General features: G+C 48.7%; 112 protein-coding genes, 1 tRNA gene, 2 other RNA genes and 2 pseudogenes (1 of these 117 running past the window's edge). 100 read left to right on the top strand and 17 right to left on the bottom strand.

Annotated elements, in window-relative coordinates:
* The 13 genes from FN001_RS00575 to FN001_RS00510 form a co-directional block, all read left to right on the top strand.
* A protein-coding gene (locus tag FN001_RS00575; protein ID WP_142410851.1) for an amino acid ABC transporter ATP-binding protein crosses the window boundary here: on the top strand, positions 1-317 show its final stretch. Its footprint begins 409 nt before the window's first position; only the last 317 of its 726 coding nucleotides appear in the window; the start codon falls outside the window, past its left edge; its stop codon occupies positions 315-317.
* A gap of 193 nt (positions 318-510) precedes the next feature.
* Positions 511-1,974, top strand: coding sequence for a M20 family metallopeptidase (locus tag FN001_RS00570; protein WP_142410485.1), 1,464 nt, complete (start codon positions 511-513; stop codon positions 1,972-1,974).
* Positions 1,975-2,426: 452 nt separating this feature from the next.
* Positions 2,427-3,434: a deoxyguanosinetriphosphate triphosphohydrolase gene (locus FN001_RS00565; RefSeq protein ID WP_118321251.1), complete on the top strand. Its 1,008-nt coding sequence runs from the start codon at positions 2,427-2,429 to the stop codon at positions 3,432-3,434.
* A gap of 28 nt (positions 3,435-3,462) precedes the next feature.
* Positions 3,463-5,229 carry a DNA primase gene (dnaG, locus tag FN001_RS00560; RefSeq protein ID WP_118532981.1) on the top strand — a complete coding sequence of 589 codons (1,767 nt, stop codon included), beginning with the start codon at positions 3,463-3,465 and terminating at the stop codon, positions 5,227-5,229.
* Positions 5,230-5,253: 24 nt separating this feature from the next.
* Entirely contained in the window at positions 5,254-6,378 is a 1,125-nt protein-coding gene (gene rpoD / locus FN001_RS00555; protein WP_118321184.1) for an RNA polymerase sigma factor RpoD, read from the top strand.
* A gap of 25 nt (positions 6,379-6,403) precedes the next feature.
* A complete protein-coding gene (locus tag FN001_RS00550) occupies positions 6,404-7,201 on the top strand; it encodes a class I SAM-dependent methyltransferase (protein ID WP_142410484.1) in 798 nt (265 codons plus the stop codon).
* Complete coding sequence (locus FN001_RS00545; protein WP_142410483.1) at positions 7,179-7,979, top strand: Nif3-like dinuclear metal center hexameric protein; 801 nt, start codon at positions 7,179-7,181, stop codon at positions 7,977-7,979. The genes FN001_RS00550 and FN001_RS00545 overlap by 23 nt, the downstream gene beginning before the upstream one ends.
* 20 nt (positions 7,980-7,999) lie before the next feature.
* Complete coding sequence (locus FN001_RS00540) at positions 8,000-9,655, top strand: nucleoside kinase (RefSeq protein ID WP_142410482.1); 1,656 nt, start codon at positions 8,000-8,002, stop codon at positions 9,653-9,655.
* A gap of 135 nt (positions 9,656-9,790) precedes the next feature.
* An RNA gene (gene rnpB, locus FN001_RS00535) (RNase P RNA component class A) lies at positions 9,791-10,135 on the top strand.
* Between the two features lie 198 nt (positions 10,136-10,333).
* A complete protein-coding gene (locus tag FN001_RS18305) occupies positions 10,334-10,678 on the top strand; it encodes a COG3415 family protein (RefSeq protein ID WP_242990604.1) in 345 nt (114 codons plus the stop codon).
* Positions 10,679-10,684: 6 nt separating this feature from the next.
* Positions 10,685-11,182 (top strand): hypothetical protein, encoded by a 498-nt coding sequence (locus tag FN001_RS18300; RefSeq protein WP_242990605.1) that lies wholly within the window; start codon positions 10,685-10,687, stop codon positions 11,180-11,182.
* 311 nt (positions 11,183-11,493) lie between these two features.
* On the top strand, positions 11,494-12,069 hold the full coding sequence (locus FN001_RS00525; RefSeq protein ID WP_117469377.1) for a hypothetical protein: 576 nt from the start codon (positions 11,494-11,496) through the stop codon (positions 12,067-12,069).
* Positions 12,070-12,984: 915 nt separating this feature from the next.
* The gene (locus FN001_RS00510) at positions 12,985-14,385 is read left to right on the top strand and encodes a pyruvate carboxylase subunit B (RefSeq protein ID WP_142410481.1); all 1,401 of its coding nucleotides are present in this window, start codon (positions 12,985-12,987) and stop codon (positions 14,383-14,385) included.
* A gap of 33 nt (positions 14,386-14,418) precedes the next feature.
* Here the strand turns inward: FN001_RS00510 and FN001_RS00505 are convergent, their stop codons facing one another.
* Entirely contained in the window at positions 14,419-15,321 is a 903-nt protein-coding gene (locus tag FN001_RS00505) for a LysR family transcriptional regulator (protein WP_142410480.1), read from the bottom strand.
* Positions 15,322-15,592: 271 nt separating this feature from the next.
* Here FN001_RS00505 and FN001_RS00500 point away from each other — a divergent pair, with 271 nt between their 5' ends.
* The 3 genes from FN001_RS00500 to FN001_RS00490 all read left to right on the top strand — a co-directional run bounded on the left by FN001_RS00500 (position 15,593) and on the right by FN001_RS00490 (position 20,515).
* Positions 15,593-16,717 (top strand): 2-methylaconitate cis-trans isomerase PrpF family protein, encoded by a 1,125-nt coding sequence (locus FN001_RS00500; protein WP_142410479.1) that lies wholly within the window; start codon positions 15,593-15,595, stop codon positions 16,715-16,717.
* Positions 16,718-16,850: 133 nt separating this feature from the next.
* Positions 16,851-19,118 (top strand): hydratase, encoded by a 2,268-nt coding sequence (locus FN001_RS00495; RefSeq protein WP_142410478.1) that lies wholly within the window; start codon positions 16,851-16,853, stop codon positions 19,116-19,118.
* A 101-nt stretch (positions 19,119-19,219) separates the two neighbouring features.
* Entirely contained in the window at positions 19,220-20,515 is a 1,296-nt protein-coding gene (locus FN001_RS00490; protein WP_142410477.1) for a CitMHS family transporter, read from the top strand.
* Positions 20,516-20,598: 83 nt separating this feature from the next.
* Here FN001_RS00490 and FN001_RS00485 read toward each other — a convergent pair whose 3' ends face one another.
* The 3 genes from FN001_RS00485 to pyrB form a co-directional block, all read right to left on the bottom strand.
* Positions 20,599-21,948, bottom strand: coding sequence for an ATP-binding protein (locus tag FN001_RS00485; protein WP_142410476.1), 1,350 nt, complete (start codon positions 21,946-21,948; stop codon positions 20,599-20,601).
* 244 nt (positions 21,949-22,192) lie between these two features.
* Entirely contained in the window at positions 22,193-22,615 is a 423-nt protein-coding gene (locus tag FN001_RS00480) for an aspartate carbamoyltransferase regulatory subunit (RefSeq protein ID WP_142410475.1), read from the bottom strand.
* Positions 22,609-23,532 (bottom strand): aspartate carbamoyltransferase, encoded by a 924-nt coding sequence (gene pyrB, locus FN001_RS00475; RefSeq protein WP_118296946.1) that lies wholly within the window; start codon positions 23,530-23,532, stop codon positions 22,609-22,611. Before pyrB ends, FN001_RS00480 begins: the two co-directional genes overlap by 7 nt.
* A 354-nt stretch (positions 23,533-23,886) precedes the next feature.
* On the opposite strand from pyrB, the gene FN001_RS00470 reads away from it, so the two are divergent.
* The 5 genes from FN001_RS00470 (at position 23,887) to FN001_RS00455 (ending at position 29,401) form a co-directional block, all read left to right on the top strand.
* Entirely contained in the window at positions 23,887-24,801 is a 915-nt protein-coding gene (locus FN001_RS00470; protein ID WP_142410474.1) for a hypothetical protein, read from the top strand.
* Positions 24,802-25,251: 450 nt separating this feature from the next.
* Positions 25,252-26,100 carry an ABC transporter ATP-binding protein gene (locus FN001_RS00465; protein WP_142410473.1) on the top strand — a complete coding sequence of 283 codons (849 nt, stop codon included), beginning with the start codon at positions 25,252-25,254 and terminating at the stop codon, positions 26,098-26,100.
* 87 nt (positions 26,101-26,187) lie between these two features.
* Positions 26,188-26,583 carry a hypothetical protein gene (locus tag FN001_RS18290; RefSeq protein ID WP_243121906.1) on the top strand — a complete coding sequence of 132 codons (396 nt, stop codon included), beginning with the start codon at positions 26,188-26,190 and terminating at the stop codon, positions 26,581-26,583.
* A gap of 141 nt (positions 26,584-26,724) precedes the next feature.
* Entirely contained in the window at positions 26,725-28,104 is a 1,380-nt protein-coding gene (locus FN001_RS00460) for a COG1361 S-layer family protein (protein ID WP_243121905.1), read from the top strand.
* Positions 28,091-29,401, top strand: a complete 1,311-nt coding sequence (locus FN001_RS00455) for an ABC transporter permease (RefSeq protein WP_142410472.1) — start codon at positions 28,091-28,093, stop codon at positions 29,399-29,401. Before FN001_RS00460 ends, FN001_RS00455 begins: the two co-directional genes overlap by 14 nt.
* A 248-nt stretch (positions 29,402-29,649) precedes the next feature.
* Here the strand turns inward: FN001_RS00455 and FN001_RS00450 are convergent, their stop codons facing one another.
* Together FN001_RS00450 and FN001_RS00445 are read right to left on the bottom strand one after the other, a co-directional pair.
* A complete protein-coding gene (locus FN001_RS00450; RefSeq protein ID WP_142410471.1) occupies positions 29,650-31,377 on the bottom strand; it encodes a carbon starvation CstA family protein in 1,728 nt (575 codons plus the stop codon).
* A 210-nt stretch (positions 31,378-31,587) separates the two neighbouring features.
* The gene (locus tag FN001_RS00445; RefSeq protein WP_142410470.1) at positions 31,588-32,115 is read right to left on the bottom strand and encodes a DUF8052 family protein; all 528 of its coding nucleotides are present in this window, start codon (positions 32,113-32,115) and stop codon (positions 31,588-31,590) included.
* Between the two features lie 318 nt (positions 32,116-32,433).
* Here FN001_RS00445 and FN001_RS00440 point away from each other — a divergent pair, with 318 nt between their 5' ends.
* From FN001_RS00440 to tsf, 15 genes are all read left to right on the top strand, one after another.
* A complete protein-coding gene (locus tag FN001_RS00440) occupies positions 32,434-32,790 on the top strand; it encodes a CRISPR-associated protein (protein WP_142410469.1) in 357 nt (118 codons plus the stop codon).
* Between the two features lie 69 nt (positions 32,791-32,859).
* Positions 32,860-33,813 carry a CRISPR system precrRNA processing endoribonuclease RAMP protein Cas6 gene (gene cas6, locus FN001_RS00435; protein WP_142410468.1) on the top strand — a complete coding sequence of 318 codons (954 nt, stop codon included), beginning with the start codon at positions 32,860-32,862 and terminating at the stop codon, positions 33,811-33,813.
* A 182-nt stretch (positions 33,814-33,995) separates the two neighbouring features.
* A complete protein-coding gene (gene sigK, locus FN001_RS00430; RefSeq protein WP_118651580.1) occupies positions 33,996-34,625 on the top strand; it encodes an RNA polymerase sporulation sigma factor SigK in 630 nt (209 codons plus the stop codon).
* A 23-nt stretch (positions 34,626-34,648) separates the two neighbouring features.
* Positions 34,649-34,879: a hypothetical protein gene (locus FN001_RS00425; RefSeq protein WP_142410467.1), complete on the top strand. Its 231-nt coding sequence runs from the start codon at positions 34,649-34,651 to the stop codon at positions 34,877-34,879.
* A 61-nt stretch (positions 34,880-34,940) separates the two neighbouring features.
* Positions 34,941-35,879: an N-acetyl-gamma-glutamyl-phosphate reductase gene (argC, locus tag FN001_RS00420; RefSeq protein ID WP_185911797.1), complete on the top strand. Its 939-nt coding sequence runs from the start codon at positions 34,941-34,943 to the stop codon at positions 35,877-35,879.
* Between the two features lie 91 nt (positions 35,880-35,970).
* A complete protein-coding gene (gene argB, locus FN001_RS00415) occupies positions 35,971-36,840 on the top strand; it encodes an acetylglutamate kinase (RefSeq protein WP_118515053.1) in 870 nt (289 codons plus the stop codon).
* Between the two features lie 12 nt (positions 36,841-36,852).
* Entirely contained in the window at positions 36,853-38,031 is a 1,179-nt protein-coding gene (locus FN001_RS00410; RefSeq protein ID WP_142410465.1) for an aspartate aminotransferase family protein, read from the top strand.
* A gap of 3 nt (positions 38,032-38,034) precedes the next feature.
* Positions 38,035-38,946: an ornithine carbamoyltransferase gene (argF, locus tag FN001_RS00405; RefSeq protein ID WP_118515049.1), complete on the top strand. Its 912-nt coding sequence runs from the start codon at positions 38,035-38,037 to the stop codon at positions 38,944-38,946.
* Positions 38,947-39,267: 321 nt separating this feature from the next.
* On the top strand, positions 39,268-40,197 hold the full coding sequence (locus tag FN001_RS00400) for an alpha/beta fold hydrolase (RefSeq protein WP_118296927.1): 930 nt from the start codon (positions 39,268-39,270) through the stop codon (positions 40,195-40,197).
* A 351-nt stretch (positions 40,198-40,548) separates the two neighbouring features.
* Positions 40,549-42,084, top strand: coding sequence for a YifB family Mg chelatase-like AAA ATPase (locus FN001_RS00395; RefSeq protein ID WP_142410464.1), 1,536 nt, complete (start codon positions 40,549-40,551; stop codon positions 42,082-42,084).
* A gap of 49 nt (positions 42,085-42,133) precedes the next feature.
* Positions 42,134-43,267, top strand: coding sequence for a DNA-processing protein DprA (gene dprA / locus FN001_RS00390; protein WP_243121904.1), 1,134 nt, complete (start codon positions 42,134-42,136; stop codon positions 43,265-43,267).
* Positions 43,268-43,288: 21 nt separating this feature from the next.
* A complete protein-coding gene (topA, locus tag FN001_RS00385; RefSeq protein ID WP_142410463.1) occupies positions 43,289-45,391 on the top strand; it encodes a type I DNA topoisomerase in 2,103 nt (700 codons plus the stop codon).
* A 397-nt stretch (positions 45,392-45,788) separates the two neighbouring features.
* The gene (gene codY / locus FN001_RS00380; protein ID WP_118296924.1) at positions 45,789-46,571 is read left to right on the top strand and encodes a GTP-sensing pleiotropic transcriptional regulator CodY; all 783 of its coding nucleotides are present in this window, start codon (positions 45,789-45,791) and stop codon (positions 46,569-46,571) included.
* A 616-nt stretch (positions 46,572-47,187) separates the two neighbouring features.
* On the top strand, positions 47,188-47,913 hold the full coding sequence (rpsB, locus tag FN001_RS00375) for a 30S ribosomal protein S2 (RefSeq protein ID WP_147557269.1): 726 nt from the start codon (positions 47,188-47,190) through the stop codon (positions 47,911-47,913).
* A gap of 101 nt (positions 47,914-48,014) precedes the next feature.
* A complete protein-coding gene (gene tsf, locus FN001_RS00370; protein WP_142410462.1) occupies positions 48,015-48,956 on the top strand; it encodes a translation elongation factor Ts in 942 nt (313 codons plus the stop codon).
* Here the strand turns inward: tsf and FN001_RS00365 are convergent.
* On the bottom strand, positions 48,937-49,782 hold the full coding sequence (locus tag FN001_RS00365) for a hypothetical protein (RefSeq protein WP_142410461.1): 846 nt from the start codon (positions 49,780-49,782) through the stop codon (positions 48,937-48,939). The genes tsf and FN001_RS00365 overlap by 20 nt on opposite strands.
* A gap of 296 nt (positions 49,783-50,078) precedes the next feature.
* On the opposite strand from FN001_RS00365, the pseudogene FN001_RS00360 reads away from it, so the two are divergent.
* The 16 genes and pseudogenes from FN001_RS00360 to FN001_RS00285 all read left to right on the top strand — a co-directional run.
* A pseudogene (locus FN001_RS00360) lies at positions 50,079-50,576 on the top strand (type I restriction-modification system subunit M N-terminal domain-containing protein); the annotation flags it as partial.
* Complete coding sequence (locus FN001_RS00355; protein WP_142410459.1) at positions 50,563-50,889, top strand: hypothetical protein; 327 nt, start codon at positions 50,563-50,565, stop codon at positions 50,887-50,889. The pseudogene FN001_RS00360 and the gene FN001_RS00355, both read left to right, overlap by 14 nt.
* Before the next feature lie 2 nt (positions 50,890-50,891).
* A complete protein-coding gene (locus FN001_RS00350) occupies positions 50,892-51,497 on the top strand; it encodes a restriction endonuclease subunit S domain-containing protein (RefSeq protein ID WP_142410458.1) in 606 nt (201 codons plus the stop codon).
* Positions 51,498-51,514: 17 nt separating this feature from the next.
* Positions 51,515-52,168, top strand: a complete 654-nt coding sequence (locus FN001_RS00345) for a DUF3990 domain-containing protein (protein ID WP_142410457.1) — start codon at positions 51,515-51,517, stop codon at positions 52,166-52,168.
* A gap of 5 nt (positions 52,169-52,173) precedes the next feature.
* A complete protein-coding gene (locus FN001_RS00340) occupies positions 52,174-52,590 on the top strand; it encodes a hypothetical protein (RefSeq protein WP_182428279.1) in 417 nt (138 codons plus the stop codon).
* On the top strand, positions 52,590-53,081 hold the full coding sequence (gene ybiA, locus FN001_RS00335; protein ID WP_142410456.1) for a riboflavin biosynthesis intermediates N-glycosidase: 492 nt from the start codon (positions 52,590-52,592) through the stop codon (positions 53,079-53,081). Before FN001_RS00340 ends, ybiA begins: the two co-directional genes overlap by 1 nt.
* 42 nt (positions 53,082-53,123) lie before the next feature.
* Positions 53,124-53,618 (top strand): annotated as a pseudogene (locus FN001_RS00330) (restriction endonuclease subunit S); the annotation flags it as partial.
* 19 nt (positions 53,619-53,637) lie between these two features.
* Positions 53,638-54,564: a site-specific integrase gene (locus FN001_RS00325; RefSeq protein ID WP_142410455.1), complete on the top strand. Its 927-nt coding sequence runs from the start codon at positions 53,638-53,640 to the stop codon at positions 54,562-54,564.
* A 139-nt stretch (positions 54,565-54,703) separates the two neighbouring features.
* A complete protein-coding gene (locus FN001_RS00320; RefSeq protein ID WP_118529642.1) occupies positions 54,704-56,350 on the top strand; it encodes a response regulator in 1,647 nt (548 codons plus the stop codon).
* Positions 56,351-56,381: 31 nt separating this feature from the next.
* On the top strand, positions 56,382-58,181 hold the full coding sequence (locus tag FN001_RS00315) for a cache domain-containing sensor histidine kinase (RefSeq protein WP_142410454.1): 1,800 nt from the start codon (positions 56,382-56,384) through the stop codon (positions 58,179-58,181).
* Positions 58,171-59,142, top strand: coding sequence for a substrate-binding domain-containing protein (locus tag FN001_RS00310; protein WP_142410453.1), 972 nt, complete (start codon positions 58,171-58,173; stop codon positions 59,140-59,142). Before FN001_RS00315 ends, FN001_RS00310 begins: the two co-directional genes overlap by 11 nt.
* Positions 59,143-59,154: 12 nt before the next feature.
* Positions 59,155-60,168, top strand: coding sequence for a galactose ABC transporter substrate-binding protein (locus FN001_RS00305; RefSeq protein ID WP_185911796.1), 1,014 nt, complete (start codon positions 59,155-59,157; stop codon positions 60,166-60,168).
* A gap of 247 nt (positions 60,169-60,415) precedes the next feature.
* On the top strand, positions 60,416-61,534 hold the full coding sequence (locus FN001_RS00300) for a galactose ABC transporter substrate-binding protein (protein ID WP_142410452.1): 1,119 nt from the start codon (positions 60,416-60,418) through the stop codon (positions 61,532-61,534).
* A 109-nt stretch (positions 61,535-61,643) separates the two neighbouring features.
* A complete protein-coding gene (locus FN001_RS00295; protein ID WP_142410451.1) occupies positions 61,644-63,176 on the top strand; it encodes a sugar ABC transporter ATP-binding protein in 1,533 nt (510 codons plus the stop codon).
* Positions 63,177-63,195: 19 nt separating this feature from the next.
* Entirely contained in the window at positions 63,196-64,203 is a 1,008-nt protein-coding gene (locus FN001_RS00290) for an ABC transporter permease subunit (RefSeq protein ID WP_142410450.1), read from the top strand.
* A gap of 199 nt (positions 64,204-64,402) precedes the next feature.
* Positions 64,403-64,669: a coiled-coil domain-containing protein gene (locus FN001_RS00285; protein WP_243022216.1), complete on the top strand. Its 267-nt coding sequence runs from the start codon at positions 64,403-64,405 to the stop codon at positions 64,667-64,669.
* A 189-nt stretch (positions 64,670-64,858) separates the two neighbouring features.
* On the opposite strand, the gene FN001_RS00280 is transcribed toward FN001_RS00285, so the two are convergent.
* Positions 64,859-67,594, bottom strand: coding sequence for a heavy metal translocating P-type ATPase (locus FN001_RS00280; RefSeq protein ID WP_243121903.1), 2,736 nt, complete (start codon positions 67,592-67,594; stop codon positions 64,859-64,861).
* Positions 67,595-67,844: 250 nt separating this feature from the next.
* Positions 67,845-68,780, bottom strand: coding sequence for a ketopantoate reductase family protein (locus FN001_RS00275; protein WP_118529650.1), 936 nt, complete (start codon positions 68,778-68,780; stop codon positions 67,845-67,847).
* A gap of 370 nt (positions 68,781-69,150) precedes the next feature.
* On the opposite strand from FN001_RS00275, the gene FN001_RS00270 reads away from it, so the two are divergent.
* The 22 genes from FN001_RS00270 (at position 69,151) to FN001_RS00175 (ending at position 91,134) form a co-directional block, all read left to right on the top strand.
* The gene (locus tag FN001_RS00270; protein ID WP_142410449.1) at positions 69,151-70,350 is read left to right on the top strand and encodes an MFS transporter; all 1,200 of its coding nucleotides are present in this window, start codon (positions 69,151-69,153) and stop codon (positions 70,348-70,350) included.
* A 130-nt stretch (positions 70,351-70,480) separates the two neighbouring features.
* The gene (gene kduI / locus FN001_RS00265) at positions 70,481-71,323 is read left to right on the top strand and encodes a 5-dehydro-4-deoxy-D-glucuronate isomerase (RefSeq protein ID WP_118650541.1); all 843 of its coding nucleotides are present in this window, start codon (positions 70,481-70,483) and stop codon (positions 71,321-71,323) included.
* A 77-nt stretch (positions 71,324-71,400) separates the two neighbouring features.
* Entirely contained in the window at positions 71,401-72,201 is an 801-nt protein-coding gene (locus tag FN001_RS00260) for a gluconate 5-dehydrogenase (protein ID WP_118603583.1), read from the top strand.
* 472 nt (positions 72,202-72,673) lie between these two features.
* Positions 72,674-72,955: an OadG family protein gene (locus tag FN001_RS00255; RefSeq protein ID WP_118322395.1), complete on the top strand. Its 282-nt coding sequence runs from the start codon at positions 72,674-72,676 to the stop codon at positions 72,953-72,955.
* A gap of 82 nt (positions 72,956-73,037) precedes the next feature.
* Positions 73,038-73,481, top strand: coding sequence for an acyl-CoA carboxylase biotin carboxyl carrier protein subunit (locus FN001_RS00250; protein WP_142410448.1), 444 nt, complete (start codon positions 73,038-73,040; stop codon positions 73,479-73,481).
* Between the two features lie 16 nt (positions 73,482-73,497).
* The gene (locus FN001_RS00245) at positions 73,498-74,640 is read left to right on the top strand and encodes a sodium ion-translocating decarboxylase subunit beta (protein ID WP_182426595.1); all 1,143 of its coding nucleotides are present in this window, start codon (positions 73,498-73,500) and stop codon (positions 74,638-74,640) included.
* 145 nt (positions 74,641-74,785) lie between these two features.
* Positions 74,786-75,886, top strand: a complete 1,101-nt coding sequence (locus tag FN001_RS00240) for a CoA transferase subunit A (protein ID WP_405578914.1) — start codon at positions 74,786-74,788, stop codon at positions 75,884-75,886.
* A 21-nt stretch (positions 75,887-75,907) separates the two neighbouring features.
* Positions 75,908-76,717 (top strand): glutaconate CoA-transferase subunit B, encoded by an 810-nt coding sequence (gene gctB / locus FN001_RS00235; protein WP_118322396.1) that lies wholly within the window; start codon positions 75,908-75,910, stop codon positions 76,715-76,717.
* A 96-nt stretch (positions 76,718-76,813) separates the two neighbouring features.
* Positions 76,814-78,583 (top strand): acyl-CoA carboxylase subunit beta, encoded by a 1,770-nt coding sequence (locus FN001_RS00230; protein ID WP_142410447.1) that lies wholly within the window; start codon positions 76,814-76,816, stop codon positions 78,581-78,583.
* Between the two features lie 124 nt (positions 78,584-78,707).
* Positions 78,708-79,499, top strand: a complete 792-nt coding sequence (gene hgdC / locus FN001_RS00225) for a (R)-2-hydroxyglutaryl-CoA dehydratase activase HgdC (protein WP_142410446.1) — start codon at positions 78,708-78,710, stop codon at positions 79,497-79,499.
* Positions 79,500-79,645: 146 nt separating this feature from the next.
* Complete coding sequence (gene hgdA / locus FN001_RS00220; RefSeq protein WP_118322398.1) at positions 79,646-81,088, top strand: (R)-2-hydroxyglutaryl-CoA dehydratase subunit alpha; 1,443 nt, start codon at positions 79,646-79,648, stop codon at positions 81,086-81,088.
* 3 nt (positions 81,089-81,091) lie between these two features.
* Entirely contained in the window at positions 81,092-82,243 is a 1,152-nt protein-coding gene (gene hgdB / locus FN001_RS00215) for a (R)-2-hydroxyglutaryl-CoA dehydratase subunit beta (RefSeq protein WP_015554212.1), read from the top strand.
* 514 nt (positions 82,244-82,757) lie between these two features.
* Positions 82,758-82,931, top strand: a complete 174-nt coding sequence (locus FN001_RS17900; RefSeq protein WP_182435781.1) for a hypothetical protein — start codon at positions 82,758-82,760, stop codon at positions 82,929-82,931.
* A gap of 77 nt (positions 82,932-83,008) precedes the next feature.
* Positions 83,009-83,359, top strand: a complete 351-nt coding sequence (locus tag FN001_RS18645) for a LysR family transcriptional regulator (protein ID WP_486463472.1) — start codon at positions 83,009-83,011, stop codon at positions 83,357-83,359.
* A complete protein-coding gene (locus tag FN001_RS18280) occupies positions 83,352-83,675 on the top strand; it encodes a zinc-binding metallopeptidase family protein (RefSeq protein WP_242998053.1) in 324 nt (107 codons plus the stop codon). Before FN001_RS18645 ends, FN001_RS18280 begins: the two co-directional genes overlap by 8 nt.
* Before the next feature lie 11 nt (positions 83,676-83,686).
* Positions 83,687-84,547 (top strand): peptidase dimerization domain-containing protein, encoded by an 861-nt coding sequence (locus tag FN001_RS00205; protein WP_243121902.1) that lies wholly within the window; start codon positions 83,687-83,689, stop codon positions 84,545-84,547.
* A 167-nt stretch (positions 84,548-84,714) separates the two neighbouring features.
* Positions 84,715-85,368, top strand: coding sequence for a hypothetical protein (locus FN001_RS00200; RefSeq protein ID WP_142410445.1), 654 nt, complete (start codon positions 84,715-84,717; stop codon positions 85,366-85,368).
* A gap of 227 nt (positions 85,369-85,595) precedes the next feature.
* Positions 85,596-85,994, top strand: a complete 399-nt coding sequence (locus FN001_RS00195; protein ID WP_142410444.1) for a hypothetical protein — start codon at positions 85,596-85,598, stop codon at positions 85,992-85,994.
* 318 nt (positions 85,995-86,312) lie between these two features.
* On the top strand, positions 86,313-87,347 hold the full coding sequence (locus tag FN001_RS00190; protein ID WP_142410443.1) for an ABC transporter substrate-binding protein: 1,035 nt from the start codon (positions 86,313-86,315) through the stop codon (positions 87,345-87,347).
* Entirely contained in the window at positions 87,344-89,071 is a 1,728-nt protein-coding gene (locus tag FN001_RS00185; RefSeq protein WP_142410442.1) for a sensor histidine kinase, read from the top strand. The genes FN001_RS00190 and FN001_RS00185 overlap by 4 nt, the downstream gene beginning before the upstream one ends.
* A 41-nt stretch (positions 89,072-89,112) precedes the next feature.
* Positions 89,113-89,961, top strand: a complete 849-nt coding sequence (locus tag FN001_RS00180) for a response regulator transcription factor (RefSeq protein ID WP_142410441.1) — start codon at positions 89,113-89,115, stop codon at positions 89,959-89,961.
* An 81-nt stretch (positions 89,962-90,042) separates the two neighbouring features.
* Positions 90,043-91,134, top strand: a complete 1,092-nt coding sequence (locus FN001_RS00175) for a M42 family metallopeptidase (protein ID WP_015554214.1) — start codon at positions 90,043-90,045, stop codon at positions 91,132-91,134.
* A gap of 157 nt (positions 91,135-91,291) precedes the next feature.
* On the opposite strand, the gene FN001_RS00170 is transcribed toward FN001_RS00175, so the two are convergent.
* Positions 91,292-92,167 (bottom strand): phosphoribosylaminoimidazolesuccinocarboxamide synthase, encoded by an 876-nt coding sequence (locus FN001_RS00170; RefSeq protein ID WP_015554215.1) that lies wholly within the window; start codon positions 92,165-92,167, stop codon positions 91,292-91,294.
* Positions 92,168-92,940: 773 nt separating this feature from the next.
* Between FN001_RS00170 and FN001_RS00165 the strand changes: the two genes are divergently transcribed.
* Both FN001_RS00165 and ssrA read left to right on the top strand, forming a co-directional pair.
* A complete protein-coding gene (locus tag FN001_RS00165) occupies positions 92,941-94,086 on the top strand; it encodes an iron-containing alcohol dehydrogenase (RefSeq protein ID WP_142410440.1) in 1,146 nt (381 codons plus the stop codon).
* Positions 94,087-94,427: 341 nt separating this feature from the next.
* Positions 94,428-94,771: a transfer-messenger RNA gene (gene ssrA, locus FN001_RS00160) on the top strand.
* 26 nt (positions 94,772-94,797) lie between these two features.
* Here the strand turns inward: ssrA and FN001_RS00155 are convergent.
* The 5 genes from FN001_RS00155 to FN001_RS00135 all read right to left on the bottom strand — a co-directional run bounded on the left by FN001_RS00155 (position 94,798) and on the right by FN001_RS00135 (position 98,454).
* Positions 94,798-96,033 (bottom strand): site-specific integrase, encoded by a 1,236-nt coding sequence (locus tag FN001_RS00155; RefSeq protein WP_142410439.1) that lies wholly within the window; start codon positions 96,031-96,033, stop codon positions 94,798-94,800.
* Positions 96,034-96,253: 220 nt separating this feature from the next.
* A complete protein-coding gene (locus tag FN001_RS00150; protein ID WP_142410438.1) occupies positions 96,254-96,799 on the bottom strand; it encodes a Uma2 family endonuclease in 546 nt (181 codons plus the stop codon).
* 21 nt (positions 96,800-96,820) lie between these two features.
* Entirely contained in the window at positions 96,821-97,477 is a 657-nt protein-coding gene (locus FN001_RS00145) for a DUF4236 domain-containing protein (RefSeq protein WP_118322403.1), read from the bottom strand.
* A 93-nt stretch (positions 97,478-97,570) separates the two neighbouring features.
* On the bottom strand, positions 97,571-98,008 hold the full coding sequence (locus tag FN001_RS00140) for an ImmA/IrrE family metallo-endopeptidase (protein ID WP_142410437.1): 438 nt from the start codon (positions 98,006-98,008) through the stop codon (positions 97,571-97,573).
* A gap of 5 nt (positions 98,009-98,013) precedes the next feature.
* On the bottom strand, positions 98,014-98,454 hold the full coding sequence (locus tag FN001_RS00135) for a helix-turn-helix domain-containing protein (RefSeq protein WP_142410436.1): 441 nt from the start codon (positions 98,452-98,454) through the stop codon (positions 98,014-98,016).
* Positions 98,455-98,602: 148 nt separating this feature from the next.
* Here FN001_RS00135 and FN001_RS00130 point away from each other — a divergent pair, with 148 nt between their 5' ends.
* A complete protein-coding gene (locus FN001_RS00130) occupies positions 98,603-98,815 on the top strand; it encodes a helix-turn-helix transcriptional regulator (protein WP_243121901.1) in 213 nt (70 codons plus the stop codon).
* A gap of 178 nt (positions 98,816-98,993) precedes the next feature.
* On the opposite strand, the gene FN001_RS00125 is transcribed toward FN001_RS00130, so the two are convergent.
* Entirely contained in the window at positions 98,994-99,587 is a 594-nt protein-coding gene (locus tag FN001_RS00125) for a hypothetical protein (protein WP_142410435.1), read from the bottom strand.
* Positions 99,588-99,697: 110 nt separating this feature from the next.
* On the opposite strand from FN001_RS00125, the gene FN001_RS00120 reads away from it, so the two are divergent.
* From FN001_RS00120 to FN001_RS00050, 15 genes are all read left to right on the top strand, one after another.
* Positions 99,698-99,982: a hypothetical protein gene (locus tag FN001_RS00120; protein WP_142410434.1), complete on the top strand. Its 285-nt coding sequence runs from the start codon at positions 99,698-99,700 to the stop codon at positions 99,980-99,982.
* 15 nt (positions 99,983-99,997) lie between these two features.
* Positions 99,998-100,258, top strand: coding sequence for a hypothetical protein (locus FN001_RS00115; protein ID WP_142410433.1), 261 nt, complete (start codon positions 99,998-100,000; stop codon positions 100,256-100,258).
* Between the two features lie 92 nt (positions 100,259-100,350).
* Positions 100,351-100,704, top strand: coding sequence for a hypothetical protein (locus FN001_RS00110; protein WP_142410432.1), 354 nt, complete (start codon positions 100,351-100,353; stop codon positions 100,702-100,704).
* Positions 100,688-100,909, top strand: a complete 222-nt coding sequence (locus FN001_RS00105) for a PC4/YdbC family ssDNA-binding protein (protein ID WP_142410431.1) — start codon at positions 100,688-100,690, stop codon at positions 100,907-100,909. The genes FN001_RS00110 and FN001_RS00105 overlap by 17 nt, the downstream gene beginning before the upstream one ends.
* A gap of 12 nt (positions 100,910-100,921) precedes the next feature.
* Complete coding sequence (locus FN001_RS00100; protein WP_142410430.1) at positions 100,922-101,443, top strand: hypothetical protein; 522 nt, start codon at positions 100,922-100,924, stop codon at positions 101,441-101,443.
* A complete protein-coding gene (locus tag FN001_RS00095; protein WP_142410429.1) occupies positions 101,443-102,654 on the top strand; it encodes a DUF2800 domain-containing protein in 1,212 nt (403 codons plus the stop codon). Before FN001_RS00100 ends, FN001_RS00095 begins: the two co-directional genes overlap by 1 nt.
* A complete protein-coding gene (locus FN001_RS00090) occupies positions 102,647-103,351 on the top strand; it encodes a DUF2815 family protein (RefSeq protein ID WP_142410428.1) in 705 nt (234 codons plus the stop codon). Before FN001_RS00095 ends, FN001_RS00090 begins: the two co-directional genes overlap by 8 nt.
* Before the next feature lie 47 nt (positions 103,352-103,398).
* A complete protein-coding gene (locus FN001_RS00085; protein ID WP_142410427.1) occupies positions 103,399-105,402 on the top strand; it encodes a DNA polymerase in 2,004 nt (667 codons plus the stop codon).
* 11 nt (positions 105,403-105,413) lie between these two features.
* The gene (locus FN001_RS00080) at positions 105,414-107,813 is read left to right on the top strand and encodes a virulence-associated E family protein (protein ID WP_142410426.1); all 2,400 of its coding nucleotides are present in this window, start codon (positions 105,414-105,416) and stop codon (positions 107,811-107,813) included.
* 277 nt (positions 107,814-108,090) lie between these two features.
* Positions 108,091-108,291 (top strand): hypothetical protein, encoded by a 201-nt coding sequence (locus tag FN001_RS00075; protein WP_118514434.1) that lies wholly within the window; start codon positions 108,091-108,093, stop codon positions 108,289-108,291.
* Between the two features lies 1 nt (position 108,292).
* Positions 108,293-108,619 (top strand): VRR-NUC domain-containing protein, encoded by a 327-nt coding sequence (locus tag FN001_RS00070; protein ID WP_118514432.1) that lies wholly within the window; start codon positions 108,293-108,295, stop codon positions 108,617-108,619.
* 6 nt (positions 108,620-108,625) lie between these two features.
* Entirely contained in the window at positions 108,626-110,014 is a 1,389-nt protein-coding gene (locus FN001_RS00065; RefSeq protein ID WP_142410425.1) for a DEAD/DEAH box helicase, read from the top strand.
* Entirely contained in the window at positions 110,011-110,196 is a 186-nt protein-coding gene (locus tag FN001_RS00060) for a hypothetical protein (protein WP_142410424.1), read from the top strand. The genes FN001_RS00065 and FN001_RS00060 overlap by 4 nt, the downstream gene beginning before the upstream one ends.
* Positions 110,197-110,209: 13 nt before the next feature.
* Complete coding sequence (locus tag FN001_RS00055) at positions 110,210-110,398, top strand: hypothetical protein (RefSeq protein ID WP_142410423.1); 189 nt, start codon at positions 110,210-110,212, stop codon at positions 110,396-110,398.
* On the top strand, positions 110,388-110,789 hold the full coding sequence (locus FN001_RS00050; RefSeq protein ID WP_142410422.1) for a hypothetical protein: 402 nt from the start codon (positions 110,388-110,390) through the stop codon (positions 110,787-110,789). The genes FN001_RS00055 and FN001_RS00050 overlap by 11 nt, the downstream gene beginning before the upstream one ends.
* A 266-nt stretch (positions 110,790-111,055) precedes the next feature.
* On the opposite strand, the gene FN001_RS00045 is transcribed toward FN001_RS00050, so the two are convergent.
* A complete protein-coding gene (locus tag FN001_RS00045; protein ID WP_118299951.1) occupies positions 111,056-111,481 on the bottom strand; it encodes a helix-turn-helix domain-containing protein in 426 nt (141 codons plus the stop codon).
* Between the two features lie 124 nt (positions 111,482-111,605).
* Between FN001_RS00045 and FN001_RS00040 the strand changes: the two genes are divergently transcribed.
* The 8 genes from FN001_RS00040 to FN001_RS00005 all read left to right on the top strand — a co-directional run bounded on the left by FN001_RS00040 (position 111,606) and on the right by FN001_RS00005 (position 115,207).
* On the top strand, positions 111,606-111,749 hold the full coding sequence (locus tag FN001_RS00040) for a hypothetical protein (protein ID WP_142410421.1): 144 nt from the start codon (positions 111,606-111,608) through the stop codon (positions 111,747-111,749).
* A gap of 102 nt (positions 111,750-111,851) precedes the next feature.
* Positions 111,852-112,670, top strand: coding sequence for a BRO family protein (locus FN001_RS00035; RefSeq protein ID WP_142410420.1), 819 nt, complete (start codon positions 111,852-111,854; stop codon positions 112,668-112,670).
* Positions 112,667-112,882, top strand: a complete 216-nt coding sequence (locus FN001_RS00030; RefSeq protein ID WP_142410419.1) for a hypothetical protein — start codon at positions 112,667-112,669, stop codon at positions 112,880-112,882. The genes FN001_RS00035 and FN001_RS00030 overlap by 4 nt, the downstream gene beginning before the upstream one ends.
* A gap of 142 nt (positions 112,883-113,024) precedes the next feature.
* A tRNA-Lys gene (locus FN001_RS00025) sits at positions 113,025-113,097 on the top strand.
* 59 nt (positions 113,098-113,156) lie between these two features.
* The gene (locus FN001_RS00020) at positions 113,157-113,585 is read left to right on the top strand and encodes a group I intron-associated PD-(D/E)XK endonuclease (protein ID WP_142410418.1); all 429 of its coding nucleotides are present in this window, start codon (positions 113,157-113,159) and stop codon (positions 113,583-113,585) included.
* Between the two features lie 270 nt (positions 113,586-113,855).
* The gene (locus FN001_RS00015) at positions 113,856-114,275 is read left to right on the top strand and encodes a DUF6941 family protein (protein ID WP_142410417.1); all 420 of its coding nucleotides are present in this window, start codon (positions 113,856-113,858) and stop codon (positions 114,273-114,275) included.
* On the top strand, positions 114,256-114,870 hold the full coding sequence (locus FN001_RS00010; RefSeq protein ID WP_142410416.1) for a hypothetical protein: 615 nt from the start codon (positions 114,256-114,258) through the stop codon (positions 114,868-114,870). Before FN001_RS00015 ends, FN001_RS00010 begins: the two co-directional genes overlap by 20 nt.
* Positions 114,848-115,207, top strand: a complete 360-nt coding sequence (locus FN001_RS00005; protein WP_142410415.1) for a hypothetical protein — start codon at positions 114,848-114,850, stop codon at positions 115,205-115,207. The genes FN001_RS00010 and FN001_RS00005 overlap by 23 nt, the downstream gene beginning before the upstream one ends.
* Positions 115,208-115,343: the final 136 nt, after the last annotated feature.

Here is a 115,343-nt window from a genome sequence, read left to right as displayed (position 1 = left end):
TCTCCGGCGGACAGAAACAGCGTCTTGCGATCGTGCGTGCGCTGGCGATGGAACCGGACGTTATGCTTTTTGACGAGCCGACTTCCGCCCTTGACCCGGAGATGGTAGGAGAGGTCCTTCATGTTATCAAGGGTCTTGTTAAGACAGGCATGACCACGGTGATCGTTACCCATGAGATGGGATTTGCAAGGGAGGTTTCCGACCGTGTATTCTTTATGGATGGCGGCGTGATCGCGGAGAAAGGTACTCCGGAAGAGGTCTTCAACCATCCGCAGAACCCGAGAACGCAGGAATTTTTAAGCAAGGTATTATACTGATGAAAGAACAGCGGGAAAAGCTGTTTTAACAGGAACTATGAGAAACACGCTTTGCGAGCTTCTCAAGTTATCGCGGCAGTCGCCAAGGTCTCATGCAAGCATGGACTTTGGCTCGTTGCTCGCGTAAATCATATCCCGTTCAGGGAGACTCCTGGAGTCTTACCTGGCGGGATTTTTGAAAGGAGAACATGACATGGCAGCATCCAAACAGACAGCCTTCGATTATATCGACGAGAAATCCGGCGTGATCACCGACGTATCCGATAAGATCTGGGACTATGCGGAGCTTTCCCTGAGAGAGTACAAATCCGGTGAGCTTTATGCAAAGGTATTAAAAGAAGAAGGATTTACTGTCGAACATCCCTTTGACAACATTGAGACTGCATTCCGTGCTTCCTACGGTTCCGGAAAGCCGGTGATCGGAATTCTGGCTGAGTATGATGCCCTGACAGGTCTTTCCCAGATCGCCGGATCTGAGACCAGAAAAGAGCTTGTCACAGACGGAAACGGCCACGGCTGCGGCCACAACCTTTTAGGTGCGGGGGCCATGGCTGCGGCTTTTGCCATCAAGAAATATCTGGAAGAAAAAGGTGAGGGAAGCGGTAAGGTAATCCTTTACGGCTGTCCTGGTGAGGAAGGTGCCGCTACAAAAGCATTTATGGCAAGAGACGGCGTGTTTGCGGAGTGCGACGCGGCTCTCACCTGGCATCCGGGGAATGTGAATCAGGTCACTTCCGGTACCTGCAACACCTGTATCCAGACAGAGTATAAGTTTACCGGAGTTGCCTCCCATGCAGCGGGCGCGCCGGACAAGGGACGTTCTGCCCTCGATGCGGTGGAGCTTATGAATATCGGTGTCCAGTTCTTAAGAGAGCATATGCCGGACAGCGCGAGGATCCATTACTCCATCACGGATGCCGGTGGAGATTCTCCAAACGTGGTACAGCCGAAGGCACAGGTCCTCTATATGGTCCGCTCCATCTGGGTAAAGGACGCGCTGGAGCTTCAGGAGAGAGTCGACCGGATCGCTCTTGCAGCATCCATGATGACAGATACAAAGATGGAGAAGAAGTTTATCGATGGCTGCTCCAATACCGTCCCGAACAAGGTTCTGGAGTCCCTTATGTGGGACAACTTCAACGATCTCGGTGTCTGCCATTACACGGAGGAAGAATTAAAGTATGCGAAAGCCCTCTACGATTCCGTTGAGATGAAGTCCGACAAGCTTCCGGGAGATGCGACGGAGGACAGCAGCGATATCTACGAATATGTTGATGAGAAGTCCAAACACGGCACAACACCGATGAATGAGTTCCTTGTCCCGTATCTCTACTATGAGAAACCGAGAATGGGCTCCACGGATGTCGGTGACGTGAGCTGGTGCATTCCAACGGCGCAGATCAACACTTCCACATTCCCTGCACAGGCGCCGGGACATTCCTGGCAGAATGTCTCCTGTGGACGGACATCCATTGCCCACAAGAACATGCTGTTAGCGGGAAAGGTCATCGCGGCTACCGCGATCGATCTCATGGAGAAGCCGGATGTTCTTCAGGCGGCGAAAGATGAGTTCAATAAGAAGATGAAACGCTACGGCGGCTACATCTGCCCGATCCCGAAGGACGCGGTTCCGGTCGTTCCGGGCGAGAAGATGTAATTGTGCAGATAGTTACGAAAACAAAATAGACTGGTCGTAAGTCCGGCCGGACAGATCATGCAGCAGACGTTTGCTGCACAGAGCTGTCCGGCTTTTTACGCGGACAACGAGCCAAAGTCCGCGCTTGCGCGAGACCTTGGCGACTGTCGCGATAACAAGGGGAAACACGCGAAGCATGTTTTCACTTGTTACTTCGGCCAATTCCGTAAAATGAAACCATATCTGCAGATTTCGCCAATTTACAGATTTTTTACACATTTTTCAGCGAAAAGATAGGAATCGCGGTTCTAAAACACGCAAAAATGTGGTATAATATAAAAGTATATTTTCAGATAGGAGAACAAATGGTTGCTTTCGGTGGCGGAAATTTTCTGAATTGAAGATTCCGTAAGATGTCGCTGCGGTCGTGGAGCCTGCTGATGTGTTTTCACGGCAGAAAGGAGCGGATGGATATGAATATCAGGGAAACGATGGAACAATGGGAACGCCAGAATCTCAGCCCGTATGCTGCTCTGAGCAGTGAGACGCTGGGGCGGGACCGCGAGGAAGTCCCCTGTGATGTTCGTCCTGCCTACCAGCGGGACCGTGACCGGATCCTGCACAGCAAGTCATTTCGCCGCCTGAAAGACAAGACACAGGTCTTTCTGGCCCCGGAAGGCGACCACTACCGCACGAGGCTGACGCACACGCTGGAGGTCTCCCAGATCGCCAGGACGATCGCAAAGGCGCTTCGGATGAATGAATCCCTGACGGAGGCGATCGCGCTGGGACATGATCTCGGACATACGCCTTTCGGACATGCTGGCGAGTACATATTAAATGAGATCTGTGAGGACGGTTTCGCCCACTTTAAACAGAGTGTCCGGATCGTGGAGGTCCTGGAGAAAAAAGGACAGGGATTAAACCTCACGAAGGAAGTGCGCGACGGGATCTTAAATCACAGAACGTCAGGAAACCCTGCGACGCTGGAGGGAAAGATCGTCCGCTTCTCTGATAAGATCGCGTACATCAATCATGACATCGATGATGCGATCCGCGGGAAGATCATCACCGAGAAAGATATCCCCAGAGAGTTTGCGGATGTCCTCGGTGATACGGTAAAGGACCGCCTGAATATCATGATCCATGATATCATCAACAACAGCATGGACAAGCCGTCGATCTTCATGTCTCCGGATGTGGAGCGGGCGATGCGCGGGATGAGAGAGTGGATGTTCGAGCATGTCTACCGGAATCCGGCCGCAAAAGGCGAGGAGGGAAGAGCGCAGCAGCTGATCGTGACGCTCTATGAATATTATCTGAAACATGTGGACGAGCTTCCGGAGGAATTCCGGATGATGATGGAGACCCGCGGTGAGAAGAAAGAGCGGGTCGTCTGCGATTATATTGCCGGGATGAGCGACGGATACGCGATCGACCGGTTTGAGGAATTATTTGTGCCGAAGGCATGGAAGATATAAAAAATACGCATTGTGGGAGGGATGAAACGTGTATTATCCGGAAGAAGTGATCGAGGAGGTACGGACGAGGAATGATATCGTGGATATCGTGTCCCAGTATGTAAATCTGAAGAAAAAGGGCGCAAACTATTTCGGCCTGTGCCCGTTTCATAACGAGAAATCCCCGTCGTTTTCTGTCTCCCCATCGAAGCAGATGTACTACTGTTTTGGCTGCGGAGCAGGAGGAAACGTGATCTCCTTCGTGATGGAATATGAAAATTATACCTTTGTGGAGGCTGTGAAGATGCTGGCGGACCGCGCCGGGATCGCGCTGCCGGAGATGGAATATTCGAAGGAAGCAAAGGCCCAGGCAAGCTTAAAAAATACGCTCCTGGAGATCAACCGCCTTGCCGCAAATTTCTTTTATTACCAGCTAAAGCAGCCAGCCGGCAAGATCGGATATGATTACCTGAAGGAAAAGCGGCGGCTGAGCGATGATACGATCCGCCATTTCGGACTTGGATATTCCAGCAAAGTGCCGGATGATCTGTACCGGTATATGCGATCGAAAGGGTATCACGATGATATCTTAAAAGAGACAGGCCTCTTCTTTATTGATGAGCGCGGGGCAAGGGATAAGTTCTGGAACCGCGTCATGTTCCCGATCCTGGACGTCAACAACCGCGTCATCGGCTTCGGCGGACGTGTGATGGGGGATGGGGAGCCGAAGTATTTAAACTCCCCGGAGACGAAGATCTTCGATAAGAGCCGGAATCTTTATGGACTGAACTTCGCAAGAACGTCCAGGGCGAAATATATGCTGGTCTGCGAGGGATATGTCGATGTGATCGCGATGCACCAGGCGGGCTTTACGAATGCCGTGGCATCCTTAGGGACCGCATTTACGTCCCAGCACGCGATGCTGTTAAAGCGATATACGGATCAGGTGATCCTGACCTACGACAGCGACGGAGCCGGCGTGAAAGCGGCGCTCCGGGCGATCCCGATCCTGAAAGAAGTCGGGATGTCCATCAAGGTTTTAAACATGAAGCCGTATAAAGATCCGGATGAGTTTATCAAGAACCTCGGAAAAGAGGAGTTCCAGAAGCGGATCGACAACGCAGTCGGGAGTTTCATGTTCGAGATCTCGGTGATCCGGAACCAGTACAACATGCAGGATCCGGAGTCAAAGACAGGATTTTATAATGCCGTCGCGAAGAAGCTGCTGGAATTCCCGGAAAAGCTTGAGAGGGATAACTATACGGAAGCCGTTGCCAGGGAGTATATGATCCCGGAGGCAGACCTCAAAAATCTCGTGAATTCCATGGGTGGACTCATCGGAGTGACGACAAGAGAGCGCGAGTATGACAAAGAGCGGATCCGACAGAAAAAGGAGAAGGAGGACGGGATCCGGAAATCCCAGAGACTGCTCCTCACATGGCTCATCGAGCGGCCGGAGCTGTTCGAAAAGATCCGCGGCATCATCACGCCGGAGGATTTCGATGATGAACTCTATCGGGAAGCAGCGTCCATGGTGTTTGAGGAATATGAAAAAACAGGAAGCGTGAACCCTGCCCAGATCCTGAATCATTTCATCGAGGGCGAGGAACAATACAGGGAAGTAGCTGCCCTGTTCCATGCGACACTCAGTGAATCCTTAAATAATGAGGAGCAGAGGAGAGCGTTTTCCGAGACAGTCAAAAAGATCAAGAAACACAGTCTGGATGTGAAGGGAAAGACTGCAGACATCAGAGAATTACAGGAAATTATCAGGCAGCAGTCGGAACTTGCTGCCCTGAATATCACACTGGACTAGAATCCAGCCGGGAAGGATGGAATTATGGAGGAAAAAACACTTACATTTGACGAGAAGTTATCAAAACTTCTGGAACTCGCAAAGAGCAAAAAGAATGTCCTGGAAGAGAAGGACATTCACGATGCGTTTGCGGGGGAAGAACTGACACCTGAGAAGCTGGACCGCATATATGACTTCCTGGATAAAAAGCATGTTGATGTTTTAAAAATGTCAAACGATGACGATATGGATCCGGATCTGTTCACAGAGGATGAAGATCCGGACCCGGAGGATGAGATCGATATGGAACATATCGACCTCTCAGTTCCGGAAGGAGTCAGCGTGGATGACCCTGTCCGGATGTATTTAAAGGAGATTGGGAAAGTGCCGTTGCTCTCCCCTGATGAGGAGATCGAGCTGGCAAAGAAGATCGAGCTTGGGGATGAGGCGGCGAAAAAGAAGCTCGCCGAGGCCAATTTACGTCTTGTGGTCAGCATCGCAAAGCGCTATGTGGGACGCGGGATGCAGCTTCTGGACCTGATCCAGGAGGGAAATCTCGGACTCATCAAGGCCGTGGAAAAGTTTGATTACCGGAAGGGATACAAGTTCAGCACTTACGCGACCTGGTGGATCCGTCAGGCGATCACCCGCGCGATCGCGGACCAGGCGAGAACGATCCGGATCCCGGTCCATATGGTCGAGACGATCAACCGGCTTGTGAGAACACAGCGCCAGCTGGTACAGAAACTCGGAAGAGAGGCAACGCCGGAGGAGCTTGCGAAAGAGCTCGATATGCCGGTAGACCGCGTGAGAGAGATCATGAAGATCTCCCAGGATCCGGTGTCCCTGGAGACGCCGATCGGTGAGGAGGAGGACAGCCATCTTGGAGATTTTATCCAGGATGACAACGTGGAAGTGCCGGCGGATGCCGCGACATACACACTGCTCCATGAACAGCTGATGGAGGTCCTTTCAACGCTCACGGAGCGGGAGCAGAAGGTCCTGCGGCTACGGTTTGGTCTGGATGATGGGAGACCGAGGACGCTGGAGGAGGTCGGAAGACAGTTCAATGTGACGAGGGAGCGGATCCGGCAGATCGAGGCGAAGGCGCTCCGGAAACTGCGCCATCCGAGCAGAAGCAAGGTTTTAAAGGATTATCTGGACGAATAAGCGAAAAAAGAATGGAGAAACATATATGAAATTATCAGAACGCCTGGAGATGGTGCTCTCGTTCGTGGAAACGGGAGAATCCGCGGCAGACGTTGGGACGGACCACGGGCATGTGCCGGTGGAACTTGTCCGGAGAGGAATCGTAAAAAAGGCAGTTGCGATGGATGTGCGGAAGGGACCGCTTTCCCGTGCAACGGAGAATATTGCGCTCGCAGGACTTTCGGAGAAGATCGCGACAAGACTCTCAGACGGGGTTGCAAAGCTGCTGCCTGGGGAGGCGGACTCGGTCGTGATCGCCGGAATGGGCGGTGAGCTGATCATTAAGATCCTGGAGAACGGAAGGCACATGTGGGATTCCGTGTCCCAGTGGGTGCTGTCCCCGCAGTCGGAGATCTTTAAGGTCCGCAGATGGCTTCTGGAAAACGGGTTTGAGATCCGCAGGGAAGATATGCTCTTAGAGGACGGGAAGTATTATACGGTGATGGATGTCCGAAGAAGAGGTTCCGGTGACGCTGATCAGGCGGCAGATGCTCTGAAAGGTGCAGATCAGGCAGATGGGAATGCGCAGGATGCAGCTTCCGCCAGTGGGCTTTCCGGACTTTCTGAGGACAGCCGGATACTCTACGGGGATTATCTGATCCGGACGAAAAATCCGGTGCTTCTTACATATCTGAAAGAGGAAGAGGAAAAGCTCGCTTGTTTTATCGGGGATCTTTCCGCAAAGGCCGGTTCTTCGGAGCGGGTGGCTGAACGTCTTTCGGAGTTAAAAGTACAGTTGAGGGAAAATCAGGAGGTACAGCATGAAATGCAGGGAGATCATTGATATTTTAGAGACGCTTGCGCCGAAGTCCTGTGCCTGTGACTGGGACAATCCGGGACTTCTTGCTGGGCGTATGGATAAGGATGTAAAGAAGATCCTGCTGACACTGGACGCGGATGATGCGGCGGTGGAGCGGGCGAAGAAGATCGGTGCGGACATGCTTTTGAGTCATCATCCGCTGATCTTTAAGCCGGTGAAGCATGTTTCCGATGAGGATTTTATCGGAAAACGTCTTGTCTCCCTGATCCAGGCGGACGTGTCCTATTATGCGATGCACACGAATTTTGACTCGGCCCCGGGATGTATGGCGGATATTGTCGCGGACCGGCTGAATTTTGTGGATCAGAAGCCGCTGGAGCTTATGGGAGAGCTTTCGGGAACTGCTTATGGAATCGGAAAGACGGGAACTTTGAAGAAGCCGATGACGGGTCCGGAGCTTGCGAGAGAGGTGAAGAACCGGTTTGGACTGCCGTTTGTCACGGTCTACGGGAGTGAGCTTTATGAAAATGAGCCGGTGACGAGAGCGGCGACTTGTCCGGGTGCCGGAGGAAGTGAGATCCGGGAGGCGCTTCGTGCAGGAGCGCAGGTGTTTATTACCGGGGATATCAGTCACCATGAGGGAATCGATGCGGCGGCCCAGGGGATGATGATCATTGATGCGGGGCATTATGGGCTGGAGCATGTGTTTATGGACTTTATGGAGGGATTTTTGCGGGATAAATTGCCGGAGGAAGTTGCGATCGAGAAGATGGCGGTGAAGTTTCCGGCGGTGGTGATATAGGATGGATTGGAGGCGGTTTTATGGCAGTTGTGAAGGCGAATGGAATCGGGAAGGTTTATCCGGAGGGGACTACATATCTGGAGATCGCGAGGGATTTTCAGGATCAGTATGAGAATGATATTCTGCTTGTGAGAGTGAATGGAAAGCTCAGGGAGCTGGATAAGACTTTGACGGAGGATTCGGAGATTTCGTTTATCACGGCGGAGGGGAATGCCGGGTATAAGACATATGAGCGCAGTGCGATCTTTCTGATGCTGAAGGCGTTTTATGAGGTGGTCCCGAGAGAGAAGATCAGGAAGATCCAGATCGATTTTGCGCTTGGAAACGGAATTTACGGGGAGCTTGTCGGGGATGTCCCAGTGGATGAGAAGCTGCTTTTAAAGGTAAAGGCGCAGATGGAGAAGCTGCGGGATGCGGCAATCCCGGTCAAGAAGCGGAGCATCAACACGGATGATGCGGTGGAGCTGTTCGGGAAGCATGGGATGCATGATAAGGAGCAGCTGTTCCAGTACCGGCGGGCATCTCGGGTGAATATTTACAGTATCGGGGAGTTTGAGGACTATTTTTACGGGTATATGGTCCCGGACACGAGTTATGTGAAGTATTTTGATCTGGTGCCGTGCCATGCGGGATTTCTGCTGCTGCTTCCGGTGAAATCGGATCCGAAGCATGTGGAGCATCCGGCGGTCAGGGAGAAGCTGTTCTCGATCCTTCATTCATCGTATCGCTGGAGTGACAGCCTTGAGGTCCCGAATGTCGGTGCTCTGAATAAGATGATCGCGGACGGGAAGGGACAGGATCTGATCCTGATGCAGGAGGCGCTGCAGGAGAAAAATATCGGTCAGGTTGCTGAGAAGGCAGTGAAGGATCCGGACCGCAGGATCGTGATGATCGCGGGACCGTCTTCGTCCGGTAAGACAACCTTCAGCCACAGGCTTTCAACCCAGTTTGCGGCGCTGGGATACAATCCGCATCCGATCTCCGTGGACAACTATTTCCGCAACCGGGAAGAGTATCCGCTTGATGAGAACGGGCAGCCGGATTTTGAGGCGCTTGGGTGCGTGGATATTCCGCAGTTTAATGAGGATATGAACGCTCTGCTCTCCGGTAAGACCATCGAACTTCCACGGTTTAACTTTAAGACCGGTAAGAGGGAATACAAAGGCGAAATGCTGAAGCTTGGAAAGAAGGATATTCTCGTCATCGAGGGCATCCATTGCCTGAATGACGCGATGTCCTCAGAACTTCCGAAGGACAGTAAATTTAAGATCTATATTAGCGCCCTGACCCAGTTGAATGTGGATGAGCACAACCGGATCCCGACAACTGACGGACGACTGATCCGCCGGATGGTGCGGGACGCGAGAACGAGAGGAACCTCCGCGTTAGAGACGATCGAGCGCTGGCCGTCGGTGCGCCGCGGCGAGGACAAGAATATCTTCCCGTACCAGGAGAGCGCTGATGTGATGTTTAACTCCGCGCTTGTGTATGAGCTTGCGGTATTGAAGCTCTATGCGGAACCGCTGCTCTTCAATATCCCGAGAGACCGGGAAGAGTATGATGAGGCGAAGCGGCTCCTCAAATTCCTGGATTATTTCCTTGCCATCGACAGTGATGTGATCCCGAAGACTTCGATTCTCAGGGAGTTTATCGGGGGAAGCTGTCTGAATGTGTAGTTGTATCCGTTTTTTTCTGTGGTATTTTCATAGGAGTATGCATCCATATGGACATTATCTGTAAAAGCCGTAACGAAAAAAATATAAACACACGTCTGGACATCAAAATAAATATATGCTAAAATAAACAAGTTCTGAGTAAGACAGATGGTCGCTGCTGCAGTTCTAAGGGATGCAGGAGAGGAAAGTCCGGGCTTCAAAGGGCAGGGTGCCGGATAACGTCCGGCGAAGGTGACTTCAGAGACAGTGCAACAGAAATAAACCGCATGGAAACATGTAAGGGTGGAAAGGCAGTGTAAGAGACTACCGCCTCACTGGTAACAGGGAGGGCACATGCAAACCTCACTCGAAGCAAGGCCAAACAGGAAGCATAAGGCGGCCCGTCTGCTTCCGGGTAGGCCGCTTGAGCCGTCCGGTGACGGACGGTCTAGATAGATGACCATCCAACGACATAACCCGGCTTATCGTCTTGCTCAGAATATTGAATATGGAAAATGATGAAGACCGCTTTTCAGGATCGAATGATAAGGTTTTGAAAAGAGGTCTTTTTAGAATATCGAATCAATTTTGGGGTACTATTATGATGACGCTTTATCTAGTACAATCCACTTTAAATAACAAACTATTTTAATTCACATTCCTATTTATGGTACAATTGAACCATCGGAGGTGTCAATTATGCCTAATACAATTAAAACTATTTCTTTAACAGATGATGATAAATCTTACTTAAATAAACTGCTGACTCAGAGCACTTTGGAAATTCGCGTTTATCAATGTGCCAGAATCCTTCTGCTCAAATCTGAGGGTGCATCTAACGAAGCAATTGCTGACAAACTGGATATTGGAATCGGTGTGGTAAAACGTTGTCTTAATAAATTTAAAGAGAACAGTGTTGAAGCTTCTTTACATGATAACAACGGCCGTGGAAGAAAAGCGGAAATCACCGATGACGATATCACCTGGGTAATCAGTAAAGCTTGCCAAAAACCGAAGGATTACGGCTATTCTGCTGAATTCTGATATCCCATGAGTTTCAGGAAATTCATCAACTCTATAGCAGAAGCGGAAGGACATCTTCGTAGGGCAACAGTAGCTGAAACAACGCTTCGGAAAATTCTGAGCAATGCAAGGATCAAACCATTTCAGGTGTCTTATTACTGCGAAAGACGGGATCCTGAGTTTGATGCAAAAATGCATGATGTCCTTGTTATCCACAAGCAGATTGAAATGCAGTTTGACAAGGATGGAAAACTGATTCCCTTTGAGAAAGATGCCGTACATACCCTGTCTTATGATGAAAAGCCAGGAATTCAGGCAATTGCTACCACAGGTGAAGACCGTCCACCGATTCCGAATACAGATAAAAGCAGTGGCTATCAGCGAGATTATGAGTATGTCAGGTTGGAGACCCTCTCTCTGCTTGCAGCGATTGATTTGCTCTCAGGAGAAGCAATTCCATTAGTAAGTGAAACTCATAAAAGTTCTGACTTTATGACCTTTCTAAAGAAGAGATTGATTTCATAGTGTATGAGCTGCTTCAGCAGAAAACAAAAACAAAAAAGCACCAAAACCAATTTCACGAAAGAGAAAGTCTATCCAGAATTAGCATAAAACGATAGTTTGAAATAGGCTTCTAATTTGCGTGAATCATACTAGTATGGAGGATTTAAAAACTTTTAAGGGAAAGATATTTTGGAAACTGGTTTATCCCGTCAAAGTAAATGTCGATGGAGTTGTTTATGAATTGAACTATTATGTTGATATAGATGCAATTTCTGGCAATATCTTGGAAATTGCACATGATGTATATTAAGGAATTCTTAGGAGGTAAGTATATGAAAAAGTATTTTATTGCCCTATCTATTATGATGTTGATGTTATCTGCATGTGGGCACAGTAATGATAGAATTGATTTTCCACAAGCAGTATTATCGACACCAACAAGCATTAAAGTAAATAATGGTATTTCGGAAATATATTTAACACCGGAGCAGTTGGAGTTCTCAGAAGTGGTTGCTTTAATTGAAAGGAATTGGTGGAAGACTATTAAAGATATCAATGAGCCTCTTACTGATGCCAATTTAAAAGATATGGATGCGCCAATAAAAATATTAAATACTTTCTCAGAAAAAGAACTTTCAAATCAAGATATTTTAATAAGCTTTTATTATAAGGAACCAATAAAGTGGAAAAATGTAATTAACAGTAGCAATGAAGGAGATTTATTTAAGATTATATCTTACGTATTTATTCTTGATACAACATTTTCAGAAGAAAATAACAAAGGAATTATGCTTATTTCAGAAGATGAAAATGTATTTAATAAGTCGAATATGTATGAATATTATTATAATAAATCTCTGATCCCTTTAATAAAAGGACTTTTTGAGAGCAATTACAGTAATGAGTAAGCCATTATTTCGGTGGATAATATAGATAGCGTTTGATTGTATTAATACGTAAAAAAGTTGGTAGAAAAATCTTTCTATCAGCTTTTTTTCTGGTGCGCCTGGCGGCGCACGTTTCTAACGGGTCAAAGTCCCGAATCCGCCCGGTAGTGGGAAGGATATAGCCGAAGGCAAGGGTGTCCATCGTGAGATGGAATCTGGAGGAAGCTGGATGTGAGGAACATACTAACTCACGGGCAAATCTCTGGTCTGACGAACAGAAATCTCATATGAGGTCATGCATGAGGGTAAGACTGCCAGACACGTTGAAGCCCAATAACTACACGGAATCATGCATGATAGATGAGGCAGATGGATGGAGAGGAAGAAACGTGTGGTACCTAGGGAGGTCTGTGCGGTACGCCTTGAAAGAGGTAACCATTGCATAAAGCAATGCTGAACGCACAGAAGTCAGCAGAGGTCATAGTAGCCGAGAGGTGAAGGACCGAATCAGTAGGAGTCTTGAGTATGACCGAGAAAGGAGGAATGACCATCTATGGCAGAAGACATTGAAAACAATGGCTGTTCGCAAAGAGATAATGTGGAACATAAAGGGTATGTGAAAGCGTCTAGGTCATTCAATCGGATATGGAAAGAAAGAGACAGTGCACAGCCGAGACTTTAGATGACCATCCAACGACATAACCCGGCTTATCGTCTTGCTCAGAATTGAATAAGAAATTAAGACCGTCTTTTGAAACTTAGCGGAAACGCGAGGTTTTGGAAGACGGTCTTTTTACGTCTTAACAATGAAAAAAAGTTATGTAATTATATAAATAAACGAAATTTTACTTTATGATAACCGGATGATATGATGAATTCAGAAAGAGAAATGGTTGATCAGTCAGACAAGATCATACACAGGGAAAGGATGAAATTATGAGATTCTGGAAGAAAGCAAAAACTGCCGATACTCCCGGAACATGGGAAGGAACGGAAAAATACGGACCAGTGAAACTTGCGTCGGTGGATTTCCGCGACGGTCAGCAGTCTGTAATCGCAACGAGAATGAGAACGGAGGACATGCTTCCGATCCTGGAGCAGATGGATGACTTCGGATACGAATGCATCGAGATGTGGGGAGGAGCAACATTCGACTCCTGCATCCGCTATCTGAATGAAGATCCGTGGGAGCGCCTGAAGGCATTCAAGAGAGTCTGTAAAAAAACACCGCTGCGCATGCTGCTCCGCGGTCAGAATCTTTTAGGCTATACTCCGTATCCGGATGATGTGGTCGAGAGATTCGTGACAAAGACGGCTGAGGATGGAATGGATATCTTCCTGATCTTTGACGGCTTAAACGATATCAGAAACTGTGCATGTGCTGCGAAGGCAGCGCTGAAAGCCGGAAAACGCGTGGAAGGAAATATTCAGTTTACTTCCAGCCCGGTACACACTGTTGAATCGTTTGTACAGACAGCAAAAGATTATGTGAATATCGGAGCGACCGCAGTCCACCTGGAAGATATGGGCGGTATGATCGATCCGACGACGGCGGCAAAGACAGTGGCAGCTGTGAAAAAAGCCGTCAATGTTCCGGTTCACTATCATTCCCACTGCACCGGCGGAATGACAGAGATCACATACTGGGAAGTGGCGAGAGCAGGCGCAGATGTGCTCGATGTGGATGTCTCCGCATTTGCGCTTGGAACAAGCCATCCGGCGGCAGAGAGCATCATCGCGGTATTAAAGGGAACCCCGCGTGATACCGGTCTTGACTATGCAAAGCTGGCACCGATCAATGCGTATTTAAAAGAAGTACGAAAGAAATATAAGGAATTTGAGTCAAAACTTCAGGGCGTGGATATCAATGTTGTCCGCCATCAGATCCCTGGCGGAATGCGTTCCAATCTGGAATTCCAGCTGGCGCAGATGAAAGCACCGGAGAGACTTCCTGAGGTTCTGGAAGAGGTTGTCAGAGTCAGAAAAGATCTCGGATATCCGCCGCTCGGAACCCCATTCTCCCAGATGTGCGGTGCTCAGGCAACGATCAATGTGATCTCCGGAAAGCGCTATCAGATGATCCCGAAAGAAGTGACCGCCTATGTGGAAGGAAAGTACGGCAAAGCTCCGGGACCGGTAAGCGAGGAGTTAAAGAAGCGGATTCTCGGCGATGACAAAAAGCCGATCACCTGCCGTCCGGCAGACCTGATCCCGGCGGGATATGAGAAGATCTGCGAAGAGTGTAAGGACATCGCAAGAACAGAAGAAGATATCCTTACCTACGCGATCTTCCCGCAGGTCGGCAGAGAGTTCCTTGAAAAGAAATATAACGGGTAGATGTTTGCAGGCCGTTCATGAAAACCCGACGCATTAGTGGGATCGAAATCCTGATCCGGAAGTTATCTGGATCCCGGTATTTCGCTCATACTGTTCGATGGTCTCCAGAAATTTCTGTACCTGCAAAAGCTCATAGCTATCTGCGTGGTAAAAAAGCCAGGTGTTCCGGCGCAGAGGAGTTCCATCCTTCAAAAACAGCGGGACCACCTTTCCCGGAAAATCTCCGAGACAGATGGCGGGAAGGGTGGACCAGCCGAGTCCGGCGGCAGCCATCTCACGGCAGCTGTTGATGTCATCGAGCATCATCCGGGAATTCTGGATGTTGAATCCGTTCTCCTGGACCCACTGGCTCAGACGTTTTTCTTCCTCCGGGTCGGTGCGGTGGCTGATATACGGATATTCTGCCGGATTGCGGTCGGCGTTCTCGCGGCTGCAGACAAAGCAGACCGGTTCAGAGGAGAGGAGGATCCGTCCTTCCTCCCAGGGATATTCTCCGCGGAGGATCGCGAGCGGAAATTTTCTCTCGGAAAGCTGCCGGAACAGCGTCTGGCTGTGACCGGTCGAGATACTGATATCGACCTGCGGATACTGTTCCGTGTAAAGGCGCATAACGCTCGGAAGACGGTAGCGGCAGTAATTGATGGAAGTACCGATGGATAAAGAACCTCCGACCACTCCTTTGGATGCATGAATGGAGTTGCGGAGCTGTTCATTCATCTCGCACATCTGCCGGCAGTAGGAGACAACAGATTCTCCGACGGAGTTAAAGAGCACGCCCTTTCTGGAACGGATCAGAAGCTCAGAACCAAGTTCCTCCTCGATGCGGCGGATCCGCTTCGTAAGAGCCGGCTGGGTCAGAAAGTGCTGGTCAGCAACTTTTGTGATGTTTTTCGTCTCATAGAGATCGATCAAAAGCTGATAGTCCTGTTCATTCATAAAGCTGTAACCTCCTTAAAATATGATACCGGTTTGGTTTACACAGAATCCCTTTTATATCTGCAATTTGCCCCGGTTTGTGTGAAACAGGTGCAGCGACTTCAAGGGCTGCTTAGTAATGAACCCGAATTTATGAATCCGGAAAGGCAAAAAATTAAAAAATGCGGGCAGAAGAATGTTTGAGTTCGTGGTGTCTGTCCTGATATCATCAAAATTAGTTATCCAAATTCAGTATATCATATAAATAAAAAGAATGTAAGGAGCAATGACAATGTATATGACAAAATATCCATGCGTTTACATGCGCGGCGGCACAAGCAAAGCTGTATTTTTCCATGAGAAGGATCTTCCGAAGGACCAGTCCAAGTGGGACGAGCTGTTCTTAAAGGTTATGGGAAGCCCGGATGTCAAGCAGATCGACGGCATGGGAGGAACCGTTTCCTCCACAAGCAAGATCGCGATCATTTCCCCATCCGACCGTGAGGATGTGGATGTTAACTATTCCTTCCGACAGGTTGATATCGTGATCCCGAATGTCGATAAAAAGGCAAACTGCGGAAACATTTCCTCCGCGGTCGGTCCGTTTGCGATCGATGAAGGACTTGTTCCGGCGGTGGAGCCGATCACGGTCGTAAAGGTGCTCAACACCAACACAAACAAGATCATCGAGGAGCATGTCCGTGTGAAGGACGGTCACGCGATGGTGGACGGAGATGAGGTGATCCGCGGAGTTCCGGGGACAGGAAGCCGGATCGACATGTACTTTATGGAACCGGCCGGTGCAGCAACCGGAAAGCTGTTCCCGACAGGCAACCGCAAGGATGTATTTGATATTCCGGATTACGGTCCGATCGAGGTTTCCATCGTGGACTGCTCCAACACGATCGTGTTTATGCGTGCAAAAGACCTTGGGATTAAGGGAACCGAGCTTACCGAGTTAAATGCAAACAAAGATGTGATGGAACACATTGAACGGATCCGCTGTTTTGCAGCAAAGGCGTGCGGCTTTGTTGAAAACTGGGAGGACGCAAGAACAAAATCAACATCCCTGCCGAAGGTTTCCATCATCTCTGAGCCGCAGGATTATAAAGACATGGACGGAAACCTGACTCCGGCTGACACGATGGATATCTGCGTCCGTGCGGTATCTGTCGGCTCCCTTCACAAGGCATATCCGATCACGGTTTCCATCGGAACAGGAGCTGCGGCACTTCTTCCGGGAACGATCGTCAATGATCTTGTTCAGCCGAAAGAGGGTCAGTCTATCGTCCGCCTCGGACATGCCAGCGGCGTGACTGCCGTAGACATCAAGATCGACGGCGACCATGTCATCAAGGGCGGCGTCACAAGAACTGCGCGCCGCATCATGGATGGCTATGTATATGTAAGAGAATAAATAAAGTCCCCAAATACCCTTCAATCTGAAATTCCTGCGAGGCGTCAGCTCCATACCGCACCCCGCAGGGATAGTACCCCAAAAGTACAGCGAAGAGTTTCACAATAGAAAATAAAATCAGGAGGAAATCAAGATGGTGACATTGCATGAAGGAAAACAGTTCATCATTGACAACGAGAGGATCGCAACAGCCGAAGAAGCTGCAAATCTTTCCGAGGAAGAAGGAAGAAAAGAGACTCTGACTTATCAGGTGTTAGCGGCTCACAACCACTCCGGAAACATGAAAAATCTGGAGATCCAGTTTGATTCCATGGGTGTGTACGATAACACATACGTCGGAATCCTACAGACCGCATATGCCAGTGGATTAAAGGAATTCCCGATGCCGTGCGTATTCACAAACTGCCACAACTGTCTGTGCGCGGTAGGCGGAACGATCAACACGGATGTTCACAAATATGCGGAGTCCGCATGTAAGAAATCCGGTGGAATTTTCGTACCGCCGCACGAGGCTGTTATCCACCAGTACATGCGTGAGATGATCGTAAAATCCGGCGGAATGTCCATCGTTTCCGACTCCCACACCCGTTACGGAACCCAGGGTTCCATCTCCATCGGAGAGGGCGGTCCGGAGCTTGCAAAGGCCATGCTCGGAAAATATTATGAGATCGAATATCCGGGTGTGATCGCGGTATTCTTAACCGGAAAACCGAAGCCGTGGGTAGGTCCGATGGACGTTGCCTTAAGCATTATCGGAAAAGTATTTAAGAATAACTTCGTAAAGAACAAAATCCTCGAGTTCGTTGGTCCTGGCGTTTCCAGTATGTCCATGGACTTCAGAAACGGAATCGATACGATGACGACGGAGTCCGCATGTCTTTCCTCCGTATGGGCGACAGATGAGCAGACAAAGCGCTACTTCGAGATCCACAAGCGTCCGGATGACTTCAAGGAGATGAAGCCGGGCCATGCAGCCATGTATGACGGAATCGTTGAGATCAACCTCGACACGATCATTCCGATGATCGCACTTCCGTTCCATCCGAGCAACGCATATCCGTTAGCAGACGTGATTGCTGATCCGGAAAAATACATGACACTCACAGAGAAAGAGGCAGAGCGCGTCTTTGAGAACAACAAGGACATTCATCTTGACCTCCACTCCAAGATCCAGAACGGTAAGATCAAGGTTGACCAGGCAGCGATCGCCGGATGTGCAGCAGGTTCCTTTGAGAACATCTTCGCGGTAGACCAGATCGCAAAGAAAATGAACCATGGTCTCGGAACCTTCCCGTTCAACATCTATCCGGCATCCCAGCCGATCATGTACGAGTTAAATAAAATCGGTGTTTTAAATGACTTAATGAATTACGGCGTCCGCGTAAAGACAGCATTCTGCGGACCGTGCTTCGGAGCTTCTGATGCACCTGGAAACAACGATTTCTGTATCCGTCACAGCACGAGAAACTTCCCGAACCGTGAAGGCTCCAACCCGGCAAACGGCCAGATTGCTTCCGTTGCCTTAATGGATTCCAAGTCGATCGCTGCGACCGCATTTAACGGCGGATACCTGACTTCCGCCGAGGACTGTCCGGTTGTTTACGAGACTCCGGAGTATGAATTCAATGAGCACATTTATGACAACATCGTGTATAATGGATTTGGAAAAGCAAAACCGGAGACAGAGATCGTTTACGGTCCGTCCATCAAAGACTGGCCGAAGATGCCGGCACTGACCGAGAACCTTCTTCTTCAGGTTGCCAGCGTGATCCGCGATGAGGTGACAACAACGGATGAGCTGATCCCGTCCGGTGAGACAGCTTCCTACCGTTCCAACCCGTACAAGATCTCTGAGTTCACCCTGATCCGGAAGGATCCGCAGTATGTGGGACGCGCGAAAGCCGCACAGGAGTTCGAGAAGGCGAGAGTTGCAGGCGATAAGGAGAAAGCAGGAACCTTCTATCAGGTACTCAAGGCGGTCGGTGTTGACACTCCGGTCGAGGAACTCATGAAGACAACCGGGATCGGATCTGTCCTCTACGCAAAGAGACCGGGCGATGGTTCTGCGAGAGAGTACGCGGCAAGCTGCCAGAAAGTACTCGGTGGACTTGCAAACATCTGCATCGAGTATGCGACAAAGAGATACCGCAGCAACTGCGTCAACTGGGGAATTCTGCCGTTCACATGTCCGGAAAAAGAGATTGTTCTTGAGCCGGGTGAGTACCTGTATCTTCCGGGAATCCGCAAAGCAGTGGAAGACGGTGCGACAAGATTTACGGCAAAAGTGATCGGAAAAGACGGCGCAGTCCGCGACCTTGAGTTAGAGCTGAACGGCGTAACCGAGGCAGAGAAGAAGGTTCTTTTAGCGGGAAGCCTGATCAATTCCTATAAGGAAGCGTAAATATTAAAATAATACAATACTGCCGGTCCGGTCAGCGTGAAATTGCGCGCTGACCGCGGGCTGGAAAACAGGGGTATCACGAATATTTGGAGGTATTACATATGAAACTGGCAATCATCGGCTTTGTACTCATGATCGTCTTAATGTACGTGCTCATCCGGGAAAAGATGGCTCCGCCTGTGGCATTCATCCTTCTCCCACTGATCGCAGCGGCATGTGCAGGATTCGGAATGGAAGATATCGCGGGTTTTGTGAAAACAGGTATGAATTCCATGTTAAGCACCGCGATCCTGTTCGTCTTTTCCATCTCATATTTCACATTGATGTCCGATAAAGGACTTTTTGATCCGATCATCAATTTCCTGATCAAAAAAGCGGGAACGAATGTGACAACGATCCTCGTTGCGGCAGTGCTCACAACCTTCGTTGCACACTTAGACGGATCCGGTGCGACTACATTCTTAATCGTAGTTCCGGCGTTCTTACCGATCTGCAAGGAGATGGGAATCCGCCCGAAGGCTCTGCTCGGCGCAATGTGCGGCGCTTACGGCGTGATGAACATCGTTCCGTGGGGCGGTCCGACGATGCGTGCAGCGAGTGTTGCTGGTGTGGAAGCCGGTGATCTCTACAGTTTTATCATTCCGGGAATCGCATGTCTGGTTCTTATGGCATTTGTGATCGTATTTGTAGTTGCCATGATCGAAAAGAAAAACGGCGCCGGAAATGCGGCAAAGATCGAGTCCGAACAGAAAAAGGCAGAGGAGAAGAAGGTAACCTATGACGCCATCTACTGGTTTAACCTGATCCTCACGATCGTGATGCTCGTTTTCTTATTCATGGATCTTCCGATTCCGTTATATTCGATCTTCATGGTTGCTTACGCGATCGCCCTCATCGTAAACTTTAAAAGCGTCAAGGAACAGAGCAAAAAGATCAAAGAGTACGGCTCTAATGCCATGGTCATGACTGTCACCTTATTTGCAGTCGGAATCTTCATGGGAGTTATCAAGGACTCCGGCATGGTGGAAGCGATGGCAGAGACGATCGTCAATGCACTTCCGGCAGTGATCGCACCGCACATGCACTGGTTCATGGCACTCTTCTCCGTACCGCTCCTGATGATCCTTGGAACGGATGCTTTCTACTACGCACTTCTCCCGATTATTATCGGCGTAGTACAGCCGTTCGGCATCACTCCGGAAACGGTAGCGGCAACCTTCCTTTTATCAGCCACAATGGCAACTCCGATCAGCCCGTCCGTTGCAGCCGTGTACGTGGGCCTCGGTCTTGCAGACGTCTCCATCAGCGAGCATATCCGCTACTCCCTGCGCCTTGTATGGCCGGCGAGCATTGCGGTACTGATCTTATCAACGCTGGTTGGCGTGATCCAGTTCTAAGAAAAAAGACCACCCTGTCTGGCTGAAAAGCCGGATGGAGGTGGTCTTTTTTCACTTATTATGCAAAAATCGATCTAATTTTGTCAGAGTTCTTCTTCCGGATGAAAATCTGCCATGAATCGTTTCAGGAGATAGGTGCAGAAATACGGGAAGGTGTAAGTACAGTTTTCGTGACCAATATTCTGGGATGAAAATTTAAAGCCATAGCGGATATCCGGATAGCGCTCCGAATTAATCAGGGTGTTCATGGATTTTGCTCTTCCGCTGGCAGCTTTCACTTCCAGTGGAATCAGGGAAGTCATGGAGCGGATAAAGAAATCTGCTTCAAGTGTAGATGTTTCTTTTTTATAATAATAAAGCTTATAATGCTGTTTGACTAAAGCTTCCCCGACAATATTTTCATATAAGGCACCTTTGTAGACTCCGAGATTCTTGTTGGCGCGCAGATCTTCCTGGGATTCATCATCCAGCATGGACACAAGAAGACCGGTGTCGGCAAAGTATAATTTAAAAATATCCGGATCATAATTGCCGCCCAGAGGAAGTTCCGGAAACTCCAGACAATAGCAGATATTTACCATACCGGCATCGACAAGCCATTCTGCACACCCGCGGTAATCACGGAACCGCGCACCGGACGCCACTTTTGAAATCTGGAATTTCTTGTTTTCTTTTGCGAGCTGTGGAGCAATCCGGTTGAAAACATTTAAGATTCTCGTCTGATCGATCCCCTGCGCGTATTTACGGATATCTTCTTTATAGTCGGCGATCAGCTGTCTTTGCGTGTCGAGAGAGTTTTCGAAAGTGTTTCTCTGGATATATTCCGCCACTACGGCAGGCATACCGCCCAAAACACAGAAATCAAGAAACAGGGAATGGTACACTTTCATTTCCAGCTCATTAAACGGGCGCAGTTCCCTCATATGAGAAAGCATACTCTGGACAGTTGCATCATCATAGCCTTTTGCCCATAAAAATTCTTCGAAGTCAAGAGAGAACATTTCATAATCTTTCTTATATCCAACACTGTTGCTCTCGATTTTGCGATAGTTTACACCGAGCATGGAACCGCTGCAAATGACGTCAAACCGCCCGTCAATGCAAAAAAATTTCAGAGAGGTAGCAATTTCAGGAAATTCAGTAATTTCATCAAAAAAGATCAATGTTTTTTGCGGAATGAATTTCTTTGACGGATCGATCAGGGAAATATTTTTTATGATATCAGCTGCCTCGTAACCGTCAGAAATGATCCCCTTATACTTCTCGTCTCTTACAAAATTGATCTCTATAATACTTTCATAGTTTTCGGCCGCAAAATGTTTGATGGATTCTGTTTTGCCAACCTGGCGGCTTCCTTTGATGATCAGTGGTTTTCTGTGCGGGTCGGATTTCCATTCACAGAGAAAATTGTCTACCTTTCGTTTTAAATACATGTGTGCACCTCCGTTCTTTATTATGAGTATACACAAAAAAACAGCGAATATCAATTATAATATCACAAAAAAACAGCGAATAATTTTAAATATAACACAAAAATAAATTATATGATGGGTATACGTGTATTTGTCAAGAAAAGCAGACAACAAGAAAGACCGCAGCAATCGATACCTGGATTGCTGCGGTCTCTAAAATTAAGCCAGATCGTCTGATCAACAACAGTCAGCCAGATCCCACCGATCAGCCATGCTTTTCATCGCAATATCTGCACCGATACACCTCATGATCTTTATCATCGAGATAGAAGATATGCGGAAGCTCCTGCTCGATCGAGGTGATGCAGCGCGGGTTCTTGCAGTGGATCACGTTCTTTAAGATCTTCGGGAGATGAAGGCTGCGCTTTTCGGCGATCTTGTCATCGCGGATGATGTTGACGGTGATGTTGTGGTCGATGTAGCCGAGAACATCGAGGTCGATGGCGTCGAGCGGTCCCTCGATCTTGATGATGTCTTTCCGGCCCATCTTGTTGCTCTTCGCGTTCTTGATGATTGCGACGGTGCAGTCCAGCTCGCCTAAACGCAGGTAGCGGTAGATATCCATACTTTTTCCTGCTTGGATATGGTCAAGGACAACACCTTCCCGGATTCCGCTGATATTTAACATGGTTTTTCTACCTCCAGTAATGTCATAATGAGAGCCATACGGACATATACGCCGTTCTGGACCTGTTTAAAGTATGCGGCACGCGGATCATCATCGACTTCGACGGAAATCTCATTGACACGCGGGAGCGGGTGCAGAACGTACATATCCGGTTTTGCGAGTTTCATCTTTTCTTTGTCGAGAATGTAGCAGTCCTTCATGCGGATGTAGTCTTCCTCGTTGAAGAAACGTTCCTTCTGGACTCTTGTCATGTAGAGGATATCCAGTTCTTCCATTGCGTCATCAAGACTGGTTGTCTCACGGTACTCGATATTTTTGGCATCAAGGACACTCTCCTTGATATAATCTGGTACCTTTAACTCCGGCGGGGAGATCAGGATAAAGCGGATCCCCTCATAGCGGGAGAGTGCATTGATCAGAGAGTGGACCGTGCGGCCAAATTTTAAATCTCCGCAGAGTCCGACCGTCATATTGGAAAGTCTGCCCTTTAAGGAACGGATCGTATATAAATCAGTTAAAGTCTGTGTGGGATGCTGATGACCGCCGTCTCCGGCATTGATAACAGGAATCGAAGATTTGGTGGAGGCAACATAGGCTGCGCCTTCTTTTGGATGTCTCATTGCGCAGATATCTGCGTAACAGGAAATAACACGAATTGTATCGGAAACACTTTCACCCTTGGTCGCGGAACTGGAATCGGCGGAAGCAAAACCGAGAACGGAACCTCCGAGGTTTAACATGGCCGCTTCAAAACTTAAACGGGTTCTTGTGCTTGGCTCATAGAAAAGGGTTGCTAATTTCTTTCCGTCACACACGTGTGCGTATCGGGAACGGTCTTTCTCAATGTCGGCGGCAAGCTCTAAGAGATTGTCCGTCTCCTCAAGAGAAAAGTCAAGAGGATTTAACATGTGTCTCATGATGTTTGTAATCTCCTTCCAAGTGTTTTGCGTTACCATGCTGGGTAGGAATTTTCTGAACTGAAAATTCCGTACAGTTATAGTAGGGGGAGTGGATTTTGCCGATTCGGAATGCGAAGCATCGGCAAAATCTGTTATCGTTCATGCAGTGCAGGAACGATAACATTTTTATTATTATAGCGAATCCGGAGTGGAATTTCCACTATTTTTTTGAAGAAAATTATGATAAAATGAAGATCAGTGGGTGCAATGCACAAAAGAAAAATAATCGGATGCCTCTGGAAGGCCTGTGTTTCCGGGAAAAAGGAAGCCGGAGCGAAGGCGCACCGGGCAGAACGGATCGTTGGAGGAACCATGAAAAAGACGATGGAGCAGATCATCCTGGAAGGTCAGGTCGCAAAATGCCGCTCCCTGGAGGAACTTTATGTGCTGTGGGAGCTGATGCAGCAGATGGAGGAAGATCCGGACGGAAAGACCTGTTATCCGGAAATGGATCAGAGAAATTTTCATATTGACGGAATCGTGGACCCGGTGCACTATGACGGGACCCTTTATATATTAAAAGAGACGAACATGCGGAAAATGATCCAGAAAGGCGAGACGATGCCGGTGGTCTCGGATATCCGGGGCGACTTTCTCTCCGGGAAGAGTCCGTCTGGCCGGGTGGAATATCTGGAGTATCTCACTGGCATGCAGAAGGTCCTCTGGGAGGAACGTCATCCGGGGGAAGAGTGCAGACTTACCGGGAAAAAGCTCCGCGAGAAGGCGGCGGTCCTCTATCTCAATAAGCGCGGCGGAAAGGGCGCGGCCGATGAGGTCAGCCTGGATTATGGTCAGTACTATATGGAGTTTATCAAGAAGCAGATCCGGCTTTTAAACCCGAAGACCGTGGTCTGCTGCGGAGAGGACCTCTTCCGCTTGATCGTGATGGAAGTGTTCCAGAATAAGAAACAGAAAAAGAACCGGGAGATCTACATGAAATGGAAAGATCTGATCCAGGGAGATGTCTTTTTTGCGGACCGGGAATACCGTCCGATAAAAGAGGCAAAGAAAGATGAGGCGGCTGTCCGCGTTGTGAGGATGTGGAATCCGTCCTACCGGGTGAATAATGGACAGTATGTGTCGCTGGAGGAGTATCTGAAGGAGTTCCGGAGAAGACGTTCCGGCGGGAAAGAGGATGAGCAGGAGAATCTGCAAAGCGCGGAGCCAGATGAGGAAAACACGGAGTCCCCGATGACAGAGGATCCGGCTGTGGAGAAATCAGAATAGTGCAGGGATACAAGGGAATTCTGGAAGTTTGAAAAAATGGACAGAGTTCCTTTTTCTATGACAGAAAATTCCAAAGGAATTTCCCGCTGCACAAAAAATGCAATGTATGAGAGATGTACACTTGTACGAAGAGGAAGGTCTTCGCTGGAGACTGCACAAAGAGCCCGAATGTGACAGGTCATATTTCTGATCTGTAAGAATTGCTTTTCACAGGAAGAAACTTTCTGAACAGATGATCTTAAAACAGACAGGAATCATCATGGATTTCGCCAATCTGAAATATGGTAAGAAATTGTAAGAATAATTAAGTAATTTTATATAGTCAGAACATGATGCAGACAGTATACTTGAGGTACAAAAAGAACTTTGACGTCAAGATGAAACGTCAGGAATGACAGGCGCGGCGGAAAAGAATGCTGTGTAAAAATTGTAGAAAAAGGAGGCGGACGGATGCAGCAGAGCGACGAAGCGGTGATCCGGGTAAAGGATCTGTACAAGGTATACCGCATGGGCGAAGAAAAAGTGTATGCGCTGAACGGGGTCAGCTTTGAGATCCACAAAGGCGAGTTCTGCGCGATCACAGGACCGTCCGGATCCGGAAAATCGACACTTTTAAATATGCTGGCGGGACTGGAACATCCGACAAAGGGCGAGATCGTGATCGCCGGAAAACATATCGAAAAGCTGAATGAGAAACAGCTTGTAACATTCCGCAGGGAGCGGGTCGGATTTATCTTTCAGTCCTACAACCTGATCGGGACGATGGATGCGGTGGAAAATGTGGCTTTGCCGTTATCGTTTCGGGGAATGCCGAGGGCAGCGAGGATCAAGCGGGCGAAACAGTATTTAAAGCTTGTGGGACTTGAAAAATTTATGACCCACATGCCGAACCAGATGTCCGGCGGACAGCAGCAGCGAGTCGGAATCGCGAGAGCCCTGGCGATGAACCCGCAGATCATCTTCGCGGACGAGCCCACGGGAAACCTGGATTCGAAGACAACGATGGAAGTATTAAAACTCATGCAGAAGGTCGTAAGAGAACAGAAACAGACGCTTGTGATGGTTACCCACGACAATAATCTGGCGACCTACGCGGACCGGATCTTTAAAATCATCGACGGAAAGATCGTGAGCATCGAGGAGAATCACCATGAGGTGGACCTGGTGCAGTTAGAAGAGTCCATGCAGGCGGCGGCAGAGGCGCAGGCGGAGGGAAAATTTAAGAATCCGGCAGCAGAAGAGCAAATAGAGACAGTTGTGGAAGCAGAAGAACACCGGATAGAGGGAAAGTCAGAATAACAATCGACAAAATTTTGGAATAAACGCAAAAATATGGAAAGCTGGCACAAATAACTAAAATAGAACAGCCAGGAGGAGAGGAACAGTATGAAAATAAAAGGATTACGCTGGATGGCAACATTCCTTGCTGCGTGTATGCTGATGGGCGCAGTCCCGGCAACTGCATTCGCGGCGAAGGAGACAACAGAAGCGGCGGAGACGATCCCACAGGTATACAGGATGGATGACGACAATGATACCGTCCGCCTTGTGATCGGAAAGACGCCGACCTTATATATCGGAAAAAACGGAACCGTCTCTGTGACACTCATGAACATGGAGGACAAAGACTGGGTCGAGACAGAGATCTGGATCGCCTCAGAGGATGATTTCCGGAACCATTATTCCGATGAGATCACAAAGACGGAGGACCGTGACAGCGAGGAGAGCAGCATCGCCCAGTCCATGAAGACGATCTACCCCTTGGAGGTGACGGATTCTTAAAACCGCCATTATAAGGTTGGTCATGTAAACAAAAAAGCGAAAAAGACCGTCAACCTGAATGTCAATGTAAAAAAAGGTCTGGAAGAGGGATACTATCCGATCCTGATCTATATCTCGAAGCGCGCTCAGGGCGAGGACGGAATGTCATCCGAGTACGCAAAGACCATAATGGCATGGATCGAGACAAAGAAGACAACAGGAACCAGTGAGACAAATGAGGACAACTCCGAGCCGGTAGCATTCGCCCTCGGCGAGAATCAGTCCACCCCGTCCGCAAACTATTCCGAGGTCATGAATTTCGATGTAAATGTGAGAAATACCGGTTATAAGACCGCCTACGATGTGCGTGTCGATATGGAGCTCTCTGAGGATATCGCGAAGTTTCCGTTTGAGATCAATGACGGAAATTATGACCGGCAGCTGGGAAATATGAACCCGGATCAGACGGTGGCGGTTCCGTTCAGCATGGCAGTGCGGGAAAAGGCGAAATCCGGCTATTACCCGATCAAGTTTAAGATCCGTTACCGGGAAAATGAGAATGGAAACTTTGCTGCTCCTGTTGAGGATACCTTTTATGTGCGGGTCTATGGAAAAGACGAGGATGATTCTCTGGATTCTGAAGCAGGCGAGAACGAAAGAACAAAGGCGCGTATCATCGTCGACAGCTTTGAGACGGATCCTGCGGAGATCTATGCCGGACAGGATTTTACGCTGAAGGTGCGCATGAAAAACGCTTCCAACAGTATCGCGGCCAGCAACATCCTGTTTACCTTCGAGTCGGAAACAGTGAGCGACAGTCCGGTATTTACGACGGTGAACGGTTCAAACTCCGTGGTTGTCAATTCTCTGGCACCGGGAGCATCTGACACGCTGACGATAAAATTTTCTTCAAGTCCCACAGCGGAACAGCGTTCCTACACGATCACGATCAATGAGCAGTATGACAGCCCGGAATTCAAGAACGCGAAGGAAGCCGTAAAGATCGCGGTTGGATTAAAGCAGGAGGCACGGTTAAATACCGGTACCATCGAGGTCATGCCGGATGCTATTTCCGTCGGCGAGGAGTCAAACGTGATGTTCTCCATCAACAACACCGGAAAAGTCATGCTCTATAATGTGAACGCGGTCTTTGAGGCAGACTCTATCCAGAAGAATGAGGCGTATGTTGGAAATATCGAACCCGGAAAAAGCGGAAACGTGGATACGATGATCAACGGAATCGCGCCGACCGCGGATGATGGAAAGGTTAAACTCTCCATTACATATGAGGATGAGAACGGAAAAGTCTCCACGGTCGAGAAAGAGATCCAGCTTATGGTAAATGAGGATCAGAGCATGGATGAAAGCAATGTTGATGATACCTGGAACAGTGACGATGTACAGCCGGAACCATCCACGACGGATAAACTGAAACATCTCGCGATCCCGGTGGGAATCGTTGGAGTGATCCTTGCAGCTGTGATCCTTGTGGTCATCAGACGCAAAAAGAAGAAAGCGGGAATGGACGATGAGATTCTTTGATCTGCTCATCATGAGCATCAATAACCTGCGCAGACGGAAACTCAGGACGGGACTTACCGTTCTGGGTGTTGTCATCGGCACAGCCTCCATCGTAGTCATGGTCTCTCTGGGAATCGGATTGAAGGAAAATACCGTGGAATCCTATGCTTCCTTCGGAAGTCTCACAAGGATCCAGATCAGTTCCGGATACGGGAACCAGTCCGAGGACGATTACCTCGTGGACGCCACGGTGACGAAGCTTGCGAAGATCCCGCATGTGAAGAGTGTGTCCCCGATCCTGGAGACAGATGTGAATCTGAAGCAGGGAGTTTATCAGGGATATTCGAACATTGTGGGAATGCCCAGAGAGGAGCTGGAACAGATTCCGCTGGCGGAGGGAAAACTTCCGAACAAGAATGCGGCGACTCTGGAGTTTATCGTCGGAAATATGGTTTCCGACAACTTTTATAACAGCAAGACCGGAAAGGGAAGCTGGGACGGAGAGGATCTTTCCAAAGTGGATCTTATACACAAGCCGTTTTTTACCATGTTCCAGAATATGGGAAACGGGGATGAAAGCAGCCAGAAAAAGTATCTTTTCCCGGCCTGCGCTCTGGTGGATGGCGGTGAGAACGGATTTTCTGAGTATGGATACCAGATCTACACGGATATCGATCTGTTAAAGACCCAGCTGAAAAAGATCTACCGGAAGAACCCGATCCCCGGACAGCCGACAAATAAAAAGGGAAAACCCTACAATTATTTTGTCTACAATATGATTTACGTGAATGTGGACGATATGGAGCATGTGACGGAGGTCCAGAAAGCGATCACAGATATGGGCTACGAGGCCTACAGCAGCATGCAGTGGCTCGAACAGGCCCAGCAGCAGACGGATATGATCCAGGCGGTCCTCGGAGGCATCGGTGCTGTATCGCTGTTTGTGGCGGCAATCGGAATCGCGAACACGATGATGATGTCCATCTATGAGAGAACGAAGGAGATCGGTGTGCTGAAGGTTTTGGGATGTGCGCTTGGAGATATCCGGACGATGTTTTTGATGGAGGCAGGATTTATCGGATTTATGGGAGGCGTTCTGGGACTTGGCTTAAGCTACAGCGTCTCCGCGGCGATCAATAAGTTTCTGGGAGCCAGTCTCTCCGGCATGACCGGCGGTTCCGGAGCGATCTCAAGGATCCCGCTGTGGCTTTCCGGATCCGCTGTGGTCTTTGCGGTCCTCATCGGCATGCTGGCCGGACTTTTCCCGGCACTGCGGGCGATGAAATTAAGTCCGCTGGCGGCGATCAGAAATGAATAAGGTAAATGAGTCCTGGGTGCGCTGACACCTTAAAAATCTGACATTTCATCCAGTCCGCAGGCAGGTTGGGGAGTAGCAGAAAAACTCTACAGTTATGCCGCACATGGAGAGGCGGACGGTTGCCAGACAACAGAAAAATCGGGATTAAAAGATCCGGTAAACCAAAAGACACGCCATACAGATTTCACTTAAAACCTGTATGACGTGTCTTTTTCAATTCTTAAAATATCTGATCATTTACCCGGCACTTAAGCCTTGGCCGCCTTCTGTCTGGACAGTGTCTGTACACCCTCAATAACAAGGATGATCGCAAGGAAGATCAGAAGGATTCCGAGGATCGTCTGTGCCCACGGACCCCAGTCAGCGCCGCCTGCAGCGATCATGCCGATCTGGTTCTTAACTGTGAGTGCAAGGGATGTGATCGTAACGACGATCATGAATGCCATCGGGATCAGGAACATCTTGTTGTTTTTGCCCATGTTTCCGAGCCATGTGGCAACGGCTAAGAGGCCGATACCTGCAAGAAGCTGGTTTGCAGCTCCGAAGAGCCCCCAGATCTTTCCGTATCCGTTCATACCGAGAAGGATGCCCAGAACAACCGTGAGGATTGTAGCGAAGTATGGATTTACCATAACCTTTTTCCAGCCCTCTTTGATATCAGCAGCAGTTTCGCCCGGCTCAAGCCAGAACTCCTGGAACATGAAACGCGCAAGACGGGTTGCGGTATCAAGAGAAGTCAGGCAGAATGCGGAATATGTAAGTACCAGTAAGGAGTTTAAAATGCTGTAGCTTCCCGGGATGATATCGTCGATCATGTGAGCGATACCGCCGCCAAAGATCGCTGTCGCGCCCTTTAACGCCTGGTCCGGATGAACCGCGTTCCACTTGTAAGCATAACCGATGGCACAGAGCGTTAAAACTGCGAGAACACACTCTAAGAGCATTCCGCCGTAAGCGATCGGTTTCGCGTCAGTCTCTTTGTCGAGCTGCTTGGATGTGGTACCGGAAGAAACCAGAGAGTGGAAACCGGAGATCGCACCGCAGGCAACGGTTGTAAACAGTACCGGGAACATGTACTGAACGCCGTTTCCGTTGTCAACTGCAAAGCTTGTCACAGCCGGGAAAGAGGAGTCGAAAGTCGGATGAGCGACGATGACGCCGAATGCTGCAACTGCTAACATTGCGTAAAGCAGGAAGGAACTTAAGTAGTCACGCGGCTGGAGAAGGATCCATACCGGTGTTACAGAAGCGATGGCGATGTAAAGACCAACGATCCACATCCATGCCTTTGTGGAGAGGTAGATCGGATGAAAGTTCATTCCGATCGCCATGATCAGAACGATCGCAAGAACGCCGAATACGGAAGCGATACCCATCGGCATGTTGCGGCGGTATACACAGAAACCGAACACGATCGCGATCAGGATGAACAGGATCGAGATCATTGCTACAGTTGCCGGAGTCGCAGATTTCGCCATATCAAGAGCGCCGCTTTCATCGTAAACTGCACCGAATGTGGAAGCAACGATCGAAGCGAAGGCTGCTACGACTAAGATCAGTGTCAGGTAAGAGAAGATGATGAACAGCTGTTTTGCACGTTTGCTCATGTTTGCAGAGATGATCTCTCCGATGGACTGTCCTTTGCTGCGGACAGAAGCGAAGAGTGCACCGAAGTCATGGACACCGCCGAAGAAGATACCGCCGACGAGGATCCATAAGGTAACCGGGAGCCAGCCGAACATGGCTGCGCCGATCGGTCCCGTGATCGGGCCTGCGCCTGCGATGGAGGAAAAGTGATGTCCCATCAGAACCGGAGCTTTTGCCGGTACATAGTCGACACCGTCAGCCATTGTGTGAGCCGGTGTCTCAGTTTTGCTTTCGCCTACGCCCCACTGCTTGCACAGCCAGCCGCCGTAGCAGACATAGCCGATGCCAAGAATGGCAACACAGACGATGAGAAGTACTAATGAATTCATTGTTGCTATCTCCCTTTCTTTTAAAATATAATAATGTTGGGGTCAAAAGTTTTTGACCCCTTTGATACCGTATTGTTCCGCACTTTGTGCTCTCACAATACTCAAAAACATTCATAATCCGCTCATTTTTCTGCGAAAAATGGCTGCTTATTCATGTTTTTGGCGGGGTCCAAGGTCAAAAAACCTCTTGCAGGCAAGCCTGCATCGGATTTATGACCTTTTTCCCCTGGTATCATATAATACTTTTTTCAAAATTTTCGCAACATGGTGACCGCTTGCGTTTGAAGTGACCTTCCCGTCAGCCACCTCCACCAACGCCGCATGAAAATTCATCCAGCCATGCAGGGAAAAATGAAAACTTTTGTAGATACGGCATTTTTTCAGGGCTTTTTTTGCCTCCGGATCGCAGCTGTCGCACACGAAGACTGCCGTAATATAGGAAGCCATATGACCTGGACCGACATGGATCCGTTTCATGCCGTCAGCATGGATCTCGGATTTTAATTCCTCGAAGGTCTCTAAAGTCAGATGCGGAATGTTGACGAGATAGAGAAATTCCTCGTTTTCCGCGGACCATAATTCTGCCTTTTTTGAGATGACATACTGGCCGGAATGCTCAAAAAAATCACAGCGGGCTGTGATTGGAGAACGATCGCCCTTGATCATCATATGAATATCGTAAAAAGGTTCGTAGTTTTTTAACAGCCGCTCGATCGCGGACTCTCTTGTGTATTGCATTCGGCTTCCCATTTCTAATATTGATTTTGTGCATGAATTATTATACTTTTATGAAAAATATAAAAAATTTATAAAAAGCTTTATTATTATAACTCTGAATACATAATTATGCAAGTTTTTTACGAGATAAATAGGGAAAGAAACAAGAAATTAGTTTTATAAATTAAGTGGAGGGGAAAATGGATAGGACACCGTGTGCGGGTAATTTGGAAATCAGGAATGCATTTGACAAATATTTGTGAAATTCCTATACTACAATGTAAGTACAGAGTTCCGATCCGGAACCAGGAGATATCGGTTAAAGAAGGAGAAAAAGAGATGTTTATAAATTTTTCAAATCATCCGAGCAGCATGTGGGGCGAAAAACAGAAGACGGAAGCAGAAAAGTACGGACTGATCGAGGACCTGCCTTTCCCGGCGGTGAGCGCCCATGCAGACAGGAAAGAGGTTCAGGATCTGGCGGAACACTATGCAGCCATGATCCTTGAAAAGCAGCCGGAATGCGTGATGTGCCAGGGAGAATTCTGCCTCAGCTATCATGTGATCGAAAGACTGAAGAAAGCCGGGGTACGGGTTGTTGCTGCCTGCAGTGAACGTGTGGTGGAGGAAATATATGGAAAGACGGGAACGGAGAAGAAGAGCGTCTTTCAGTTTATCCAGTTCAGGGAATACTAAAGGGTTCTGTCTGAAGCAGCAAAAATGACTGGCTGTTTTGAAAAATGACCAGAAATTAGGAGTAACGATATGAGAAAAAATGAGGAAAACATGACGTGGATGGACATCCCGTATATCACGCTGACGTTTTGTCTGAGATTTTATCAGAGAGTCGCGGTGCCGGAGAACAAGGTTTCCGCGCTGCGCGGAGGCCTTGGGGAGATGCTGCTCCGGAAAAACTGCATTGCGGACCGGGACTGTGAAGCGTGCCGGTTTCAGGACAACTGCATGGTCTGGAATGCCTTTTACACACCGATGCGGCTGAAACCCGGGTATGTGACGGGAAAGGAGAGTCTTGGGTATCTGATCGAATGCGACAATCTGGATACGGTGATGGACGAGGGGCACGGGTTCGTGTTCCGCCTGAAGCTTTTTGGGCGCAATATCCCGCTGTTCGCCCAGTATCTGGATGCGTTCTGGCGCCTCGGACAATGCGGACTCGGGAAAGAACAGGCGAAGTTTGAGATCGCGGCGGTCTACACGGAAGAAGAACAGCTGCTTTTGGATGATACAGAGATCCATATGGAACATTTCCGGGTACACACGGTCGGAGAGTATATCCGGAAGAGAAAATGGGAACTTTCGGGAGAACAGCCGGCGCAGAACGGCGATTATCTGGTCCATTTCCTGAGCCCCCTGGCACTGCGGAAGGACCGGATCGATCTGAAATGTTTTGATGCGGAAGCGATCTGGCGCGCGATCCACCGGAAGATCCAGATGATGAGCGCCTTCGATGAGATCGGGACAGAACTGGAAAAACCGCAGACGTGGCCGCAGATCATCGACGCGAGATCGGCAGAGACCTCGGTCAGACGATATTCCAGCACGCACAGAAAAGGAATGGAATTAAGCGGAGTTCAGGGATATGTGATCTTCGAAGAGGTTCCGGAGGGGAGACTGGAAGAACTTCTGGCAGGAGAACTGTTCCATATAGGAAGAAATAACAGCTTTGATTTTGGGCGGTATGTGGTACAGAGACGATAATCTTTATGCCTTTGCAGGCAGAAAGTGCTGAAAGCCTGTGAGGTGAAGGGCATCGCCCAGACACTGGGAAGAAAGCTGGGATATGAGCTGGCCGCAAGCGGAGAAAATAAGGAAAAGATGTAAAAGCACCCGCCGCGCGTCCACCGCATAAAATAAAGTAATGAAGCTTAAGGCGGCTTTCTTTGAAGACATTTCCGAAACCACTGAGCGCGCAGGAAGAGCGGGAATACTTAAGACGCTGCAAAGAGGGCGACCTGGAAGCCAGAGAGGTGCTGATCAGCCGGAACCTTCGGCTGGTCGCACATGTGGTCAAAAAATACCAGCAGTCCGGATATGAGACGGACGATCTTCTGTCAGTTGGAACCATCGGCCTGATCAAGGCAGTCAATACGTTTAATGCGGAAAAAGGATCAAGACTGGCGACCTATGCCGTCAAATGCGTGGAAAATGAGATCCTGATGATGTTCCGGTCGGGGAAAAAGTTCTCCAGGGAAGTCTCCATCTATGACCCGATCGGTGCGGATAAAGACGGGGAGACGGTGAGTCTGTTTGATGTTCTGGAATCCGGAGACCGGGAAGTGCTGGAGACGGTCATCATCGGACAGGATGTGAAGATACTCTATGAGGCATACCGGGACCGTCTGACGGAGACGGAAAAAAAGGTGATCCGGATGCGCTACGGTCTGTTCGGGGAAGATGAGCACACGCAGCGGGAGATCGCCGGACAGCTTGGAATTTCCCGATCCTATGTATCCAGGATCGAGAAAAAGGCGGTTGCCCGCATGCGGGAGGCGTTCGGATACGGAGAGTGAAACGGACGGTATGAGTCCGGATCATGGAAAAACAAAAGACAGGATCGGGAGAACAGCATGATGGTCTGGAAAAGGATCATTGTGCTGTTTTTGTTTGGAAAGAAATTATAAAAATGCAAAAAAGAATAAAAAACCCCTTGCATAAATATACACATAGGATTATAATTATGCATAATTATTCAAAAAATATTCAGCTTTATGCATCTGCCCCCACAAAAACATGCAGAGAAGAAAAGCTCCGGTCCCTTTTTTAACACGGATCGGAAGGAAAGCTGACTGGGATCCAGCAAATTATGACCGAGAGGAGAAACGATTATGAAGCCAAAGGTATACATTGACGGAAAAGAAGGAACCACCGGACTCCAGATTTATGAGAGACTTGCATTGAGAAACGATATTGAACTCCTGCTGATCGATGAGGCAAAGAGAAAAGATGCGGATGAGAGAAAGAAACTCATCAACGCTGCGGATATCACGTTCCTCTGTCTGCCGGATGCGGCGGCAAAAGAGGCGGTGAGCTTTGTGGAAAAAGATTCCGCAAGGATCATCGATGCATCGACGGCACACCGGACAGCTTCCGGCTGGGCATACGGAATTCCGGAACTTTCCGACGCACATAAGGATGCGATCGTTCATGCGAAATATACGGCAAACCCGGGCTGCCATGCATCGGGATTTGTGATCCCGGTCTATCCGCTCGTTGCGGCGGGGATCATCCCGAAGGAGACACCGCTCACTGTATTCTCCCTGACCGGCTACTCCGGAGGCGGAAAAAAGATGATCGCGGAATACGAATCTCCGGAGAAACCGGCGCTCTACAATACCCCGAGGATCTACGGCTTAAGCCTGAAACATAAACATCTGCCGGAGATGCAGAAGATCTGCAGACTCGACGTTCCGCCGGTGTTCTGCCCGATCGTGGATGACTACTATAAAGGAATGGCAGTCACCGTGATGCTGCAGAATTCGATGTTAAAGGGAAATCCGACTGCAAAGGATATCCATGAGGCACTTGCAGCTCATTATGATGGAAAGAACGTTGTAAAAGTCCATCCGTTCGGCTGGGACGATCCGATGATCGCAGCGGGAACTATGGCCGGAAAAGACAGCATGGAAATCGTGGTCAATGGACATGAGGATCAGACGATCATCACGGCGCTGTTTGACAATCTCGGAAAAGGCGCATCCGGCGCAGCTGTCGAGAACATGAACCTGATGCTCGGATTTGAGGAGACGGCAGGATTAAATCTGTAAAAAGGAATGGCTGTCTGCAGAAAGAAAAGATGCAGGCGAGTCCGAAACAGTCAGAAACGTGATATAGATGATAAGAGGGGAGAAAAACGTTATGGAAAATCTGAAACCGGAAACAAGAGCTGGCGTTCTCGTTGAGGCGCTCCCATACCTTCAGGATTACTATGGAAAGATCGTGGTCGTCAAATACGGCGGAAATGCCATGATCAATGAAGAATTAAAACAGGCGGTCATCCGCGACATCGTTCTTTTAAATCTGGTCGGCATCAAGGTCGTTCTGGTTCACGGCGGCGGTCCGGAGATCGGAGAACTCTTAAAGAAGACAGGAAAAGAGTCCAAATTCATCAAGGGACTCCGCTACACCGATCAGGAGACCATGGAGGCAGTCCAGATGGTCCTCTGCGGAAAGCTCAATAAGAACCTTGTGACGCTCTTAAAAAATGCCGGAGGAAAAGGCGTCGGCTTAAGCGGCATGGACGGCGGATTATTTGAGGCAGTCAAATTAAATGATCCGGACGGCACCGAGTACGGCTATGTGGGCGATATCGTAAAGACAAACCCACAGATCGTTCTCGACATGCTGGAAAAAGGCTACATTCCGGTTGTCACCTGCGTTGCAGCTGGAATCGATGATACCTGCAACTACAATATCAACGCGGATACGGCGGCGGAGAAGCTGGCGATCGCGCTGAAGGCGAAAAAGCTGATCATGCTGACTGACGTGCGCGGACTGTTAAGAGATCCGTCCGATGACACGACACTTATCAAGCGCCTGAAAGTTTCGGATGTTCCGTCCCTGGTCAAGGAGGGCGTCATCAAGGGCGGCATGATCCCGAAGGTCAACTGCTGCGTGGAGTGCGTCCGTCAGGGCGTAGAGCGTGCGAACATCCAGGACGGCCGTGTGCCGCACTCGATCTTAATCGAGCTGCTCACAAACGAAGGCGTTGGAACCATGTTTTCATAGGAGGAACAAGGAATGACTGCAGAAGAGATCAAGAAAAAAGATTCAGAATATATCATGCATACCTACGGACGGTTTGACATCGTCCTTGACCACGGAAAAGGCGCGACGCTTTGGGATGCAGACGGAAAAGAGTATGTGGATCTCACGTCCGGGATCGGCGTCAACAGCCTGGGACATGGAAATGAGAAGATCGTCGGTGCGATCACAAAACAGGCGGAAAAGCTCATGCATGCGTCAAATCTCTACTACACGGAGCCGATGGTGAGTGCTGCTGAGAAGCTTGTGACGGCAACCGGCATGGGAAAGATCTTCTTCGCAAACTCCGGAGCAGAGGCGAACGAGGGCGCGATCAAGGTTGCGAGAAAGTATTCCTTCGATAAATACGGGGCAGGGAGAAACAAGATCGTGACATTGATCCAGTCCTTCCACGGAAGAACCGTGACGACCTTAAAGGCAACCGGACAGGAGAAGTTCCATCAGTATTTCTTCCCGTTCACGGAAGGTTTTGACTATGCGAAGGCAAATGACCTGGCGGATGTAACCGCAAAAGCGGACAAGACCTGCTGCGCGGTCATGATGGAGATGATCCAGGGCGAGGGCGGTGTTCTCCCGCTCGACAAAGAGTTCGTCCAGGGGGTTGCAAAGTTCTGTAAGGAACATGACATCCTTCTCATAGTGGATGAGGTCCAGACCGGCATCGGAAGATGCGGAAGTCTTTTTGCATACGAGCAGTACGGGATTTCCCCGGACATCGTGACGATGGCGAAAGGACTCGGCGGCGGACTTCCGATCGGCGGCGTGCTCACATCTGCAGCGTGTGCCGACGTGATGGGACCTGGAACCCACGGATCCACATTCGGAGGCAACCCGGTGAGTGCAGCGTCCGCAAATGTCGTTCTCGACACGGTGAATGCTCCGGAATTCTTAAAAGAAGTTCAGGAAAAAGGCGCTTACATCAAGGAAAAAGTCCTGGGATTCCACTCCCCGGCAGTCAAAAATGTCCGCGGCATGGGACTCATGCTCGGCATCATCGTAGATCCGGAAAAGCGTGCCGGATACGTTTCAAAGCTCATGGAAAAGGGCGTTCTCGTGCTGACAGCCGGAACGGACGCGATCCGTCTGCTCCCGCCGTTAGTCATTACATATGAAGAGATCGATAAGGCACTTGAGGCCATGAAGGAGGTATTTTAAATCATGAATCATTTATTAAAATTACTGGATCTGAGTACGGAGGAGATCACCGGGATCCTGGATCTCGCGGACCAGTTAAAATATGAGAGAAAGCACAACATTCCGCACAGACACTTAGAGGGACAGACTCTGGGAATGATCTTCCAGAAGTCTTCCACAAGAACAAGGGTTTCCTTCGAGACAGGAATGTATCAGCTGGGCGGACATGCCCTGTTCCTCTCATCAAAAGATTTGCAGATCGGCCGCGGAGAGCCGGTTCAGGATACAGCCCGTGTATTATCCCGCTACCTTGACGGCATCATGATCCGTACCTTCGAACAGAAGGAAGTCGAGGATCTCGCAAAATTCGGCTCCATCCCGGTCATCAACGGTCTGACTGATTTCTGCCATCCCTGCCAGGTACTTGCAGACCTTATGACGATTCGTGAGAAATTCGGAAGCTTCACAGGTCTTAAGATGTGCTACATCGGCGATGGCAACAACATGGCAAACTCCCTGATCGTCGGCGGCTTAAAGGTCGGCATGAATGTTGCAGTTGCGACACCGGACGGTTATAAGCCGGACGGAGAAGTCCTTGAGTTCACAAAGGGCTACGCAGATAAATTTGCCCTGGAGACAGACCCGTTCATGGCAGCATCCGGCGCGGATATCGTGATCACGGACACATGGACTTCCATGGGTGAGGAAGCGGAGAAAGAGGAGAGAAAGAAAGTATTTAAGGATTATCAGGTCAACAAACAGCTCCTCGCAGCCGCAAATGCAGGTGCGATGGTCCAGCACTGCCTCCCGGCTTACCGCGGACAGGAGATCACAGAGGAAGTCTTCGAGGAACATGCCGACGAGATCTTCAACGAGGCGGAGAACCGTCTTCATGCACAGAAGGCAGTTATGGTCAAGCTGATGAAGAAAGACTGAGCGGAAAAATAAAAATCAGAAAGTTCCCTGTGGGTGCGGGAGTACCTACGTGCCAATGATGCGCACTCGCGCGAAGATGAAGATCGTCGCGAGCGACCGCGCTCGGCGCGAGAATGTGCCGAGGCACATTCTTTTTTAGGTTTATATAAACTTTATGAAATTTTAACAGATGTTTCCTGGGGAAAATACGGTATGCGTGTTATACTTATAGATAAGCTGAACACGTATGAAAACTGGCGAGGCATTGATCCTGACCGGAGGCCGGATCCCGTCTGCGGATCCTGCCGACGGCAAAAAGATCTGGTGTGAGGAGGGAGAAAAATGGAAATTCATGAATTTTATATTCCGTCCAGCAGTGGGATCGCGAATCTTCACTGTATGGAGTGGATCCCGAGCGGTGAGGTGAAAGCGATCGTTCAGATTGCCCACGGAATGATGGAACATGTCGGAAGATACCGGGAGTTTGCGGAATTTTTAGCGGGACACGGGATCTATGTCCTTGGAAATGATCATCTTGGACACGGAAAGACCGCAGCGGCAGCGGAAGACCGCGGATACTTCGGGGAGCATGGCGGAGCCGTCTCGGTGATCCGCGATATGCGCCGCGTGACGGTCCACGCGCAGAGAAAATATCCAGGTGTGCCGATCTTCCTTCTGGGACACAGCATGGGATCATTTTTCGCGAGACGATATCTGACTGTCTATAAAGACGGGATCGACGGAGTGATCTTACTCGGGACCGGAGCTCCGAAGGACGCGGAGGTCCGGCTTGGCTATCTGCTGGCGGACACGATCTGCAGACAGAGAGGAACACGCTGCCGGAGCAAACTGCTCTATGAGATGTCCCTCGGAAATTACAACAGGAAATTTAAACCTGTGAAGACGCCGTACGACTGGCTCTCCAGGGATGAAAAGAAAGACCGGGATTTCGGAGACGATCCGCTGACAGATTTTATCTTCACAGCCGGGGCGTACCGTGACTTCTTTGAGGTGATCTTAAAAACGGCAAAGCTTGAAAAAGCCGGAAAAATGCGGACAGATCTCCCGATCCTGATCCTGTCCGGAAGCAAAGACCCGGTGGGAGAGGAGACAAAAGGCGTGCGCCGCGTCTATGAGCGATACGACAAGGCAGGAGCGGAGGATCTCTCCATCGGCTTCTATGAGGATGCGAGACATGAACTTTTAAACGAACTCAACCGCGACCAGGTATCCGCGGATATCCTGGAGTGGATCGGGGAACATGAGGGCTGATTCCTGTCAATGACGGCGAAAACATGGATGAAAGCTCAAATGGTAAGGCCACGCGGCGGCTGTTTGCCCGCGCGGTGGGAGGACGATGCATATGGGGCTGACGGAAATAGGAAGGAATCCTCCGCCGGACGCCCCATATTCGAGAGGGAATCCGCTCTCTTCTGCAGGAGTGAGAGGGAAACGGATACAGGTTTCACAGTCTAAATTCTTAAAATTCTTAAACCATATCTATTTTATCAAAAACGGTGAAGATATTCTCGATTTCAGGGATGATTTCAACTAATAACAGCAAGGACACTCCCATCTCTATAGGTGGCGAGATGACAACCAAAGACTGGAAAGGAGTATTTTTTGTTCAGCAAGATCAACAGCATATATCTCCTCGGAATGGAGGGGAAAAACGTGACCGTGGAGGCGGACGTCAGCGACGGACTTCCGGGGCTGATCCTTGTGGGATATCTGGCCTCGGAGGTCCGGGAGGGCGGAGACCGGGTGCGGACGGCGATCAAGAATCTTGGACTCTCCCTGCCGCCAAAGAAGATCACGGTCAATCTGTCTCCGGCAGATTTTAGAAAGGAAGGAACCGGCTTTGATCTGGCGATCGCCGCGGCGATCCTGTCATCATACGGAGGATTCCAGGCAAAGGACCTGGAGGATGCGGTATTCTTCGGGGAACTGGGGCTGGACGGGACTGTGCGGGGGATCCCGGGCGTTATGGCGCTCACGGCACAGGCACGGGAGAGTGGATTCCGACGGGTATTTCTTTCGGCTGAGAACGTGAAGGAGGCATCCTTTATCGGCGGGATTTCGCTCTACGGTGTCCGGGATCTGAAACATCTGGTGGATATGTTATCCGGAAAACAGCCGATGCGCCCGGAACCACCGGTAAACATGAAGGAGCTGCAGGATACGATGAACCGCTATGATGTGGATTTCGCGGAATTATCGGGACAGCCGCTCCTTAGGCGGGCGGCGGAGGTGGCAGCCGCCGGAAAGCACAACCTTCTGGTCGTGGGACCTGCGGGGGCCGGAAAGACCATGCTTGCGAGGAGAATGCCGACGATCATGCCGGGAATGGACGTGGCGGAGAGCATCGAGATCTCGAAGATCTACAGTGTGAGCGGACTTCTGACGGAGAAAGAGCCGCTTGTAAAGATCAGGCCGTTCCGCGCACCCCACCACACGGTATCGGTCCAGGCACTGACGGGAGGCGGGAGGAGACCGAAGCCGGGGGAGATCTCGCTTGCCACCGGCGGGATCCTGTTCCTCGATGAATTGCCGGAGTTTTCCAGAGCGGCGCTCGAGACACTCCGGCAGCCGCTCGAAGACCGGGAGGTGACAGTCTCGAGAGTGGAGGCCACGGTGACATATCCGGCCAACTTTCAGCTTGTGGCTGCGATGAACCCATGTCCCTGCGGTCATTTTCCGGACCTTGCGAGGTGCCGGTGCACGGAGGGACAGATCACGCGGTATCTACAGAAGATATCGGGACCACTGCTGGACAGGATCGATCTCTGTGTGGAGGCATCCCCGGTTACTTACGGGGATATCAGAGGCGGCGGAGAAAATGAAGCTTCCGGCGCGATCCGGGCGCGGGTGGAGCAGGCGAGAGAGATCCAGAAAGAGCGGTTTATGGAGGAAAACATCCGCTGCAACGGGGAGATGGCGGGGCGGCATATCCGGAAATACTGCGTTCTGGGGAAGGAGGAGGAGACCTTTATGGAGGAGATCTTCGAAAAGCTTGCGCTTTCCGCCAGGATGCATGACAGGATCTTAAAAGTCGCAAGAACGACGGCGGATCTTGCAGGTGCGAGTGAAATCCGGCTTTCAGATCTCTGCGAGGCGGTGTCCTATGTGAAGAGCCGGGAGAAGTTCTGGGGGAATTAATGCCTGAAAACGAAGCTTGTCCGGAACTTTTTGGGTGCGGAACAGTTCTATGAATGAAAGGAAAGGGGTACATAAGATCATGGCTTACAACACACTTACTGAGCGGGAAGCGTTTTACTGTCTCTGCCATGTTCCGGGGTTCGGCAGTGCGACGATCGGGAAGTTAAGGGAAAGGTTCGGAACATATCAGGAGGTCTGGACGGCAAAGGAACAGGAAATCCAAAAAGCGGGAGTTCTCACAGAGAAGCGCGTGACGGTCTTTTTGCAGGCAAGAGAGCAGGAATCTGCATGGCTGAAGGAATTTTATGGGCTGGAACGGACGGGGATCCGCTTTATCGCGGAAGGAGACACCGACTATCCGGAACGTTTCCTTCCATATAAAGACCGACCGGCGGCGCTTTTCGTAAAGGGAAATCTTCCGGAAAACGAGGTCCCGGCGGTTGCCATTGTCGGCGCCAGAGCCTGCACGGAATATGGGAAGGAGGCGGCAGGATTTTATGCCGGGGAGCTTGCCAATGCGGGAGTCAACATTATCAGCGGCATGGCGGCGGGAGTGGATAGCTGTGCCCACAGGGGCGCGATCGAGCGCGGGAAACCCACCTACGCGGTTCTGGGATGCGGGGTAAATATCTGTTATCCGCGGGAAAATTACAAAATTTTTCATGCCATGGAGGAAAACGGCGGTATCCTCTCAGAATTCGTCCCGGGGACCCGCCCTGTGGCAATGAACTTTCCGCTGAGAAACCGGATCATCAGCGCTCTCGCTGATGCGGTCATAATAATAGAAGCGAGGGAGAAGAGCGGATCGCTGATCACGGCGGATTTTGCGTTGGAGCAGGGAAAGGAGGTTTTCGCCCTTCCGGGACGTGCAAATGACCCGCTGAGCGGGGGCTGCAACCGCCTGATCCAGGGCGGCGCGAGCCTGCTTTTGAGCCCGTCGGATGTGCTGGAATTCCTCGGGATGAAATACGAAAGAAAATTAACGATTCATAAATTTTCACAAAATAGGCTTGCCAAGAACGAAAATTTGGTGTATGCTTCGGTTGATTCGCGCCCCAGACATCTGGAAGAGGTCGCCGCATTGAGCGGACTCTCTGTGACAGAATGTATGGAAGCCCTTTTAAAGCTGGAGCTTGCGGGACTTGTTTTTGGAACCGGGAATCAATATTATAAAGCGGAATGATTGCAGAAGGATGTGAAAAATATGGCGAACAGTCTTGTGATTGTGGAGTCTCCTGCAAAGGTTAAAACAATTAAAAAATTCCTGGGAAGCACATATGAGGTGGACGCGTCCAACGGACACGTAAGAGATCTTCCGAAGAGCCAGCTCGGAATTGATGTGGAAAATGATTATGAACCGAAATATATCACGATCCGGGGCAAGGGCGATATCCTTGCGAAACTCCGGAAAGAAGTGAAAAAAGCAGATAAGATCTATCTCGCAACTGACCCTGACCGTGAGGGAGAGGCGATTTCCTGGCATTTGATGAAAGCGCTGAAACTCGATGAGGTAAAAGATAAAAAAGTATACCGGATCAGCTTCAATGAGATCACGAAAAACGCGGTAAAGGCGTCCTTAAAGGCGCCGAGAGATATCGATATGAATCTTGTGGATGCCCAGCAGACGCGGCGTATCCTGGACCGTATCGTGGGCTATAAGATCAGCCCGATCCTCTGGGAAAAGGTAAAACGCGGACTGAGTGCCGGCCGTGTCCAGTCGGTGGCACTCCGAATGATCTGTGACCGTGAAGAGGAGATCTCCGCGTTTATTCCGGAGGAATACTGGAGTCTCGATGCGATGTTAAAGGCACCGGGGACAAAGAAGCCGGCAGCGGCCCATTTCCATAAAGATAAGGATGGAAAGACAGAGATCAGGAGCCGTGCCGAGCTGGATGCCCTGTTAGAGTCCTTAAAGGGACAGAAATTTATCGTAAATGATATCAGGAACGGTGAGCGCACGAAGAAGCCGCCGCTTCCGTTTACAACGAGTACCATGCAGCAGGAGGCGTCCAAGGCGTTAAACTTCTCCACCCAGAAGACGATGCGTCTCGCACAGCAGCTCTATGAGGGCGTTGATGTGAAAGGACACGGCACGGTCGGTCTGATCACTTACCTGCGTACCGATTCCACCCGTGTCGCGGAGGAAGCGGAGAAGATGGCAGGCGAATTCATCGCTGAGAACTATGGGGAAGCATATCTGTCAACGGGAGAGAACTCAAAGAAGAATAACGGAAAGATCCAGGATGCGCACGAGGCGATCCGTCCGACGAATCTTTCCCTGACACCTGTCAAGGTGAAGGAATCTCTTTCGAGAGACCAGTTCCGTCTTTACCAGCTGATCTGGAAGCGGTTTACCGCGAGCCGGATGTCCGCGGCTGTCTATGAGACGACTTCTGTTAAGATCATGGCGGGCGGAAATGAATTTACGATGACAGCGTCCAGACTGAAATTTGACGGATTCATGTCTGTCTATATCGAGGCGGACGAGAAGGAAGAGAAGAATCAGATCCTCTCGAGGCTGGAAAAGGGCGAGGAGCTGGAGCTTGCCGATCTTGTAAATGCCCAGCACTTTACTCAGCCGCCGGCCCACTATACGGAGGCATCGCTTGTAAAGGCGATGGAGGAACAGGGCATCGGACGTCCGAGTACCTACGCTCCGACGATCACAACGATCCTTGCACGCCGGTATGTGGTGAAGGAAAATAAAAATATTTATGTGACTGAGCTCGGCGAGGTTGTCAACCGGATCATGAAGCAGTGCTTCCCGAGCATCGTGGATATCGCTTTCACGGCGAATCTGGAGTTTCTGTTAGACAGCGTCGGAGAGGGACTGACTCCGTGGAAGACGATCGTCAGAAACTTTTACCCGGATCTCATGGCAGCGGTGGATGAGGCACAGAGAACGCTTGAGACGGTTCATATCGCGGATGAGGAATCGGATGAGATCTGTGAGGTCTGCGGAAGACGGATGGTCATCAAGTACGGTCCTCACGGTAAGTTCCTCGCATGTCCGGGATTCCCGGAGTGCCGGAATACGAAGCCGTATCTGGAGAAGACCGGCATCCCGTGTCCGAAGTGCGGAAAAGAAGTCATCATCAAGAAGACGAAAAAAGGCAGAAAGTATTACGGCTGTGAGGCCAACCCGGACTGTGATTTCATGTCCTGGCAGAAACCGTCCACTGAGAAATGTCCGGAATGCGGAAGCTACATGGTGGAAAAAGGAAACAAACTCGTCTGTGCAAATGAGCAGTGCGGTTTTGTGATGCCGATGAAGGAAAAGGAAGAGGAAAAGACTGCAACTGAATAATCTGCTGCCGATTACAGGATGAACGGCAGTGATAAAAAGGCTCCGGCGGGATGTGCGAGACACATTTGCCGGATGTTTCTTGCAAGAGCTGTGAATCAAACCTGCATACGGCGGATGTTTGGAAGAAGATGAAGGCATCGGGTCAGCTGGTGTGGAAAGGTGAAATGTCTCTTCTGACAGTGAAATTTGACGATAAATGCACTGAACTGCATAATTATCGCTACAAATGATACAATTCAGACAGTTTGAACTTCGAAAAATTGATAAGGACTTGACAATTTATTTCGATTTATCCTAATTATCCGAAAAAGTCTTGAAATTCTGGAAATATCGTGTTACAATTTAATCGATCAAATATTATTCGTACGATATCAGAAAGTAAAGGAGGTTTTCGGAAATGAGTGTTGAATTATTGGATAAGACCAGAAAAATAAACAAACTGCTCCACAACAACAATTCGCACAAGGTCGTATTTAACGACATCTGTAAAGTTTTAAGCGAAATTTTGCTGTCGAACATTCTCGTGATCAGCAAGAAAGGAAAAGTCCTGGGTGTAAGCATCTGTCCTGGTGTCGATGAGATCCATGAGTTGATTGAGGACAAAGTAGGCGGCTATGTCGATAAAATGTTTAACGAACGCCTCTTAAGTGTCCTTTCCACAAAGGAAAATGTAAATCTTGCGACTCTCGGTTTCGCTGAGGAGAACGTGAAGAAATACCAGGCGATCATCGCTCCGATCGATATTGCGGGAGAGCGTCTTGGAACTTTATTTATGTACAAATCCGACGAGCAGTATGATATCGATGATATTATTCTCTGCGAGTATGGTACTACGGTTGTCGGCCTTGAGATGATGCGTTCTGTAAATGAGGAGAACGCGGAGGAGACAAGAAAGGTACAGATCGTGAAATCTGCGATCAGCACGTTATCGTTCTCTGAGCTGGAGGCAATTACCCATATCTTCGAGGAGCTTGACGGAAACGAGGGAATTCTTGTTGCCAGCAAGATCGCAGACCGGGTTGGTATTACGAGATCCGTTATCGTGAATGCGCTCCGGAAGTTTGAGAGTGCGGGTGTTATCGAGTCGAGGTCTTCGGGTATGAAGGGAACATACATTAAAGTTTTGAATGATGTGGTGTTTGATGAGCTGAAGGCGTTGAAGGCGGTTAATGCGAAATAGCTGATAGAAGTGGTTTTGGTTGTAATTGAAGAAGATGTAAAAAGAGGTGCGGCGGGATTTAGGGCTGCGCCTCTTTTTTGGGTGGAATAGGGGAGAGTGGCTTTATGGAGGTGTTGGCGAGGGTACGCGGTGAGCTTCCGGGCTGGTGTGCTTGGGATGCGGGGATGGTTCCTCTAAGCGCCCGGGAGACTGCTAAGGGCGAAGAACAGGCAGCACAACTCGCTGCGCTCAGACAAGTGCTGCCTGTTCTTCAACGCAGTCACCCGCGCGCTAAGAGGAAGCCAGATCCCCGGATCATGCACACCAGCTCGGAAGCTCACCGCTGGGTATCGCGAGAGATATAGAAGGAATGTTGTTTCGGCGAAGTGATCTGAGGAGGAAAGAAGATTTCTGGGTTCATGTGCATCTGTCGGGAAGTTCACCACTGGGAGATGCGGTACGCAAAAAAAGTTGGAAAAATAATAAAAAAGTACTTGCAGGGGAAATTGACTTATGATATAGTGAAAAAGCTGATATTATGCACGTCTGCGGATTCTGCAAGTGGTGCCTGAGTTTTTCAGGTGGTTGTGGAAGTGAGATGCAGGCGGAAGTAAATAACCAAATGGAGGAAAATAACATGAGCGTAATTTCAATGAAACAGCTTCTGGAAGCCGGCGTACATTTCGGTCACCAGACAAGAAGATGGAACCCGAAAATGGCACCGTACATCTACACAGAGAGAAACGGTATCTACATCATCGACCTTCAGAAATCTGTAGGTAAAGTTGATGAGGCTTACAAGGCAGTTGCTGATATCGCAGCTGAGGGCGGCACAATCCTTTTCGTTGGTACAAAGAAACAGGCTCAGGATGCAATCAAGGCTGAGGCTGAGCGTTGCGGAATGTACTATGTAAACGAGAGATGGCTTGGCGGTATGCTTACAAACTTCAAGACCATCCAGTCCAGAATCGCTAGATTAAAAGCAATCGAGAAGATGTCTGAGGACGGAACTTTCGACGTTCTTCCGAAGAAGGAAGTTATCGAGTTAAAGAAAGAGTGGGAGAAGCTTGAGAAGAACCTTGGCGGTATCAAGGAAATGAAGAAGATCCCGGACGCTATCTTTATCGTAGATCCGAAGAAGGAAAGAATCTGTGTTCAGGAAGCTCACACACTTGGAATCACTCTGATCGGTATCGCTGATACAAACTGCGATCCGGAAGAACTTGACTATGTAATTCCGGGTAACGACGATGCTATCAGAGCCGTTAAGCTTATCGTTTCCAAGATGGCAGACGCTGTCATCGAGGCTAAGCAGGGCGAGGCTGAGGCAGCAGAAGCAGCTGAGGAGAACGCAGAGGCTTAAGTTGTTATAAGGAATCCGGAAGGTGCTGTCAGTGGCAGCACCTTCTTCTGAAAAGACACGTTTTATTTTGATTCTTTAATATGATTCGGAGGAAATGAAACATGGCAGCAGTTACAGCTAAAATGGTAAAAGATTTAAGAGAAATGACAGGCGCTGGAATGATGGACTGCAAGAAAGCTCTTGCAGCTACAGACGGCGACATGGACAAGGCTGTTGAGTTCTTAAGAGAAAAAGGACTTGCAGGTGCAGAGAAGAAGGCTGGACGTATCGCAGCTGAGGGTATTGTTGACACAGCTATGACAGCAGACGAGAAGAAAGCTGTTATCGTTGAGGTTAACGCTGAGACAGACTTCGTTGCAAAGAACGCAAAGTTCCAGGCATACGTTGCTCAGGTTGCAGCTCAGGCTCTTACAACAACAGCAGCAGATATGGACGCATTCATGGATGAGAAGTGGGCAGCAGATGAGAGCCTTACTGTTAAGGAAGCTCTTTCCTCCCAGATCTCCATCATCGGCGAGAACATGAGCATCCGTCGTTTCAAACAGGTTAAAGAGGAGAACGGTTTCGTTGCTTCCTATATCCATGCCGGTGGAAGAATCGGTGTTCTCCTTGACGTTCAGACAGACGTTGTAAACGACGCTGTTAAAGAGATGGCTAAGAACGTCTGCATGCAGGTTGCAGCTCTTAATCCGAAATACACAAGCCGTAACGAGGTAAGCGCAGACTTCATCGAGCATGAGAAATCCATCCTTATGGCTCAGATCCAGAATGATCCGAAGGAAGCATCCAAGCCGGAGAAGGTTATCCAGGGTATGATCCAGGGACGTATCAACAAAGAGATGAAAGAGATCTGCCTCTTAGACCAGGTTTACGTAAAAGCAGAGGACGGCAAGCAGTCCGTAGCTCAGTACGTAGCTCAGGTTGCAAAAGAGAATGGCGCTAACATCGAGCTCAAGAGCTTCGTTCGTTTCGAGACTGGTGAAGGTCTTGAGAAGAAGGAAGAGAACTTCGCTGAGGAAGTTGCTAAGCAGATGGGCAAATAATAAAAGTTTGTATTCCGATACAGACGTTTATAAGCCGCATGGTCCTGAAATACAGGACTGTGCGGCTTATTTTTTCCCGGACAAACTGATCCTCCCGGTTGGTGCCGAGGGAAAAAAGATAGCAGGTTTCTCTGCTGATCGTCTCCGTGTTCTGATCATACAGGACCTGCAGTCCCATCCGGAACCTGCTCTCCAGGGCAGGGCTGTTGCAGAGGATGTCATAGCAGTACATTTCCGGAATATACGGGAGCTCGTGTTCATTCGGGTTGTTCAGATAAATATGATGGAATTTTTCCGAACCATACGGCTGGACCATCAGAGACTGATCGACGGTCTGCCCCATGGGATAAACCCAGGCGAAGACCTGACCGGCCACATCCTCGATCACATATCCGCTCATCGTATTGTAGAGGATCATATCTTCTTTTGTATAGATTGGGTTGTCGTAGAGATCCATGTATGTATAGTCTACACGCCCGACTTCCCGTTTGTCGGAGGGACCGTGAAGCGTCCACTCCTCCCAGCTCATACTGGTATAGACACTGAATTCCCATTTTTCATTTTCTGTGTTCTCGTTTACATAAAAACTCCGATAGATACCTGGAGCAAAGCAGGCCATACCGAGTTCCTGGCTGGAGACCATGGAGATAAAAAGGAGATCCGGGGCGGCATCCGTGATGGTGATCGTTCGCCCGTCCGATCTTACGAAAGAGCCTTTCAACGGGGATGTGTTCGACAAGCGTTCCCATCCTCCGGCCTGCGCTGTGAAGCCCATTCCTGAGGAAAGTCCCAGCGTGAGAAGGATCGCACCCCATCTCTTGACCACATGACATCCTTCAACTACGCATATGATCTCAGTGCAGTCAGAGACTGGCTGTTTGCACAGAGTAAGTAAAAAAAGAAATCCGGCAACGAACGGCATACGGCTTTTAGTAGAAAATGAAAAAGCTCCTTCGGACTGCAGAGAGATTCTGGCGGTCCGGGGGAGCTTTTTTGTAGGAAGTTCCTTTGGAATGTGTCGAGGCATATTCTTTTTATTTGGAATATTTTCGCTCGTATGGTATACTGGACACAGTAGTCTGCACTCTTACTGGGAGTGAGAGAAAGAGATGAATCGACATTATGAATAAACAGCAGCTCGCCCAGAAAATCTGGGCTTCCGCGAACCAGATGCGGTCAAAGATCGAGGCCGGAGAATATAAGGACTTTATCCTCGGTTTTATTTTTTATAAATATCTTTCCGATAAAGAAGTCCAGTTCTTAAAGGAAAACGATTGTGATGACGAATATTTAAAAACATTGTCGGAAGATGATCCGGAGACGGTGGAATGGGTGCAGGAGAATATTGGATATTTTATCTCATATGAAAACCTTTTTTCCACATGGCTGAAAATGGGAAAAAATTTTGATGTCTCCAATGTGAGAGACGCCCTCTCTGCGTTCAGCCGTCTGATCTCTGCAACGCATAAAAACGTGTTTGACAAGATTTTTGATACACTGCAGACAGGGCTCTCAAAGCTCGGTGACAGCTCCGGAACGCAGACAAAAGCGATCAGCGGACTCCTTGGTCTGATCAAGGACATCCCGATGGACGGAAAACAGGGATATGATCAAAACGGGAAGAGCAGAACTGGAGATCAGGACGAAAGAGAAAATTGAAGCTCTGACAGAGGAAGAAGTTCTGGAACTTCTTGAATTAAAGTGGATCGATCCGCTCACGGAAAAACTTTCCTGTCTGCCGGATTCGATCGTAGATGAACTGCTTAGAAAAATCCAGAAACTGCAGAGTAAGTACGAGACTACCTTCTTCGACCTGGAAAACGAGATCCGGGAGACCGAGAAGGAACATGCAAAGATGATGGATGATCTGGATGGAAGCGGGTACGATCTCAAGGGACTCCGCGAGTTTAAATCGTTGCTGTTGGGGGAATAGTCATGGAAAATAAGAAAAAACCGGCAATTCGATTTAAGGGATTTTGTGATGATTGGGAACAGCGTAAGTTAGGGGAAATCTATGTGGAGCGCAACGAAAAAGGGAAGGATAACCTTGAAATATTGTCGGTTTCAATACATCATGGAGTTTCAAATGGAGAATTAGATGCTGATTTATTAGGAAAAAATGTGGGGAGAAGTGAAGATAAATCTCTTTATAAACACGTATATTATGGCGATCTTGTTTTTAACATGATGCGAGCCTGGCAAGGGGCTATCGGAGTAGTGAAAAGTGAGGGAATGGTAAGCCCTGCTTATGTTTCAGCGATTCCAGACAAAAATTTATATCCAGAATTTATGGATTATTGCCTGCGTAGAAAACCAGTAATTACACAGATCAACAACTTATCGTATGGGGTGACTGATTTTCGAAAAAGATCATATTGGGATTCATTTGTGAAAGTTAGTGTAATGTTTCCGTCAGTTGCGGAACAGGAAAAATTAACTAAGGTTTTTCGTAGTCTTGATCACCTTATCACCCTTCATCAGCGTAAGCTCGAAAAACTGCAAAAAATCAAGAAATCGATGTTGGAAAAGATGTTTGTTTAGGGAGGAGCTGTGAAAAAATGAAGAAAATTACATTGTACCATGGCACTCCGGACCGGATCGTGACCCCGAAGTTTGGTGGTGGAGATGATAAACATGATTACGGACGGGGATTTTACCTGACAGAGAACATCGAACTGGCAAAAGAATGGGCAGTGTGCAGACCAAATGAGAAAAACGGCTGGGTCCACAAGTACGAACTGGAGTGCGATGGACTGAAAATTCTGGATTTTCAGGAAAAAAATGTTTTCGCATGGCTGGCTGAGCTGATGAAACACAGGGATGCGGCGGATTCCAAACGTTACCGGATGCTGGCATCAAAGTTCATTGATAAATATGGAATCGACACGGAAACGTACGACGTGATCAAAGGCTGGCGAGCGAATGCGTCCTACTTTTACATTGCGAAAGAGTTTGTGCGTGACAATATCGATGTTGACCTTCTGGAAGAACTGTTATCCCTCGGCGGTCTTGGAATCCAATACTGTATCAAGACAGAACGGGCGTATGCCGGACTGCATGAATTAAAAGATGAGCTGGAAATCGTCGAGTACACAGAATTCAATGACCGATATAACGCAAGAGATATCATGGCACGAAAAAAGATGCGGGATCTGGTAAATTCGGATGCAAATACGGTAACAAACGTATTTAGTACGCTGCTTGAGAGGTGATGGATATGAGGGCATATTCCGATGCATATCTGGAAGATGTAGTGGAAAATCAGGGAAAACTGTTTGATCTTGTTGCACAGTCGTTTCCAGACAAAGATACAGGAGACTTTATTAAGGCGTATATGTCCAGTAAAACACGAAAGAGTATCGACGAGGCGAAGGCATATGTCAATACCATGGATGCCAGAGAACTCTGGGATTATTTTACGGAGACAGAACAGTACCGGATGAAGCCGGGAAAGTCGATCGGTGGATTTATGCCGGACTGGATCGGGGAATTTTATGCGTATTATCAGTGGTATTATAATATCCCGAGTGCGGAGTTAGTGAAAAAGATCCCTCTGGACTTCCTGGAAAAGGCGTACTATGGACTGCATGACCTGGAACTGGAGCTTGCAGTCCGGAAAGTGGGGCAGGTCTGATGCATGTGATAGGATTTCACAATCCGGATGAGGAGTATGGAGCTTTCAGCAACTGGTATCCATCAAAATTTGTTGCGGACGGAATCTGCTTCACATCGATGGAGCAGTTTATGATGTACCGGAAGGCTGTGTGGTTTCAGGATCATGAGATTGCGGAGAAGATCCTTGCAACGGAGGACGCTGCGAGGATCAAGGAACTCGGGCGGATGGTAGCCGGATATGAGGATTTGATCTGGAGTGGAATCCGGCAGATGGTGGTATATGAAGGGCTGATTGAAAAATTTTCACAGAATTCAGAACTTTGTGAACAATTATTGAGTACCGGGGATGCAATTTTGGCAGAATGCGCTGTCAGAGACCGGATCTGGGGAATCGGACTTGCGATGGACGATCCAAAACGGCTTGATCCGTCTATGTGGCGAGGTCAAAATCTGCTTGGGTACGCATTAATGATGGTACGGGATCAGATCAGACATCATTCCGGGCAGTAAAAGACAGGAAAATGGGCGAAAAAGACGGACGCTTGGGAACAGCGTAAGGTTGGAGAAGTAACAACATCGTACTCAGGCGGCACTCCAACGGTTGGCGTAAAAGAGTATTATGATGGTCAAATACCATTTATCCGTTCCGCTGAAATCAATAGCGAAAGCACCGAACTTTTTATATCCGAAAAAGGGTTGAATGGTTCTTCGACACGGCTCGTTTCAAAAGGAGATATCCTTTATGCCTTATATGGTGCTACAAGCGGTGAAGTGGGTCGTGCAAGGCTTGAAGGTGCGATAAATCAGGCTATTTTAGCGATTAAGCCAATGGATAATTACGATGCAGAATATTTATCACAATGGCTGCGAAAGAGTAAACGCAACATAGTAGAAACATATTTGCAAGGTGGGCAAGGAAATCTATCAGGTGTAATCGTAAAAGAATTGGTTGTGGATTTTCCCTCTTATAACGAACAACAGATAAGTGGTCAGTACTTTGCAAATCTCGACAACCTTATCACCCTTTGCCAGCGTGTGCCGCTGTGAAAATGGAGGAACGCGAGCAATGTTAAGTGAAACAAAAAAGGAAGATTTATTTTGTGAGTATTATGCTTGGTGGATCATGGTATATAAAAAGGGAGCAATCCGCAAAGTCACAATGGACAAATACCTGATGACGCAGAAATGGCTGGAAAAGCTGATCCCGGAGCTGAAGATCAGAGAGATGAACCGTATCGCCTATCAGCAGCTGTTAAATGACTATACGGAGTACCATGAACGGCAGACAACCATGGACTTCCATCATCAGTTGAAGGGCACCATCCTGGATGCGGTGGATGAAGGTCTGATCGACCGGGACCCGACCAGAAAAGCAATTATAAAGGGAAAGGGGCCATCGGTAAAAAAGATCAAGTATCTGAATCAGTTTCACCTGCATACGCTGCTTGTTTCGCTGGATCTGAAGGACCAGGTCAACTGGGATTATTTTATTCTTCTGGTCGCAAAGACGGGGATGCGTTTTTCGGAGGCACTTGCCCTGACCCCGAAGGATTTTGATTTTTCCCATCAGACACTGTCGATCAGCAAAACATGGAATTATAAGGGTGACGGCGGATTCCAGCCGACAAAGAACAAATCATCTGTCCGGAAGATCCAGATCGACTGGCAGACGGTGATCCAGTTCTCAGAGCTGGTAAAAAATTTACCGGAGGATCAGCCGATCTTCGCAAAAACAAAGGTGTACAATTCAACGGTAAATGATATCCTGAGCAGGCATTGCAAAAAGTGTAAGATCCCGGTCATATCGATCCATGGTCTGCGCCATACACATGCCTCACTATTGTTGTTTACCGGTGTCTCGATCGCAAGTGTGGCGAGAAGACTTGGCCATTCGAGTATGACAACAACGCAGAAGACATACCTGCATATTATTCAGGAACTGGAAAATAAGGATATTGACCTTGTCATGAGATCTCTGTCCAGTCTGAACTAAAACGAAAAAGAAACAGATCCCGGCTGCGCTGGCAGGGAGCGAACCATTTGCAAACAGTGCGGATCTATAGTAAAATGAAAACAGGCATGAAAACGACCCGGCGCAAGAATCCCGCCGGTTCAGATAGGAGCAGCAGGAAATGGATTTATACAGAATTATCCTTGTGGATGACGAGGAAGAAGTGCGAAAGAGCATTATCCGAAAGATCGACTGGCAGTCGGTAGGCTTTACCGTGGTCGGCGATGCGGAGAACGGGGAGGACGCTTTGGAGAAGATCGAGAATCTGGAGCCAGACGTTGTCCTCACGGATATCCGGATGCCATATATGGATGGTCTTACGCTTGCGGAGAAGATCCGCCAGAAATATCCGTCGATGAAGATTGTGATCTTTTCCGGATATGACGATTTCGAGTACGCGAAGCGGGCGATCAAGTTAAATGTGACGGAATATATCTTAAAGCCGGTGAATGTGGAGGAGCTGACGGCGATCTTAAAGAAGATCCAGGCGAGTCTCGACGAGGAGATTGAGCAGAAGCGGGACGTGAGTCTTCTGCGGGAAAATTACAAGCGCAGTCTGCCGATCCTCAGGGAGCAGTTTTTAAAGGATCTTGTGAGCCGACAGATGGATGAGATGACGGTGGCGGAGCGCCTGGAACAGTATGATATCCCGCTGGCAGGTGCGAAAAAATGGATCTCGATCGCAGTCAAGGCGGAGCTTTCGGCTGTCTCCGGCGAGGTGATCCTGCCGCTTCATGAAGAGCGGGACCTGATCCCGATCTCCGTGATGCAGATCCTGGAGGAAAATCTGAAAAATTACTGCCGCTTTTCCCTGTTTTCATTCTCGGGGGCGGCGGATGCGGAGATCGCAGGGATCGTCGCGGTGGATGAGACAAACTCCCAGACCGGACTGATCGATATCCTGAGCGACATCTGCAAGGAGATCCGGAAGATCTTAATGATTCCGGTCACGATCGGGATCGGTCACAGCCGGACGGAGCTTGGACTGATCTGTGAATCTTTCCAGTCAGCACTCGACGCGCTTGGATACCGCGCGATCGTCGGTGTCGGCAGTACGATCTATATCAACGACGTGGAGCCGATGAACACCGGAAAACTTCAGTTCACTTCGGAAGATGAGTCAGCACTGATCCAGGCAGTCAAATTCGGGCCGGAGGAAAAGATCCGGGAAGTGACCGCGCGGATCATCGGACGGATGTCGGACGCGAAGGTTCACGCGAGACAATACCAGACTTACATTCTGAGCGTCGCAAACTGCCTGGTCCAGCTGATCCAGCAGTATGATCTGGAGATGGACGAGCTTTTTGCTGACTCAAAGGTGGGGGCGGATCCGTTTACGATCATCCACCAGGTCATGAACCGGGAGACGTTCTCAAAATGGCTCCTCGGGGCAGCGTTAAAGATCAACGGCGCGATGAATAAGGAGCGCGACAACACGACGAGACAGAGTATGGAACGCGCCAAGCAGTATATTATGGAAAATTATCAGGATCCGGATCTCTCGGTCGAACAGATCTGCCGGATCCTTCATATGAGCCCGGCGTATTTTTCAACGATGTTCAAGAAGGCAACCGGGCAGACGTACATCGGATATCTGACGGACGTCCGCCTCAATAAGGCTGTGGAGCTTCTGAACATGACGGATGACAAGACGTACGTGATCGCCGCGAAGGTCGGATATCAGGAGCAGAATTACTTCAGTTACGTTTTTAAAAAGAAATTCGGCGTCTCACCGACAAAATTCAGGGGAAGCAGACCCGGAAATTAAAGGGCGGTGAATAAAAATAGGGGAGAGCAGTATGAAACCAGAAAACGAGAACGGATTTCTGAAACGGACCAGCATCCGCTATATGATCTTCGTGTACTTTACGGTGACGGCACTTGCGGCCAGCATCTTTATCGGACTGTCATTGTACAGCCGGATGTCAAAACAGATGTCCGACACGATGCAGGAGGAAAATCAGATCCTGATCGACCAGGTGAACCGCTCGGTGGATGTGTGGCTCCGCGGCATCATGAAGCTTTCCGATTCCCTGTATTACGACGTGATCAAAAATGCGGATCTGGAGAACGAGCGCGTCAACCGGGAGATGATGCTGCTCTACGACAATAACCAGGACAATGTGGAGAATATCGCCCTGTTCTCCAGAAGCGGAGAGCTTCTGGAGGCAGTTCCCGCTTCCCGCCTGAAGACCGGTGTGGATCCGACGGAGGAATCGTGGTTCCAGGCGGCACTGAGCAAGACGGAGAACCTTCATTTTTCGGTTCCCCACGTCCAGCGGGTCTTCGATGTGAGCGAAAACCAGTACCGCTGGGTGATCTCGGCGGCCCGCGTGGTCGAGATCACGGAGGGTTCCTCCACGGAACAGGGCGTACTTTTGATCGATATCCGCTATGACAGTCTGGAACAGTTGTTCGATGAGATCACGCTCGGGAACGGCGGCTATGTCTATCTCATGGGAACGGACGGAGAGCTGATCTACCATCCGGAATCCCAGCTTTTGTATTCCGGACTGGAAGAGGAAAACCTCGAGGCGGCGGCCGGCTACCGCGACGGGATCCACGAGGAGATGTTCCAGGGGAAAAAGCGGGCGGTGACTGTTAAGACGGTCGGATACACCGGATGGAAGATCATCGGGGCGGCGCCGATGGGCGGAGTCACCCTGAATGCGTTGAAGACGCGTCTCCTGATCACGTTTATCGTGGTATTTGTTGCCTTCCTTCTCGCGGTGATCAACGCCTATATCTCCACGAGGATCACGACCCCGATCGAAGCGCTGGAGAAGTCCGTGAACGAGATCGAGGCGGGAAACCTGAATGCGGATGTCTATGTGGGCGGCTCCTATGAGATTCGCCATCTCGGCACATCCATTCAGAACATGGCGACCCAGATCCGGCGGCTGATGGATGACATCGTCGCGGAGCATGAATCAAAGCGAAAGAATGAGTTCGACGTCCTGCAGTCCCAGATCAACCCGCACTTCCTTTACAATACGCTGGACATCATCGTCTGGATGATCGAGAATGAAAAACAGGCGGATGCTGTGAAGGTTGTGACGGCGCTGGCGAGATTTTTCCGGATCAGCCTGAGCCGTGGAAAGAGCATCATCACCGTCCGGGATGAGATCGAACATGTGAGAAATTATCTGACGATCCAGCATATGCGCTTTAAAAATCGCTTTACCTACGGGATCGAGGCGGATGAGTCGGTTATGGATCTTGCGAGTGTAAAGCTGATCCTTCAGCCGCTTGTGGAAAATGCGATCTATCACGGCATGGAGTTCATGGACGGGGACGGGGAGATCCGGATCCATGTATACCGGGATGGCGATGACCTTTATATGAAGGTCTCTGACAACGGACTCGGAATGACGAAGGAGCAGATCGAAAACATGTTCTCCGACAAAAAACATGTGGCCTCAAAGAGCGGCTCCGGGATCGGCGTCCGGAATGTCAATGAAAGGATCCGCCTGTATTTTGGATCGGATTACGGTCTCTCGATCGAGTCGGAGCTTGACGAGGGGACGACCGTGACGATCCACATGAAGGCGATCCCTTACTCGGAGACGGCAGAGGGGGAAAAGATCAATGTCAAATAAAGAAAAGATCGGCTGGTGTGCCGGAGTGATCCTGCTGGTGATCCTGTATCTGCTGTCCTCGACGGATCTGATCATCAAGGAGAAGAAAAAGGAGATCTTCCGGGTGTCGGTGATCGTCGACCAGGTGAACGACAATTATTACGGAAATTTCCGCGAAGGCATGAACATGGCGGAAAAAAAGTATCAGGCGGATGTGAATTTTATCACGCTGTATGCAGAAAATGATGAAAAACAGCAGGATGAGCTCATCGTGCGCGAAGTGAAGGACGGAACGAACGCGATCATCCTCGCACCGGTGCGGGAGGATCACACGGTCATGCAGCTGGACGAGATTTCACCGGGATGTCCGGTGATCTTTCTCGGCGCTTCGACGATCAGCAGTTCGGTCGCATGTTCGATCTCGGTGGACCGCTACGAGATGGGGCGGAGCCTCGGCGAGAAGATCGTGGAAAATGAGACACCGGAGATTCCGGTCTGTCTGTTTACGGAAGGACTTTCCTACACGGGAAATACCGATACATATGACGGACTTCGTTCTGTGCTCGACCAGGCCGGCTTTTCAGTCAGTCTGATCGAGAAGAGAAATGAGGACACTTACCGGAAAACGATCGAGGGGACCGTGTACCCGGAAAACGGAAAATTTATGGCAGTCGGCATGGATGTAGGCGCGCTGTCGGATCTCGCGGATATTCTGGAGGGAAGCGGCGTGTACCGGGAACATGTAACAGCGCTTTACGGGATCGGAAGTACGACAAAACTGTTAAACCAGATGGACAAGGGGATCGTCACCGGTCTTATGGCGTGGAACCGCTTTGATGAAGGATACTTAAGCGTGGAAAAAGCCGTACAGGCGGCAGGCGGAGAGTGGAATGAGAAACAGATCACATTGACGCCGGAATATATCGATGATGGGATCTTAAAGAGCGGGACCTATGAGAAATTGCTGTATCCGATGGAATAGGAGGATGCCAGAATGAAAAAGAACAGATTTCCGGTCATGACGGTCGCGCTTGCGGCGGCAGCACTGCTTGGGATCACCGTGTGGCGGGCCGCTTTGGAAAACGGTGCGCAGGAAGAAAAAAAGACTTCTCTCCGGATCGGGGTTCTCCTGTACCGCGGGGATGATACGTTTATCGGGACACTCCGGAGTTCCATGGAGCAGGATGCAAAGGAGTATGAACAGGAGACGGGGATCCGGGTAACCCTGGATGTCCGGGATGCGAAGAGAAACCAGATGACTCAGAACAGCCAGGCGGAGCGGATGATCGGCTTAAACTGTGATGTACTCTGTGTGAACATGGTTGACCGCTCGGCAGCTTCCGGTGTCATCGACAAAGCGATGGAGGCGGATATCCCGATCGTGTTCTTCAACCGGGAACCTGTGTCGGAGGATATGAACCGCTGGGAAAAACTCTATTATGTTGGGGCGGATGCGAAAGAGTCGGCGGTCCTTGAGGGGCAGATCCTCGTTGATGCCTACCGGAAGAATCCGGCATCCCTTGACCGGAATGGGGACGGGGTCGTCTCATACGTCCTTCTTGAGGGGGAGACGAACCACCAGGATTCCCTGATCCGGACGGAGTGGTCGGTCCAGACCTTAAAGGACGGCGGTGTCCCGATCCGGAGGATCACGAGCGGGATCGCGAACTGGGAGAGAAACCAGGCGTCTGCACTCATGGAAGAATGGCTTTCCGATTACGGGGATGAGATCGAACTTGTGATCTGCAACAACGATGATATGGCGCTCGGGGCGATCGATGCGATCGAGCGGGCGGGGATCATGGCCGGGACGATCAAACTCGTCGGGATCGACGGGACTCCGGCCGGTCAGGAGACATTCCGCGAGGGAAAACTTTTCGGAACGGTGGAATCGGACAGGGAGGCTTATGCGAAGCGGATCTTTGACACGGCGGAGGAACTGGCGATGGGAAAAGAGGTCACACAGGAAAAATACTTCTGGTGCCCGCAGCATATGGTCGCAAACTGATCCGGATCCATTTGTAAAAGTTGATGGAAAAGCAGCCCTGGATCCGGGACTGGTAGTGCCAATTAAGCGTTTTTCTGCCGTGATATGACAAAAAATTGTGGTTTTTTTACATAAATCAAAGAATTTCAATAATTTATCATAAAAAAAAGTATGGAAAAATGCACAAAGACAAGCTATAATTAACTTGTCGTTAAGGGAAAATGCCTAAACGGTCAAAATTATTTTTTGAATGGGAGGATTCAAAAACATGAGAATGACAAAGAAAGTAACAGCAATGGCACTGGCTTCCATGATGGCCCTGTCTTTAGCAGGATGCGGAAGCTCTTCCACAACAGCAACAACAGCAGCGGCTACCGAGGCAGCTACAACCGCAGCAGCTTCTGAGGCAGCATCCGAAGCAGCAACAACTGCAGCTGAGGCAGCTGGAACTGTAGATGTAGCAGACAAGAAAGTCGGCATCAGCATCTACAAGTTCGATGATAACTTCATGACTCTTTACAGAACAGAGTTAGTTCGCTACTTAACAGAGGATCTTGGATTCAAGGCTGAGAACGTAGTCGTTCAGGATGGTAAGGGCGATCAGGCAGAGCAGACAAACCAGATCCAGAACTTCATCACACAGAAATATGACGTTCTGATCTTAAACCTTGTACAGGCTTCTTCCGCACCGGAGATCACAGATATGTGTAAAGAAGCTGGTATCCCGGTTGTTTACATCAACCGTGAGCCGGACGTAGCAGAAGAAGAGAGATGGGAATCTGAAGGTCTTAACGCTACATACGTAGGATGTGACGCAAGACAGTCCGGTACATACCAGGGCGAAGAGATCCTTGAGACTGCAAACAAGGGCGATATCAACGGCGACGGCAAAGTTTCCTACATCATGATCCAGGGCGACCCGGAGAACGTAGATGCTCAGTACAGAACAGAGTTCTCTGTAAAAGCTCTTACAGATGCAGGCGTAGAAGTTGAGGAACTCTTAAAGCAGCGTGGTGACTGGGATCAGGCAAAAGCTCAGCAGATCGCTCAGGATGCTTTAAACCAGTACGGCGACAAGATCGAAGTAATCTTCTGCAACAACGATGCAATGGCACTTGGTGCATTACAGGCAATCGAAGCAGCAGGACGTAAAGTTAACGAGGATATCTACCTTGTAGGCGTTGACGCTCTGACAGAGGCTGTTCAGAACGTAATCGACGGCAAGCAGACAGGTACTGTATTCAACAACCACTTCGCACAGGCTCAGGCAGCAAGCGATATCGCTGTTAAGTTCTTAAGCGGTGAGAAAGTTGACGCAGTCAACATGGTTAACTACGAGAAGGTTACAAAGGATAACGCTCAGGAAATCCTTGATATGTTAAAGTAATTGATACTGTAACAAATGAGAACCGGGTGTGTTGTCTAACACATCCGGTTCGTTGATTAAAATATGCCACCCGGAAATGCGGGGGAGTGTAACTGAAAGGAGTTTTGGGATGGCAGAACAGTACAGACTCGAAATGAGAGGAGTCAAAAAAACTTTCCCGGGCGTAAAAGCGCTTGACGGAGTTAACTTACGGGTTCGCCCCGGAACGGTCCACGCACTGATGGGAGAGAACGGTGCCGGAAAATCGACACTGATGAAATGTCTTTTCGGAATCTATAAAATGGATGAAGGCGAGGTCTATATCGACGGCGTCAAGACGGAGATCGCAAACCCGGATGATGCGCTGAAAAAAGGACTTGCCATGGTTCATCAGGAGCTTCAGCCGATTCCTGAACGCTCGATCGCTGAGAACATGTATCTTGGAAGGTATCCGATGAAAAACTTCGGACCGATCAAGGTGGTGGATCATGCGAAGATGAACAGTGAAGCTGAGAAATGGCTCCGGGATGTCAAGATGGATTTTGACCCGAAAGCAAAACTCGGCACCTTATCAATCGGACAGATGCAGTCAGTAGAGATCGCGAAAGCGGTCAGCCAGAGTGCAAACCTTGTAATTCTGGATGAGCCGACGTCCTCCCTGACTGATAACGAGGTAGAAGCATTATTCCGGATCATCAGAGATCTGAAATCCAGAGGTGTTTCTATGATATATATCAGCCACAAGATGGCTGAGATCCGCCAGATCTCCGACGATATCACGATCATGCGTGATGGTACATATGTTGGAACCTGGGCGATCGATGATATCTCCGACGAGGAGATCGTAAAACAGATGGTTGGACGTGAATTAAATAACGTATATCCGCCGAAGGATGATTACCGGACGGATGAGACGGTATTAAAAGTCAGCCATTTGACAAGTATTCTTCCGAACTCCTTCAAGGATTGCTCTTTCGAGCTGAAGAGAGGAGAGATCTTAGGCTTCGGCGGACTTGTCGGCGCACAGAGAACGGAACTCATGGAAGCAATCTTCGGAATGCGCCACGTTGAGAGTGGTACCGTTGAGATTCTCGGAAAACCGGCGCACATCAATCGGCCGCAGGATGCGATCAACAGTTCCGTCGGAATGATCACCGAGGATCGCCGGGGAAACGGTATCTTCGGATGCTTAAGTATCGATGACAACACGGCGATCGCTTCCTATAAGAACTACACCCACATGGGCAAGATCAATAAGAAAGAAGTCGATGCAGTCGTAAGAGACAGCATTGCGAAGTTAAAGATCAAGACACCGAGCGGAAAGACTTTGATCCAGTCTCTCTCCGGTGGTAACCAGCAGAAGGTAATTATCGCAAGATGGCTTGCAAACAATCCTGATATCCTGATCATGGATGAGCCGACCCGTGGTATCGACGTCGGAGCCAAGTATGAGATCTACCAGATCATGATCGATCTCGTAAAACAGGGTAAATCCATCATTATGATCTCGTCGGAAATGCCGGAGCTGATCGGTATGTCCAACCGTATCATCGTAATGTGCAACGGTCACATTACCGGTGAGGTGGAAGGAGAAGACGCAACGCAGGAGAAGATCATGTCCTTCGCCACAAAGTTCACCTTAAGCGGCGAAGAAAACAAGTAGATTACAGGGAGGTTCAGTCATGACAGCGAAAAAAGTAAGTGCAAAAGATTTCCTTATCAATAATGGAATCATCGTCGTTCTTTTATTACTTGCAGTATTTACTGCGATCAAGCAGCCTACATTCTTTTCAGGCGGCAACTTAATCAACATCGCATTAAACGTAGCTCCGCGATTCATCATCGCCTGTGGTGTTTCCGGATGCTTAATCACAAAAGGTACAGACCTTTCTGCAGGACGTATGGTTGGTCTTTCCGCCTGCCTCGCAGGTACCCTGCTTCAGAAACCGGATTACAGTGGTAAGTTCTTCCCGAACCTTCCGGATTTCGGAAATTCCTGGGGATTATGGGTTCTCGCGGTTCTTTTGATCTGCGTAGCCATTTGCTGTATCTTTGGTTTCATCAACGGTATCGTTGTTTCCTACTTACAGGTTCCGGCTTTCATCGGAACACTTGGTATGCAGCTTATCGTTTACGGTGTCTGCCTTGTTTACACAAACGCGACTCCAATCGGTGGATATCATAGTGCATACACAGCAGTAGCAAAAGGAAAACTCTTTGGTGTGATCCCGTTCCTGTTCCTGATCGCCCTTGCGGTTGGTCTTGTTATGTGGTTCATCTATAACATGACTCCTCATGGAAAATACATGTATGCGATCGGCGGCAACGAGCAGTCTGCGGAGGTTTCCGGTGTAAACACAAAGAAGACAAAGATCATCATTTACATGACAGCAGCAGCTCTTTACGCACTGGGCGGCTTCCTTGTAGGAGCAAAATCCGGTGGTTCCTCCGTCAACATGGGTTACGGCTGGGAGCTTGAGGCCATCGCAGCCTGCACCATCGGCGGTGTATCCGTAAACGGTGGTATCGGACGTATCTCCGGTGTTCTCATCGGTGTCCTTGTATTCGAGATCTTAAAGACCTGCTTACAGTACTTAGGAGTAGATACAAACTACCAGTACATTGCACAGGGTATCGTTATCGTAGTTGCGATCGCACTCGATATCAGAAAGTACATTGCAAAGAAGTAATAAAGAAACTGTTGTCAGGCAGTTTGAGAGAACGGGCGGCGGATGAGTTCCGAAGCCCGTTCTTTGTTTACGCGAACAACGAGCCAAGGTCCGCGCAAGCGTGGACTTTGGCGACTGTCGCGATAACAAGGGGAAACTCGCAAAGTGTGTTTTCACTTGTTGCTGTTGTGTGAATCCGGAAAAAGCTGGAGGTGAGAGGATGGAAGAAGAGATGGAGAAGATGGGGGAGGCTGAGACTGTGGCTGAGGCCGCCAAAGAGGCTGTGGAGACCTTGAAGGAAAAGAGCCTGGAAGAACTCGCTGAAGAAAATAAACGGCTTCAGGAGGAGAATGAGAGGCTGAAAAACAGATCCATCAAGGAGCGCATGTACGATAAGATCAACGTGTCGGTCCGGACGATCGATATCTTTATCGGGTGCATGTGCGTGTTGTTTGTGGCAGTCGTGGTGATGGGAATGCTGAAATAGAAGAGTGCAGATCCGGGCGAAGAAGCGGAGACTGCGTGAAAAAGTCCGGACCGTGAAAGATATCTGCCTGAAACCAGACGAAGATGTGAAAATATGATCGGGCATAAGAAAAAGCTCTGAAGAACAATGTGAAAAGGTTCTTCAGAGCTTTTTAATGATTAGGGGGAAATCCAGATGGAATTTCCTGCTTTATTTTTTGTACAGGATCCGAATGGAATTCAATACGCAGAGGATCGCCACTCCTGTATCGGCGAACACGGCGAGCCACATGGAGGCGATTCCCATGAGTCCCAGTACCATGACGAGTGCCTTTACTGCGAGTGCGAACACAACGTTCTGGTTGGAGATCGCGCCGGTGCTCTTTGCGATCCTGATCGCGGTCGGGATCGCGTCCATGCTGGAAGTCATAAATACGACATCAGCAGCCTCGATCGCGGCATCCGCACCACTGCCCATCGCAGCTCCGACGTCAGCGCCTGCGAGAACCGGTGCGTCATTGATCCCATCGCCGACGAACATCGCGCTGCCGCTCTCGGCGCGGAGTTTCTGCAGGATTTCCAGTTTGTCGGCAGGGAGAAGCTTTGCATAAACATGGTCGATCCCGACAGCATCCGCAACAGCTTCGGCAGCGGCTTCCCCGTCACCGGTGAGCATTGCGGAGCGGATCCCCATGGATTTTAATGTCCTGATCGCATCCTTTGCCTCCGGCTTGATCGTGTCGGAGATCTGGATCGTTCCGGCGAAAGTACCATTGATCGCTACATAAACGGTGGTGACGGCTCCGTTTTCATCGTAAGTACCGCAGTCCACGTTGAACTCGGTCAGGAGCTTTCTGTTTCCGCAGAGGACATCTCCGCAGGAAAGTCTGGCATGAATGCCCTTTCCGGAAATCTCTTCAAGCTGTGCCGGGTTTTCGAGGCTCAGATCCTGCTCTTTTGCTGCGAGAAGGATGCTTGTGCCGATCGGGTGGGTGGAAGCGGTCTCACATGCAGCTGCAGCCTGAAGGACTTCGGCTGCTGTGTAATTTGCGGAAGGAACAATGTCCTGGACAATGAAATTGCCCTTTGTGATGGTTCCTGTCTTATCCATGACGACGGTCTTTACATTTTTCAGTGTTTCCAGGGCGATCCCGCCTTTAAAGAGGATCCCTTTTCTGGATCCGGCGCCGATCCCGGAGAAGAATGCGAGCGGTACGCTTAAAACGAGGGCACATGGACAGCTGATTACCAGGAAGGTAAGCGCTGTGTAGATCCAGTGGGACCAGTTTCCGGTGATCAGGGACGGAATGATCGCGGTCGCTGCTGCGAGAGCAACGACGAACGGGGTGTATACCCGTGCAAATTTTGTGATAAAGCGTTCTGCCTGTGGCTTGCTGGCTGCAGCGTTCTCTACAGAATCCAGGATCCTTGTGACCATGGACTCGGAGAGCTCTTTTTCCACGCGCATCTTTAAGAGACCGGAGGTGTTGACGCAGCCGGAGGTCAGGGTGCTTCCGACTGTTACGGATACCGGAACCGGCTCTCCGGTGATCGGGGAGGTATCGATGCGGCTCTCGCCCTCGATAACGACTCCGTCGAGCGGGATGCGGTCGCCGGGGCGGATCTGCACGATATTTCCAACGGCGGCAGAACCGGCCGGGATCTCCCGGACAGCGCCGTTCTCGTCAAGAAGAACAGTCTCCGGGCGGAGATCGACGGCTTCCATGATCTGGCTGCGGCTCTTCTCGACTGCGCGGTGCTCGAACGCTTCACCGACGCGGTAGAAGAGCATAACGCCGACCGCCTCGCCAAATTCACCGATCGCGAACGCACCGATCGTTGCAACACTCATCAAGAAGTTTTCGTCCATGACATGGCCGGACTTCATATTCTTGAGTGCGGTGAGGAGGACTTCACGTCCGAGGATCAGATAAGCGATCACAAAACAGCCGATCGATACCGACGGCATCGAATGGGAGAGAAGCTCACCGATGATAAATAAAGCAGCTCCGGCGAGCAGCTCCGGAATATCGTGGTCGTGTTTGTCGTCGTGGGTGTCGGAGGACGGCTTTCCTTCCTCACGGATCTCGATGACAGTCCCAGGCTCGATCTGATCAGCGATCTCCTGCATCTTCGGGAGAAGCTTTGTCCCCTCGGAAGAGTAGACACGGAGCTGTCTTGTCGCGAACGTCAGGATACAATCGTCGACTTCCGGGAGTTCCTGGATCTTTTTCTCGATCTTTGCGGAGCAGTTCGCGCAGTCGATGTTTTTCATCACATAGACTGTGCAGACAGCCTTTGGATTCTTCGGGCGGACCTCGATAATGGTTCCGGGTTCGATCTGATCGGCGATCGCCTGCATTTTCGGGAGAAGTTTGGTGCCCTCGGAAGAGTAGACACGGAGCTGCCTTGTCGCAAACGTCAGGATACAGTCATCGACTTCCGGGAGTTCCTGGATCTTTTTCTCGATCTTTGCGGAGCAGTTTGCACAGTCGATGTTTTTCATCACGTAGACGATGCACTCAGATTTCGGAGTGGAAGCGTGGTGGTGTTCCTCGTGACCTTCGTGATGCTCGCCGTGCTCATGTCCACAGTGATCGTCATCATCGTCATCATCGCAGCAGTGGTCGTCGCCATCGTGGTGATGGTGGTGTCCGCAGCTGCACTGTTCATGTTCATGGTGCTCGTTATGATGCTCGCCGTGCTCATGTCCGCAGCAATCGTCATCATTGTCATCATCGCAGCAGTGGTCCTCGCCATCGTGGTGATGGTGGTGTCCGCAGCTGCAGTGTTCATGCTCATGGTGCTCGCCGTGATGCGCGTCATGATGCTCGCCGTGTTCGTGTCCACAGCAGTGGTCCTCATCGTGGTGATGATGGTGTCCGCAGCAGCATTCTTCAGCTTCATGCTCATCCGGTTCCTGCTTGGTTCTTTCTAATTCATCCATAGAGTCGACCTCCTAAGAATTATATTTGCAATCTATTTATACATAAACATATGAACCATCGTTCATATGTTTAATATAATACAGCCCGTTGGGAAATGCAAGGTTGTTTTCAGTATTGCCCAAAGAACTAATAAAATAAGGTTTTGCCGGGAAAACAGGATGAAAAAGAAGCAGAAAAGAGAAAAACAAAAAGAAAGGCTGTCCGCAGAAACAAACAGCGGACAGCTTTAAACATGCAGAAGTATGAGACTTAGATAACTCCGAACATCCGGTCCTCGATCAGATGGATCCCATGAAGGAAACACTCGCAGACCGGAGTCTCAACGCCGAGTTCTTTTCCGAGACGTACAACGGTACCGGCAAACATATCGACTTCCGTATGCTTTCCGGTTTCCAGATCCTGGAGTGTGGACGGCTTATTTTCATATGGAAGACGTCCGATCGTGTGCTCCTGGCGGTCGATCTCGTTCTGACCAATGTCGATTCCAAGTTTATTGGCAACATGGATCACTTCCCACATGGCTTTGTGACGGAAATAATTGGCGTCATCGCTCTTCTGGAAAGCGCCGAACGGAACGCCGAACATCGCACAGGTCATATTTTCGGCGACATTGCACATGAATTTGAACCAGATGCCTTTTAACATGTCTGCATCGACCTTATAGTCGATTCCACAGAGATCGAACAGATTCTTTACTGCGAGAACATTCTCGGAATAGTGTTCCGGATCATTCTTCAGATCCCCGAAGTGGATCGAACCCTTGTGAGGATCGAACTCTGTCTTTCCGTCCTTCATGACAATGCTGATTCGCATGTAGGAATACAGGACATGTTCTTCTCCATAGACAGCTGCAACCTGCTTTTCACTCTCGACGCCGTTTAATACGGAGAGGATGATCGTGTCCTTTCCGACCTGATTTCTGATATCTTTGATCGCCTGCTCCAGATCATATCCTTTTACCGCGATGATGACGAGATCTGCCGGATCTCCCTCTACATCCGGGGTGATGATCGGAAAGCGATAATTGATCGTGTTGACGGTCACACCTTTTCGCTCCAGGCGCTCTTTTCTCGCACCATCCGCGAGGATCCGGAAATCAGCCCCGAGTTTTTCTGAAATACGCGGCGCAAAAAATACCCCCATCGCGCCGAGACCGATCAACGTCACCTTCTTTATGTCCTTCATAATACCTTTTATCCTCCTTATTTTGCCCCCTCTCCGCAGAGACGGGAGAAACTGCCGGAAACTGCCGGAAATGGCAGGCGGCAGACACTGTTTCCTCTTATTGTATAGTAAGTCGGGGAGAGTGTCAACGAATTACGGATTTTCAGACCAGAAAATCCACAGCGAAAAGTATCCTGCGGAATTTTCGGAGTGGAAAATTCTTACAAAATAATAGTATAAAAATTCCACAAGATGGAATATCAGGGGAAATCCTCCTTGTCTTGACGGAAAAAAGGTGATATGATGGAAAGTATGGAGAAAAATTAACAATAAAGCGGAGAGGATCCGGTCACTGCGGCGCCTTTCAGAAGCTTTGTGGGGGAGAACACATATGATGGAAATCACGAGAGAAGACAGGCGGTCGGTGATCGATCACTGTTATCTGGCTTATTTTATCAGCGGAATGGTCATCCTGATCTTCGGAGTCATCCTGCCAAACCTGATCGAAGAGAGAAACCTGAGCTTTACGGCGGCGGGCGGTCTGCTGTCGTTCCTGGCGATCGGAAACTTATGTTCCAGCCTGGTCTACCCGGTATTTTGCGGGATGATGTCCCAGAAGATGGCTGTCGTGGTCCTCGCGATCCCGTATCCGGTCTGCCTGCTTTTATTTACATTCGGACTTCCGGTCCCGGTTCTCTATGTGATGATCTTTCTCATCGGTATTACAAAGGGAATGATCACGATCATCAATAACCACGCGATCCGTCAGGTGACGGGGAGCTCTAACAAATATTTAAACCTGCTCCACATGTGGTATGCGGTGGGCGCGTTCCTGTCCCCGTTTGTCACCATGATTCTTATGGGTGCGGGGATGAACTGGAAGACGATCTTACAGCTTCTTGCAGTCCTCACGGTTCTCATCGTTGTTTCTTATGTGACGATGGATTACCGCAAGATCGAAAAGGAAGAAAAGAAACCGGCAGGAGAGGAGGATGGTCCGGCATCAGGACAGAAGGACAAGTTCTGGTTCTTAAAAAATACAGGATTTCTCCTGGCAGTCGGCGCACTGTTCTTCTATATGGGGCTTGAAAACTCCGTAAACGGGTGGTTTGTTACCTATTTAAAGAGCACCGGATTTATGTCCGCAAGTCTCGCGACCGTTATGGTGTCTGTAACCTGGATCATGATCATGATCGGCAGGATCGTGATCGCTTCGATCTCGAAGAATGTGCCGCCGGCAAAGATCCTGGCTGTGATCTCCGTTCTTCAGTTTGCCTCGGTGCTGATCCTTGTATTCGCAGGCAATACGGCAATGGCAGTGGCAGCCCTGGTTCTTCTCGGTCTTGGCATGGCGGGCGCATTCCCGACAACGACGGCCTTTACCGGCGATCTCATGGGAAATTCCCCGCTTGGAATGTCGGTGTTTACGGGGATCGGTTCCCTAGGCGGGATCCTGACCCCGCAGGTGATCGGAGTCCTTGCGGACAAGCTGGGCTTCCAGGCGGCGATCATGTTCCTGGTGCTGGACGCTTTCCTTCTGGCGCTTTTTGGCGTCGGAGCACTCCGATACGCCGCGAAAAAAGTCAGATAGGATGACAAAATTTGTCGTTCTGCATAGAATGCTGTCAGGGTCAGGAGTTCCGATGCTTTCTGCAGGTCTGTCTGCGGAGATAGGAGCGGACTTCTGACCACAATATCATATAAAAAGGGGTATAGAACATATGGATATTCGCTATTCCGCAAATCAGAGAGATGTAAAACGCTACACGACAGAAGAACTGAGAAATGAGTTCCTGATCCAGGATCTCTACCGCCCGGACGAGGTGGTATCTGTCTACTCCCATGTAGACCGCATGGTGACATTGGGCTGCATGCCGGTGAAAGAACATGTTTCCATCGAAAAAGGGATCGATTGCTGGAAAAACTTCGGGACTCATTACTTCCTTGAGCGCCGTGAGATCGGGATCTTCAACATCGGCGGTTCCGGCTCGATCACGGCCGATGGGGTGGAGTACCATCTTGATTATAAAGACTGCCTTTACATCACAAAAGGTACGAAAGAAGTGATCTTTGCCAGCGACAATGAAAATGCTCCGGCAAAATTCTATATGGTGAGTGCGCCGGCCCACACATCTTACGAGACGAGACTCATCACCTTAAAGGATGCTGCGAAACGTCCGCTCGGTGACTCCAACACGTCCAATAAGAGAGTCATCAACCAGTTTATCCATCCGGACGTTTTAAAAACATGCCAGCTGTCCATGGGAATGACGGCCCTGGAACCGGGCAGTGTCTGGAACAGCATGCCGTGCCACACACATGAGCGCCGCATGGAGATCTATATGTATTTTGAAGTTCCGGAGAACCAGGTGGTCATGCATTTCATGGGTGAGCCGACGGAGACGAGACACATCGTCATGAAGAATGAGGAGGCGGTGATCAGCCCGTCATGGAGCATCCACTGCGGAGCCGGAACCTCCAACTACACCTTCATCTGGGCGATGGGCGGAGAGAACCAGGAGTTTGACGATATGGACACGATCACTCCGACAGATTTAAAATAAGATATCCTGAACGAAAGAACGGATGACGGCAGGATGATCGATACCTTATTATTATAGAGAGAAAGGAAACAGACAAAATGGATAAGAAAAGCATGTTTTCCCTGGAAGGAAAGATCGCTCTGGTAACGGGCGGGGCACACGGGATCGGTTTCGCGATCGCGGAGAGCTATGCGGAAGCGGGAGCGACCGTAGTGTTTAACTGCAGCAATGAGGAGTCCTTAAAGCGCGGACTTGCCGCATACAAAGAAAAAGGCATCGATGCCCACGGATATGTCTGCGACGTCACGGACGAGGAAGCGGTAAAGAAGATGATCGCTGACATCGAGGAGAAGATCGGCACTGTGGACATTCTTGTAAACAATGCGGGAATGATCCGGAGGATCCCGATGCATGAGATGAGTGCGGAAGAGTTCCGCAAGGTCGTTGATGTCGACCTGAATGCACCGTTTATCATGGCGAAGGCGGTTCTTCCGTCGATGATGAAAAAGAGATCCGGCAAGATCATCAACATCTGCTCCATGATGTCCGAACTCGGAAGAGAGACTGTATCCGCATATGCGGCTGCAAAGGGCGGATTAAAGATGCTCACAAAGAACATCGCCTCCGAGTACGGAGAATACAACATCCAGTGCAACGGCATCGGACCTGGTTATATCGCGACATCCCAGACGGCGCCGTTAAGAGAGCGCCAGGCGGACGGCTCCCGTCACCCGTTTGACCAGTTCATCATCGCGAAGACACCGGCAGCGAGATGGGGGACTGTCGAGGACTTAAAGGGACCGGCGGTATTCCTCGCATCTGAGGCATCTGATTTCGTGAACGGACATATCCTCTACGTCGACGGCGGAATCCTTGCTTATATTGGAAAACAGCCGTAAATCGGGAACCATATCTGAGACTGTGACCGCCCGTCGATTCATGCATATCATGCAGGAGTTGACGGGCGGTTTTTGCGAACTCGCACGAAGCTGAAGACTGTCGCAAGCAAAGCACTCCGGCGCAGGAATGTGGACGGGACAGTAGTGAAAACGGAACGGTCAGGATTGGAAAACAGTACTAACAGAGTAGGTTTGTCAATATAAGGACATAAGCTGTACTTGTCTTTATATCACGTTGAATTAGTATATTTGATAAATTTTTTTCAATCGGCTTTGTTGACATTTGCGCAGAAAGCTGATATACTCAAATTACGATATTGTGAAAACTGCATAGAAACAAGGTGATTATGGGTGCTGATTTGTCAAGTACCCTTATGCGCCGAGAAAAATGTGGAATGCATTTCACAATACGGAATAACTAACCAACAAAAGTTTCTTAAATGAAACGAAACGAAGGAGGTGCGGTAAGTATATGTGGACAGGCGGTATGACCGTTGCGGATTCGATTGTCATTTCACTCGTTGGATTGTTAGTCGTATTCTCAGCACTTGCAGTGCTCGCAATCGCGGTTATCATTATCTCTAAGGTCATCGGTACATTATTTAAGGAGAGTGCGCCAAAGGCAGCTGCGGCAGTTGCAGCACCGGCTCCGGCTATCGATGAGGAATCCTATGCAGTGCTTCTCGCGGCAGTCAGTGAGGAAGCAAGATTGTCCGGGGAAGAGTTCCGTGTAGTAAGTATCAAGGAACTGTAAAAGACCCAAATGTAAAAGCAAAAGCAGCTATGCGAATATGAATCAGCTGCACGCAAAAAAAGGAAAGGATGTATTAAAAGAAATGAAATACGTTGCAACATTAAACGGAAAAAAGTATGAAGTTGAGATCGAGAGAGTAGACGAGTACAGACCGCTTGACAGAGGCGCGCAGGTAAGCGCACCGGCACCGATCCTCGCAGCAGCACCGGCACCGAAGGCAGCTCCGGCTCCGGCAGCAGCACCGGCACCGAAGGCAGCTCCGGCAGCAGCACCGGCTCCGGCTCCAGCACCGGCAGCAGCTCCGTCCGCAGGTGGACAGACAGTAGAAGCTCCGATGCCAGGTAAGATCCTTGACATCAAGGTTAAAGTCGGTGACGCAGTAAGCTACGGTCAGTGCGTAATCGTTATGGAAGCTATGAAGATGGAAACAGAGATCGTTGCTCCGGCAGCAGGAACTGTTGCAGCTATCAATGTAAGCACAGGCGATTCCGTTGAGACAGGTGCAGTTCTGGTTACCTTAAACTAAGCGGGAGGTGCCACACGTGAATATACTTTCAGTTTTCTCGGAGCTCCTCGCTCAGTCAGGTTTCGCCGCAATCACCTGGCAGCAGGGCGTTATGCTCCTTGTATCCTTCGTTTTATTATATCTTGCAATCAAGAAGCAGTTCGAGCCGCTCCTTCTGCTCCCGATCGCATTCGGTATGTTCCTTGCGAACCTTCCGCTTGCAGGTCTTATGAATGAGGCAGATCACTGGTATCAGTCCGGTGTGTTAAGAATTATGTACATGGGCGTTAAGTCCAGCTTATTCCCGTGCCTGATCTTCATGGCAGTCGGTGCGATGACAGACTTCGGTCCGTTGATCGCGAATCCGGTCAGCCTTCTTCTCGGTGCAGCCGCTCAGTTCGGTATCTATGTTGCATTTACACTTGCAAATGCAACAGGACTTTTCACACCGGGTGAGTGTGCAGCGATCGGTATCATCGGTGGTGCTGATGGCCCGACCGCAATCTATATCGCAAATAACCTGGCTCCGGATCTTGTGGCTCCGATCGCTGTAGCCGCGTATTCCTACATGGCTCTGATCCCGCTGATCCAGCCGCCGATCATGAAGCTCCTTACAACAAAGAAAGAGCGTCAGATCGTTATGAAGCAGTTAAGAAAAGTCAGCAAAGTCGAGAAAGTCGTTTTCCCGGTATTCGTTGTTCTGTTCTGCTCCCTGCTTCTTCCGTCCGTAGCACCGCTTCTTGGTATGCTGATGCTCGGTAACCTGTTCCGTGAGTCCGGCGTTACCGGAAGACTTTCCGATACTGCACAGAACGCACTCTGCAACATGGTTACGATCATGCTCGGTACAACCGTAGGTGCTACAGCAAATGGTGAGATCTTCCTTCGTGTCCAGACACTTGCCATCATCGCTATGGGTCTTCTTGCTTTCGCTTTCGCGACAGTCGGTGGTATCCTGCTTGGTAAAGTTCTCTGCGCGATCACAGGCGGTAAGATCAACCCGTTAATCGGTTCCGCAGGTGTATCCGCAGTTCCGATGGCAGCCCGTGTTTCTCAGACAGTTGGTGCGAAAGAGAACCCGACCAACTTCCTTCTGATGCACGCTATGGGCCCGAACGTAGCTGGTGTTATCGGTTCTGCAGTAGCAGCCGGTTACTTCATGCTGATGTTCAAATCTTGATAAAATCCATTCCAGAAATGGAATCGAAGTTGAAATCCGTTTCATAACATGGTATATTTTTACAGGAACTAAAAAGCAGTTCAGGCCTGTCTGAGGAGAACAGGCAGGCCTTTTAACTGCAAATATAAATAAAGGAGGCTTTATTGTGGCTAATAAAGTTATGTCATTACACGACGCCGTAGAGAAGTACGTACATGATAACGATGTACTCTGCCTCGGCGGATTTACAACAAACCGTAAACCGTATGCTGCTGTTTACGAGATCCTTCGTCAGGGTAAAACTGGTTTTGTAGGCTGGTCCGGCCCGGCAGGCGGAGACTGGGACTCCTTAATCGGTGAGGGTCGTGTAAGAGCTTACATCAACTGCTACACAGCAAACTCTGGTTATACAAACGTTGCACGTCGTTTCCGTGCTGCAATCGAGAAAGGTGAGCTTACATACGAGGACTACTCTCAGGACGTTCTTATGTTACAGCTTCACGCAGCTTCTCTTGGTCTTCCGTATCTCCCGGTAAGAATGATGCAGGGTTCCGGCCTTGTTAAATTCTGGGGCATCAGCGAAGAGAAGAGAAAAACAATGGAAGGCGTTGACAACTTAAAGTGCGTAGATATCGAGAACCCGTTTGAGCCGGGCGAGAAGCTTCTTGCTGTTCCGGTTCCGAAGCTTGACTGCGCGATCATCCATGTACAGCAGGCATCTCCGGATGGAACCTGCATTATCGATGGTGATGAGTTCCACGATGTTGATATCGCAATCGCTGCAAAGCGTACGATCGTTACATGCGAGGAGATCGTAAGTGATGAATACATCCGCCGTGATCCTACAAAGACAAGAATCTTCGGCGAGTGCGTAGACGCTGTCGTTCGTACTCCGTACGGCGCATGGCCGGCACAGTGCTATGGCTACTATGATGATGATGATAAGGGACTTAAGGAGTACGATAAGGCTTCCAAGTACCTTGACGCTGAAGATGCAAAGGCACAGCTCGCAAAGGCTGCTGCAAAGGCTGAGAAGGCTGCTGCTGCTAAACCGGAAGACGAGAAGCTTGCAAAGGCTGCAGAGGTTGCAAAACAGGCTGCAGAGGATGCTGCTAACGGCACAAAGATTCCGGAGACCTTCAAGGATTACCTCCAGAAATACGTATACGGCTGCAAGGATCAGGATGATCTTCTTAATGTCCTTGGCGGCGCTCGCCTCATGAACCTTAAGAATGAGCCGCATCTTGGCTATTCTACCAGACACTAATTGAGGGAGGGAAATTCAAAAATGGCTGATTATACAAAGTATACAAAGCAGGAAATGCAGGCTTATGCCATCGCAAAAAATATTAAAGAAAATCAGATCGTTATCGTTGGTACCGGTCTTCCGTTAATCGGTGCTTCTCTTGCGAAGCGTGTGGTTTGCCCGAGCTGCCATCCGATCGTAGAGAGCGGACTTATGGACTGCTCACCGGTAGAGGTACCGCGTTCCGTAGGTGATAACCGTTTCATGGCTCACTGTGCAGTACAGTGGCCGAACGTTCGCTTCGTAGGTTTCGAGGCTAACGAGTGGCTTCATGACGCTGACCGTATGATCGCTTTCATCGGCGGTGCTCAGATCGACCCGTATGGTAACGTTAACTCCACATGTATCTTCGGTAAGGGTGACTACGTTCAGCCGACAACCCGTTTCACAGGTTCCGGCGGAGCTAACGGTATCGCTACATTCTGCAACACCATCATTATGATGCAGCACCAGAAGAGAAGATTCATGGAGCATGTTGACTACATCACAAGCTGCGGCTGGATGGACGGCCCTGGCGGACGTGAGAGAGCAGGTCTTCCGGGCAACCGCGGACCGCAGATGGTAGTTACAGATCTTGGTATCATGAAGTTCGACGAAGAGACCAAGAGAATGTACCTTGCTTACTACTATCCATTCTCCTCTCCGGAAATGGTTCAGGAGAACACAGGTTTCGAGATCGATACCTCCAGAGCACAGCTTATGGAAGGCCCGGATCCGGAGATCATTCGCGTTATTCGTGAAGAGATCGACCCAGGTCAGGCTTTCATCAAAGTTCCGAAGGAAACAAAATAATCGAAACGATCATTTTATAGATGATAATCATGCCGCGGTCAGTGACTGGCAAAAACCGCTGACCGCAGCAATCGCGTATATATAAGGAGGAAGAACATGGGTTACTTTTCCATGCCGAAATATTTCCAGGGAATGCCTACTGTTGGTAAAGAGCTGGTAAACGTTAATGACGAGAACGCAAAAGAGATCAAAGCCGTTGAGGCTGACATCCATGAGTCCATCGAGAAAGCTCTTGCAGCTGGTATCACAACAGAAGAGAAGTTAAACGAGCGCGGACAGCTCTCCGCAATGCAGCGTATCAACGCTCTCATTGATGAGGGAACATGGTGCCCGTTAAACAGCCTTTACAACCCGGAAGGCAACAAGTTCGGTACAACAAACATTCTTAACGGACTTGGCCGTGTAAACGGAAAATGGGTTTACATCATCGCTTCCGATAACAAGAAGATGGCCGGCGCATGGGTACCGGGACAGGCAGACAACCTTCTGCGTGCTTCCGATGCAGCTAAGATGCTCCACCTTCCGCTCGTATATCTGTTAAACTGCTCCGGCGTTGAGTTCCCGAACCAGGATAAGGTTTACCCGAACAGACGCGGCGGCGGTACACCGTTCTTCCGTAACGCTGAGTTAAACCAGCTTGGTGTTCCGGTTATCGTAGGTATCTACGGAACCAACCCGGCAGGCGGCGGATACCACAGCATTTCCCCGACAATCCTTATCGCACACAGCCAGGCAAACATGGCAGTAGGCGGCGCTGGTATTCTTTCCGGTATGAACCCGAAGGGATATATTGACGAAGAGTCTGCTGAGCAGATCATCGCAGCACAGATCGAAAACGGCAAGAAGCACGTTCCGGCTCCGGGTTCCGTTCCGGTTCACTATGACGAGACTGGTTTCTTCCGTGAAGTATATGAGAACGATTACGGCGTAATCGAGGGCATCAAGAAGTACGTTAGCTACCTTCCGTCATACAACCTCGAGTTCTTCCGTGTTGATGATCCGAAGGCACCGGCTCTTCCGGCAGAGGACCTTTACAGCATCATCCCGATGAACCAGAAACGTCCGTACGATATCTACGATGTAATCGGCCGTCTCTTCGACGGCAGTGAGTTCGCTGAGTACAAGAACGGTTACGGCCCGGAGGTTGTAACAGGTCTTGCTAAAGTAAACGGACTTCTCGTTGGTGTTGTAGCAAACGTTCAGGGTCTCCTTATGAACTATCCGGAGTACAAACAGAACTCTGTTGGTATCGGCGGAAAGTTATATCGTCAGGGCCTGATCAAGATGAACGAGTTCGTAACACTTTGCGCTCGTGACAGAATCCCGCTGATCTGGTTACAGGATACAACTGGTATCGATGTAGGTGATGACGCTGAGAAGGCTGAGCTTCTTGGTCTTGGTCAGTCTCTGATCTACTCCATCCAGAACTCCAAGCTTCCGTCCTTAGAGGTTACACTTCGTAAGGCATCCGCAGCTGCTCACTACGTACTTGGCGGACCGCAGGGCAACGATACAAACGTATTCTCCCTTGCAACAGGCGCTTCTGAGTACTATGTAATGCCGGGTGAGACAGCAGCAAACGCTATGTACTCCAGAAAACTTGTTAAGGCTAAGAAGGCCGGTGAGGATCTCCAGCCGATCATCGACAAGATGAACGACATGATCCAGATGTACCACGACAAGTCCCGTCCGAAATACTGCACAATCAAGGGTATGGCTGACGAGATCGTTGATCTTACAGAGATCCGTCCGTACATTCAGGCATTCACAGAGTCTGCTTACCAGAATCCGGAGTCTATCTGCCCGTTCCATCAGATGGTAACACCGCGTGCGATCCGTGAGTGGAACACATTTAAAAAAGCTTGATTCTGACTGAAGGATAGAGTAAAATGATACGTATCCAGGCCGGGGGAGTACTTTCTCTGGCCTGGATATACTGGTATAACAAAGCCAGTTTCATTTTACATTTTCAGTATACCCGGAGGTTATTATGAGTGCAATTTACACCCTGGGAATCGACGTAGGATCCACGGCTTCCAAATGCATCATGATGAAGGATGGCCAGGAGATCGTAGCGAAATCCCTGATCGATGTAGGTGCAGGTACCAGCGGCCCCCAGCGTGCGATCGACGCAGTGTTGGAAAACGCAGGCATGAAAAAAGAGGATGTGGCTTTTACCCTGGCAACAGGTTATGGTCGTAATTCCTTAATGAATTTTGCAGACAAACAGATGAGTGAGTTATCCTGCCACGCAAGGGGAGCTTACTTCCTGTTCCCTGACGTTCATACCGTCATTGATATCGGCGGTCAGGACGTTAAGGTCCTTCATATTGACAACGGTGCAATGACCAACTTCCAGATGAACGACAAGTGCGCTGCAGGAACCGGAAGATTCCTCGACGTAATGGCAGGCGTTCTTGAAGTAAAGGTCCAGGATCTTGGTCATCTTGATTCCCTCTCCAAAAAGAGAGTCGAGATCAGCTCCACATGTACCGTATTTGCGGAGAGCGAGGTTATCAGCCAGCTGTCGATGGGAACCGACAAATGCGATATTATCGCAGGTATCCACCGCTCCGTGGCTCACCGTGTCACTGGACTCGCACACCGGATCGGAGTGGTTCCGGCACTCGTCATGACTGGCGGTGTCGCACAGAACGACGGTGTTGTCAAAGCTCTTCAGAATGAGCTTGGATGTGAGATCCACAGATCTCCTCTGACACAGTATAACGGTGCGCTTGGTGCAGCCTTATATGCATATCAGGCAGCAAGCCGCCGCGCATAAGACAGTTTGATGTTTATCGTCCATGCAAATCTGCATGGATCGGTGAAACAGAATTAGGTTATGCAATTTTATGGCTGAAAAACAGCTGCGGGATTGTCCCGCAGCCGCGGTCGGTCATGATTGATAAGAAATGGAGGATATTTATTATGGCAAAGCAGGTTAGCCCTGGTGTTCTTGCGCTGCGTAAAGTCGTAGACGACGTTCATAAAGACGCGCGTGAGGCCAAAAAGAGAGGCGAGTTAGTTGGATGGTCTTCTTCCAAATTCCCGTGCGAGCTCGCAGCAGCATTTGATTTAAACGTTATGTACCCGGAGAACCAGGCAGCTGGTATCGCAGCAAACCGTTACGGTGAGCTTATGTGCCAGGCAGCTGAGGATATGGGTTACGATAACGATATCTGCGGTTATGCACGTATCAGCCTTGCATATGCAGCTGGTGTCCGTGTTGCTCGTAAGTTTGACCCGGAGACAGGTGAATACATCATCGATCCGAGCACAGGTAAGCCGTTAAAGGATGCTGACGGTAACGTAGTGATCGACGAGGCAACTGGCAAGCCGAAGAAAGATCCGAAGACTCAGACTCCGTATCTTGAGGTTGTAAACCTTCTTGAGCTTGAAAAACTTCCGGATGGACCGGATAAAGAGCGCCGCATCGCAGCAATCTCCCCGATCCGTCAGATGCAGATCCCGCAGCCGGATTTTGTTCTCTGCTGCAACAACATCTGTAACTGTATGACAAAGTGGTATGAGAACATCGCTCGTATGTGCAACATTCCGCTTATCATGATCGATATTCCGTACAACAACTCTGTTGATGTTGCTGATCAGAATGTTCGCTATGTTCGTGGACAGTTCGACAAGGCAATCAAGCAGTTAGAGGAGCTTACAGGCAAGAAGTTCGACGAGAAGAAGTTCGAGCATGCATGTGAGAACGCAAACCGTACAGCAAAAGCATGGTTAAAAGTCTGTGATTACTTACAGTACAAACCGGCTCCGTACAGTGGTTTCGACCTGTTCAACCATATGGCTGACGTCGTAACTGCACGTGCAAGAGTTGAGGCTGCTGAGGCATTCGAGCAGTTAGCGAAAGACCTTGACGAGACGATCGCTAAGGGTGAGACAACAACTCCGTTCCCGGAGAAATACCGTGTAATGTTCGAGGGTATTCCGTGCTGGCCGAAGCTTCCGGCTCTGTTCAAACCGTTAAAGGCTAACGGCGTGAACGTAACAGCAGTTGTATATGCACCGGCATTCGGTTTCGTATACAATGGTCTGGATGAGATGGCTCGTGCTTACTATAAAGCACCGAACTCTGTATGTATCGAGCAGGGTGTTGCATGGCGTGAAGGCATCTGCCGCGACAACAAGGTAGATGGCGTTCTCGTTCACTACAACAGAAGCTGTAAGCCGTGGTCTGGTTACATGGCTGAGATGCAGCGTCGCTTCACTAAGGATCTTGGCATCCCGTGCGCAGGATTCGATGGTGACCAGGCTGACCCGCGTAACTTCAATGCCGCTCAGTACGAGACTAGAGTACAGGGTCTTGTTGAGGCTATGGAAGCAAACATCCAGGCAAAGGAGGCTAAATAGACCATGAGTATCAACGCATTATTTGACGAATTTAAAGTAAAAGCTGCAACTCCGAAACAGCAGCTTGCTGAATATAAAGCACAGGGCAAGAAGGTCATCGGCGTTCTCCCGTACTACGCTCCGGAAGAGCTTGTATATGCTGCAGGCATGGTTCCGATGGGAATCTGGGGCTCCAACAACAAGACAATCAGCCGTGCAAAAGAGTACTGTGCAACCTTCTACTGCACAATCGCTCAGCTCGCACTTGAAATGCTTCTTGACGGAACTATGGATCAGTTAGACGGAATCATCACACCAACAATCTGTGATACATTACGTCCGATGAGCCAGAACTTCCGTGTTGCTATGGGCGACAAGATGAAAGTTATCTTCCTTGCTCATCCGCAGAACCGTTTCGAAGAGTTCGGACTTAAGTTCTGTGAGGAGGAGTACGCAAACGTTAAGGCTGACCTCGAGGAAGTATGTGGCCACGAGATCACCAACGATGCGATCCTTGACGCAATCAAGGTTTACAACAAGAGCCGTGCAGCTCGCCGTGAGTTCGTAAAACTCGCTAACGAGCACTGTGACGTTGTAACTCCTACAAAGCGTTCCGCAGTATTAAAGGCATTCTTCTTCATGGAGAAACCGGAATACACTGCAAAACTTGAAGAGTTAAACAAAGAGCTCGCAGCTCTTCCGGTATGTGACTGGAAGGGAACAAAGGTTGTTACATCCGGTATCATCGTAGACAACCCGAAGCTTCTTGAGATCTTCGAGAATAACAACATCGCGATCGCAGCTGATGATGTTGCTCATGAGAGTCGTTCCTTCCGTACAGACGTTCCGGAGGATGAGCAGGATGCTCTCAGAGCTCTTGCTAAACAGTTTGCAAACATGGATTACGATATCCTTCTTTATGATCCGCAGTCTTCCAAGAACCGCCGTGGCGAGTTCGTGGCTGACATGGTTAAGAAGAGCGGCGCTCAGGGTCTTGTACTCTTCATGCAGCAGTTCTGCGATCCGGAGGAGATGGAGTATCCGTACCTCAAGAAAGCTCTCGACAATGCAGGTATCCCGCACATCAAGCTTGGTGTTGACCAGCAGATGAGAGACTTCGGACAGGCTGCAACTGCTATCGAGGCATTTGCGGATGTTCTTGAGATGAGAAAGTAAATAAAACTTTGAATTGCACTGACCTGGTGATAGAATTGTGTTGAAAGCTTGCTTTCATAAGCAATTCTATTGCCGGGGCAGTATAAGGACGAGGTCCGAAGCTTCTTGGACGCCGTAAGGCGGAAAAGAAGATAATTCATAATGAGAGGGGGCAGGCGTTCTTTTTTTTTAGTGTTCACGCGGAGTCAGGCAAAAAACCGCCGTACCGAACATGATTTCCTTTTGGGGAGATCGTGGAGGTGCGGCGGTTTTTTTGTTGTGGGGAGATGGTGCTTCATAATGGGTCCGGGGACGCGCAGGGCCGCCTCCGGCCCCGGGTACTGGTTTCCAGAGACGGTTCCTCTAAGCTCCCGAAAGAATGCTAAGGGCGGAGAGCAGGGGACACAACTCGCCTGCGGCTTAAACAAGTGTCCCCTGTTCTCCAACGCATTCTCCCGGGTAGCCAAGAGGAAGCCATGCCTCTGGAATCAGGCACCCGTGTCCGGAGGCGGTCCTGCGCTGGGGGATGGGAGATATGGAAAAGAGAAAAAAGAAAAAAGAGGTTCCGTGTTGGGGGATAGAGGAAGGCAAGCCTGCAGATATAAATTTAAGTAAAGGACACTATCGGAAAATACTAAAATGTGGTATATTAGCTTGTAAAGATAATTATCGCGGCATAATATATGATTCTGAGAAAAAAGAATATTAATGCAAAATAAATGGAAAATTCAGAGAAAATGGTGTGTACAACTGTACAGATAAACATAAGTTTGAGCGGGAGATGGAATCACGGGCAACACAAACTGGAATTACGTTATTGCTGCTGTGGAAGAGATGAATTTTACAAAGGCCGCAAAGCGACTGTATATTTCGCAGCAATCATTGAGTAATTATATTGCAAAATTGGAAAAACAGTTTGGAGTAGAGTTTTTTAACAGAAAGAATACGCTTACCCTGACAACTGCAGGGGAGAGCCTGTACCGATATGCAAAATTTATCAAGATGGCGGTAGGAGAGTATGCGTCAGCACACAATGAGCATTTTATGGTGGATGAGCATTGGATCCAGTTAATGACAAGAGTGATGTGTATGGCAGCAGTAGCATTCCAGAATGAAAGCAGGGAAATACATGAATAATAAAAAAGAACGTATTGCAGATGCGATCAATCGCAGCAGGGATGAATTGTTTGAATTGTCAAAGAAGATCCATGATCATCCGGAACTTGGTTTTGAAGAGTTTCAGGCGGTGGAGGCAATTTCTTCGGTTCTGGAGCATCACGGATTTCAGGTGCAAAAGGGGTATGGAGGTCTTCAGACTGCCTTTCGCGCAGATAAAGCGGGAAAAGGGAAGGGACCGAATGTTGCATTTCTGGCGGAATATGACGCACTCAGAGGCATTGGTCATGGCTGTGGTCATAATCTGATTGCCACCTGTTCGACTGGGGCATTTTAGGACTTGCCTCCATGATGGCGGAATTAAACGGAAATGTTTGCCTGATCGGAACTCCGGCGGAGGAAGGAGGAGCTGGAAAGGTAAAACTTCTCAGAAATGGAGCATTTGACGATGTAGACTTCGCTTTGATGATGCATCCGTCATCCGGAGGAGCGAATCTGGTTGGCAGAGGCGGCAGGGCAGCATGTACGCTGACAATTAGTTTTACGGGAAAAGGAGCGCATTCCTCCGTGCCGAAGAATGGAATCAATGTGTTAAGTGCTGTTCTTCATGTGTTCCAGCAGATTGATCTTCTACGTCCGACATTCGATCCTCAGGACAACATCAATGGAATTATAACAAACGGTGGCAGCGCTGCAAATGTGATTCCTGCGCAGGCAGAATGTGAGTTCTGTGTCCGGGCGGATACGATGAAGAGGACGGAGGAACTGATTGAAATTTTAAAACGCTGTGTAGAAAATGCAGAAAAACTGACAGGAGCAAATGCTTTGATTAATCTGGGCGATATCTATGCGGAACGATATCCAAATCAGCCGATGTGTCAGGCATTCAAGGATAATATGGAATTGATAGGAATTCACATGGAATGGCCGGATCCGAAAAAGCAATACGGTTCTTCGGACATCGGAAATGTATCCATCAAAATTCCGGCGATTCATGATTATCTGTCCATCACAGATGACAAAACAATTCAGGGTCATACGATAGAGTATGCAAATGCGGCAGGAAGCTTAGAGGCGCAGGAAATCTGCTTAAAAGGCGCAAAAGGACTTGCCATGACTGGATATGATATTTTGGTGGATCCTGATTTTCAGAAAAATATCCGCACATATCACGAAAAACAAATCCCCATTTTTTATAAAGAAAAATAGTTTGGAGAATGTATTGGCACTGTTGTTTCTTTTCTCCCTTTTCGGAATTGTGTGTCTGAATGAAAAAATATGTATAATTATGCATTATTGATGTATAAATATACATTAAGGTTAATTTAAAAACGAATTTGTTTGAAGTTTCACCAAATCAATGGAGGTGTTTGATTATGAAAAAAAGAATAATTGCAGTAATTGTAATTTTAGCTGTATTAGTAGCTCTATTCTTTATTGGCACAGGTTTTCAAAAAAGAATGGATGTCGTATTAGTTGATTACTCTGTATCAGAGGATGGAACGGAGATCACGCTTGATGTAGGAATTCCAACATCTACAGGATATATCAGAGGATTTAAAGACAATGGCGGTGGAGTAAAACCACATTATCTTACATTTTTTTCGACATTTGGTGGAATAAACAGTCCGATTGGAGCAGAGCATAGCTTCCAATTAGAGCTTACTTCGGATGATACAGAAATTTATTTTAACAGACCGGAGAGAGGTTACGAGTTGGTTTTAGTGAAAGATGAAGAAACAGGTCAATGGCTCAGACCAAGTGGAATAGGTGAAGAAAATAACACTATTTTTGAAGCAACCATTCTTGAAATTCGTGATAATTATTTTTTAGTAGAACCAGTAGAGGGTAGTCAAGAATTAAACAGTGCAGATCTGATTATAGTACCAATGAAAAACATAGGTACTGCTCCACAACCAAATGTTGGTGACATTATTGAAATAGCATATAACGGAGAAATTGCAGAAAGTTATCCAGCACAGATAACAGAGGTTTACGGTATCAAAGTTGTCAAAGAAGCAGAACAATAAATAACAGGATAGTTTGGGCTAAGTAATATCAGAAACACTTTTCCGAAAAGGGAGTGATGCAGACTTTAAACAATATGATGTAATATTGCAAGATAAAGTAAGAACAGGAATGCAAAAGGTTATCGGTGGTTACTACACAGATGCATTACAAGCTTCAAAAGATAATAAGGCATTTTTAACAAAATATATCAATAATCTACGCGCATAATAAGAAGGTGGATAAACTTATGACAAGAGAAGAAGTATTTAAAAGAATTTGGAATTGGCATAACTTTTTGTATCGTTATACAGATGGTAAATTTGATGATTTTAGATATGTTGTTTTGGGATACTGTGAATCAAGCAGACCTGATGAGTTGAATATAACATCATACGATATGCAAATGCTTGATAAAATGATTGAAGTATATGAAGCAAATAACATATCAGAAAATGATAAAGGCTTTTTGGCAAGCAGAATGCATAAAATTTCAAATAAGTGCGACTGTCGATTTGAAAATAGAAAAACCAAACAAGAGCAATTAGATTTCATAAATAGTTTGTCTGAAAGTCAGCTGAAAGAAGTTGTCAAACAGATTGAAATGTATGATTTAGCAAGAGAATTATATAGCAAAGGCTATAGATAAGTAAAAGGCTACCTCACCATCCAAGTGAAGTAGCCTTTCAAAAATTTCAATTTCACGAATTGCGTATAATCATTAAGTAAAACGAACTCCCCATTATGGAAAAATAAATAAAAATCGTGGAAAACGTATAAAAATGAGTTTATATACAGTAGGAACACTTTTCCGAAAAGGGAGTTTCTTTTTATAGAGCAACAGTGCTATTTTTTGTGGCTTTTGTATAAGAAATATGATAAAATGGGTGGAAAAGAGCGAATAGTAGAACTGATATGAAAGGGATAAATAAAATCTGAACGGAATCAAAAGGGGGATTTCGGGGGAGTGAAGGGAAAGAGAAACGTATGGGCGTTGTTCCTTGGAATTGCAGTTGCGGCGATGAGTGCGGCGGGCTGCAGCACAGGGGAGAGCAGCGGCCAGGGACCGGAGAAAGTGAGTGCGGAGAAGAGACTTACGGTGTATACTTCCCATAAGCAGGAGGTCTATGCACCGATCATAAAGGAGTTTGAGGAGCGGACCGGAATCTGGGTGGAAGTGCTTCCCGGGGGAACGACGGAGCTTCTGGAGCGGATCCGGGAAGAGGGAGAAAAGGGATCCTGTGACGTGATGTTTGGCGGAGGTGTGGAGAGCTATGAGGTCTTTAAGGACTGCTTCGTGTCATATGAGAGCACCCAGAGCGATCATATCGAGAGTATATACCGGACGGAGGATCATGTCTGGACTCCGTTTACGGAGCTTCCCATTGTCCTGATCTACAACAATAAGCTGGTGGACGCGGCTGCCGCCCCGCGGGGATTTGAGGATCTGTTTGACGGGAACTGGGACGGAAAGGTGTCCTTTGCGGACCCGGGAAGATCCGGCAGCAGCTGCACGATGCTGGAGACGATGATCCAGGTCCTGCCGATGCGTGAAAATGAGGTTCTGGAACGGTTTGCCGGAGTACTCGGCCGCCGGATGGCGGCAGGGTCAGGCGCCGTACTCGATGAGGTGTCAGAGGGAACATATCTGGTTGGTCTGACCCTGGAGGAAACTGCGAAAAAGTATATCGACCGCGGCGCGGCGATCTCGATCGTCTATCCGCGGGAGGGAACCAGCGCGGTGGCAGACGGATGCGCGGTGATCAGGGGGGCGGAGCATGAAGAAAACGCGAAGCTTTTTGTGGATTTTATCGTGAGTCCAGATGTCCAGAGACTGGCTGTCGAGAAGCTTTACAGACGGACGGTCCGCGATGATATTACCCCGGATCAGAAGGAAGAGGGTTCGATCATGGACTTCGATCTTGGATGGGCGGTGAAAAACCAGAAATCCATTTTGGAAAAATGGGCGGCGCTCATGGCGGAAAACGGAGGTGGATCATGAAGAATTTTATTCAGAGATCCTTCCGGCGGGAGCTTCTTGTGAGTTTTCTTGCGGTGTCTGTTCTTCCGTTGATCGTGTGCTGTGTGTTTCTGATTCAGATGTTTAAGGTGAAGGTCGGAAGAGATTTTGAAAAAAAGGATATGGAGCTTGCCGGTGCGGTAGAACAGCAGCTGATGACGCTGTTCGACGCTTATCATGACGCGGCGGAGGAACTGTGTACGGATCCGCTGGTTGCCGAGGCACTGGAAAAGGAGAGCTTTGGAAAGAAGAATGAAGTGTACCGAAGTCTGTACGGAGCGACCGCTGCATGCCGTGAGATGGCGGGATTTCATCTCTACAATGCGGGCGGCTCCTGCCTGTACTCTACGGGAAACCGTACCTACGGACAGACACTGCCGGTATACTGGGGGATCCTGAGAGAGGCACATGCCCATCCGAATGACCTGATCATCCGGAGTGATCTGGAGATTGGCGGTGATGAGGTCCTGCGGTTTGCTAGAGCGGTGACCGGAAATTCGGAGGAATGTTCCGGATATTTTGTGGCCACAATGACGGCGGAGCATTTCGCGAAGGCGCTCTCCGGTACATACAGCGGTCAGGACGGAATCTGTATCCTCAATGGATTTCTGGAGACTGTGTACAGCGTAGGCACGGCATCGGGGGAGACGGTCGGAGATGTTCTGAGAAACCGTTTTTTACAGGGAGAACCTCTGACGGAGGTTTGGAACAACAATAGTATTTACGTTTCAAAGCTGGGGGACACAGGGCTTTACAGTGTCCTGATCCGTCCCCATGTTTTTACGAGTGATACCACGAGATCCATGTATACGGTTCTTTTTTTCATGGCCGCAGGAAGCTTTCTTTTAAGCGTTGGCGTTGCGGTTGGGATCAGCTCTTTTCTCTCCAAGCCGATCCATGTGCTTCATGATGCCATGGATGAGGTTCAGGAGGGAAAACTGGATACCCATGTGGACATGGAACGTCAGGACGAGTTTGGGGAGCTGGCGGAAAATTTTAATATCATGACAAAGAGGATCTCCTCCTATATGGGGGAGCGGGTTCGGCGCGAAAAGGAGCTGAATGAGACCCAGATCGCCATGATGCAGTCCCAGCTAAACCCGCATTTTCTCTACAATACCCTTGATACGATGAAATGGGTGGCGAAGGCGAACCATATTCCGGAGCTTGCGACGCTTGCGTCAAAGCTTGCAAAGATCCTTCGGACGAGTATCTCCAATGCACAGTTTATCACGCTGAAAGAGGAGATGACGCTGGTCGAGAGCTATGCTGAGATCCAGAGGATCCGGTTTAACGGAAAGTTTGATTTTCAGTACGAGATCGATCCGGAGACGGAAACGATCATGGTGCCGAAGCTGATCGTACAGCCGATCGTTGAGAATGCGGTGATCCATGGACTGGCAGACGCGGATGAGGGACATATCTTTGTCCGGGCGTATCTGGATCAGGCGGAACTTGTCGTTGAGGTTTCGGATGACGGCTGCGGGATCAGTGATGAAGTGATCCGACGGCTCGGAAACCGGGACAAGGAACAGAAGAATGGCCACATCGGCTTTTACAATGTGGATACGATCATCCGGCTTCATTATGGAAAAGACTACGGTCTCAGGGCAGAGCGGCTGGCTGCAGGTGGAACAAAGGTAACGATAAGAATACCGGTGAAAGGTTCCGGACAGCCTGCTCCCGGTATGGAAAACAGATCCTGATGATCAATGGGGGAAAGGAAAAAAGGAAGGGGGGAGCTGTTATGATAAAGGTGATCGTTGTAGATGACGAGCGGTTCGTACGAATGGGAATTGTCGGTGAGACGGACTGGACTACGCTGGGATGCGAGGTCGTGGGTGAGGCGGAAAATGGATTGGACGCATTGGAGCTGGTCCATGAAAAGAATCCGGACCTGATGATCTGTGATATCCGGATGCCTAAGATGAACGGTCTTGAGATGTTAAAGAAGCTTCGTGAAGAGAAAAATCCGGTACAGGTGATCTTTCTGACCGCGTACAGCGAGTTTTCCTACGCCAGAGAGGCGTTGAAGCTTTACGCATTTGATTATCTGTTAAAGCCTTTTGAGGACGGGGAACTGGAAAGCGCGATCCTCAGGGCAAAAGAGCGGATCGAGACGGATCGGGAGAAGAGAAGCGGTACCGGTCTGAGCAGATCTGTTCCGGATAACGCGCTGGAAAAGGAGCAATATCCGGACGCTTTGGAAGGTGACAGACCGGAGAGCGATGCCACGGTGATCCGGCTCTGCCTGCCATTCGATGAGAATACCGCGGGACTTACCGGATACGTCCGGGACGCGGTGCTTTATATGGCATCTCATTACGGGGAAAGTACGATCAATGTGGCGAAGATCGCAGGTGCGGTGGGGATCAGCGAAGGCCACCTGAGCCACTGCTTCAAGAAAGAGACGGGATATACGGTGATGGGATGGCTCACACGGTACCGGATGAAAAAGGCAGTGGAACTGCTTTCGGATCACCGGAACAAGGTGTACGAGGTGGCAGAAAAAGTCGGATATAAAGATATTGCGTATTTTTCTAACACATTTAAAAAAATTGTGGGCGTTGCTCCATCGGAGATACAGGAAAAATAATCGGAATCCTGAAAAAGCAAGCCGGTGGAGTCTGCCAATGGAAAAGGTAAGAATTAAAATAAAAATACAGGAGGAATCATTATGAATGTAAAGATGTTTGGGGAGATCTGTGATGCGTTTGGACCGAGCGGATTTGAGGAGGATGTAATCCGCACGGTTGCAAAGTACTGTAAAGGACTGGAGCTGGAAAATGACGCGATGAATAACCTTTATGCGCGTATGCCCGGTGAGGATCCGGAGAAACCGGTCGTGATGCTGGATGCCCATACAGATGAGTGTGGATTTATGGTACAGAGCATCAGAGAAAACGGAAGCCTGGAGATCCTCATGCTCGGTGGAGTGATCCTCACGAACCTTCCGGCGCACACAGTGATGATCCGGACCAGAAGCGGGAAACTTGTACGGGGAATTATTTCTTCCAAGCCGATCCATTTTATGAATGAGGCAGAGCGGGCTTCCCAGTCGCTGAGTATTGAGACACTGAGTGTGGATGTCGGCGCGGTGAGCAGGAAAGAAGTGACAGAAGTATTCGGCATTTCCATCGGAGATCCGGCAGTCCCGGAAGTTTCATTTTCCTACGATGAGGAACGTGACCTCTGCTTTGGAAAAGCGTTTGATAACCGTGCAGGCTGTGCATGCATTATTGACACCATGACCCGTCTGTGCGGGGAGAAGGATCAGCTGGCGGTACGGGTGACCGGAGCGTTTGCGGCTCAGGAGGAAGTTGGAACAAGAGGTGCCACAGTCACATCCCAAATTGTCCGTCCGGACCTGGCGATTGTCTTTGAGGGCTCCCCGTCAGATGATTTCTATTTCAGTGCTGCCCAGACACAGGGGCATATGCGGGGCGGTGTCCAGATCCGCAGGATGGATAAGAGTTATATTTCAAATCCGGTGTTTATCGAGTACGCGGAAGAGCTTGCGAAGAAATTCGGAATTCCATTTCAGGAGACAGTCCGCCGTGGCGGAAGCACGAACGCGGGAAAGATCAGCCTGACAGCAAAGGCAGTTCCGGTCCTGGTTCTCGGCGTCCCGAGCCGGTATGTCCATACCCATTATAATTTCTGCGCGAAGTCCGATCTGGAGGCGGCAGCAGATCTTGCTGTGGAAGTGATCCGGGGACTTGACGCGGAAAAGATCCGGCATATCTGCAGACAGGATATTTTAAAATAAGAAGATCCCGGGAATCTGAAAGCGGCAGTGTCCTTCAGAGGGGTGAAGACAGAACAACAGAAAAAAGCGTCCGGATCCATAGGAATGGATTCCGGACGCTTTTTCCGTAAAAATGAGGAACTAAATGGGAAAACTCAGAGGCGGAGGTTTGTGGGGGTTATGCCTCTAATTTTTTCCCGGTGATCATCTCATATGCTTCCAGATATTTCGCGATAGTCTTATCGACGATCTCCTGCGGAAGTGTCCAGTCGTTGCCCGGATGGGAAGTGAGCCAGTCGCGGGCGAACTGCTTGTCGAAGGACGGCTGACCGTGACCCGGCTCATAGCCTTTTGCCGGCCAGAAGCGGGAGCTGTCCGGTGTGAGCATCTCGTCACCGATCACGAGGTTGCCCTCCTCGTCAAGACCGAATTCGAATTTTGTATCGGCGATGATGATCCCTTTTGCGAGGGCGTACTCTGCACATTTTTTATATAAAGCGATGGTGCTGTCACGAAGAAGCTCTGCATACTCGCGGCCCTTTCCCGGGAAGTATTTCTCGAGATGGTCGATGCTCTGCTCGAAGGAAATATTCTCATCATGGTCGCCGATCTCAGCCTTTGTGGACGGAGTATAGATCGGCTCCGGGAGTTTATCGGATTCCTTTAAGCCTTCCGGAAGACGGATTCCGCAGACGGTACCGTCTTTTTTGTAGCTTGCCCAGCCGCTTCCTGTAATATATCCGCGGACGATGCACTCGATCGGCAGCATATGTAACTTGCGGCACATCATCGTCTTTCCTTCAAATTTTTTCTGCTGGAAGAACTCCGGCATATCCTTTGTATCAACGGAGATCATATGGTTCGGGAGAATATCCTTTGTCAGGTCAAACCAGAATTTGGACATCTGGGTCAGAACAGCACCTTTGGAGGTAACCTCATTGTGAAGGATCACGTCAAAACAGCTGATACGGTCGGTGGCAACCATGATCAGGCTGTCGCCATTGTCATAAATTTCGCGTACTTTTCCTTCTTTGATCGGTTTTAATTCCTGCATGTCTACACCTCTTCATTATATTTTCTTATACAGCGTTTGTCATATCATGAAAACGCTGAGCGAACTTACAGTAAAATTACCATTAAATGGCGGTTTCTGTCAATATTCAATTTGCACAATATTTACATAAGAAAAAAGGAATGTTTTGGAAATTGAAGAATAGTTGCAATTTCAAAAGTTTTTGACTGAATACTTAAAAGATTTGCTAATAATTATAAATAAGACATACTAATATAAAACGAGACATTTATAAGAAACGGAAAGCGCAAAGGAATCGGATTTTTCCGATGCTTCGCATTTTGAATCGGCAAAATTCGCGGCCACAACTGTATCATACGGAATTTTCCGTTCAGAAAATTCCTACCCGGGAAAAGTAATGAAAAGTTCCTTGACTTAATATATCGGAGCGGCAGAGAAACACAAGGCGATTCAGGCATTGAGATATGTACTAATATATAAGAAAACATTTATAAGAATCGACTGCCGTTTTTTGTAAACGGAATTTTCCGGGCTGAAGAACCTGTATCATGCAGTTGTGGATTCTGGTGGTTTATGTAAAAAATTTCAAAAACCCCTTGACCGGTAGTTACAACCGAATCCTATAATCAATGGCAACAACCGATAGAAACAATCGGATCACAGGATCGTAAATCGGGCGTGTTCTGTGCGCCGGGAGATTTGCATCCGGCAGCAGGGACAGGAGCGGAAGATCCATGAGAGTATACGGCTGAAAAAAAGTAATAGGATCAGACAATATGAAGGAGGAAACTATTATGAAGGAGTTTGTTTATTCGTATTCAATGAAGGTATATATTGGAGAAGGCGCGGCAAGAAAGGCGATCGCGGCAGAACTTGGAAGGTTTGGAAAGACTGTGATGCTTGCATACGGCGGAGGTTCGATCAAAAAATCGGGAGTTTACGACGAAATGAGATCTCTGCTCACGGAAGCAGGGAAGGAGATCGTGGATTTTTCCGGGATCATGCCGAACCCTACATATGCGAAGGTACAGGAAGGTGCAGCTCTTGTCAGGGAAAAGAAAGTAGATTTTATCCTGGCTGTCGGCGGCGGAAGTGTCATTGACTGCTGCAAAGTAATCTCTGCGCAGGCAGTTCTTGATGAGGATATCTGGGACATGGAATATGGTAAGGGAAAATTCCCGACGACCGGGATCCCGATGGGAGCTGTTGTCACAGCATCCGGAACAGGTGCGGAGATGAATGCCGGGTCCGTGATCACTTGTGAGGAAAAAATGTGGAAGGGACCGATCTTTGGCACTGCGGCATCATTTGCGGTCCTGGATCCGTCCTACACGATGACGGTACCGAAGATGCAGGTGCTCTCCGGCGCATTTGAGACATTGAGCCATGCGATGGAAACATATCTCGGGACTTCCGATCAGGACAATGTTTCCGATGATGTGGCATTAGCAGTCATGAGAAATACGGTTGTCAATATGCGGCGCGTTCTTGTGGATATCAATGATATTCAGGCGCGAGGCAATCTGATGTGGGATTCTGCGATGGCGGAGAATGGAATCCTGAAAGTGGGCCGTGTGACCGATTTCCAGGCTCATCAGATCGAGCATCAGCTTGGAGCTTATACGGACTGCAACCATGGACAGGGTCTTGCGGTGATCCAGCCGGTTTACTATCGTCATATTTTGAAAGACGCAGAAGAAAAATTCACACGTTTTGCGAAAGCAGTGTTTGGCGCTGATACAGCAGAGGGCGGAATAAAAGCATTGGAAGAATTTGTGAAAGAATGCGGTTTTCCGACGAAGATGAGCCAGCTGGGATCAAATGTGGAGATCACACCGGAGGTACTCCGGAAAGTTGCTGATACCTGCAATATCATAAAGACAAATCCGCGTGAACTGGATCGCGAAGAAATCTATCAGATCCTGATGGAGTGCATGTAAATGCCGGAAATGCGTACGGCAACGGCAGCGGATCTTGATGGACAGAAAATTTTCTGAATTGTAAATGCTGAAAGATGCGGCTGAGGACAGATCCTGCGGCTCTATAATAGAAAGAACCGGCAGGATCTGTCTGCAGTGTGCAGGCGGGAAATATCCGTGCATGATGACAACTGCAGGGGACTTTGCAAAGATACACTTGACAATTCGAAGAAATGATGATAGGATTTGGGTTACATAAGGGTGTAGTTTTTGGTCCGGGGTCGCCCGGAAAAAACAATGCCGTGCGACAGAGACTGCAGACAGACTCTGCCACAGCTTAACTCCGAAGAGAGTGCCAGTAAGGGCTTGTACTGGTTTCGACGGGGACTTTGAAGCTGGTGAAGCTATCCGCATGCAATGCGTTAAATGGCAAACCTAAATATAAACGCTAACGACGAATTAGCATACGCAGCCTAATTTAGGCAGCTGTCGGCCTTAGAAGACCTGCATTTTAAGTCACCGGCATCATTTAAAGCAGGAAACGACACGTGCAAAGCTTTGCGCACGTGGGCGTATCATGAAGCTACCAAACGAGTCAGGATGTCTGCTTTCGGGCGCGGGAGGGAATTTTAAATAACAGACTATGATAGTAGAAGAACAGGGGATTGGTTTTCGGACAGGGGTTCGATTCCCCTCAGGTCCACGACAAAAGCCGCGTATTTACGCGGCTTTTTAGTTTTTGTGTTGCATTTCGTGTTGCATATTTAGCAGGGCTTTGTACCAGCCGTTCGGATCAGCTTCACGAAGTGCATTTATAATCTCAATGGCGGACTTCTCTTTTTCTGAAGCACTTCCGCCCAGAAGCGAGTCAAAATAATTGTCTATGGTCTCATCGACCTTTTCCCGTTCCTCTGAAAATGTATGTGTGTATACGTTTTTCATAACCCGATCAGAAGACCATCCGCCGCGTTCCTGCGCATATTTATCCGGGATCCGGAGCATTGCCATTACAGATGCATTGAGGTGCCGCAGATCGTGGAATGTCATGTGAGGTAGGTCATGCTGCTCTAAAAGAGATACCCAGCGCATGTAAATTGCATGTCCGCTCAGGGTGATCAACGGATCATCTGGTTTCTTCCCGGAGATATTCTTGTCGATCAATGCTTGAATATAATTCGGGATGTGATGCTTACGCAGACGGGCTTCCGCTTTGCCGCTTTCCTTTACCGTTGGAGTCTGTCCGATGTCAACGATAACACGGTCCAGGGTAATGTACCCGTTAGAGATATCTCGAACACGGATTCCACGGATCTCAGACATAGAGTAGCTGAGCCAGCAGGCCAGGAGACACGGCAGTTCGATTTCCGTATCTTTAATGATTTCCAGCACAGTTTTTGCAGGAATAAGATTTTTAACTTTCTTAGGTATCTTAGGCAGCCTTACATCATAGTTATCGTTCGGATAAAAATAGTTTATAACGCTTCGTATGTAGCTGTAAGTGTTTCGAACAGTCTTGGGTGATATAGGTGCTTTCGTTTTTGTTGAACGTTTTGAGGGGCGCTTCGTATCGTCATCAACAGCTTTCTGCAAGTCCTCTGTGGTGATGTCTTTAAGCTTCTTTTCCATTAGGAAAGCATAGGAGTCGTATTGTTCTTTTGAATATCCCTGGACAGTGGTACCTGAGAGCGATGGGCCGATGGCTTCTACGTACTTCTTCATTGCATCTTTCAGCAAAATGTTTCCGTTTTTTTGACGTTTCCGGCTGACATTGGTGTCACGATCCTGTTGAAATTCGGCGGCCTGACGCTCAGCATCCGCTTTCCCGCGTCTTGATGGGTCATCGCTGGTAAATGATTCATAAATTCGTTTATCCTTCCATGTACCTGATTTCGTGTCGAATATACGCTCAGTGTGACTGTACACAAGACACCTCCAGGATCCGGAGGGTAGCTTTTTCGCAGTAGCCATTATATCATGCTCCTTCCTGTTGCGACGTCGCAACACCTAAAAATGGGTATAAAAAATACGCCCCTTGCCAGGACGCACTGGAGATGATATAATTCAGGTGTCTTAAGTCTGATTTATATCTTCCGGAGCATCCGGCAAGAGAAAATCTATGTAAAGCCGTTCGGTGTTGGTAGCACCGGGCGGTTTTGCTATTTATGGAAGCTGCACAGGTGCAGCTAATTTATTTCAAGAGATCCCGGATCCGGATCGTAAGTCCCGGATAGATTCCAACAGGGACATCAGCATCGAAAGAATAAAGGCAGGGGTCACTGTCGTTTTCGTAGCAGTAGACGACAACCTTTTCCTTGGCTGGATCTACGATCCAGTATTCCCGGACACCGGCCTGGGAATAGATCATGTTCTTCAGGCTGTAGTCCATTTTGCGGCTGGCCGGGGAGACAATCTCGAAAATGAGATCTGGGGCTCCGGAGCATCCGCGGTCGGTCAGCTTATTTGGATCGCAGATTACAGAGATATCCGGTTCCACCCAGTCCTTGTCATCGGCATCGAGATTGACGGCGAAGGGGGCAGGGTATACCTCGCAGGATCCGTGGTGATCAGTAATGTACTGATTAAAGAGAGCTGTCAGTTTGCTCACGAGTTTCTGGTGGATCCGGCTCGGTGGAGCCATGTCGTAAAATTTGCCATTGATCAGCTCGGCGCGTTCTTCTTCTGGTAAGTTCCAGTAGTCTTCGGATGTATAATGGTCATTTTTTAATAATGGCATAGGAACACTCCTTTCATTTAACTATTTACTGTTAGAAACAGTTAATATTATAGGTTCACTTTTGATGTCCTCATCCTTTAAAGTGCAGTACAGTTCCGCATTTCCCGGTGATAATGCATGACAGATAACAGTGGTAACTACTTTACCGCACGCTAAATGGATATCTGTTATACTACAGTCAACAACTGAATTATTGCTATTTACGATATCAATATTATTCTTATCTACAGATGTAGGTCTTATCATAAAAGAGGTTTCGTGAGAGTCTCCGACAACTAGAGAGACCTCTGATGGAGCGTATTCATTGAGTTCTATAGTTGGAGAAACGATTTCCTGTGAATTGGTTTGCGTAGATTTCACAGGCTGTTTTGTCCCAAAACCAGAAGCCACACCTACAAGAAGAAAGCATCCTAAGAATCCATAAAAAAGAGTTTTATATGAAATTGGAGATGACTTTGAAGATGCTGGCGTATTAGATTTAGCTTTTCTGCGCGAGGATGAAGATGTTGTATAGTAAATTCCGGTGCCAGGGATTCCGAAAGTTCCCGTTCTCTTACCTTTTGAATTCACCGTATAGTGAACACCTTTGTCGCCGAAGGTTATACTAGTACTATTTTTATTGAAATTTATTTTTACACCAGGTAGAATTTTAAATGATTTTCTGAAACGAAGCCCCATAAAATACCTCCATAATGTAATCGTAATATAGGAATCGAGTACATAATTTGTGAGTGAAATCCCATATGATATGAATAATCGATTATTATGTGCCTATTCAGTAATGTTAAAAAAATTTTTATTTTTCAACAGCTCCTCAGTATATCCAGTCAGACGGGACAGCTGGCCGATCGTCAGATCGGGATGCTCGAAGATCACGGAGTCCGGAACCAGAAGCTCCATCGCGAAGGTATCGGCTTCCCGTTCATATTTGTCCGTGTTGAATTGTGTCCTGGAATCCATAAAGATCGCATTCGATTTCTTATGAAGGAACAGGTGTCCCAGCTCATGGGCGAGAACAAAGCGCTGCTCCGCCTCTGTGAGTCGTTCATCCAGATAGATGATATGATTCCGCTGGAAGTACTGGTAAAACCCACGGACACCCTCTAACGGGTAATGGACCAGGATCACATTCATTCCCTTTATCATTTCAAATGGATCACGCGTCTGGTATTTCCGGACGAGGCGTGATACCAGTTTCTTTATGCGCATGGAAATCAGTCCTTTTTATATTTCTTGGGCGTGTATTTCTCTTTATTCTTTTTCTTAGCCATTTCCATTCCGATCTGCATTGCATCCAGAATTGAATTGATCGCCTCCGGAGATGCCGGATCGCCGTCGAACATCAGCCCTTCCTGGGAGAGCAGCTGCTCCTTGGTCTGTTCCAGGATCTTGGCGATGTCTTTCTCATCGCGAGCGGTGAGTTCGGAGGATGTAGTTGATTTGTCTTCCATTAAATCAGATCTATTACAATGAAATAAATCACACATGGCATCGACTTTGTCCATTCGTGGAGATTTTATTCCGTTACACCAGTTATATACAGAAGTTGTACCGACACCCAATTTTTTTGCTAATTCAACTTGGGTAATTTCAAATTTATTCAAATAATAGCGCAAGCGTTTTGAAAAAACAGCATTGAAATCTTGCTCTGGCATTAGATTCACTCCTTTCGTTGTTACCTTGATGATACACCAAAAGTAATGATAATGCAACACTAAAAGTGAAAATATTTCACTAAAAGTGTTGACGCACACTTAAAGTGATGGTATACTAAGGTCAGATTCAGGAAAGGAGTGAGATAAATTGCCCAAGGCTATACAGATTAGCTTGGCGGCTGCCAGAGTAAATGCGAAAATGACCCAAGAAGAAGCCGCTATGAAGCTTAAAGTGGGTAAAAGAACGATAATTAACTGGGAAAAGGGAACATCAATACCGTCATTTGCGGATATGAATATGCTTTTCAAGATTTACGGGATCCCGGTAGATAATATTTTTTTACCCAAAGAATCCACTTAAAGTGATACTTTATAAGATGCGAAAGGGGTGAGAGAGACGAACATTAATATATCGCAGGTCGATTCAAGAATCCTGGTTGAAGTTGATGGGAAGGCACTGCCGGATATCTTTTCTGGATATACATTAAAAAGCTCCGGATGTGGAGAACCGGAGCTGCAGTTGTCCCTGAAAGGCAATATTAGTGTATCTGAGCTGTCAGCCAAGATAAAAGAGTAGAGGCAATGGAATTTGTTATCCAGGAATTACGTTCCATAACTTCTGAAAACTTTGAAAGAAGACCCTTTTGGACGGGAACGTCGCCATTTGTGATCATTTCAAGCATTGAAAGAAGTTTCTCTAGTTGTTCTTTATCTGGAGAATTATTTGAGGCAATCTGTTCTCTAAGCTCCTGCATGGTGGTTTTATAATTAAAATTTACTTTTGCCTGTGTTCCGATGACAGAACCAGTGGCAGTTCCGATATTAAATACTGTGGAGCCAGAAGCAGTAGATTTTTCCTTTGCTTCTGCTTCTGTTAAATAAAATATTTTATATTGTTGGAACACACCAAAAGCAAAATCAGCCACTTTGTCCTTTACAAGAAAACGATCATTATTTGGATTTATTAACCAGTCGCCGATATTGACATCGGCATCTTCAAGCATTCCAATATAAGGTTTTCGGGTGGATTTCTCATGATTGGGAAGCCCAAGTGCTGTAGAGACAAATTCGCCATTGCGTTCAATGTGAAATGTAATTCCGTTTGTGGTAATAAATGTTGCTGCGATACTCATAAATTACTCCCTATGCCTTTAGTACTCGGCGGTGCAACGCCTGTATAGAAAGTATAACGCAATGGGGATATGGAAGCAAGCATACAAAGATGCGGAAGGGGTGAGAGAGTATGCCAAAATTAAAACCAAGTATGCAGGAAGAGCGGAACCGGATCGTTCGCGCATGTATTGCGGGGAATAAGGAGCGGCTGGCAATCGATGATGCCGCTCTGGCTGTTAAGGTCGGGGTAACGAAGAAAACGATCCAGAATAAGTACCACCGGCCAGAGACTTATTCCCTGGATGAGATGCAGAAAATCGCAACTGTATTAAAATTTACCCCAATCCAGGCAGCATCCGTGCTCCTGGGCCGGGAGCTTACATCGAAAGAAATCAAGGAATTTATTCTGATGTAAAAGGAGGTGAAATAGATGCATGAGAACAATGAGGGGACGGCAGGTGCTCTGCCAGTACTGCGGCCAGGTCTGGAATGTATCCCGGTTCGCAGTGATCCGAGACGAGTATCGGTGTCCGAAATGTACGAAGAGGATCCGGAACTCGAGGAGTCCTACGATCAGGACAAGCAGCAGCCGACACTATTCGAAGTGATGGAAAAGATTTGTCGCATTGTTGAGTGTGTGACCTGCGGCGGCATGATATACGTTCTGGCTCGCATGGCTGGAATTGCATAAAAAGATCCCCATAGCGGAGCGGCAACTCCGAGGGGATCACATGTAAAAAAGATTACACCTCTATTTTAGAGGAGAAAGAGGAGAAAATCAAGATGGTAAAAGTAACGATTGAGGATGACAGATGCAAGAATGAGATTACAGGCGAGTTCTTCATGGGGCTTATGATTACCGAAGAAGAGAAAAATGAGGACGGCACAACTTATAAAGGATATGAGATCGAAACGGGAAATACATGCGTGCAGGACCTCCCGAGCAATATCGCGAAATGGATTGTTAGTGCCTTTAGATCGGTGTATAAAACCAAGCTTGACTATGCTGCGGCAATGGCAGAGCTTGCCAAGCTTATGGGTGCTGCGGTTAACCAGGCACTTAAGGAGAGTGCGTGTACGATCGCAGATGAAACAATGGAAGAGCTGAAGGGAGAAGACGATGACGGGAAACATTAAATGCGAGATTCTGGAAACGTTCATCGAATTTCCAGAGATCCACGGATATCACCTGGAACTCAATCTGATCGAGTGGGGAGACAACGAACCGAAGTACGATCTCCGCAGATGGAACGAAGACCGTTCCAGGATGACGAAGGGTATTACCTTATCAAAAGAAGAACTGCTCGTCTTACAGGACAAGCTTTCAAATATTAAATTTTAGGAGGATCCATCTATGAACATCACAGTAACTTTTGAAACCATTGCCGAGGTAAAGACATTTGCTGAAATGATCACAGGACCGGCTGTTAAGGAAGGAAAGTCCAGCCAGAATACCGCGGTTACACCGGTGGCAACCGTTCAGCCGTCCTTTAAAACAGAGACTGCACCGGTCCCGGTTCAGAACGCTTCGGCAGTTCCGGTCCATAATTCTCCTGCAGCTCCGGTGCAGAACGTATCGGCAGCTCCAGTAACTCCGGTCCAGGGAGCGCCGACAGCGCCAGTTCAGACAGCCCCGATCCACACGGCCCCGGTGACGCAGGCTCCAGCAGCACCAGTTCAGACAGTGCCGACCAGTACGAGAACGTACACTCCGGATGATCTGGCGAAGGCAGCCATGCAGCTGATGGACTCCGGAAGACAGAATGATCTCATCAACCTTCTGGCACAGTTCGGAGTTAACTCGGTTCCCCACCTTCAGCCGAACCAGTATGGGGCATTCGCGACGGCACTGAGAGAAATGGGGGCACAGATCTAATGGGGGGACACGCGGAAAGAAGTCATTCGACCCTTAGCCCGTCGAACGCTTATCAGTGGATGGCCTGCACCCCGAGTGTGATCCTGGGAAGCCAGTTCCCGGACACTTCTTCCAAAGCGGCAGAGGAGGGCACCCTGGCGCATGAACTGGCGGAGCTTAAGCTGAGAAACTATTTCTACACGACAGAATTCGGAAAACGCAAGATGAACGCGGAGATCAAGAAATTAAGAGGAAATGAGATCTGGGCGGATGAGATGATGGGATACACCGATGATTATCTGGATTACGTTAAATCTGTGGCATTAAACTTCGCAGTTTCTCCACATGTGGACATCGAACGCCGGGTAGATCTCCGTACATACATTCCGAATCTGCCTGACGAAGCACCGGCATCCGGAAGTGCTGACTGCATCCTGGTAGGAGGCGGGGTCATCCATGTGATCGATTTCAAATACGGCAAGAGCCCGGATGGGCGCGTGGATGCAGACCACAATCCGCAGATGATGCTTTACGCATTAGGGGCATACGAAGCATACCGGATCCTGTATGAGATCCATACCGTCCGGATGTCGATCGTGCAGCCCAGACTTCCGGATGGGATTTCCGAATGGGAGTGCAGCCTGGAAGATCTCCTGAAATTCGGAGAAGTGGTGAAGGATCGTGCAGCACTCGCGATCCAAGGCGTCGGGGACTTTGTTACTGGTCCGAAGACCTGCAGATACTGCAGGGCAAGGGGACGCTGCAGGGCCCGTGCGGAAAAGAACGTGGAACTTGCGTTCAAAGTAAAAGACGATCCGGCGCTCCTCACTTTTGAGGAGATGGGGAAATACCTGAAGGATGGACAGGACGTGGCGAAATGGCTCAAAGACATCGAGGCCTCCGCACTGGAAGCCTGCCTCTCAGGAAAAGAGATCCCTGGATGGAAAGCGGTGGCCGGACGAGCTACCAGAGACTGGACGGATATGGATGCCGCATTTGCCCGCTTGGAAGAAGCCGGGATCCGGACAGAGGTACTGTGGGAAAGAAAACCGCTTACCCTCGCACAGGTGGAAAAAATCATCGGCAAAAAGGAATTCGCTGCAAACGTAGGCGAATTTGTTACCAAGAAAAACGGAAAGCCGGCACTGGTGGAAGATTCCGACAAGAGACCGGCGATCACCAATAAGATCAGCGCTGCGGAGGCGTTCAAGGAGGAAACAGACCATGAATGAGATGACAAACGTTACAACAGGAGAAGTAAGATTCAGCTACGCGCATTTATTTAAACCCTATGCAGCAATGCAGGGGCAGGAGGAAAAATACAGTGTGACAGTCCTTGTACCGAAGACTGATGTGGACACTATGTCCCGTATCAATGCGGCGATCGAGGCGGCAAAACAGAGAGGTATCTCTGATAAATGGAATGGCGTGTGCCCGCCGATCGTACCGACACCGGTCTATGACGGTGATGGTGTAAGACCTTCTGACGGAATGCCGTTCGGGGAAGAGTGTAAAGGACACTGGGTATTTACGGCCAGCGCGAAAGCCGATTATCCGCCGGAGGTCGTGGACCGTATGGGAAACCCGATCATCAACCAGTCGGAGGTATACAGCGGCATGTACGGCCGCGTGAATATCACCTTCTATCCATACATGTTCGGGGGAAAGAAGGGAATCGGCTGCGGACTGGGACCGGTGCAGAAGTTAAGAGACGGAGAGGCACTGGGCGGCAGCTCCATGACAGCAGCACAGGCCTTCGGAGCTCCACAGCAGCCGACAATGGCAGCTCAGCAGCCGGCCTACGCAGTTCCGCAGCAATCAGCTTATGCGGCTGAGGCAGCTCCGGGATACACCCAGCCGGCAGCAGGGCGGGCACCGTGGGGACAGCCGGGAACCGGTGTGAATCCGTTAACCGGAATGCCGTATTAAGAATCCAGGGGCTTTCTAAAGCCCCTCTTTAAACAGGAGGAATCGTGATGGGAGTAAAACATCTGAGTATCGATATCGAGACACGGAGCAGCGTGGACATCGCCAAAGCAGGCGCCTACAAATATGCGCAGTCTCCGGATTTCCAGATCCTTCTGTTTGCTTATCAGTTCGGTGAGGACCCGGTTGAGATCATAGACTTTACAGACGGGGAGACACTTCCGAAGGAGCTGGTGCCGGCACTAAAAAATCCGAAGGTGATCAAGCATGCGTATAACGCAGCGTTCGAGTGGTACTGTCTCAACCGCGCCGGCTTTGAGACCCCGATCGATCAGTGGAGATGCACGATGGCACACGGACTCTACTGCGGCTATACCGCAGGACTGGATGCAACCGGCAAGGCGATCGGGCTTCCCCAGGATAAACAGAAACTGGCAATCGGTAAGGCACTGATCCGGTATTTCTGTGTTCCGTGCAAACCTACGAGAAGTAATGGGAACCGTACCTGGAACCAGCCCTGGCATGATCCGGAAAAGTGGAAGCTGTTCAAGGAATACTGCCGCCAGGACGTTGTGACAGAACATGCGATCCTTGCAAGGTTAAAACAATTCCCGATGCCGGAAAAAGAACAGAAGCAGTGGCAGATGGACATCTTGATGAATGCATACGGAGTCCGGGTCGATACGGAGCTGATCGAAGGTGCTTTGTACATCGATGGGATCAGCACGCAGGAGCTGACCGATGAGGCGATCCGCCTGACGGGGCTCTTAAATCCGAACAGCGCCACGCAGCTCGTCCCGTGGCTGAACGAACACAGCAGGAAGCAGGAAACAGATCCAGACGTATTCCAGGATATCCAGAAAACTACTGTGGCGGAGGCACTGGAAAAACCGGGAGATCTCCCGGAAGAAGTTCTGCAGATGTTAAGGATCCGGCAGCAGCTTGGAAAGACATCGATCAAGAAATATGTGGCGATGGATACTGCAAAAGGCGAAGGTGATCGTGTCCGCGGACTTACCCAGTACTACGGGGCAAATCGTACAGGGCGCTGGGCCGGGAGACTGGTGCAGATGCAGAACCTGCCGAGAAACTATATCAAGACACTGGATTATGCAAGAAAAGTCGTAAAGGCAAAGAACTATGAAGGACTCCGGCTTCTTTACGGAAACGTCCCGGATACTTTATCTCAGCTGATCCGTACCGCATTTATCCCCTCGGAAGGGAATAAGTTCGTGGTGGCGGATTTCTCCGCGATCGAGGCCCGTGTGATTGCGTGGCTGGCTGGGGAGCAGTGGGTAAATGAAGTATTTGCCACTCACGGGAAGATCTATGAGGCGACCGCATCCCAGATGTTCGGGGTCCCGGTGGACCGGATCGCAAAAGGAAATCCAGAGTACGCGCTGCGTCAGAAAGGAAAAGTAGCGACGCTTGCCCTTGGATACCAGGGAGGAACATCGGCGCTGATCGCGATGGGAGCCCTGCAGATGGGGCTGACCGAGGAAGAACTTCCGGATATCGTGCACAGATGGCGGCAGGCAAATCCCCGGATCCGGGACCTGTGGTACGCTGTGGAGAACGCAGCACTTTCCGTGATGCAGACAGCGCAGCCGCAGGCTATTTACGGACTTATCTTTGCATTAGAGGGAGATCTGGTATACGGACAGTCATTTCTGACAGTAAAACTTCCGAGTGGAAGGAAGCTCTACTATCCAAAGCCGTTCCTGAAGGAAAACCAGTTTGGAAAACTTGCGCTGCACTATTATACTGTCGGACAGCAGAGCAGAAAATGGGAAGTGGCATCCACTTACGGCGGAAAGATGACAGAGAACATCGTCCAGGCGGTCGCGAGAGACTGCCTGGCAGTTACGTTAGAAAGGATCGCGGCGAAGCACCTGCAGGTCGTATTCCACGTGCACGATGAGGTGATCATCGATGCTCCGATGGAGACCACCGTGGATGAGATCTGTGACCTGATGGCAGAGCCGATCCCGTGGGCGCCGGGGCTGATCTTAAAAGGCGCGGGATTTGAAAGCAGCTATTACATGAAGGACTAGGAGGAATCGAGATGCAGTATAACAGAAAGCTGCAGATCAGCACTGCAGGGACGAGAAAGGCTATGCACTGGCCGAAATCTGAGATCATGTGGTCTGAATTTGCGGAAAAGCTGAAAACACCGGTCCGCGGGGCCGAGACGTTAGAACAGTACCTTGCGCTTCCGAAGTCCCAGCAGGATGAGCTGAAGGATGTCGGCGGATTCGTCGGCGGTACGTTTGAAGGGGACCGCCGCAAGGCGGCCGGCGTGGTCGGCCGTGACCTGATCACCCTGGATCTCGATAACATCCCTGCAGGCCAGACGGATGATATCCTGCGCCGGGTGGACGGCCTCGGATGCGCGGCCGCGGTCTACAGCACAAGAAAGCATTCTGGATATGCGCCGAGACTGCGCGTGATCATCCCGATCGACCGGACGGGATCTGCGGATGAGTACCAGCCCGCGGCCAGGAAGCTCGCCTCCTTGATCGGAATCGAATTCTGTGACCCGACAACATTCGAAGCGTCGAGACTGATGTACTGGCCGAGCTGCAGCTCCAACAGCCAGTACGTGGCAGAGATCTACGATAAGCCGTTCTGCAGCCTGGACGGCGTCCTGGGGATGTACGGGGACTGGCACGACATCAGCCAGTGGCCCCAGGTCCCGGGATCCGAGGCGATCGAGCGCCGGCGTCTTGCTAAGCAGGAGGATCCAACCACGAAACGCGGGATCATCGGGGCTTTCTGCCGGTCATACACGATCACACAGGCTATGGAGAAGTTTATTCCGGGAATGTATGAGGAAACAGCGGTGCCGGGTCGGTACACCTATACCGGCGGTTCCACAGTCGGAGGAGCGGTGATCTACGACGGAGATCTGTTTTTATATTCCCACCACGCGACGGATCCTTGTAGTGGCCTGCTCGTAAACGCCTTTGACCTGGTCCGTCTCCACATGTTCGGGGATAAGGATGGAGAGGTAAAGGAAGGAACCCCGGTCAGCAAGTACCCGTCCTTTATGATGATGAGCCGCATGGCCCAGGATGATCCGAAGGTGTCAGAGCTTCTGTCGAAGGAACGGTATGAACAGGCGAAAGAAGCATTCAAGACCCCGGAGCAGAAGGAGCCGGGACCAGATTATGACCTCTCCTGGCTTTCGAAACTTACAAAGGACGGAAACGGAAGATATGAGAAAACGATCAATAACGCCGTGCTCGTCCTTGAAAATGATCCTTTGCTAAAAGGAAGGATCGTGACCGATGAATTTGCAAGCTGTGGAATGGTCCTGGGGCGCGTGCCGTGGGATCAGAGAGATGAGAAACGCCGCTGGACGGATGTGGATGACGCCGGGTATTACCGGTATGTCGAGGTCTTCTACGGGCTTACAGGGCGGGAGAAGCTGGATCACGCCCTCATGATTGTCAGCGCCCAGAACCGGATCAACGACGTAAAGCATTATCTGGAGGACCTTCAGTGGGACGGGATCCGGAGACTGGATACGCTGCTTTCTGACTATCTTGGCGCCGAAGATACACCGTATACCCGGGCTGTTATGAGAAAATCACTCTGCGCCGCTGTCGGCCGTGCCGTCGTTGGCGGGATCAAATATGATTATATGCCGATCTTTACGGGACCGCAGGGAATCGGAAAAAGTACGTTTCTTGCGATCTTAGGAAAAAAATGGTTCTCAGACTCCCTTACAACATTCGAAGGAAAAGAAGCTGCGGAGCTGATCCAGGGAACATGGATCAACGAGGTCGGGGAACTGAGCGCATTTACAAAGCAGGAGACCCAGGTGATCAAGCAGTTTTTAAGCAAGACCGAGGACATTTACAGGGCGGCATACGGGCGCAGGACGGACAAGTACCCGCGGCGCTGCGTGTTCTTCGGAACATCCAATGACAGCGAGTTCTTAAAAGATATGACCGGAAATCGGCGCTTTTGGCCGGTAGACGTGGGAATGCATCCGGCAAAGAAGTCCGTGTGGCAGGAGCTGCCGGCAGAGGTGGACCAGATCTGGGCGGAGGCATATGCGTACTGGGCTGCAGGTGAGAAACTTTTTTTACCGAAGGAACTTGAGGAAGCTGCCGTAGAGCAGCAGGAAACCCACAGGGAAGCGTCCGGAAAAGAAGGTCTGATCATGGACTTTTTAAATAAGCCGGTGCCGGCTAACTGGAACCAAATGGATGTGGTAAAGCGGCGGATGTTCCTTGCGGGCGGCATGCATATGGAAGGTGAGCTAGTTCTCAGGGACAGGGTGTGTGCTGTGGAGATCTGGGTGGAATGCTTTGGCGGCGATCTGAGGTATATGAAACGTTCTGATAGCATGGAGATCAACAACATCCTGCTGCATGGCAAATGGCAGAGGATCAAAACCCCGAGAGATTTTGGACCGTATGGACAGCAGCGGGGGTTCGTGAGACCCACTACATAGTGCCGAAAAAGTTTGTAGATTCTTTGTAGTTTTGTAGCCGCCTGAAATTTTAATGTAGGCAGAATGTAGCAGGCTTTGTAGAACCGCTAAAACCGCATAAAACCTAAGGATTTCTACTATATAACTACAAAACTACAAACTTACTATATAGAGTATAAAAATAAATAAAATATAGATAACGTGACGTACATGGCGTACATAATACGAGGGTTATATACACGTGTTACACACGTAAACAAAATATTTTATAAATAAAAATATATAAAGGGGCTCGAAGATGAATGCGAAACATTGGCTGGAACTGGAACTCATGGATGGAGGTCTACATCTGGCAGAAGGTGTGAGACGAAATGCAGCGGCGCACGGGTACTCGAAAGCCGAACTGAAAGCAGCAAGAAAAGAATTAGGCGTGAAGACGTATCATCAGTTTGATGAAGATGGGGCAACGGCAAATTGGTTCTGGTATCTGGAGGTATGACATGAGAGAAAAGGATGTTGAGAAACTTTTGACCGAAGAGGTGAAGCACCTCGGTGGAAGGGCATACAAATGGACAAGCCCGGGGAATGCGGGAGTGCCGGACCGGATCGTGATCTTTCCAGGAAGGCAGCCGATGTTCGTGGAACTGAAGACGGATAAGGGAACCTTAAGCGCCCTGCAGGATGTGCAGATCAAACGCCTGCTGGATCTCGGGCAGGAAGTTCAGGTGGTGTACGGAGCGTCCGGGCTGGTTCGGTTCTTCAAATCCTTGGGATATCCGGATGTGGCAGCGAGGATCGAAAAGAAATGTGGGCTGTCAGGGAGGTGATGGAGGATGGTATTCAAACCGCACGATTATCAGCGACACTGCATAGAACGGATCCTGGAAGTGAAAAAGATCGGTCTGTTTCTGGATATGGGACTTGGCAAGACGGTCACGACACTGACCGCGGTAAAGGAGCTTAAGTACAATCGGTTTCAGGTCCGCAGGATTCTGGTCATTGCACCTAAGAAAGTTGCGGAGGGAACCTGGAGCAAGGAAGCCGCCAAATGGGACCACACATGTATGCTGCGGGTGGCCCCGGTACTGGGAAGCCAGGCAAAACGGATCCGGGCGTTAAATACACCGGCAGACCTTTACATCATCAACCGGGAAAATGTGGTATGGCTGGTGGATTATTACCGGAACGCCTGGCCGTTCGACATGGTGATCGTGGATGAATCCAGCAGTTTTAAAAGCCACAGCGCGAAACGCTTTAAGGCGCTTGCCAGCGTGGGGACGAAGATCGAGCGCCTGGTGGAGCTGACGGGAACCCCGTCACCGAATGGGCTGGATGATCTGTGGAGCCAGGTGTATCTTCTGGATGGCGGCGAACGCCTCGGGAAGAGATACACGCAGTTCCGGGAGAGGTACTTCCAGCCGGATAAGCGGGGAGCGGACGGCATGGTTTACAGCTACGAGGCAAAGCCTGGAAGTGAGGAGAGCATCCTGGACCGGATCTCGGATATCTGCATCAGCATGAAGGCCGAAGATTATCTGCAGCTTCCGGATATCATCTACCACGAGGTGCCGGTGGAGCTGGATGTAAAAGCGAGAAAGGCATACAACGATCTGGAACGCGCCATGGTCCTTCAGCTTCCGGAAGATGAGGCAGACATCAGTGTAACCAGTGCCGCGGCACTCAGCAACAAGCTTCTGCAGCTTGCCAACGGCGCGCTGTATGACGAGGATCACACCGTGCATGAAATACACAACTGCAAGATCGAGGCCTTCGTGGAGCTGATCGAATCGCTGAGAGGAAAACCGGCCCTGGTCTTTTACAATTACCAGCATGACCGGACCAGGATCTTAAAAGCCCTGGAAAATATGCAGCTGCGTGTGCGGGAACTGAAGACCACACAGGACGAAGACGATTGGAATACCGGAAAGATCGATGTGCTTCTGACGCACCCGGCCAGCAGCGCATATGGTCTGAATCTGCAGCAAGGCGGAAACCATGTGATCTGGTTCGGCTTGACCTGGAATTATGAGTTGTACACTCAAGCGAATAAGAGACTACACCGCCAGGGCCAGCAGGAAAAGGTGATCATCCATCATCTGGTATCCAGCGGGACCCGCGATGAGGACGTGATGCAGGCACTGCAGCGGAAAGACGATGTTCAGAACTGGGTCATGGAATCATTAAAGGCGCGGATCCGTAAGATCCGGGAGGAGGCAAAATGACGGACAAGCAGAAAAAAATAGCGATGAAACGGCAGAAGACTGTCCGCTGCCAGGGCTGTGGAGAGATCCTTCCCCAGGAGGGAGATCTCTCCGGAATCGAATATGTGAAAACGAAAAGGAACAGTGAATGGTTTTTCCATACGGAGTGTTTTGAGAACGTATGGAGGCGGAAGATCTGCTGAAGGAGGAAACTGGATGGAGAAACAGAAACGGGATGAGAAAGTCGCGAAAGCGATGAAGAAGAAAAAGCAGGATGCAGAATATGCAGCCATGAGCGAGGATAAGGGCAGACACAGTTGGTCGGCGGCACATCCGGCGTACATGGGGGCAAGCCTTTGTCCGGATCTGAGCCAACGAGGAGGTGATATCACGAATGCAAAGTAAGCAGGGCAGTCTTAGAAACATGAAATTAAGCGATTATAACATATCGCGAGCAAAATACAACGAACTAAAATATTTCTGCATCCAGTATGCTGAGAAAAAGCAGAAGCTTGAGAGCGCTTATGGACTGAGAGCAACTGTGAATGACGGAATGCCGAAGGGAAATTTATCTGGGGATACGACGGCACAGGAAGCAATTCGCAATGTAATGCTTCAAGAGGATTTAAGGCTGATAGAAGAGACAGCTAAGAAAGCAGCTCCCTCGATCCACAAGTGGATTTTAAAGAACGTGACTGAAGGAACGCCATATGAGTGGATGGATGTTCCGATAGGGCGCAGACAGTTTTATGAATACCGGAGATATTTTTTCTATCTGCTGGCGCAGAAAAGATAGTTTATAAAAATTTTATAATTATTGTATTGGTGTGAATATGCAAAATTGAATAGACTAATCAGAAAAATTGAATATCTGTTACTACCGTTTATATCTTTCACTATTTGTTACTATCTTTCGTATTTTGCTTTGATATTTCCAAAACGGAAAGATCTAATTTTAGAAATTGCAGTGAAGTATGTAATTGTATAGACAATTCAGCTGGTTTACATTTAAGGGTGACTGTGATATGTTGTGAAAAAGCCACCTACTCAGTGGTGGGTGGCTTATTGATGAAAAAGTTTTTGAGTTAAATAAGTGACATAGTCAGAGGTTTCAAGGACCAATCGCTTTAATTGGCTGACGGTAACAATAACGGAATTTTTGGTTTTGTTGTTTTCGATATCACAAATCGTAAACGTTCCATCTGGATTTTCATTAAGTTCGAATCCAGACAGAGTTAGTAGATATTCAGCAGTGTTTGTTGCCATACTTCCAGTTTCACCGTATATCAAATACGAAACAGACACATCGAGTACATCAGCAATACGCTTTAGAGTATCGTGATTAGGTTCTCGATTATTGTTTTCATAGTTTGAATAAGTCGAATATGGAATTCCCAATGCTTCGGCAACAGCTCGTTGAGATATTTTTTTATCCATTCTGATACGCTTGATGCGTGTTCCAATTTTTATGATTTCGTTTAGACTCATAATATTCACCTCTGAATATATTTTAACATAAAATATTCAAATTTGCAAACATACACTTGACATATTCAATATTGAATATTATAATTCACATATATTCGATAGCGAATAGAATGGAGGTGAGACAATGAAGCGAGTAGGAATTATCATGGATGACGAACTTCACAAGCAGTTAAAGTATCTGGCGGTAAACGAAGGCAGAACAGTGACTGACATTATCGTAGCGCTTGTGAAAACAGAAATTGAAACAAAAAAAGAGCAGTCACGCTGAGTTTGGCGACCTACGTGATTGCTCCAAAACCGAAACCTGTAAACCCAGGAATCACTTTGTATTGTAAGTGATTCCGCCAGAAATTGCAAGGAGGAAATTGCAATGCAGAATTTAATGATTTTTGAAGGACACAATGTAGAGGTATTTGAACTGAATGGACAGGTATTATTTAACCCGTATCATGTGGGAGAATGCTTGGAATTGAATAGTGATGCAGTGAGAAAGGCAATGTCCAGAATGAACGACAAGCAGGCTATCAAGGTCAAAAATTCGGATGTGACTATTAGTCACATCCGAAAACTGAACAATGCTGGAGAGAATTTTCTCACTGAAAGCGGCGTATATAAGCTGGTATTTAAAAGCCGTAAGCCGAATGCGGAAGCTTTCACAGATTGGATCGCAGATGAGGTTCTCCCGGCCCTTCGCAAGACCGGTTCCTACGAGATGCCAAAGCAGGACAAGCCGAAGAAAGAGAAACTGCCTTCCGTAAACATGATGGTAAAGAACATCAAGGAAGCTCTGCATGATGCCGGTGTAGATTCCAAGTACATAGCTGCCGAAGTGGTGCGGATCTATTCCGACTCCGGCTATCCGGTAAAGACAAAATTGATTTCTGATGTTCCAGAGCTTTGGGACTGCACCAGTATCGCAAAGAATCTGGGAATATATTCGGAGAATGGCAGACCGCATGATAAGGCTGTCAGCGCAATCATCCAGAAGTTAGATATCTTTGCAGATGAAATCGTGAGAACTGCATACAGCCGAAATGGGCATGACGGCGTCACGGTCCAGTATAAAGGCAGCGTCCTGGAAAAGGTCAGAGAATGGCTGATCGAGAATGATTACCCGACCGTAATTAAGCTGGAACTTTCCAATGGCAACAGCAATAAATGCAAGGTTGTTTACGGGGAGGTGGCATGATGAACATTCAGGAGGAATTAAGAATCTCTAATTATCAGCCAGTCTCATTCTTAAAAGGTTCAGAGATGGGAGACTTATATGAGGCAATGGTAGAATATTGGCGATTAAAAGGAGCCGATGCAAGCGGAGCATTTGCAGCATCATTGTTTTATAACTTAGGACGCACCCATGGAATTCGCGATGAGCGGGCAAGGAAAAAGAAAGAGATGTAAAAAGTGGGTAACTACGAGGGGGTACTTTCGTGATATTATGGTATCGTGCTTGAAGCCAAGGGCATACAGCCGGCGGCTTCCTACATCCTCCTCAAGTGAAGGTATACGTGGGCGGCCGTTAGGCAGAGCGGTCGCCAATTATCAGGGCGTAGCTCAGTAAGCAGAGCAGCTGATACTTAATAAGCGTGTCGGGGGTGCAAGGCCTTCCGTCCTGGTTCGCGGAGTAGAGCAGTCTGGAAGCTCGTCAGTAAAATTAAGAAAGGTGGTGCTACGGATGAATACCAATACAATCGGGAATATGACAGAAAGTGTTGTTTTGTCAGAATTCCAGAAAATGGAGATTCCTGTAAGCATTCCTTTTGGTCGTAATGAGCCATATGATTTTGTTATAGACACGAAAGATGGATTTAAGTCAGTGCAAGTCAAACATGGAATCTATAAGAACGGTTGCGTTGTAGCTGAAATAACCCACAAGAGAACCTATAAGAAAACTCAAAAGGATTCCTATAAAGGTGTTGTGGATTATATAGCTATTTGGTGCAGCCAGATTAATAAATCTTATCTTTTGAATATGAAAAGTTTTAGGGCGAATAAGGTTGCATGTCTTAGGATTGAAGCGCCGCGGAACAATTCGTGTATTAGCACGATTGTTTGGGCAGCTCCTTACGAACTTAAGAAAATTGCAGCATTATTAAAACGATGATACTGACTGGTTCAAATCCAGTCTCCGCAATGTTGGCGATTGCCTTTTAGGCGATATGCCTGAATCCGTGATATCAGATAGCGGATAAATTATATGCTGGAGCGATCCAGTACATCTGAAATACCTGGTTTCGGGATTCTCCACCCAGACATTCCAGGCAGCAAGAGGCATCCTTGAAAAAGGGTGCCTTTTTGTCAAGTCTATTTCAGATAAAACTTTCCTTTTTTATGTTTTTATGTTAATATGAAGACACATACAGGAGGAAGAAATATGGAGGCTAAACTTACAACATTTTTATATTGTTTGGGAACAACAAATGTAGACGGAAATAATACGGCTATAAATGCAATGGGAATTTTACCGGTACTAACGCCAGAGTTTATTCCTAGTGCGTATTCATTCTCAATCATTGTAGGCATAAGAGGCGTTGATGATTCGAAGGATCATATAATGAGTATTGTCTTTATGGATTCAGAGAGAAAAGCGTTAGTTGAGGCGAGAAATATAACTGTTCCAAGAACCCAAATGAAAGAAAATATGTTGAATTTACCTGCAGAATACAGGGGATTGACTATTGCCATGGACATGCGAAATGTAATCCTAAGAAAAGAAGGGGTATATTCTACATTAGTTGAATTTGATGGTCAAAAGATGGGAGAGTTTGAAATTTATGCCAAAGCAAAAGAATGAGGCTTGTAAAAGTAGCATTGAATTAAGTAAGGGAAATACTGTATCAGAATTTCCTGCATATAATATTGTTTTTGCAGCGGCGGTTATGTTAAATGCTTCAGCAGTGGCATTGACACCAACTACATCAAATTGTGTATTAAACTCTCAAGATGAGAATATACATATAGAACGAACAAATGATTCATTTATAAATCCATACCCTGTTATGAATCTGAAATTCGAGGATGGTACAGTACGAGAAGCGGATAGTGTATTAAAACCGACTTATTCTAAGCAAGAAGATGTAAATGAAGAGGCTTCTGTTGATATCACATTTCAACAAATCGTAGGAGAGTTGAGAGAGGAGAATGCGGTATTGAAAAGAAGATTGGAAAACAGTTTACCGGTACATGCAATTTCCTATATAGCATTAAATAGTGTTTTTTTGACTCTTGCTATGACCTTATTAGTATTAAGGTTTGCTTATGGCATTTATACAGTGGATCCCTATTACCTTATATGTATGCTAATTATATCTATAACCTTATTAGGTACAGCTGTTATATCTTTGAAAGATTGGAAGAAGTTTTTAAATGAAACAAAACGAACAAGATAAATGGTATTATAAAATTGCGGGATTATTAAAATTAGAAACTATAACACCGCACGGTAGATTTAATCTTGGCGGAGTAGGGTTGTTGGTAATATGCATAGTAATATATTCTGCAGGCGATACAGTAAAACATTTTATATCAGCTGCGGAGGATACTATTAAAACGTATGCTCTAGGGGAAGATGTATATCACCCCTATGAAACATCAGATGTGGTGTCTGCTGTATTACCAGTACTGATAGGATTGGGATTTTGCCTTTTGTATTTGTATGTGCATGAACGAAAAAAAGAAGAAATTGAAGATGCCAATGAATCTAAGAAACAGAAAAGTGAAAATTGAAGTAGAGTAGGGGCTGTCGCATTAGCAAATATTTTTTGCTGGGCGGCAGCCCTGCTTTATGCCCAAATGGCATCGAAATCGGTCACGTTTTCGATGCCATTCTTTATAAACGCAGTTCATTCCCAGGCATCCCTTT

The organism is Clostridium sp. Marseille-P7770 (assembly GCF_902143525.1).
Lineage (GTDB): Bacteria > Bacillota > Clostridia > Lachnospirales > Lachnospiraceae > Pilosibacter.
This window is presented reverse-complemented; position numbering and strand designations above follow the sequence as displayed.

Coding starts and splice junctions, on each gene's coding strand:
- FN001_RS00570 (WP_142410485.1), top strand. CDS start 511: ATGGCAGCATCCAAACAGACAGCCTTCGATTATATCGACGAGAAATCC.
- FN001_RS00565 (WP_118321251.1), top strand. CDS start 2,427: ATGAATATCAGGGAAACGATGGAACAATGGGAACGCCAGAATCTCAGC.
- rpoD (WP_118321184.1), top strand. CDS start 5,254: ATGGAGGAAAAAACACTTACATTTGACGAGAAGTTATCAAAACTTCTG.
- FN001_RS00550 (WP_142410484.1), top strand. CDS start 6,404: ATGAAATTATCAGAACGCCTGGAGATGGTGCTCTCGTTCGTGGAAACG.
- FN001_RS00545 (WP_142410483.1), top strand. CDS start 7,179: ATGAAATGCAGGGAGATCATTGATATTTTAGAGACGCTTGCGCCGAAG.
- FN001_RS00540 (WP_142410482.1), top strand. CDS start 8,000: ATGGCAGTTGTGAAGGCGAATGGAATCGGGAAGGTTTATCCGGAGGGG.
- FN001_RS18305 (WP_242990604.1), top strand. CDS start 10,334: ATGCCTAATACAATTAAAACTATTTCTTTAACAGATGATGATAAATCT.
- FN001_RS18300 (WP_242990605.1), top strand. CDS start 10,685: ATGAGTTTCAGGAAATTCATCAACTCTATAGCAGAAGCGGAAGGACAT.
- FN001_RS00525 (WP_117469377.1), top strand. CDS start 11,494: ATGAAAAAGTATTTTATTGCCCTATCTATTATGATGTTGATGTTATCT.
- FN001_RS00510 (WP_142410481.1), top strand. CDS start 12,985: ATGAGATTCTGGAAGAAAGCAAAAACTGCCGATACTCCCGGAACATGG.
- FN001_RS00505 (WP_142410480.1), bottom strand. CDS start 15,321: ATGAATGAACAGGACTATCAGCTTTTGATCGATCTCTATGAGACGAAA.
- FN001_RS00500 (WP_142410479.1), top strand. CDS start 15,593: ATGTATATGACAAAATATCCATGCGTTTACATGCGCGGCGGCACAAGC.
- FN001_RS00495 (WP_142410478.1), top strand. CDS start 16,851: ATGGTGACATTGCATGAAGGAAAACAGTTCATCATTGACAACGAGAGG.
- FN001_RS00490 (WP_142410477.1), top strand. CDS start 19,220: ATGAAACTGGCAATCATCGGCTTTGTACTCATGATCGTCTTAATGTAC.
- FN001_RS00485 (WP_142410476.1), bottom strand. CDS start 21,948: ATGTATTTAAAACGAAAGGTAGACAATTTTCTCTGTGAATGGAAATCC.
- FN001_RS00480 (WP_142410475.1), bottom strand. CDS start 22,615: ATGTTAAATATCAGCGGAATCCGGGAAGGTGTTGTCCTTGACCATATC.
- pyrB (WP_118296946.1), bottom strand. CDS start 23,532: ATGAGACACATGTTAAATCCTCTTGACTTTTCTCTTGAGGAGACGGAC.
- FN001_RS00470 (WP_142410474.1), top strand. CDS start 23,887: ATGAAAAAGACGATGGAGCAGATCATCCTGGAAGGTCAGGTCGCAAAA.
- FN001_RS00465 (WP_142410473.1), top strand. CDS start 25,252: ATGCAGCAGAGCGACGAAGCGGTGATCCGGGTAAAGGATCTGTACAAG.
- FN001_RS18290 (WP_243121906.1), top strand. CDS start 26,188: ATGAAAATAAAAGGATTACGCTGGATGGCAACATTCCTTGCTGCGTGT.
- FN001_RS00460 (WP_243121905.1), top strand. CDS start 26,725: ATGTCATCCGAGTACGCAAAGACCATAATGGCATGGATCGAGACAAAG.
- FN001_RS00455 (WP_142410472.1), top strand. CDS start 28,091: ATGAGATTCTTTGATCTGCTCATCATGAGCATCAATAACCTGCGCAGA.
- FN001_RS00450 (WP_142410471.1), bottom strand. CDS start 31,377: ATGAATTCATTAGTACTTCTCATCGTCTGTGTTGCCATTCTTGGCATC.
- FN001_RS00445 (WP_142410470.1), bottom strand. CDS start 32,115: ATGCAATACACAAGAGAGTCCGCGATCGAGCGGCTGTTAAAAAACTAC.
- FN001_RS00440 (WP_142410469.1), top strand. CDS start 32,434: ATGTTTATAAATTTTTCAAATCATCCGAGCAGCATGTGGGGCGAAAAA.
- cas6 (WP_142410468.1), top strand. CDS start 32,860: ATGAGAAAAAATGAGGAAAACATGACGTGGATGGACATCCCGTATATC.
- FN001_RS00425 (WP_142410467.1), top strand. CDS start 34,649: ATGGAAAAACAAAAGACAGGATCGGGAGAACAGCATGATGGTCTGGAA.
- argC (WP_185911797.1), top strand. CDS start 34,941: ATGAAGCCAAAGGTATACATTGACGGAAAAGAAGGAACCACCGGACTC.
- argB (WP_118515053.1), top strand. CDS start 35,971: ATGGAAAATCTGAAACCGGAAACAAGAGCTGGCGTTCTCGTTGAGGCG.
- FN001_RS00410 (WP_142410465.1), top strand. CDS start 36,853: ATGACTGCAGAAGAGATCAAGAAAAAAGATTCAGAATATATCATGCAT.
- argF (WP_118515049.1), top strand. CDS start 38,035: ATGAATCATTTATTAAAATTACTGGATCTGAGTACGGAGGAGATCACC.
- FN001_RS00400 (WP_118296927.1), top strand. CDS start 39,268: ATGGAAATTCATGAATTTTATATTCCGTCCAGCAGTGGGATCGCGAAT.
- dprA (WP_243121904.1), top strand. CDS start 42,134: ATGAATGAAAGGAAAGGGGTACATAAGATCATGGCTTACAACACACTT.
- topA (WP_142410463.1), top strand. CDS start 43,289: ATGGCGAACAGTCTTGTGATTGTGGAGTCTCCTGCAAAGGTTAAAACA.
- codY (WP_118296924.1), top strand. CDS start 45,789: ATGAGTGTTGAATTATTGGATAAGACCAGAAAAATAAACAAACTGCTC.
- rpsB (WP_147557269.1), top strand. CDS start 47,188: ATGAGCGTAATTTCAATGAAACAGCTTCTGGAAGCCGGCGTACATTTC.
- tsf (WP_142410462.1), top strand. CDS start 48,015: ATGGCAGCAGTTACAGCTAAAATGGTAAAAGATTTAAGAGAAATGACA.
- FN001_RS00355 (WP_142410459.1), top strand. CDS start 50,563: ATGATCAAAACGGGAAGAGCAGAACTGGAGATCAGGACGAAAGAGAAA.
- FN001_RS00350 (WP_142410458.1), top strand. CDS start 50,892: ATGGAAAATAAGAAAAAACCGGCAATTCGATTTAAGGGATTTTGTGAT.
- FN001_RS00345 (WP_142410457.1), top strand. CDS start 51,515: ATGAAGAAAATTACATTGTACCATGGCACTCCGGACCGGATCGTGACC.
- FN001_RS00340 (WP_182428279.1), top strand. CDS start 52,174: ATGAGGGCATATTCCGATGCATATCTGGAAGATGTAGTGGAAAATCAG.
- ybiA (WP_142410456.1), top strand. CDS start 52,590: ATGCATGTGATAGGATTTCACAATCCGGATGAGGAGTATGGAGCTTTC.
- FN001_RS00325 (WP_142410455.1), top strand. CDS start 53,638: ATGTTAAGTGAAACAAAAAAGGAAGATTTATTTTGTGAGTATTATGCT.
- FN001_RS00320 (WP_118529642.1), top strand. CDS start 54,704: ATGGATTTATACAGAATTATCCTTGTGGATGACGAGGAAGAAGTGCGA.
- FN001_RS00315 (WP_142410454.1), top strand. CDS start 56,382: ATGAAACCAGAAAACGAGAACGGATTTCTGAAACGGACCAGCATCCGC.
- FN001_RS00310 (WP_142410453.1), top strand. CDS start 58,171: ATGTCAAATAAAGAAAAGATCGGCTGGTGTGCCGGAGTGATCCTGCTG.
- FN001_RS00305 (WP_185911796.1), top strand. CDS start 59,155: ATGAAAAAGAACAGATTTCCGGTCATGACGGTCGCGCTTGCGGCGGCA.
- FN001_RS00300 (WP_142410452.1), top strand. CDS start 60,416: ATGAGAATGACAAAGAAAGTAACAGCAATGGCACTGGCTTCCATGATG.
- FN001_RS00295 (WP_142410451.1), top strand. CDS start 61,644: ATGGCAGAACAGTACAGACTCGAAATGAGAGGAGTCAAAAAAACTTTC.
- FN001_RS00290 (WP_142410450.1), top strand. CDS start 63,196: ATGACAGCGAAAAAAGTAAGTGCAAAAGATTTCCTTATCAATAATGGA.
- FN001_RS00285 (WP_243022216.1), top strand. CDS start 64,403: ATGGAAGAAGAGATGGAGAAGATGGGGGAGGCTGAGACTGTGGCTGAG.
- FN001_RS00280 (WP_243121903.1), bottom strand. CDS start 67,594: ATGGATGAATTAGAAAGAACCAAGCAGGAACCGGATGAGCATGAAGCT.
- FN001_RS00275 (WP_118529650.1), bottom strand. CDS start 68,780: ATGAAGGACATAAAGAAGGTGACGTTGATCGGTCTCGGCGCGATGGGG.
- FN001_RS00270 (WP_142410449.1), top strand. CDS start 69,151: ATGATGGAAATCACGAGAGAAGACAGGCGGTCGGTGATCGATCACTGT.
- kduI (WP_118650541.1), top strand. CDS start 70,481: ATGGATATTCGCTATTCCGCAAATCAGAGAGATGTAAAACGCTACACG.
- FN001_RS00260 (WP_118603583.1), top strand. CDS start 71,401: ATGGATAAGAAAAGCATGTTTTCCCTGGAAGGAAAGATCGCTCTGGTA.
- FN001_RS00255 (WP_118322395.1), top strand. CDS start 72,674: ATGTGGACAGGCGGTATGACCGTTGCGGATTCGATTGTCATTTCACTC.
- FN001_RS00250 (WP_142410448.1), top strand. CDS start 73,038: ATGAAATACGTTGCAACATTAAACGGAAAAAAGTATGAAGTTGAGATC.
- gctB (WP_118322396.1), top strand. CDS start 75,908: ATGGCTGATTATACAAAGTATACAAAGCAGGAAATGCAGGCTTATGCC.
- FN001_RS00230 (WP_142410447.1), top strand. CDS start 76,814: ATGGGTTACTTTTCCATGCCGAAATATTTCCAGGGAATGCCTACTGTT.
- hgdC (WP_142410446.1), top strand. CDS start 78,708: ATGAGTGCAATTTACACCCTGGGAATCGACGTAGGATCCACGGCTTCC.
- hgdA (WP_118322398.1), top strand. CDS start 79,646: ATGGCAAAGCAGGTTAGCCCTGGTGTTCTTGCGCTGCGTAAAGTCGTA.
- hgdB (WP_015554212.1), top strand. CDS start 81,092: ATGAGTATCAACGCATTATTTGACGAATTTAAAGTAAAAGCTGCAACT.
- FN001_RS17900 (WP_182435781.1), top strand. CDS start 82,758: ATGGAAAAGAGAAAAAAGAAAAAAGAGGTTCCGTGTTGGGGGATAGAG.
- FN001_RS18280 (WP_242998053.1), top strand. CDS start 83,352: ATGAATAATAAAAAAGAACGTATTGCAGATGCGATCAATCGCAGCAGG.
- FN001_RS00205 (WP_243121902.1), top strand. CDS start 83,687: ATGATGGCGGAATTAAACGGAAATGTTTGCCTGATCGGAACTCCGGCG.
- FN001_RS00200 (WP_142410445.1), top strand. CDS start 84,715: ATGAAAAAAAGAATAATTGCAGTAATTGTAATTTTAGCTGTATTAGTA.
- FN001_RS00195 (WP_142410444.1), top strand. CDS start 85,596: ATGACAAGAGAAGAAGTATTTAAAAGAATTTGGAATTGGCATAACTTT.
- FN001_RS00185 (WP_142410442.1), top strand. CDS start 87,344: ATGAAGAATTTTATTCAGAGATCCTTCCGGCGGGAGCTTCTTGTGAGT.
- FN001_RS00180 (WP_142410441.1), top strand. CDS start 89,113: ATGATAAAGGTGATCGTTGTAGATGACGAGCGGTTCGTACGAATGGGA.
- FN001_RS00175 (WP_015554214.1), top strand. CDS start 90,043: ATGAATGTAAAGATGTTTGGGGAGATCTGTGATGCGTTTGGACCGAGC.
- FN001_RS00170 (WP_015554215.1), bottom strand. CDS start 92,167: ATGCAGGAATTAAAACCGATCAAAGAAGGAAAAGTACGCGAAATTTAT.
- FN001_RS00165 (WP_142410440.1), top strand. CDS start 92,941: ATGAAGGAGTTTGTTTATTCGTATTCAATGAAGGTATATATTGGAGAA.
- FN001_RS00155 (WP_142410439.1), bottom strand. CDS start 96,033: ATGGCTACTGCGAAAAAGCTACCCTCCGGATCCTGGAGGTGTCTTGTG.
- FN001_RS00150 (WP_142410438.1), bottom strand. CDS start 96,799: ATGCCATTATTAAAAAATGACCATTATACATCCGAAGACTACTGGAAC.
- FN001_RS00145 (WP_118322403.1), bottom strand. CDS start 97,477: ATGGGGCTTCGTTTCAGAAAATCATTTAAAATTCTACCTGGTGTAAAA.
- FN001_RS00140 (WP_142410437.1), bottom strand. CDS start 98,008: ATGCGCATAAAGAAACTGGTATCACGCCTCGTCCGGAAATACCAGACG.
- FN001_RS00135 (WP_142410436.1), bottom strand. CDS start 98,454: ATGCCAGAGCAAGATTTCAATGCTGTTTTTTCAAAACGCTTGCGCTAT.
- FN001_RS00125 (WP_142410435.1), bottom strand. CDS start 99,587: ATGAGTATCGCAGCAACATTTATTACCACAAACGGAATTACATTTCAC.
- FN001_RS00120 (WP_142410434.1), top strand. CDS start 99,698: ATGCCAAAATTAAAACCAAGTATGCAGGAAGAGCGGAACCGGATCGTT.
- FN001_RS00115 (WP_142410433.1), top strand. CDS start 99,998: ATGCATGAGAACAATGAGGGGACGGCAGGTGCTCTGCCAGTACTGCGG.
- FN001_RS00110 (WP_142410432.1), top strand. CDS start 100,351: ATGGTAAAAGTAACGATTGAGGATGACAGATGCAAGAATGAGATTACA.
- FN001_RS00105 (WP_142410431.1), top strand. CDS start 100,688: ATGACGGGAAACATTAAATGCGAGATTCTGGAAACGTTCATCGAATTT.
- FN001_RS00100 (WP_142410430.1), top strand. CDS start 100,922: ATGAACATCACAGTAACTTTTGAAACCATTGCCGAGGTAAAGACATTT.
- FN001_RS00095 (WP_142410429.1), top strand. CDS start 101,443: ATGGGGGGACACGCGGAAAGAAGTCATTCGACCCTTAGCCCGTCGAAC.
- FN001_RS00090 (WP_142410428.1), top strand. CDS start 102,647: ATGAATGAGATGACAAACGTTACAACAGGAGAAGTAAGATTCAGCTAC.
- FN001_RS00085 (WP_142410427.1), top strand. CDS start 103,399: ATGGGAGTAAAACATCTGAGTATCGATATCGAGACACGGAGCAGCGTG.
- FN001_RS00080 (WP_142410426.1), top strand. CDS start 105,414: ATGCAGTATAACAGAAAGCTGCAGATCAGCACTGCAGGGACGAGAAAG.
- FN001_RS00075 (WP_118514434.1), top strand. CDS start 108,091: ATGAATGCGAAACATTGGCTGGAACTGGAACTCATGGATGGAGGTCTA.
- FN001_RS00070 (WP_118514432.1), top strand. CDS start 108,293: ATGAGAGAAAAGGATGTTGAGAAACTTTTGACCGAAGAGGTGAAGCAC.
- FN001_RS00065 (WP_142410425.1), top strand. CDS start 108,626: ATGGTATTCAAACCGCACGATTATCAGCGACACTGCATAGAACGGATC.
- FN001_RS00060 (WP_142410424.1), top strand. CDS start 110,011: ATGACGGACAAGCAGAAAAAAATAGCGATGAAACGGCAGAAGACTGTC.
- FN001_RS00055 (WP_142410423.1), top strand. CDS start 110,210: ATGGAGAAACAGAAACGGGATGAGAAAGTCGCGAAAGCGATGAAGAAG.
- FN001_RS00050 (WP_142410422.1), top strand. CDS start 110,388: ATGCAAAGTAAGCAGGGCAGTCTTAGAAACATGAAATTAAGCGATTAT.
- FN001_RS00045 (WP_118299951.1), bottom strand. CDS start 111,481: ATGAGTCTAAACGAAATCATAAAAATTGGAACACGCATCAAGCGTATC.
- FN001_RS00040 (WP_142410421.1), top strand. CDS start 111,606: ATGAAGCGAGTAGGAATTATCATGGATGACGAACTTCACAAGCAGTTA.
- FN001_RS00035 (WP_142410420.1), top strand. CDS start 111,852: ATGCAGAATTTAATGATTTTTGAAGGACACAATGTAGAGGTATTTGAA.
- FN001_RS00030 (WP_142410419.1), top strand. CDS start 112,667: ATGATGAACATTCAGGAGGAATTAAGAATCTCTAATTATCAGCCAGTC.
- FN001_RS00020 (WP_142410418.1), top strand. CDS start 113,157: ATGAATACCAATACAATCGGGAATATGACAGAAAGTGTTGTTTTGTCA.
- FN001_RS00015 (WP_142410417.1), top strand. CDS start 113,856: ATGGAGGCTAAACTTACAACATTTTTATATTGTTTGGGAACAACAAAT.
- FN001_RS00010 (WP_142410416.1), top strand. CDS start 114,256: ATGCCAAAGCAAAAGAATGAGGCTTGTAAAAGTAGCATTGAATTAAGT.
- FN001_RS00005 (WP_142410415.1), top strand. CDS start 114,848: ATGAAACAAAACGAACAAGATAAATGGTATTATAAAATTGCGGGATTA.